Raw genomic sequence first — 115,343 nt, 5'->3', positions numbered from 1 at the left:
TATTATTTCCATCATTATCAATAAAGATTGGAATAGAATAAGTGGCATAATTATCATAGGTAAAATGATCTGATTTAATTTTGGTTGCCAATCCGTTACTGTAAACATCAAATTCGAAGGGCGTATTAACTCCGTATTCTAACAATTCGTTTTCCAATAATTTCTGTAACATTTCTTTGGAAACTCGATCTTGAATAGAAAAATTAGCCGCTATATCTTTGTATGCAATTTCAAATTGCGCACTTTCCAAAATATCCACACTTCCCGATTTTTCAATTGTTATGTCGGGAGTAATTTTGTTTTGAATTTGAGAATTATCAATAGAATTATTATTGAAAATTTCAGTTTTACGTTTCGCAGTATAACTTTTAATTTTGATGCTGTCTGCTTTTTTATCAAAGAACGTTGAAAAAATGTCATAATCTTCTGACAGAATACTATTCGAATAGATTATGGTTTGATTTGTTTTTGAATTTCGTTGGTAGTATCCATATTCAAGTAAATCATTTTTTAAGGGTACCTTACCTGTACTATCCTTAAGTTTTTTGTATTTACTATAAAAGGAATACTCTTCTTGTTTTTGTAATTTTTTAGAAACATCTGCTAATACTTGCTTTACATGAAAACGAAATTGTTCTTCGTTGTTTTCTAGAGAAGTATGAAACCAATAAACTTGTACCAAAATTATACCTATTAAGGACAAACTCATCAACAAGACTAATAATCTAAAAACAAACTTATTCATGATTCAAATTTATAATTTTAACATTTATGCTGTTAATGTATTAACCAAACATTAACATTGATACTATTTATTATATATTTTTCAATAAATTAAGTAAATCATCTACTTGAATCTTAGTTTGTTCAAAATCTTCATTATTAATTACATACTGACTTTTTTCAATACGCTGTTCATCTGTAAGTTGATTGTTAATTCGTTGTTGTACTTTTTCTCTAGTTGTTTTATCTCTTTGAATAACCCTTTCAATTCGAGTTTCAACTGGAGCGCAAACGGTAATGACCGCTGCACAATCTTTATAACTTCCACTTTCAAAAAGTACTGCAGCCTCTTTAACAAGATACGAATAATTTTTGTGTTTTACAACCCATCGCTCAAAGTTTCTTTTAACTGCGGGATGAACAATTGAATTAAGTAATTTTAATTTATCTTGATCATTAAACACAATTGATGCCAATTTTTCTCTGTCTAAAGTTCGATTTTCAGTAACAACACTTTCACCAAAATTGGATTCAATTTCAGTAATGACTTCTGGTAATTCCATTACCTTTTTGGCTTCTAAATCAGAAATATATACCGGAATTCCTTTTGATTGAATATAATTGGCAACACTAGTTTTTCCGCTACCTATACCACCAGTAAGTCCAATAATTTTAGGTTTCTTTTCTTCTGTTGAACTTATTTCTTCGATTTCAACCTTTTTAGGCTTAACCTTTTCCTCTTCACTTTCGATTACAATTGTCGATTGATTGAAATTATCGGAAGTAGTTTTAACTTTAAAAAATAACTCCGGAAAAGCAATTTGAGGTTGTTGTTTTAAAAAATGGATTTTAAAATAGGAAGTCATAAATCCAAATCCGTATCCAAAAAACTGTTTCCAAACTGCAACAACAGTTAGTAAACCGATTAATAAACTTTTATTTTGAACACTAGAAAGAATAAAAATCGTTAAGAAATAGAGAAAATATAATTTTAAAGGCCAATCAAAAAGGGCAAAGATTAATACAAAAGAAGCTATTAAACCAATTACAAAAAAGGTAGGAAGCCAAAAAGTTATTTTACTGTATTCTGGATACCAAGAATTTAATATTGGTCTTGCCTTACCAAATTTTGATACTTGTAAACTAAATTTTTCCCAATCAATTCTTCTTTTATGATACACGAATGCATTAGTAAACAATCTAGTTTCATAACCTAATTTCCATAAACGAATGGATAAATCTGGGTCTTCACCGGGATGAATATTTCCAAAACCTTTTGATTCTAAAAATGCTTTTTTAGAAATTCCCATATTAAAACTTCTAGGTTGGAATTTGCTTATTTTTTCTGAACCTCCTCTTATTCCTCCCGTTGTAATTGTTGAAGTCATGGCAAAATTAATTGCCTTTTGAATATTAGAAAACGAATCTAATGCAGCATCAGGACCGCCGTAGCAATCAACATAACTAGAATTTAATTCATTTTCAACTTCTTGTAAATAGTTTTCTGGAATAATACAATCAGAATCAAAAATGATAAAATAATCACCTTTTGCCTTTAACATTCCATAATTTCTTGAATCGCCAGGACCAGAATTCTCTTTGAAAAAATAATTAATATTAAATTTATCTGAAAATTTAGCTACCACTTCTTCACTAGAAATAGTGGAGCCATCTTCTACAATTACTATTTCAAATTCTTCTTTATATGTTGATTTCAACAAACTTTCTAATAGTTCGTTTACTTCATCAGGTCTATTATATACAGGAATAATAATGGAAAAATACATTTGAAATTTTTTTCACAAATATAGTATTTCTAAAAAAGAAAAGTCCTGCCAAAGCAGGACTTTTATATAAATTTAAATTGAAAATTATTCAATACTTGAAACCAATACCATCTCATCGGCTTCAGCATCATAATCAACTCCATCAAATCCGAAACCAAATAAATTCAAGAAGTCTTGCTTGTAACCTGGTAGATCCCCTATTTCTGAAAGATTTTCTGTGGTTGCTTTAGTCCATAACTCCGCAACTTTAGCCTGAACATCATCACGCATTTCCCAATCATCAATTCTAATTCTTCCTTCAGAATCAGTTGGAACTTCTTTTCCGGTATACAATCTCTGGCTGTACAAACGCTGAATTTGCTCAATACAACCCTCGTGAATACCATTTGCCTTCATGATTTTATACAATAATGAAATGTATAACGGAATCACCGGAATAGCAGAACTAGCTTGTGTAACTAATGCCTTATTAACAGAAACAAAAGCTTTCCCGTTAATATCTTTCAAAGAATCCGTAATTGTAAATGCAGTTGCTTCCAAATGATCCTTTGCTCTACCAATAGTTCCTTTTCTATAAACAGCCTCGGTAACTGCTGGTCCAATATAAGAATAAGCAATTGTTGTAGCACCAGGCGCTAATAAATTAGCCGCTTTAAGGTCGTTCATCCACATAGCCCAATCTTCACCCCCCATTACTACAACGGTATTATCAATATCTTCTTGAACAGCAGGCTCAATTGAAACTTGAGAAACTAAACCCGTATGAAAATCAACCGTTTTATTAGTAAAAGTTCCACCAATAGGTTTTAATGAAGAACGATGCAAAACACCAGTATCAGGATGCATTCTAACCGGAGAAGCTAAACTGTAAATAACTAGATCAATCTGACCTAAATCTGCTTTTATAGTATCAATTACTTGTTGTTTTACATCTTTAGAAAACGCGTCTCCGTTAATACTCTTTGCGTATAAACCAGCATTCTGAGCTTCTTTCTCAAAGGCAGCAGAATTATACCAACCCGGAGAAGCAGTTTTACCTTCTGTTGGTGGTTTTTCAAAGAAAACACCAATTGTAGAAGCACCACAACCAAAAGCACTAGAAATTCTTGAAGCCAATCCAAATCCTGTGGATGCACCAACAACCAATACTCTTTTGGCACCATCAATTGGACCTTTTGATTTTACATATTCAATCTGTTTTTTTACATTTTGTTCACAACCTTTTGGATGAGCTGTCAAACAAATAAAGCCACGCATTCTTGGTTCTATAATCATAATTTGAGTAATTTCTTGTTTACTATTTGCTGTTTTTAATTCAAAAAAAGAGCAAACAAATATAAATCAATTTTTTAGTTAAGCAATTCCTTGGCATGATTTAATGCGGATTCCGACACACTAGAACCCGATAGCATTTGCGCTATTTCCATAACCCGTTCTTCTTTTGTAAGTAATTTTAATTCTGACAAAGTTTGATCGTTTTTTATTACTTTGTAAACTTTAATATGCTCTTTTCCCTTACCTGCAATTTGCGGCAAATGGGTAATGGCAAAAACCTGCATGTTTTCACTCATTTGTTTTAAAATATCACCCATTTTATGGGCAATTTCACCAGAAACACCGGTATCAATTTCATCAAAAATAATTGTTGGTAGTTTCGAATATTGCGATAATATTGATTTTACAGCCAACATAATTCGGGACATCTCCCCTCCTGATGCAACTTTCTTCAACAATCCAAAATCAGATCCTTTATTTGCAGAAAATAAAAACTGAATCTCATCCATACCATTATAAAAGTAATTTTCCTTCTTAATGATTTGGATATTGAAACGGGCATTAACCATACCCAATTGAGCTAAAATAACTTCTAATTTGTCTGTTAATATTGGAATTGCTTTATTTCTATTTTGGCGAAGAGTTTCAGCTAATTCATTTAATTGAGATTCGATGTTTTTTATTTGAAGTTCAAGTGAATTAATTTCAGATTCTAATGTTACAGAAGAAACAACTTTTGCATCCAAATCATCTTGAATAAGTAATAATTCTTCAACTGTATTTACTTGGTGTTTTTTCTGTAATGAATAAATTAACTGTAATTTTTCATTAATTAATTGCAACTCTTCAGGATCGGAATTAACAGATTCGGCTAACAAAGAAATTTCTTTTTCAATGTCATCAAACTCAATTAACAAACTCGAAATTCGATTACTTAAATCACTGAATTCTTGAGAATAAGAAGCTATTTTTTGAATTGATAGTTTAATATCTTTAATACTTTGAATTACACCAAATGGTTCTTGATTTGAAAGAGAAAGTATACGAGCTAAATTCTCATTAATTAACTCAACATTATTAAGTTTTTCAAATTGTGCTTCTAGTAGTTCCTGTTCACCAGATTTAAGTTTTGCAGCAAGCAACTCTTCTAATAAAAAAGAGTGGTAATCTTGTTCTTTGGCTATAGACAATAATAATTCTTTTTTATCCCGTAAATCCGAATTGAGTTTTTTATATTCTTTCAAATGTATTGAATACTCTTTCAAAACATCAAAATTGGAAGCTACTGAATCTATAATTTGAAATTGCACACCGTCATCAGAAAGTTCCTGTGTTTGGTGTTGCGAATGGATATCAATTAGAAAATTACTTAATTCTTGTAATTCGTTTAAATTAACGGGAGTATCGTTAACAAAAGCTCTTGATTTACCTGAAGGTAGTATTTCTCTTCTTATTATTGTTTCTTCTTCATAATCTAAATCATTATCATCAAAAAAAGATTTAAGATTATAGTTTTTTAATTGAAAATGCCCTTCAATAATACATTTTTCCTCTTTGTTTTTTAGCGAAGATAAATCAGCTCTTTTTCCTAACACCAATCCTAAAGCTCCTAATAAAATAGATTTTCCAGCTCCGGTTTCACCTGTAATAACAGAAAATCCATCAGAAAACCGGACAGATAATTTTTCAATTAAAGCAAAATTTTCGATGGATAAGGACACTATCATAGATTGAATTCCTATTTAATATTAACCCATTTTGAAGAATTAGTAGGCGAAACTCTTGATAAATTATCAACAAATCCATCTAAAACAACAGAAGGTCCCGCAGAAAAAATCGATACAATTTCATCCACTTTAGCATCAAAAAAAGATCTAGTTAAATACGCATTTGGTCTAATTTGATGCAAAGAATTTAAATTGTTTAAAGAATTTAAAATTGCCTCTTTAGAAGTTTTTAAATCCTTACTCATCATGTCCAGCCCTTTAAAATGGTATTGAAATAATGTCTCTCTTATTGGTTTAAAAGTTGATGACATTAGGTCGGTAACTAAATAAAAACGATTGTTTGTTTTGCTAGTTTGAGTCCATCCTGGGCCTCCACTAGGCGCAGCCAAATTTAGAATTTGCTGTGCAGATTGAAAGTATTCTGAGCCACTATTCAGTTCGAAAGTTTCAGCATCTAATCCTAAAATAATATAACAGTAAAAAGAAATTGTTGAGATTAAATTAGATTCGTAACTGTTTGGATTAAAAAACAAATTTTGAAATTCAACATATTGAAAGTTAAAATCTGTATCGTTGATATTCAAAACCGGAGTAGTAAAACTTGAATTAAATACAGGTCGTGAACTTTGAACTTGGATAGTAGCTTCAAAATTATTGGAATTATACGAATTGAGGGTTATAAACATTGAGCAGTTTATTTTCTCATTCGGTTTGTATGATTTTTCTGTCCAAACTGTTTTATTTACAAATTCACTTAATGAAGTTTCTAAACTTTTAAAAATTTGGTTGTTGGTATTCGTTATTTTATCATAATTCACAACAATTTTACAGTTAAGTTCTTGCGAATAAACAGATGAAAAAAGACATACAAATAGAATGCTAAAAATTTTACGCATGATAATGATTTATTATTTTATTCAAAATATCTGAAGCCACTTCTTCTTTCAACTTTAATTCTTTAGGCTCGATATTAAAGTTATTATCTATAAATGTAACCTTATTTGTTAAACCTCCAAAACCTGCTCCAGCATCCTGAAGCGAATTTAAAACTATCAAATCTAAGTTTTTTTTCTGAATTTTCAACTTAGCATTTTCAATTTCATTTTCTGTTTCTAAAGCAAAGCCTATTAGAAATTGATTTTTCTTTAATTCACCTAAAGTAGCCAATATATCATTAGTCTTTTCAAGTTCAATAGAAAAAACATTTTCTGATTTTTTAATTTTTTGATCTGCGGTTGTCTTAGGCCTGTAATCTGCGACTGCAGCAGCGGCAATTACTACATCCATATGCTCATATTGAATTATACATGCATCATACATCTCTTTAGCAGTAACCACATTAATCAACTTAATTGAATCATTATTCAGTTTAAGACTTGTTGGCCCAGACACTAAAATAACTTCTGCACCAAGACCAGCAGCTTCGTTTGCCAAATCATAACCCATTTTTCCTGAGGAATGATTACCAATAAAACGCACAGGATCTATTGCTTCGTATGTTGGACCAGCAGTAATTAGTATTTTTTTTCCTTTAAGAGGTAAATTCTTTGAGATATCGGCTTCTAAAAAAGCTACAATATTTTCTGGTTCAGCCATTCTTCCCTCACCACTTAAACCACTTGCTAATTCACCACTTTCTGCAGGAATAATTGTATTTCCATATTGAGTTAATGTAGCAAAAGTTTGGAGCGTTGAAGGATGCTTATACATATCCAAATCCATAGCTGGAGCAAAATAAACAGGACATTTAGCAGATAAATAGGTAGCCAACAATAAATTATCGCAGGTGCCATTAGCCATTTTTGACAAGGTATTGGCCGTTGCAGGAGCAATTACCATAATATCTCCCCAAAGCCCAAGATCTACATGGTTATTCCATTTAGATCCATTTTCTTCATCATAAAACTCAGAAAACACAGGATTTTTTGAAAGTGTTGCCAGCGTTAAGGGTGTTACAAAATCTAAAGAAGCAGGTGTCATAATCACTTGGACATGAGCACCTGCTTTTATAAATAATCGAACTAAATTTGCTGTTTTATAAGCGGCAATTCCACCAGATACACCTAGTATAATCTTTTTACCCCTTAATACAGACATAGCTCGTTATTGGTTTGTTTATTCTTTGTAATAAATCTTTCCATCTAACCATTCTTGCACAGCAAGTGCATGAGGTTTTGGAAGTTTTTCGTAAAATTTAGAAACTTCAATTTGTTCTTTATTTTCAAAAACTTCTTCTAAGCTATCATTGTAAGTAGCAAACTCTTCTAATTTTTCAATTAGTTCTTTTTTAATTTCAGAATTAATTTGATTAGATCTTTTTGCAATAATAGTTATTGCCTCATATACATTACCAGTTGGTTCTTCAATAACATTTTTATTGTAGGTAATTGTATTCACTGGCGCATTAGTTTTCTTTAAATCCATGGATATATTATTTAGAAAATTGTTGTAAATCTTTATCAATTTTAGCTAACATATCGTCAGCTTGATTTTTGTATTTGGTGTCCGCTTTAAATTTAGTCAAACTATAGTATGCAGATTTTGCGTTTTTCAATCGTTCTTCCATTTTAGATGTAACACTATTAATTGCTAATTTGTATGCTGAATCTAATTTCAAATATAAGGCATCTTCTTTAAATGGCGTTCCAGGAAAATCTGAAATAAAATTATCTAAAGCAATTTGAGCTGCTTTATAATCAGATATTGTATTGTATTGTTTTGAATTTTCAAATGCTTTTTTTTCAATTTTGTAACGCATCTCCTTCACTAAGGTGTTTGCCTCAGCCATGTAAGATGAATTTGGATACGTATCAATAAAATTTTGAAGCTTATCAACTGCTTTATCAGTATCTGTTTGATCTAAACTATAAATAGGCGATAATTTTGTAAAACATTTAGCGCTAAGAAAAAGTGCTTCTTCTTGTTTTTCACTTTTTGGATAACTTGAAGCAAAACTTTCAAATTGATATCCTGCTAAATAAAATTGTTCTGTTTTATAATAGGCTTGTGAATACATATAAAATAATTTCTCTGCTTGAGGCTTCCCTTTGTATGAAGGGGCAATTTGTTCAAATAATCTGATTGCTTTTTCATATTTACCTTTATCATACAATTTTTCTGATGAAGCATATTTAACTGCAATATCCTCACTTTTTAATGCTCTTTGATATTCGCTACATGACGAAAAAAAGGCAACTAATACGATAAGAGAAATTATTTTTTTCATTATTTTATAAATGGATTTCGTTATTTTTTTATTGGATTTTTTAGGTCCCAAAAAACGAACTGCAAAACTAGTTAATTATTAGTTAATATAAAAGGTTTTTTTATTGTTTTATTTCAAATAATTACTGAAGATCCTTAATGAAATTTGAAATTCTATTTGACAAATCAGCATTAACATTCACCAACGGTAATCGAAGTGTGTTTTCAGACAATCCTAGTAATTTATGAACTTCTTTAATTCCAGCAGGATTACCTTGTTCAAAAATCATATCAATAGCATCGGCAAGTTGGTAATGAATTTTATAAGCTTCATCTACTTTTCTTTGTAATCCCAATTGTACCATTTTAGAAAATTGCTTTGGAAATCCCTCTCCAATTACCGAAATAACTCCACTTCCACCGGCTAATACCATTGGTAAAGTAACCATATCATCTCCAGAAATTACTAAAAACCCCTCTGGTTTTTCTTGAATTAATTTCATCGCTTGAACGATATCACCAGCTGCTTCTTTAATTGCAACAATATTTTTAAAATCTTTAGCCAAACGAATTACTGTTGAAGGCAACATATTAGATGCTGTTCTACCAGGCACATTATATAAAATCACAGGGATAGGCGAAGCTTCTGCAATGGCTTTAAAGTGCTGGTAAATTCCTTCTTGTGATGGTTTGTTGTAATAAGGAGAAACAGAAAGCACAGCAACAAAATCTGAAAAATCTCTTGTTTTCAATTCTTCAACAAGTTTGTGTGTATTGTTTCCACCTACGCCAAGAACTAACGGTAATCTTTTATTATTAGAAGCAACAACAGTTTGTATTACTAATTCTTTTTCTTCTTGACTTAAAGTAGCATTTTCGGCTGTTGTACCAAGAACTACTAGGTAATTTATTCCGTTATCTATTTGAAAATTTACAATTCTAGTTAACGCTTCGGTGTCAACTGAAAAATCTTTTTTAAATGGCGTTACAAGTGCAACACCAGTTCCAATTAATGCTTGCATATTATATTTTGTTTAATATTTTTAAATATTTTATTAATTCGGTAGCGAAAATCTCATAATTTTCAGCGTTAGTATCAATCATAAAATGATTTATTCGTTTATCAATACTTGAAAATCCAACTTTAAATCTAGCTTTTGAAAGATTGGTTATTTGCATTAATCCTGCTTTTTCAACATCATAATAACTTATCAATAAATCAAATTCTGTTTCAATAAAATCTGTTACTTCTTTATTATTAATCAATCCAGACCAACTAATATCATGATAGGAAAAACTTGGAAATTCCAAATTATCATTTTTCTTAATCACATTTCTAAAAACTAAAACCGAAATATTCTCTTTAAGTAACCCATTATTAATTAACTGATTAAGAAGTTCATTTTTGTCAAAAAAATAGGTTTCGTCTATTACTAATCCAACTTTGGTAATAACTGAATTTGTCTCCAAATGGTTCACATTTAGTAACTTTTTCTTAACGATTTTTTTTACCCAAAACTCCTTAATATTATTTAAAAACATAGTACTTTTACCAGGTTACAAAATTAACTGATTTTAGTCGTATAATAATGGTAAAACTAAAAAACTATATCGTTGAAATGAAACATTTTGTTTTATTATTAACATTTTCACTTTTAATTGCATGTGCGAGTCACCCCTATTATGTGACTAAAATTGAAGGCAAAAAGATAGGCATAAAAGATAAACAAAGTGCCGTTCCAGAAATTGAAAACTACATTAAACCCTTTAGAGAACACATTGACAAAGACCTAAATGAAGTTTTAGCCTATTGTCCTGAAAACTTAGACAAATCTAAAGGTGAATTACAAACTAATATAGGTTGTTTTCTAGCTGACATCACTTTGGATAAAAGTAATCCTATTTTTCAAAAAAGAGAAAATAAAAAAATTGATGTTTGTTTTTTAAACCATGGTGGCATTCGAACAATTCTACCCAAAGGCGATGTAACTGCCAGAAATGCATACGAAGTTATGCCATTTCAAAATAGTGCAGTTGTGGTTGGATTAAAAAAAGAACAAATAATTGCTATTGCTAATTATATAATTTCTGAAAAGAAACCTCACCCATTGTCGGGGATGACCTTTACGATTTCTAAAGATAAACAACCTATAAATATTAATGTACAAGGTAAACCTTTAGAAGAAAATGTTATTTATTATGTGGTAACTTCAGACTATTTATCTAATGGCGGAGATAACATGGAGTTTTTTAAACAAAATGTAGAACGCCATGATTTAAATTACAAACTGCGTAATATTATGATTGATTATTTTAAAGATGTAGATACGCTTGTAATAAATAAAGACATAAGAATCACTAAAGAATAAAGCAATGAGAAGAAGAGATTTTATACAAAAAACAGCTGCAACTTCTGCTTTTTTAGGATTAACAAGTTTCTCCTTAAGTAGTTTTAAAAGTGATAATGTCAAACATATAACCATATTGCACACCAATGATGTGCACAGTTATATCGATCCGTTTCCTGACAATCACCCTAGAAATCCCGGAATGGGTGGCGTGGCTAGAAGAACTGCCATTATTGAAACCATTCGTAAAGAAAATCCAAATTTGCTTTTACTTGACGCTGGAGATATTTTTCAAGGAACTCCCTATTTTAATTATTATGGCGGAGAATTGGAGTTCAAATTAATGAACATGATGGGCTATGATGTTGTGACTCTTGGTAATCATGATTTTGACAACGGAATTGACGGACTTCTTGCGCAAATGCCTAATGCAAAATTTGATTTTGTATCTAATTATGGGTTTCAAAATACGGTTTTAGATGGTCATGTAAAACCTTACCAAATTAAACATGTTGACGGAGTTAAAATTGGAATATTTGGTCTAGGTGTTGAATTACAAGGTTTGGTAGACAAGAAAAACTGTAAAGAAACCGTTTACAACGATCCAATAGAATCAGCTACAGATATGGCTCGAATCTTAAAACATGAAAACAAATGCGACCTAGTAATTTGTTTATCTCATATTGGCTATAATTACAAAGAAGAACCAAACAAAGTTTGCGATCTTATGCTTGCCAAAAAAACGAAAGACATTGACTTAATTATTGGAGGACATACCCATACCTTTCTTGACAAACCAGTTATTGAAAAAAATCTAGATGGTAAAGAAGTACTAATTAATCAAGTGGGTTGCTACGGATTGAATCTCGGTAGAATTGATTTTTACATGACTTCAGATAAAGGAATAGCAAGCCACGGAAAATCAATTGTCATTTAATTCATTGATTAATAAATATAAAAAAGGGTAATGCAAAGCGTTACCCTTTTATCATTTCTACAAAATCTTGTTCAGAAATTATCGGAATTCCTAATTGGTTCGCTTTTTCCAATTTAGCAGGACCCATATTATCTCCAGCTACCACAAAGTCGGTTTTAGCTGAAATAGAACTTCCTACTTTACCTCCATTGTCCTCAATAGATTTTTTCAAATCATCTCTTGAGAATAATTCAAAAACTCCAGAAACCACAAATGTTTTTCCAACTAATTTATCAGTCGCATCGGGATTGAATTTTTCAATAATTTCAAATTGCACTCCAAACGATTGCAATCTTTCGATAATCTTTATGTTGTCTTGATTTTCAAAAAACTCAATTACACTTTGAGCTATTCGATCACCAATTTCATCCACCAAAATTAAATCCATCAACGAGGCCTGACTTAAAGCAGTAATTGATTTATAATGTTTAGCTAATTTCTTTGCCACAGTTTCTCCAACATAGCGGATTCCAAGTGCAAATAATACGCGTTCAAAAGGAACTTCTTTTGATTTTTCAATTCCATTAACCAAATTTTCAGCACTTTTTTGAGCCATTCGCTCCAATGGAATTACTTGATCAACCGTTAATTCATACAAATCAGAATAGTCTTTTACCAATCCGTTTTCAAACAATAAGGCTACAGTCTCCCCACCTAAGCCCTCAATATCCATTGCTTTTCTAGAAATATAATGCTGAATTCTACCTATAATCTGTGGTGGACAACCATAATAATTTGGGCAATAATGTTGGGCTTCGCCCTCTTTTCGTGTTAACTCCGAATTACATTCTGGGCAATGGGTAATATATTTTGTTGGCGCTGCCTGACTTCCTCTTTGTGATACACCTATAATTTTCGGAATAATCTCCCCTCCTTTTTCTACAAAAACGGTATCTCCAACTCGAATATCTAATTTTTCTATTTGATCAGCATTATGCAATGAAGCTCGTTTTACAATTGTTCCCGCTAATTGAACAGGCTCTAAATTGGCAACCGGAGTTATAGCTCCAGTACGTCCAACTTGATATGAAATGGAATTTAATTGGGTTGTTACCTGCTCCGATTTAAATTTATAAGCTATAGCCCATCGAGGTGATTTTGCGGTATATCCTAATTCATTTTGCAAATTAAAATTATCTACTTTTATTACCACACCATCCGTTTCATAAGGTAAATCATGGCGGTGCAGATCCCAATAGTTGATAAATTCAAAAACCTCGTCTAAGTTAGCAGCTAACTTCGATTGACTCGGGACTTTAAATCCCCAGTTTCTTGCAGCTTCCAATCCAGAATATTGAGTTTGAAAAGGTAAATTATTACCTGTAATAAAATACAATAAACAATCAAGAGGTCGCTTGGCAACCTCAGCACTGTCTTGTAATTTCAAACTTCCCGAAGCGGTATTTCTTGGATTTGAATACGGTTGTTCTCCGATTTCAATCAATTCCTGATTCATTTTTTCAAATCCCTCTAACGGAAGAATTATCTCGCCACGAATATCAAATTTTTGAGGATAATTACCTTGTAATTGTAACGGGATCGAACGAATAGTTTTAATATTATTAGTCACATCATCCCCTTGAAAACCATCACCACGAGTAACCGCTTTAAGTAATTTACCATCTTGATAGGTAATCGAAATGGAAGCTCCATCGTATTTAAGCTCACAAGTGTATTGCAATGGTACGTTTCCTAAAACCTTTTGAATTTTGGTTTCCCAATCTTGCAAATCTTCTTTTGAATAGGAATTATCCAAAGAATACATTCGATTTTCATGAACTACCGTTTGAAAATTCTTAGTAATAGCTCCACCAACGCGTTGTGTTGGGGAATTTTCATCAAAAAATTCGGGGTGCTGCAATTCAAGATCCTGAAGTTGCTTTAATTTCGAATCAAATTCAAAATCAGAAATTGTTGGATGATCCAAAACATAATAATTGTGATTATGTTGGTTTAACTCCTCTCGTAATTGCTGAATTTTTATTTGAATTTCCATAAAAAAAGAAATGGCTAATTAGTTCGTTTCGCGTACTAAAATAGCCATTTATTTTGAATTTAAATAGAAAAAACTATTGAATAATAGAATTAATTTGAAGATACAATTGTCCGTCACTTAATATAGCGCCTTCCTTAATTAAATTAAATATTGAAGCATTTCTATCTCCGTCATACCCTTTTTTTCCAGTAAGCATTTCAACGGTATCCGTAAATAAATTATCACTTAACCACTCCATTCCCGATTTTTGTAAAAAATCCACATCAGAAACTAACGATTTAATCACCATTGAATCAATATGATTTTCTTGACAATGGAATAAGAAAATATGATTTTTAGAAAAGTGTTCTAAATACTGCGCGTTTGTTAATACGTTTTCCCAAATCAAATCAGAAAATACATCCAACTCTTGCTCAGCAACTTCTGGAGTTTTCACTTTAATTTCATCCCATTCGTTTTTATCAATAGATTGAGTTGCTAAAAAAGTGGCAAATTCTTGGTGCAATTCTTCAAATTGCTCTTTGGTTAATCTTTTATATTTCATAATTAATGATTTATAAAAAAAGTCCCGATTTACATCGAGACTTTTTAATTTATAGTAGAAAGTTATTAAACTTCAGCTACAATTTCATAAGGTAATTCAACTACTACATCTCTGTGTAATCTTATTGATGCAGTGTATTTACCAGTTCTTTTTACAGTTCCACTAGTGATGAATTTTCTTTCAATAGTTTGACCAGCTTTTTCTAAAGCTTCTGCAATATCAATGTTTGTTACAGAACCAAATAATTTTTCACCACCTGCTTTAGAAGTAATTTTAATTTCCAAAGCTTTTAAAGCTTCAGCAATTTTGTGAGCATCAGCTACAACTTTAGCTTCTTTGTGCGCTTTTTGTTTTAAATTTTCAGCTAAAACTTTTTTAGCAGAAGGAGTAGCTAATTGAGCAAATCCTTGTGGTATTAAGAAATTACGACCATAACCAGCTTTTACTGTAACTACATCGTCTTTAAATCCTAAGTTCTGAACGTCTTGTTTTAATATAAGTTCCATGTTGTTGTCCTTAATTATAGAAGTTAGGTTCCCTTATTGGAGAAACCAACAACTGTTGATTTTAAATTATTTTAATAAATCGGCTACATATGGCATTAAAGCTAAGTGACGTGCTCTTTTCACAGCAACTGACACTTTTCTTTGATACTTCAATGAAGTTCCTGTTAAACGACGAGGTAGAATTTTTCCTTGCTCGTTAACGAATTTTAATAAGAAATCTGCATCTTTATAATCAATGTATTTGATTCCAGATTTTTTGAAACGACAATACTTTTTAGTTTTGTTAGTTTCTATGTTCAAAGGCGTTAAATATCTGATATCTCCGTCTTTTTTTCCTGAAGCTGATTGTTGTAAATTTGCCATGATTAAGCTTTTGCTACTTTAAGTTTTTCTCTTCTTCTTTCTGCCCAAGATATAGCGTGTTTATCAAGACTTACAGTCAAGAAACGCATCACTCTTTCGTCACGTCTAAATTCAGTTTCAAAAGCAATTAATACTTCTGGTGACACTTGGAATTCAAATAAATGGTAAAAACCACTTTTTTTGTTTTGGATTTCGTAAGCTAATTTTTTTAAGCCCCAATCCTCTTTTGATACCATCTTTGCTCCTCTGCTTGTAAGAAAATCTTCAAATTTGCTTACTGTTTCCTTTACCTGAACTTCAGATAAAACGGGATTTAAGATGAAAACAGTTTCGTAATGATTCATAATAAATATGTTTTTAATTATATAAAATTGGGTGCAAAAGTAAGTAATTTTTATTAATAAACAAGCATCTATTGATATTAATCGCTAAAAAACAAAAAAAAACTACAAAGATTAGGTTCTCCGATTATTAAAAAATATATTAGCTAAACAAAATCAATAAATTAACTAATAATGAAATTAAACTGTGTAGTAATTGACGACAGTACTTTACAAAGAATAGTTATAACTAAATTAGTTAATAACCATCCTAATCTTAAATTGGTTGGGGATTTTTCAAATCCATTAGAAGCAAAAAACTGCTTTAGCTCAAATTCTATAGATTTAATTTTATTAGATATTGAAATGCCCGTTATTAATGGTTTTGATTTTATTGATAGCTTAAAAGTAAAACCGCAAATAATATTTATTACTGCCAAAGCTGAACATGCCTTGAGAGCATTTGATTATGATGCAACAGATTATTTATTAAAGCCCGTATTGCAGGATCGATTTTATTCTGCTATAAAAAGAGCTTTAGATTTTAGTCAATTAAAAAAAGAAAGTTTTGAGGAAGAAGGAGATCATATTTTTATAAAAAGTAATCTCAAAAAATTAAAAATATTCATTAGAAAAATCAAATGGATTGAGGCCTATGGTGATTATGTAAAAGTAGTTACCGAAGAGGATTCTCATTTAGTATTGTCAACAATGAAATCTTTTGAAAAGGATTTACCTGCCGAAAAATTTATTCGAGTTCACAAGTCGTATATCATAAATATAGAGAAAGTAGAACGATTTAATAGCAAATTTGCCGAAATAGGTCCTACAAAAATTCCGTTAAGTAGAAATAAAAAAGAAGATCTTATTAAAGCCCTCTACATCGATTAATAAAAATCTACATTAACGGTTACTTTTATAGATCGATATTGAGCTACAGCTTCAAAGCTATTTAGCATTTTCTGAATAACTTTTTTAGTTGAAACTAACGCTCCTTCTTGAGGAATTTTAACCATTATCGTTCGTATGTACTCATTACGAATACGATTAATTCCTGGTTCTTCTGGACCAAGCACAGGGATTTGTAAATTTTGACTCAACACCTGATACAACCACATTGAACCCTCTTTTAGTTTATCAAAATCCTTATGTTTTAAAGTCAGTTTTACTAATCTAAAATAAGGTGGATATTTATAAATTAAGCGCTCATAAAGTTGCTCTTTATACATTGAGCCGTAATCATTGTGAGTAACTTGTTGAATAATATTGTGATTCACATTATAGGTCTGAATAATCACTTTTCCCTTTTTATCAGCTCTACCAGCTCTCCCTGAAACTTGAGTCATCATTTGAAAACTTCTTTCAAAAGCTCTAAAATCGGGATGGTATAACATAGTGTCGGCATTCATAATTCCAACCAAAGTTACGTTATCAAAATCCAATCCTTTGGCTAGCATTTGTGTTCCAACCAAAATATCTATTTCTCTATTTTTAAAACTATCAATTAATTTCTCAAAGCTGTATTTACCACGAGTGGTGTCTTGATCCATTCGCTTGATGTTTTTTGTAGGAAATAACTCAGCTAACTCCAATTCAATTTGTTCAGTTCCAAAACCCTTTGCGGTGATGTCAACACTCGAACAAACATGACACTTTGTTGGTTTAGCAATTGAATACCCGCAATAATGACATCGCAATTGATTTTTGAATTTATGGTAAGTCAAACTTACATTGCAACTCGTACATTGAGGAATATGTCCGCAGGTAATACATTCTAAAACAGGAGAAAATCCACGTCTATTTTGAAAAAGAATTACTTGCTCGCCAGCAGACAATGCTTCGGCAATAGCCTCAATTAAAGTCAAACTAAAATGACCTTTCATCCTTTTTTTGAAGTAGCTTTCTTTTAAATCTACCAACTCTACTTCAGGCAAAGGTGCTTTACCGTAGCGCTCTTTGATAGAGATCAATCCGAATTTACCTGATTGCGCATTGAAATAAGTTTCTATACTTGGCGTTGCAGAACCCAATAAAACCTTGGATTTTTGAGCTTGCGCCAAAACAATAGCTGCATCACGCGCATGGTATCTTGGTGCAGGATCTTGCTGCTTAAAAGTTTGTTCGTGCTCTTCATCAATAATTATCAATCCTAAATTAGAAAACGGCAAAAACAAAGCCGACCTCGCTCCGATTACAATTTTTGCTTTATCCGATTTTTCAAGAACTTGATTCCAAACTTCAATGCGTTCGTTATTTGAATATTTGGAATGAAAAACCGCCACTTCATTACCAAAATGCTGGGTCAATCTAGAAACCAATTGGGTAGTTAAAGCAATTTCAGGAAGCAAATAAAGAACCTGTTTTCCTTGAGCTAAATAATCTTCAATAAGTTTAGTGTAAATTTCGGTCTTTCCAGAAGAAGTAATTCCGTGTAATAAGGAAACTTCTTTAGTTTTAAAACTTTCAATAATTTCAGAATAGGCTTTGCCTTGGGCTTCACTCAATAGTAAATTTGAAGCAGTTTTATTTGAATCAAAATTTACTCGATCGTGTTGCAGATAATATTCTTCAAAGATGTTTTTATCGATTAATGCTTTAATTATTGCCGCCGAAGTTTGAGCGGTTTCGGTTAAATGCTTTACAGAAATTGGTTTTTTCTCTACTGCTTGCAACTGAAAATAGTGCATTAAAACTTCTTTTTGTTTTGCTCCTTTTAGAGAATCCAATAAAGAAACTAATTTGTTTTCGTTCGAATATTCTTCATTCAATCGAATGTAACGAACTAATTTTGGTTTGTATTCTTCTTGTATTTCTTCTTGAAGTGATAAAACATTTTTATGCAATAATTTTTGAACAACTGGAAATATGTTTTTCTTATTCAAAATCGACATAATATCCTGAACCTTCAAGGAACTTTGTTGTTGTAACGCTTCGTAAATAAGGAATTCCTCATCGGACAATTCACTTATTTCAACCGCAGTTTCTTTTTGAGATGAAATAGTAGTTTCACTTTCTAAAATAAAAGCAGATGGCATTGCGCCTCGAAACACATCGCCAATAGCGCACATGTAATAGGAAGCAATCCATTGCCAATGTGCAATTTGATATTCATTTACAATTGGATTTTCATCTAAAATTTGATGTATTTCTTTAGCTTCATATAAAGTAGGTGGAATTTGATGAAGATCAATTACTAAAGCGGTGTATATTTTGTTTTTCCCAAATGGAACCGCAACACGAACTCCTTTTTGAATATAGTTATACTCTGCTTCAGAAACACTGTAGGTAAAAGTTTTAGCTAAGGATAACGGTAAAAGAACTTCGATGAAATGCATTATAGTTTTAAGATAGGGATTTAGAGCTGCTTTATCTTCTAATACAAAATATTAACTTTTTGCTCGATACCAATATTGAGTTCTTCCAATTAATGAAATTCCTACATAGCCTCTCACTTTTAATTTGTCTTTAGATTCTAAAGAAATAGAACATTTATATAACTTTCCATTTTTTGGATCTAATATTTTCCCATTTGAATACTCATCATCTTCTTTTGTTAAACCTTTAATAATAACAAGTCCTTGAATCGACTTATTTTTATCTTCCCCTTCGCACAATTCACATTTTTTATTCTTTTTTTCTGGGTCCAATACTTCTAAAATTCTACCGAATACTTTTCCATTTTTTTCAAAAATCTCTACAATTGATTTTTCTTTACCTGTTTCATCATCAATAGTTTTCCATTTTCCAATAATATTTTGAGAAAATGAAAATTGAGAAACTAATAAAAAAACAAAAAGAGATTTACTACTGAATTTACAAATTTTTGCTGTCATTTTGAATTGATTTTTTTTAAATAATTAATACTTGCGTTTAGTTCGAAACCTAAGAGTAGAATCATACTATTAATCCAAATGTAAAACATTACTATTAATAGTGTTCCTATTGAACCGTAAAGTTCGTTATATTTTGAGAATTTAACAACCCATATTCCAAAAAAATATGAGGATAGAATAATCAATATTGTTGTTAAAACAGCTCCAATTGAAAAAAAAGAGCGTCTAGTTTCTTGTTTTGTACCAAATTTAAATAATATAGAAGTTGTAATTAATATCATTAGTATTAAAAAGACATAACGCCCCATTTCAATTAAAGGAATACTATCTGAAAGTACATCTTGAATTTTCGATTTCTGAATAAAAACTTCAAAAATTACAATGGCAGCAACCGTTATGATTAACAGTAATGCAAGAATAATTGAGAGTGCTAATGAAATTAGATATTGCCCAATAAATTTTCTTTTTAAAGTAACATGATGTGAACTTTCAAAGCCGCCTAAAATTGCATTGACACCATTAGCCATTAAAAAAATTGCCATAAAAAATCCAGTTGAAATCAACCCCGAATGACTATTATGTAAAATATCGTTAATAATTTTTGAAACAGCCTCAAAGGTTGTTGGTGGCAAACTTTGATGCACAAAATCCATAAAATCATCCTGAAAACCAGTTATTGGAATATAAGGAATAAGATTCAAAATAAATAAGGCGAAAGGAAAAAGAGCCATAAAAAAACTAAAGGCTATGGCTGCAGCGCGATACGAAACAGCTCCCTCTATAATTCCTATAAAATAAAGTTCTAATAAATCATAAAATGACAAGCCGTGAAGCCAAGGCAATTTAATTGACTTTCCAAGCTGAACCAGTTGTTTAATAACCGGAATTCTTACTAATTTATTTTCTATTTCGATACTCATTATTCGATAGCTTTTAAACTTAAATCCATGTTATAAACCGAATGCGTTAAAGCACCAGATGAAATATAATTCACCCCACATTCTGCATATTTGCGAATGGTATTTTCGTTAATATTTCCTGAAGATTCTGATTGACAATTATTTCCAATTAAGGCAACTGCCAATTTAGTATCATCAAAATTAAAATTATCTAACAATATACGATGAATGCCTTCATTACTAAGAATTTCTTTTACTTCATCCAAATCTCTAGCTTCAACAATAATTTTTAAATCTTTATTATTTTGCTTCAAATATTCTTTAGTTTTATTGATAGCATTTGTTATTCCTCCAGCAAAATCATTGTGATTGTCTTTAAGCATAATCATATCATACAAAGCAAACCGATGGTTTTCTCCACCACCAATTTTAACTGCCCATTTTTCACAAGCACGAAATCCTGGTGTTGTTTTTCTAGTATCTAAAATTTTAGTTTGTGTTCCTTTTAATAAATCTACATAGCTTTTTGTTTTGGTTGCGATAGCACTCATTCGTTGCATTGAATTTAAAACCAACCGTTCTGCTTTTAATATTGATTGAGAATTACCCGAAACTACAAACACCACATCACCATTAGTAACTTCTTCCCCATCGTTAATGTAAGTTTCTATATTTAATTTTGGATCGACATATTCAAAAATCATTTTGGCAAAGGCCACACCAGCAATAATTCCGGTATCTTTCACTAATAATTTAGCTTTCCCTTGTGCAGAATTTGGAATACACGCAAGTGAGGAATGATCGCCATCTCCCAAATCTTCACGAAGTGCATTTTGAATAATTAATTGAAGTTCATTTTGGAATTGTATTTCAGAAATCATAATTGTATTTTGATTTGCTAAAATAATTAAAAAACGGATAATAAATTAAGATAAATTTCTCTTAAAAAAATATTATATTTACATTTATTAAAATTTAAATAAAAAAATAAGATGGCAAAAAGTCAGGATGCAAAAAAAAACACAAAAAAGGAACCTCTTAAAACTGCAAAAGAAAAAAAAGAAGAAAAAAGAAATAAAAAAAATACACCTAAAAGAGATTAAAATTACTTAATAAATATTAAAGTATTATGATAATTCAAAGTCCTATTTTATTTTAAAATATATTTCTAAAACAAGTGTTAAAGAATTTATATATTCTGTAATTGCTTTTCAAAAAAATAGTACTTTTAGCCAATGAAAAAAACCTTATTACTAACAATTTTACTAAACTTATGTTTGACATTTAATTGTTTTTCACAATTTAGTAAAACACATTATATTCCACCTCTTTCAAATTCTGATAGTCAGGAGCCACAAGGTCAATATATTTATATTTCTTGCCCAAGTGAAACTGCAATAAACTTTGTTATTCAAGAAATTGGAGGTGCAATTATTTCTGGAACTGTCAGTAGAGACAATCCTTACATCTACAATATTGGTAATGGATTTGACTCCCAACTATTAATTTCTAGCAGTGATGTCAATACAATTAAAAACAATAAAGGTTATATTATTAATGCACAAGATTTAATATATGCCAATGTACGATTAACCTCTACACCTTTAAATTATCAAGCTGGTGGGATAGTTTCTAAAGGTAGTGCTGCACTTGGGACACATTTTAGAATTGGCGGTTTTATTAACACTGGTGTTTCAGCAACTACTTCAAACCATTACACTTTTGCAACTATTTTAGCAACTGAAAATAATACAACCATTACATTTGCAGATATTAAACCTGGCGTACAATTAATAAATGATACTGCGGCTGGAAGTAATCCTGCTCCAATAACATTAAATGCTGGTGAAAGTTTTGCAATAGCAGTTCAAGGGCCAACAAATGAAAATAGAGACGCATTAATTGGTGCTTTAATATCATCCGACAAGCCAATTGCAGTTAATTGTGGATCTTTTGCCGGTAGTAATGGAACATCCACAAACCTTGATTTAGGTATGGACCAAATTGTATCTGTTGAAAGAACAGGAATGGAATATATTTTTATCAAAGGATCTGGACTTGATGTAACCGAAAGACCTCTATTAATTGCTGATTTAGACAATACAGATATTTTTCTTAACGGGAGTACTACGCCTTTTATAACCCTTAATTCAGGAGAATATTTAGCCTTAAGTGGATCTGACTTTTCTGCAAATGGTAATTTATATGTAAAAAGTTCAAAAAATATTTTTGCCTATCAGGGTATTGGTGGATCTGACCAACAAGCTAATCAAAATATGCATTTTGTTCCACCATTAAGTTGTCAAACACCAAAATCAATTAATAATATTCCACTAATAAATGAAGTAGGAAGTTTGACAGATTTTACTGGAACAGTTTGTATCGTTACCAAAACAGGAGCAACATTAACATTTATTATTGATGGTGTAAACTACACATTAACAACTTTACCCTCAAACCTATCATTAAATGGTCCATTAAATGTTACTGGAAACTCTGACTATGAAACCTATACTATAGAAGGCCTTACTGGGAATGTATCTGTGTTTTCAACAGAACAGGTTTATGTATCTTACTACGGGTCAAGTGGAGCTGCTACTTATGGTGGTTTTTATTCTGGATTTACATTTAAACCTGAAATAGTTTTTCAACCTGTTACTACTACACAATCTAACTGTATACCAAATATTAACTTAAATGTAAATACAATTAGCAACTTTGATTCCTATCAGTGGTATTATAATGGAACTCCAATTCCAGGAGCTAACTCAAATACTTATACGCCATTACAGCCTGGTAATTATAAGATAAAAGCCTCATTATCTGCATGTTCTATTGATTATTTTTCAGATGAAATTCCTGTTAGTTCTTGCGCTTTAGACTCCGATAATGATGGCATTATTGACAATATTGATATAGATAATGATAATGATGGCGTTACAAATTGTTCAGAATCTAATGGTGACCAAACGATTTCATTATTAAACCCTGCTGCCGGAACAGTTTCTGTTTCAAGCTATTCGAATTCCTTTACCGGAACTATAACTACAGTTGGGACTGCAAGCCCGACTCCTTTTGTAGGAAGTGCTGATGGAAGTTTTGTAACTGAATTACCTGCAGGTAGAACCAATCAGGTTAAATATGAAATGATCTTTAACCAGCCAATTTCATTAAACTTCGAATACATAACGACTGCTAATAATTCTGATTTATTAAATTCTAACGGAAGTTTTATAATTAATTCTCCGATAAATAAAACGATCACAGTATTAAATCCAACAAATCAATTATTAATTGATACAAATTACGATGGGATTTATGAAAGTGGAATAACTCAATATTCCTCATTTGAAATTCGATTCCGATTGAATAGTACTACTCCTCTTGCTGCTGGCACAGGAACATTTAAATTTGAAACCAATTACTCTAACTCTCTTATTTTTACACACAGTAACCTATCTGATGCCGATTCTGATAAAGCAACCTTTATGATAAAAGCAACCTGCGTAACTAAAGATTCAGATTTAGATGGTGTTCCTGACCAAAATGATATTGATTCAGAAAATGATGGTATTCCTGATGCAATTGAAGTACAAGGCGCTACAATAATTCCAAATTCGGGAGTAGATGCCAATCAAGATGGATTAGATGATGCGTTTGGAACCGGTTTAACACCTATAGACTCAGATAATGACGTAGTAACTGATTATTTAGATTTAGATTCGGATAACGACGGAATATTCGACTTAAATGAATCAGGTTCAGGAGCTATTGATGCAAATTTAAATGGAGTAATTGACGGCAATAACTTTGGGTTAAATGGTTTAGCTGATCCATTAGAAACTGGTATTGATACAAGTATTCTAAATTACACAATTGCAAATACCGATTCGGATACTCTTAATAATTATATAGACACAGAAAGCGATAACGATGGCTGCTTAGATGTTATTGAAGTAGGATACACCCAGTTTGATAGTGGTGCCGGAACGCTTGGAACTATTGTTCCGCCAACAGTTGATGTCAATGGTGTTGTTACTAGTGGCGTAACATATATTAATCCAAGTTCAGATTATATTACTAGTGCCCCAATAATTATAACAACCCAGCCTCAAAATTTTATTACTTGTGAGAATCAAAGTGCTACCTTTTCCGTTATTACAAATCCTGTCAACATATACCAATGGCAAGTTTTCAATGGAACAATTTGGGCTAATATAACAAACAACACTATTTACTCAGGTGCTAATACAGACACACTAATTATTTCAACTGTAAGCCCATCAATGAGCGGCTACCAATACAAAGTAATATTATCAAAAAATGGCAACAGTTGTGATATGATTTCAGCAGCAGCAACTTTAACTACCTTTGCATTACCAGTACTTACTAGCCCAATCACAATAAAGCAATGTGATACGGATACTGATGGAATTTCTGATATTAATTTAACAGTTAACAATCCACAAATTTCATCTAATTATGCTAGTGAAACTTTCACTTATTTCACTACACAAACTGGAGCAAGTACAAATGATCCTTTAGTCAAAATAAACAATCCTTTAGCCTTCACTGTTAATTTATTTGGAACAGTTTGGGTACGAGTAGAAAACTTTAATGGTTGTTTTAGTGTTTCACAAATTGATCTAATTGTTTCTGCAACTCAAATTAACGCAGCAACATTCCAAAGATCCTTTACCTTATGTGATGATGCAGTTGCTGGAGTTTCTTTAGATACTGATGGTACTTCTGTATTTAATTTTAGCAGTGTTACTAATGATATCAATGCAATTATACCTCCAAATACAACAATAAAATACTATGCAAATGAAGCAGATGCATTAGCTCAAGTTAATGCCGTAAACGAATTTGCTTACCGAAATACCATTGTTAACCAACAGCAAATTTATGTTAGAATTGACAGTAATAACTTTCAAGGTTGTTATGGATTGGGACCTTTTGTGACCTTAAATGTAGAAGCGTTACCAATTGCTACTGCAATAAATCCAACTAATACAATCAGACATTGTGATGACAATTATGATGGAATTTACATTTTTGACACCTCTACCCTAAATGCAACTATTTTAAATGGACAAACCAATAAAACAGTTACCTATTATGATGCAACAGGGAATTTAATTAATCCTATCCCAACATTTACTGTAAATACAACACAAACAATAACGGTGCGAGTTACTAATAATCTTACACAAGCAACCAACGGACCTTGTTATGATGAGGGAACAATAACTTTTTTTGTAGATAATTTGCCGCAAATATTCCCACTTTCTGCAGCACAATTATCACAATTAGTTCGATGTGATGACGAAATAAATAATCCAGCGATGCAAGATGGAATTTTATCCTTTGATACATCAACTATTGAAAATACTCTTTTGGGAACTCAAACCGGAATGAATATTTCATATACATTGGCAAATGGACAAGTTTTGGCACAATTACCAAATCCATTTAATTCAGCTACACAAGATGTAACTGCAGCAATTAGTAATCCTATTAATTTGGGTTGTAAAGCAACAAGTACAATAAATTTTGTAGTAAATCCAATACCTAAAATTGATCTTAATTCATTTGGTGAAGACGATGAAATAGTTTGTACCAACCTACCCACTTTTAATGTAACTATTAATGCAGGAGTACTCCCGGGTACACCTATAAATAGCTACACTTACCAATGGTATTTGAATAATGTAGTTATTCCTAATGCTACCCAATACAGTTTAGCCGTTTCTCAAAGTGGCGATTACTCTGTTGTAGTTTCAACTCCCGCAGGTTGCAGCCAAACAAGACCAATAAAAGTAATCGCTTCTATAATTGCTACTATAGATCAAATCAATATTGTTGATTTAACCGATAATAATACTGTTGAAGTAATTGTGAGCGGAAATGGAAATTATGTTTATAGTATTGAAAGTACTAATGGAACTTATCAAACATCCAATTATTTTCAAAATCTGGATATGGGATTTTATACCGTTTATGTAAAAGACATGAATGGCTGTGGTATTGCTAAAGAAGACATTTCAGTACTTGGCGCGCCTAAATTCTTTACTCCAAATGGAGATGGATACAATGATTTTTGGAATATTAGAGGGGCAAATTTTAAATTTTATCCTAAATCATATATAAGAATATTTGACCGATATGGTAAAATCGTCAAGCAAATCACTGCTGTTGGCGATGGTTGGGATGGAACTTATAACGGCGCTAAACTACCTGCAGATGACTACTGGTATATTATTTATGTAGATAATGGTAGAATTGCAAAAGGACACTTTAGTTTATTACGATAATGAATTCACTATTTAAAATTTTAGCTAAGATTAACAAGTTACTATTACCTAGTTTTAGTAAAAAGCAACTTGATATTGCCAAAGCTAAAAAATGGCAATTGGCACTTATTGGATGGCGTTATTATGTAACTAAAAGAGCCTTAGAATAATAATCTAAGAATTTCATACAACTCCTTTTTAAGATTGATTAATTTTAAAATTAGATTTGCAAATAACATATTTATCCCTATATTTGCACCCACAAAAAAGGCCTCGTGGCGCAACTGAATAGCGCACTTGATTACGGCTCAAGAGGTTACTGGTTTGAATCCAGTCGAGGTCACAACAACCCTTATAAATTATGTTTATGAGGGTTTTTTATTTTTACTCTTCTTCTTTTTTGTTATCGAAAGTAAATTGTCTTAATTGGGGCACTTTTACAAAAGTAAATGCAACTACTCCAAGCGTAAGGCATCCGCCAACTACAACCGCTCTAACCGTTCCTAACCAATTGGCCATTACCCCACTTTCAAAGTCGCCAAACTCATTAGAAGAACTTATAAAAATGGTATTCACTGCAGAAACTCGTCCTCGCATAGCATCTGGAGTCACCAACTGCAATATGGTACTTCGAATTACAACACTTACCGCATCGAGCATTCCTGACAATAATAACATCGCAAAAGAAAGATAGAAATTGGTAGAAATACCAAATACAATTATTGACAAAGCAAAACCGGTAACACATAGAAATAATTTTTTTCCTGGGTTTGTTTTTAAAGGAATAAACGCCAATAAACCTAAAGTTATTAAAGCACCAATTCCTGGCGCAGATCGCAAGATTCCGAAGCCAATTTCGTTTACATGCAAAATCTCCTTTTGATAAACAGGTAATAAAGCAACGGCACTACCAAAGAAAACCGAAAACATATCCAAACATTGTGCTGCCAACAAAGTTGGCGTATTCATTACAAATTTCAAGCCTTCTTTAATACTTTTTAAAACGGGCTCTTTTTCAGGTTTTAAAATTGGTTTAACTGTAATTTTAAATATCGGAATGTAAATAAGTAACACAAAAACAATTACCGCTAAGAGTCCTGCCGTAATTCCTAATGAAGCTATAAAAACTCCTGCTGCTAATGGCCCCAATACCGATCCCATTTGCCAGGACATACTACTCCAACTTGTAGCATTGGGATAATGCTCTCGAGGAACCACTAATCCGAAAAGAGAAAACATTGAAGGTCCAAAAAAAGATCGAAGAATTCCGCCAAGAAAAACAAAAAAGTAAATCAATCCCACTAATACCGAAACAGAAAATTCTTTTTGCACAAATGGAAGCGCTATTGCAAATAAACAAATTGCAGTAATTAAATATCCTGAAATACATCGGACTATCATTTTTCGTTTTTCATTTTGATCTACAAAATGCCCTGCAAACAAAGAACAACCAATTGCCGGAATTACTTCGGCAAGTCCAACAAAACCAAGAGATAATTTACTATCTGTTAGTGAATAAACCCAATAATACAAAATAGTAGATTGCATGTTTAATGCAAAAATCAATCCGAAACGAGTAGTTAAAAACGCTTGAAACTCTTTGATTTTCAGAGCCGGATTTTTATAAAAAAAACCAGATTCTGAAACCGACGAAGGATTAATTTTATTCATAAAGTATCTTTAGGGCTTTCTCTAATTTGCTGTTTTTCAAAAGTACCAATTTTGTTAAAATAGAATGGGCTTAAAAAAGAAAATTATCAACAAATAAAGACCTATATCAAGCTAATTTTAGTAGTTTTACCTACTTAATTATCAATATGCACACGGATTATCTATTAGATCAAGAATTTAGAAACGAAATTTTTGACGACAACAACACCAAATACAAAGATTTTGAAAATTGCACTTTCTACAATTGCGATTTTAGAAACTGTACATTTAAAACCATAACCTTCATTGATTGCAATTTCTTTGATTGTAATTTTCAAGACACCAAGATTAATTATGTTTCTTTGAGAGGGGTATTTTTCAATAAATGTAATTTTACAAATGTGAATTTTGCTATGACCGACCAAGTCATTTATGAATTCCACTTTACCGATTGCTTACTTGATTATGCCAAATTTTATGCTTTAAAGCTCAAAAAAATGAAGTTCATTAATTGCAGTATGATTGCAGCCGACTTCATGTCGAGTGATTTAACAGAAGTTTTATTTGATAATTGCAATCTAAGAAGAGCGGTTTTTATTGATACCATTGCAAATAAAGCTGATTTTTCTACCAGCTACGACTATGCATTTGATCCCGAAAAAAACAAAATTAAGAAAGCCATTTTTTCAATGGAGGGCCTAAAAGGGCTTTTAGAGAAATATGACATTGTAGTAAAGTAAAATAAAAAAAGTCCTGATTTCTCAGGACTTTTTTATATCAATTAGTTCAAAATTATATTTTGATACGTTTTCTTTCGGTTTCAGTCAAATAGATTTTTCTCAATCGAATTGATTTAGGTGTAACCTCAACATATTCATCTTTTTGAATGTATTCTAAAGCTTCTTCTAATGAGAAAATAACTGGCGGAATAATTCTTGCTTTTTCATCATTTCCAGAAGAACGAACATTTGATTGTTTTTTCTCTTTAGTTACGTTTACACACATATCATCACCACGAGAATTCTCACCAATTACTTGACCTTCGTATATTTCTGCATTTGGTTCAACGAAAAACTTACCTCGATCTTGTAATTTATCAATAGAATATGGAATAGCTTTCCCTTTTTCCATAGAAATTAAAGATCCTTTGTTACGTCCAGAAATCTCTCCTTTAAAAGGCTCGTATCCAATAAAACGGTGTGCCATAATTGCCTCACCTGCAGTAGCAGTAAGCAATTGGTTACGTAATCCAATGATTCCACGAGATGGAATGTTGAATTTTATGATCATACGCTCTCCTTTAGTCTCCATGCTTAGCATTTCTCCTTTACGGAAAGATACAAACTCAACTGCTCTTCCAGAAAGTGATTCCGGTAAGTCGATTGTTAATTCCTCTATTGGTTCACATTTTTTACCATCAATTTCTTTAATAATAACTTGAGGTTGTCCAATTTGCAATTCATACCCTTCTCTTCTCATTGTTTCAATAAGAACAGACAAGTGAAGTACTCCACGTCCAAAAACCATGAATTTATCAGCAGAATCAGTTTCACCCATTCTCATTGCTAGGTTTTTTTCTAATTCTTTTGTCAATCTTTCTCTAATATGTCTTGAAGTTACAAATTTACCTTCTTTACCAAAAAATGGTGAGTCATTAATTGTAAACAACATACTCATCGTTGGCTCGTCAATAGCAATAGTTTGTAAAGCTTCTGGATTTTCAAAATCAGCAATGGTATCACCAATTTCAAATCCTTCTACTCCAACAATTGCACAAATATCTCCAGCAACTACTTGCGGAACTTTTTTACGTCCAAGACCTTCAAAAGTATGTATTTCTTTAATTCTTGACTTCATCACTGAACCATCTCTTTTTACTAAAGATATTGGCATCCCTTCTTTTAATACTCCTCTTTCTAAACGACCGATAGCGATTCGTCCAGTAAAAGAAGAAAAATCTAAAGATGTAATTAACATTTGAGGAGTTCCTTCAGAAACTTTTGGAGCTGGAACATGTTCTACTACCATATCAAGAAGTGACTCAATGTTAGTCGTAACATTTTCCCAATGATCCGACATCCAGTTATTTTTTGCTGAACCATAAACCGTTGGAAAATCCAATTGCCATTCTTCTGCACCCAATTCAAACATCAAATCAAAAACTTTTTCATGTACTTCCTCTGGAGTACAATTTTCTTTATCTACTTTATTGATTACCACACAAGGCTTCAAACCTAAGTCGATTGCTTTTTGCAAAACAAAACGCGTTTGTGGCATTGGACCTTCAAAAGCATCAACCAAAAGGCAAACACCATCAGCCATATTTAATACACGCTCTACTTCTCCACCAAAATCGGCGTGACCAGGAGTGTCAATGATATTGATTTTAGTACCTTTATAAACAACAGATACATTTTTAGAAGTAATAGTAATACCTCTTTCACGCTCTAGATCGTTGTTGTCTAATATTAAGTCACCCGTATTTTCGTTATCACGAAAAAGTTGACAGTGGTACATAATTTTGTCAACCAAAGTAGTCTTACCGTGGTCAACGTGGGCAATAATTGCAATGTTTCTGATAGATTCCATCTTGTTTTTTTAGGAGGTGCAAAGGTACACTTTATTTTGACAAAAAAAATCTTACACCTAATACTTTACATTTTAATAATCAATTAAGATGTTATTAAGCAATTAGAAATGCTTTTTTTGATATATCGGGACTTATTAAAACAAAAAAACTTCCAGAAATGGAAGTTTTAATTGTATTTTAAAAATGAAAATATTACATTTTCGCAACGTGCTTAGTTAATTTAGATTTTAAATTAGAAGCTTTGTTATCGTGAATGATATTTTTCTTAGCCAAACGGTCAATCATTGAGATTACACCAGCTAATTTAGAAGCTGCATCTGATTTATCAGTAGCTACTCTAAGTGCTTTAATAGCATTACGAGTAGTTTTGTGTTGGTATCTATTTAATACTCTTTTCTTTTCGTTACTTCTAATTCTTTTTAAAGCTGACTTATGATTTGCCATTTTATATATTTTTTTTAAATAATTTATTTTGTAGCCCGTAGGGGAATCGAACCCCTCTTACCAGGATGAAAACCTGGCGTCCTAACCGATAGACGAACGGGCCTACTGCTTAAATGCGGATGCAAAAATACAACTATTTTTTATTCGTACAAGTGTAGTTGTATTTTTTTTTATTTTTTTTTAGTATGCCTTTGCAAATAGCACTCTACCAGTTGATTTGCCTCCAGAAAAAATACATTTCCCTTCTTCTTCTTTTCTGTCTAATGGAATACAACGAATGGTTGCTTTGGTTAAATCCTTAATTTTTTCTTCCGTTTCTGCAGTTCCATCCCAATGCGCAGAAATAAATCCGCCCTTGTTTTCTAATACTGACTTGAACTCTTCAAATGAATTTACTTCTGTAATATGATTGGTTCTATAATCTATTGCATTTTGGAATAAGGTATTCTGGATTTCCTCCAACAATTCTCTTATATAGGTAACCACAGTATCTTTTAAAACCACTTCTTTTGTCAAATTATCTCTTCGAGCTACTTCGTATGTTCCGTTTTCTAAATCTTTTGGTCCAACGGCAATTCTAACAGGTACTCCTTTTAATTCCCACTCTGCAAATTTAAATCCAGGTTTTTGTGTGGTTCTATTATCAAACTTAACAGAAATATTTAATTTCTTAAATTCAGTCATTAGGTCAGTAACAACATTAGAAATTTGATCAAATTCTTCATCTGTTTTAAAGATAGGCACAATTACAACTTGAATTGGAGCTAAATTTGGAGGCAGCACTAAACCATTATCGTCAGAATGTGTCATAACTAATGCGCCCATTAATCTTGTTGAAACTCCCCAAGAAGTTCCCCATACATATTCTTGTTTACCTTCGGCATTAGCGAACTTCACATCAAATGCTTTAGCAAAATTCTGACCTAAGAAATGAGAAGTTCCAGCTTGTAACGCTTTTCCATCCTGCATTAATGCTTCAATACAATAAGTCTCTTCGGCACCAGCAAATCGTTCCGATTCTGTTTTTATTCCTTTTACAACTGGGATAGCCATAAAATTTTGAGCAAAATCAGCATAGACATTCATCATTTTTTCTGATTCTTCGATAGCTTCCGATCTTGTTGCGTGGGCAGTATGGCCTTCTTGCCATAAAAATTCAGCAGTACGCAAGAACAATCTAGTTCTCATTTCCCATCGCACCACATTTGCCCATTGATTAATCAATAAAGGTAAATCTCTATATGATTGGACCCATCCTTTATAAGTAGACCAAATGATTGCCTCACTGGTAGGTCGAACAATAAGCTCCTCTTCTAACTTCGCATTTGGATCCACCATTAATTTTCCAGGTCGGTCCTCGTCATTTTTTAATCTATAATGGGTAACAATAGCGCACTCTTTAGCAAAACCTTCTGCATTTTTTTCTTCTGCTTCAAACATACTTTTAGGAACAAACAATGGAAAATAGGCATTACTATGTCCGGTTTCTTTAAACATTCGATCTAGTTCTGCTTGCATTTTTTCCCAAATAGCATAGCCGTAGGGCTTGATAACCATACATCCTCTAACACCAGAGTTTTCGGCTAAATCTGCTTTAACCACAAGTTCATTATACCATTTGGAATAGTCTTCCGATCGCTTTGTTAAGTTCTTACTCATGAGAATTAGTTTGGCACAAAAATTGTTTAACTTATTTTAACTAAATAGTTCCGCAAAACTAACTATTTTTGTAATGAACAACAATAAAAACGCTATACTTATGAAAACATTTTATTTTTCTCGCACAAATATCTCTATTTTAATGCTTTTTGGGATATTAACTTTGTTAGCAACTTCATGTGGTTCCTACCAAAACATCTCCTATTATGATAATGACGGCGTATATGGATCTAGCGACAATCAAAAACCAAGAGAAGTCGAATCCAACAATAGTGGTTATTATAAAGAGTACTTTAGTAATTTAAGTAAGGACAATGAGGTTTTTACAAATGTGGATAACTATTCTTCTGCGCAAGATTCGGTTCAAAAACAGCCTGAAGTAGTTACTAATTCAAATTATGCTGGTTGGGGTTCAAATAGCTCAGACAATATAACAATTAATGTTTATGATAACGGGGGGTGGAATAATGGTTGGGCTTTTAACAATTGGGGATGGAACAATTGGGGATGGAATAATGGATGGTATGGAAATAATTGGGGATGGAACAATTGGGGATGGAATAATGGTTGGTATGGAAATAATTGGGGATGGGGCTGGAACAACTGGTATGGACCTAATTGGGGATGGGGATGGAATAACTGGTATGGGCCTAATTGGGGCATGGGTTGGAACAATGGTAATTTAGGTTATAATTACGCTTATTCTGGAGGAAGAAGAAATACTAATCGTTTAGGTAGTAATTATCCAGGGAATACCTCTGGAGGAAGAGGAAATGTATCAAACGGAGGAAGAAGAAATACATCAAATGAAGTAAGAAACACTAGAGTATTTGGTTCTAGAGACTACAACACACCTTCTACAAGATCGAATAATAATTCAAACAATAATATTAGATCCAATAATCCTCCAAGAACCAATTACAACAATAACAATACAACTAGATCAAATTATAACAATAACAATACAACCCGAAATTATTCACCATCATCAACAAACTCAGGCACGAGATCCTATTCTCCTTCTCCTTCCTACTCTTCTCCTAGTCCTTCAGGAGGCGGTAGTTTTGGTGGCGGAAGATCAGGCGGCGGCGGAGGAAGAAGATAATTATTGATTTTAAAAATTAAACTACAAATGAAAAAATTAATTGCAATTATATTATTTAGCACAGCACTTAATTCAATATATGCTCAAGACATTTATGATGCGATTCGATTTGCTCAAACAGATCTAAATGGTACCGCACGATTTAAAGCAATGGGAGGAGCATTTGGAGCTGTTGGTGGAGATTTTTCTTCTTTAAATGTTAATCCTGCAGGATCGTTAATATTTTCTAACAATCAGGTTGGTGTAACTTTATCAAACTTTAACACCTGTAATGAATCGAATTATTTTGGGAAAACTACCTCAAATAATAAAAATTCATTAGATATTAATCAAGCAGGAGCTGTTTTTACATTCATTAATCAAGATAAAAAAAGCGATTGGAGAAAATTTGCTTTTTCAATAAATTATGAAAATGCAAAAAACTTGGATAATAATATATTTTCAGCTGGTACAAATCCAATTAATTCAGTAGGTAACTATTTTTTAAGTTATGCTAATGGAGTACCGTTAGCAAATATTGATGGCTCTAATTTCTATTATGATGAATTGTATTTTAACGAACAGCAAGCTTATTTAGGCTATAATTCATATATTATTGATCCTAATGCGAATACTGGAAACAATACTGCTTATTATACTAACATTGCTGCTGGTGGTAATTACTACCAAGAAAATAGAATTCATTCAAATGGGTACAACGGTAAAGCTACTTTTAACTTTGCCGGGCAATACACCGACAAATGGTTGTTTGGATTAAACTTAAATTCCCATTTTTTAGACTACCGTCAATCTAGTAGTTTTTTTGAATCGAACAATAATCCAAAGTACCCAACAGGATCTACTGTAGATGCGGTTCGATTTAATAATGATTTATACACTTATGGTAGCGGATTTTCGTTTCAAATTGGAACAATATTTAAACCGATGAAAGAATTGCGAGTTGGTATTTCATATGAATCACCAACATGGTATCGCTTAACTGATGAATTAAATCAAAGAATTTCTACATCGGGTTATGGCTTAAGTGCAACACCAAATGTTAATCAATATTCTACTGTAGTGACCGACCCCAACACCACAATGGTTTTTGTACCTTATAATTTACAAACACCAAGTAAATTAACTAGTAGTTTTGCATATATTTTTGGAAAAAGAGGATTAATAAGTTTTGATATTGCGTCTAAAAATTATGCAAACACCACTTACAGACCAAAGCAAGATTTTTCTTCTACAAATTCAATTATGTCTAATGAATTGACCACTTCAAGTGAAGTTAGAATTGGTGGAGAATACAAAATAAAAAAAGTGAGCCTTCGTGGAGGTTACCGTTGGGAACAAAGTCCTTTTAAAAACAAGACTACAATTGGAGATTTAACAGGGTATTCAGCAGGTTTTGGTTACAACTTTGGATATACAAAATTAGATGTTGCTTATGCCTATGCTAAACGCGATTACAATCAACAATTTTTCTCTCAAGGATTAACCGATGCAGCAAGAATTAATGCTGTAAACAACAATATAAGCGTGACACTTTTATTTGAATTGTAATAAATAAATTTTATATTTAAAACCATTCGTTCTTCGGATGGTTTTTTTTTATGCACAATGAATAATGCCTAGCCCCGATTGAGCTGATAGCTCTCGAGGAGGAACGGAACGAGACTAAAAGCGAAAGCGGGAAAAAGGAAACCAAAAATTCCCTAAAGTTTCGCTCCTTAAAATAAATACTGTAATTTTGTTACCCAATTAAAATTAGGTATGAGAACCAAATCGGTAAAGAAAAATAAAATCAATGTGATTACGCTTGGATGTTCTAAAAACACTTACGATAGTGAAGTGTTAATGGGGCAATTAAAGGCAAGTGGTAAAGATGTTGTACACGAGCAAGAAGGTAATATTGTGGTGATAAACACCTGTGGATTTATTGATAATGCTAAGGCAGAATCGGTAAACACCATATTAGAATATGCCGATAAAAAGGCCAATGGAATTGTAGATAAAGTATTTGTTACCGGCTGCTTATCTGAACGATACAGACCCGATTTAGAAAAGGAAATTCCGAATGTAGACCAGTATTTTGGAACTACCGAATTACCGCTTTTATTAAAAGCACTTGGCGCTGACTACAAACACGAATTGCTTGGAGAACGATTGACTACAACTCCGAAAAATTATGCTTATTTAAAGATTGCCGAAGGCTGTGATCGTCCTTGTAGTTTTTGCGCTATTCCTTTAATGCGTGGCAAACACGTTTCGCAACCAATAGAAAAATTGGTTAAAGAAGCTGAAGGATTGGCTAGAAATGGCGTAAAAGAATTGATTCTTATTGCTCAAGATTTGACTTATTACGGATTAGATATTTACAAAAAACGGAATCTGGCCGAATTACTAGAAAACCTTGTTAAAGTTGAAGGGATTGAGTGGATTCGTTTGCATTACGCCTTCCCTACTGGTTTCCCAATGGATGTATTGGAATTGATGCGTAACGAGCCAAAGATTTGTAACTATATTGATATTCCGTTGCAACACATTTCAGATAGCATCTTGAAATCGATGAAACGCGGAACTACAAAAGAAAAAACCACTAAATTGCTTCAAGAATTTAGAAAAGCAGTTCCTGGAATAACGATAAGAACAACCTTAATTGTGGGTTATCCTGGTGAAACACAAGAAGATTTTGAAATTATGCGGGACTGGGTACAGGAAATGAAATTTGAGCGATTGGGTTGTTTTACCTATTCACACGAAGAAAACACAGGCGCTTATGTTCTTGAAGACGACGTACCGGAAGATGTAAAGAAAGCGCGTGCTGCCGAAATAATGGATTTACAATCGCAAATTTCTTGGGATTTGAATCAAGAGAAAATAGGAAAAACTTATAAATGTGTTATTGACCGCAAAGAAGGAACCTATTTTATAGGAAGAACTGAGTTTGACAGCCCCGATGTAGACAATGAAGTATTAATTGATGCTTCTAAATTTTATTTAAAAACTGGAGATTTTGTTTCAATCAAAATTATTGATGCTACAGAATATGATTTATATGGTGAACCTAATTTATAATTAAATATATTATGAAAACAATAAAAATAACCCTATTATTATTTTTACTTTTTTTTGGATTTAATTCAGGCATGGCTCAATTTGGCGGAATGAACGGTGGTATGAACGGTGGTATGATGGGCGGAGGAATGAATCAAATGCAAAACCAACAAAGTATTCAAAATACAAATAATTACGGAAGAAATAAAAGTTCAGAAGACATAGAAAAAGAAAGAGAAGAAAACTTAGCAAAAAGCATTGAAAAAATTGCAAAAGAACTTAATCTTGACGCTCTTCAAATGATTGTAATAAAAAAAGAAATAGAAGCAAGTTCTAAAAGCATTTTTGCAGTTTCTAAGTCTGAAGCTTCAGACGAAGATAAAATTAAAGAAATGAATGCAATAAATGAAAAAACAGATAGAACAATAAACACCTTTCTCAATGCGGATCAAAAAATAAAGTACAAAAAGTACATTGACGATCGCAAAGAAAGAATGGAAAAATTAAGGATGACAATTAGAAATTAATCATAAACTATCCGGGAAAATCTTACCTGGGTTAAGAATATTATTTGGATCAAACACATATTTAATTCGTTCCATTAATTCGAGGTGTGTTTTTGAAAAAGCAATATCCATAAAATTCTTTTGTACATATCCAATTCCGTGTTCTCCTGAAAGTGTTCCTCTTAACGAAACCGTTAATTCGAATATCTCTCTAATTCCTTTAGGAACTTCTATTTTCCAATCGGTTTCACTTAGTGTCCCTCGAATAATATTCACATGTAGGTTACCGTCTCCAGCATGCCCATAACAAACGGATTGAAATCCGTATTTCTTACCAATATTTTTAATACCTTGTAATAATTCGGGCAAAACATACCTTGGCACAACGGTGTCTTCTTCTTTATAAATAGAATTTGCTTTTACAGCCTCTGCCACAGAACGGCGCATTTTCCATAAAGCATTTTTTTGATCATCGGTATCTGCAAAAAGCACTTCGTCAATTTCAAACTCCTCTACCACTCCCATTATTTTTTCGGCTTCAAGCATTAAAATTTCAGGATAATTACCATCAACTTCAATTAGTAAATGGGCTTGCACATCTTCTTTTACTTGAACATTTAATCCGTCAACAAATTTTAAAGTCCAATCGATCGCATCACGCTCCATAAATTCCAATGCACTTGGGATAATTCCGGCTCTGAAGATTGCCGAAACTGCCTCACATGCTTGGCTAGCATGATAAAAAGGAACAAGCATTAAAATATTATGAGTATTTTGTGGAAGTAACTTCAATACAATTTTGGTAATTACACCAAGCGTTCCTTCGCTACCCACCATCAATTGCGTTAAATTATATCCTGTAGAATTTTTCAAAGTATTAGCTCCAGTCCAAATAATTTCTCCGTTTGGCAACACCACCTCTAAGTTCAGTACATAATCTTTGGTAACCCCATACTTCACGGCACGCGCACCACCAGAATTTTCAGCCACATTCCCGCCTATCCAACAACTACCTTGACTACTTGGATCAACTGGATAAAACAAGCCTTTTTCGGCAACTGCTTCACGCAAAACCTGAGTAATAACAGCAGGTTCAACTAGTACTTGTAAGTTTTGCTCATCAATTTCAATGATTTTATTTAATCGCTCCATTGAAAGTCCGATGCCCTCATAAATACTCAATGCACCTCCACTTAACCCTGTTCTTGCACCAATTGGAGTAGTTGGAATTTTATAATCGTTTGCTATTTTTAATATTTCAGAAATCTCTTTTGCGTTAGCAGGTTTCACGACTACACTTGGTGGAAAAACATAATTTTCGGTTTCATCGTGACCATAATGATTACGGGTTTCTTGATCGGTGAAAATATAGGCATCACCAACAATATTGGCTAGTTTTTGAAGAATTTCGGCGTTAATTTGCATGTTGTAAATTTGAATAGTAAAAATAATAAATAATTGACAATAGACAATTAATAATTACTAATTGAGATAGGAATATTGATTATTGGGCTATTTTTTTATGTAAATTTGTATTTAGAAATTCAATAATTTGAAACAAAACTCTAAAAAATCGGCGTTAACTGAAGTAGACGGTGTCAATCCCCCTCCAAGTGTAAGTACTTCATCACTAGAGGTGATTCAGCAATTGCGCCGAAACCAACCTTCTGCTCAAGAACTAATTAACGGAATTCTCGCTAAAGACAAAACAGCTTTAAGTAGAGCAATTACTTTGGTTGAAAGCACGAATCCAGATCATACCGAAAAGGCAAATACTATTATTCAGGCGTGTTTACCTCATGCAAATAAATCGTTTCGAATAGGAATTACTGGGGTTCCTGGAGTTGGAAAAAGTACCTTTATTGAAGCATTTGGTAAGCACCTGACTTCAATTGGAAAGAAAGTTGCCGTATTGGCGGTAGATCCAAGTAGTACCATTTCGCATGGAAGTATTTTGGGAGATAAAACCCGAATGGAAGAATTGGTTAAAGATGAAAATGCGTACATAAGACCTAGCGCCTCAGGTGAAACCCTAGGTGGAGTTGCAAGAAAAACGCGTGAAACCATAATACTTTGTGAAGCAGCAGGATTTGACACCATTATTATTGAAACTGTTGGGGTTGGACAAAGTGAAACTGCCGTTCACAGCATGGTAGATTTCTTTTTACTTCTGAAAATATCGGGGGCTGGAGATGAACTTCAGGGGATCAAACGCGGGATTATGGAAATGGCAGATGCTATTGTCATCAATAAAGCAGACGGTGATAACATCAATAAAGCCAAATTAGCAAAAACCGAATTTAACCGTGCTTTGCACTTATTCCCTGCGAAAAAATCGGGTTGGATACCAACGGCTGCCACGTGTAGTTCGTATACAAAAGAAGGAATTGCCGATGTTTGGAACACCATTTCTGAATACAACACCTTGGTACAAACCAACCACTATTTTGAACAAAAAAGACACGATCAAAATCAGTATTGGATGTTAGAAACGATTAACGAGCAATTACAATCTAATTTTTACAACCATCCTGAAATCATAAAGCTATTAGAAAAAAATAAAAAAGCAGTGCAAAATGATGAAATATCACCCTTTGCAGCTGCTATAAATTTATTAAAAGCTTACGCTAAATAAAAAACTATTCTTCGTAAAGTTTCATTTCTTTATCATAAAACTCACCGGCAAGAGTAATTAAATGCTCCATTTCGGCTTCTAATTCGGTTTCATCTTCACCTTCAAGGTCTTCTAAAAATTCTACTTCGTCATCTTTTAAGTTAATAATGAATCGAGGGAAATCTAAATGAATGATGAAAATATCTTCAGGAAAATCAGAATTATCTGCTATTACAAATTTAGGAAGTTGCATATTTATATAGTTTGGAGTTTAAAGTATTATTTATCTGATAAAATTACAGAACCATTGTTTTTTCCCATAAAAATAATTTTGGTATTTGGGGAAGCAGCCAATTCTTTTTGGGCTTTAATTTGTTCGTATTGTAATTGTTTATCTGTTAAATTGGTTGAAATGATTCTTTGATAATCAGCAATACCTTGTGCTTCTACTCTTTTTCGCTCAGCTTCTTGTTTTTCTTTTTGAAGTACGAACTGCATTTTTTGTGCGTCTTGCTCCGCGTTAATTTTACTTTCAATAGTAGTTTTAACCGAAGTCGGTAAATTGATATTTCTAATCAACAATTGCTCTAAAACCAGACCTCTTTTTTTGAAGTCATCCTCTATGGTTTTAAAAATTCGTTGTTGAAATTCATTTCTTTTGGTAGAATATAAAGCCACGGCATCATAATAAACTGCGTTGTCGCGAATACGAGTTCTTGTAATTGGACGGACAATTTTATCCGTATAATTTTCACCAATTCCTTTAAGAATTTTTGGTGCTTCATTAGGTATAACACGGTATAAAACGGTTAAGTCAATTACCACTTCCAAACCATCGTTTGATAAAACTCTAATCGCATCATCACCTTCTTGCGCACCTTCACTGTGAATAGCCGACATGGTATAGTTTTGCGTTTGAATATCAAAAACGGTAATATCCAATAACGGATTAATTACATGCAATCCACTCTCTAAAACATCAGGCTGTACATTTCCGTAAAGCGATTTTACTCCTACTTTACCCGCGTCAATTTGTTTGAACATAGAGGATAAAATCCCTAGTCCAATTACTAAAAAACCAATGATTCGAATGCTGCCAGAAAATTTAGATAACGGATTAGTATTGTCTTTCAAAGAAAAACCAGCAATAACTAAAATAAACCCAATAATAATTAATAGTATCATTTTAAAATGTTTTAATTTATTGTTATACGAAGCTTTTAATGAATTGTTACAAACGTAAAGCTAGGAATTCTCTTTTATTAACTTTTTAGTAATTAAATGGAATCGAATGTATAGAAATAAAGCTGCAGCTGATAAACCTGCTAATAAACCAATCCACACTCCTACTGCTTTCAATTCGGTGTATTCGCCTAAATAATAAGAAATAGGAAATCCAATTAACCAATAAGCAATAAATGTAAGATACATAGGGATTTTAACATCCTGCAATCCGCGTAAAGCACCTAACACAACTACTTGGATTCCATCGGAGATTTGAAAAACAGCAGCAACCAAAAGTAATTTTGCAGCAATAAAAACTACTTCTTTATTATCTAATAACTGCTTGGTATCGCTCATATCTAAAAATAATGAAGGGACGATGTTGTGCAAAACAATAAATAAAATAGCAAAAACTATTTCGATTAAAATAACTAATAAAAATATAGATCGCGCTACAACAACCAAGTTTTTGTAGTCATTCAACCCTTTTTGATTACTCACTCGAATCATGGAAACCACACTCAATCCCATGGCAAACATAAAGGTCATGGAAGCCAAACTCAATGCAATTTGATTGGCAGCCTGACTTGTTTTACCAATGTTTCCACAAAGCCATATAGCTGCTGTAAATAGCACTACTTCAAATAACATTTGCAAAGCGGAAGGAACTCCTAAATTGACAATTTTTTGAATGGTTTCTTTTTTTATTTCAGAAAAACTAAAATTATGGAAATATGTTTTTAACTGCTCTTGTCTCGACAATATGATGTGCATAAAAACAACCATAGCAATCCTAGAAATTACCGTTCCCAATGCAGCGCCAACAATGCCCATTTTTGGAAAAATCCAAACGCCATATATCAAGCAATAGTTAATAATAACATGAAGAATATTCGCCATTACTATAGCGTACATAGAGTATTTGGTCATGGATAAACCATCCGCAAATTGCTTATATCCTTGATAAATTATTAAAGGAACCAGCGAAAAACCAACCCAATCTAAAAAGGGTTTGGCCAAAACAATCACTTCTTTAGGCTGGTGCAACATTTCCATAATTGGTTTACCTAATACAACTAAACCAAACAATAGAAACCCTAAGATTACACAAAGGAACAATCCATTATGAAAAGCGGAACGAATTTTTCCGGAATCTTTTTCTGCATCGGCTTCACCTACAATTGGTGTTATCGCTGTAGAAAAACCTATTCCGAGTGATAAAGCCACAAAAATCATACTGTTTGCCAATGAAACCGCAGCCAATTCGGTAGAGCCCAATTTACCCACCATGATGTTATCAACAATCATAATTAAGGTATGCCCAAGCATACCCAAAACCACTGGATAAGCTAATTGCAGATTGTATTTAAATTCTTTGGTGTATTGGGAAATATTCATATTTATTTTTCAATCTCTTTTAAAGAGTCCATTTTTTTATGAGCTAAAAATCCTTTAATATCTTCAAAATGTTCTTTCACTCTTTTATTCCCAAATTCAAAAACTTTGGTGGCTAATCCATCAAGAAAATCTCTATCGTGTGAAACCAAAATTAACGTTCCGTCAAAGTCTCTAAGAGCATCTTTAATAATGTCTTTAGTCTTCATATCCAAATGATTAGAAGGCTCATCTAGAATTAAAAGATTAACAGGTTCTAACAATAATTTGATCATTGCTAAACGGGTTTTTTCTCCTCCTGATAGTACTTTCACTTTCTTGGTAACATCATCTCCATGAAACATAAACGCACCTAAAATATCTTTTATCTTAGTACGAATATCTCCAACGGCAATATCATCAATAGTAGAAAAAATAGTTGCATTTTCGTCTAATAAAGAAGCTTGATTTTGAGCAAAATATCCAATTTGTGCATTATGCCCAATTTCAACCGAACCACTATTGATTTCAATTTCCTTCATGATTGCTTTAATCATGGTCGATTTTCCTTCTCCGTTTTTCCCTACAAAAGCTACTTTTTGACCACGCTCAATTACAATATTGGCATCTCTAAAAATTTCTTTTTCTCCGTATGCTTTACATAAATCTTTAACAATTACCGGATAATTTCCAGATCTCACAGCAGGTGGAAATTTTAATTTTAGAGCAGAGGTATCAATTTCATCCACTTGAACGATTTCCAATTTTTCAAGCATTTTAACACGAGATTGAACCGCGTCAGTTTTAGAGAATGTCCCTTTAAATCGATCAATAAAAGCTTGATTATCTGCAATCATTTTTTGTTGCTCATCATACGCTTTTTGTTGGTGTAATCTTCGGTCTTTACGCAATTCTAAGTAATGAGAATACTTTGCTTTATAATCATAAATACGCCCCATAGTAACTTCAATAGTCCTATTGGTGATATTATCAACAAAGGCTCTATCGTGTGAAATCACAACGACTGCCTTGGCAGAATTAATTAAGAAATCTTCAAGCCACTGAATACTTTCGATATCCATGTGGTTGGTTGGCTCATCCAACAAAATTAAATCGGGTTTTTGCAAAAGAATTTTAGCCAATTCAATTCGCATTCTCCAACCACCTGAAAATTCAGAGGTTTGACGCGTAAAGTCTTCTCTTTCAAAACCTAATCCAACTAATATTTTTTCAACCTCAGCTTCGTAGTTTATTTCTTCAATTGCATAAAACTTTTCACTCAAATCGGAAACTCGTTCAATAAGTTTCATGTAAGCATCACTTTCATAATCCGTACGAATGGTTAATTGCTCATTGATTTCATCAATTTCAGCTTTCATTTTGAAGATTTCTCCAAATGCTTTTGAAGCTTCTTCCATAACAGTTGCTCCGTCTGTAGTTAGTAAATGCTGCGGCAAATAGGCTACTACTGCATCTTTAGGAACCGAAACATTACCAGTTGATGGTTTTGAAGCTCCTGCAATAATTTTTAAAAGCGTTGATTTACCGGCGCCATTTTTACCCATTAAGGCAATTTTGTCGTTTTCATTTATAGCAAAAGTAACATCGCTAAATAAGGTAGTTCCGCCAAATTGAACGGAAATATCGTTAATTGTAATCATTTTTATAAAGTTGGAAGTAAGAAGATAAAGCAGAAGCTCCAATCGACTTATTTTTTAAAGGTGCAAAGATAGATTAAATGTTTAGAATTAAAGTTTATACCAATTCTAATTTTTAATAATAAAAATCCATTTCCATTGGCTTGGATCACCAATACCTACGCCAGGCGTGTACAAGAATAATTTTACAGTTGCATTAGGGTTGCTTGCTCTGTATTGATTTACAATTTCTAAGTAGCGAATTGCATTAAAAATTTCTGAATAATTGTAATTAATATTATCCGGGTTATAAACATTCTCAAAAACTGGATCTGCTATTGGGACTAATGTGTTTATAAAGTTGTATTGATTTGCAGATAAAAAAGATGTTGGAAAATGTATTTGACCATCACCCATCCAAATGATATCACCATCAAATATTTTAGTATTTAATTCACTGTAAAACAATTTAATATTTCCAAAATCTGCAGGTGGAATTACTTGATTTGTTACCGTAAATGTTGAAGTTGAACTAGGAAAAATGGTTTCATTGCCACCTTCAAAAGTATTGGTTTCATAATCCACTTTCAACAACATAACCTTATTTGGATTCTGATTAATTACATAATTATCAGAGTTAGAATCACAAGAAATTTGAACAAATAAAACCGCAAAAAAAAGTAAATATTTCATGGCATTTTTTTATAAAATTACAAAATTTGAATCAACTTCAAAATTATTTTATAATATCTAAACTATAAACTCAATCTAAATTCTTCAATCACTGGATTAGCTTTACCATAATCGACTTCTTGAATAAACAATTCAACCGCTTTTGGCGAAGAAATGCTTGGTAATACATTCGCTTGATTGTTATTTCTAATTACCACAGCAATTTCTGCTTCTTCCAATCGTTCTTTCAAACTCACTGCTAGAATTTCTTCTCCCGAAAATATTTTTATTAAGCCCATATTTATATTTTTTTATGTTGTTTTATTCCTCTTCTTCCATTTCGAAGAAAAGAGGTTCAATCATTATTTTTTCTGCCAATACTTCAACTCGTTCTGTTATTTCGGAGCAAAAGAAAATTCGCTGTGTTTTATCGATACTTGCCGACAATCTTAAAATAACCGAATCCATTCGGTTTCTAAACAATATTTCTGAATCATCTACTACAAACATTCGGATGGTATTGATATTAAATCCAGCAGATGAAAACAAAGCATTCACTCGATTTGGTGTTCCAATTAAGATATCTAAACCTAAAGAAATAATATTTTTATCGTAATCAATATCGCCTTTATCATGAACTCCTAAAATGCTTAAATCGGTGTAAGTTCCTAGTTTTAAGAAGAGCTCTTCCATCTCTAACACTTTCTCCTTATTTTCTACAATAATCAAAGCACGCGTACACTCGCCTACTGTTTTCTCTAAACGTTGAATCACATTTAACACAATAGTTGTAGTCTTTCCAGATCCTTTAGGCGATTGAATAACCGCATCTACCCCACTTTTTATTGTTGAAAAAGTTTCTTGCTGCATCTCATTGGCTTCTGTTAATTCATGTTCCAGAAGTGCTTGTTGAAGATTGGGATTTATTTTTTTTAACTGCATTTTATTCTTTATTTACTTGCAAACAATTTTACATCTTGTTCAGATATTTCGTTTCCGCCAAGAATTATCAATCGTTCTACAACATTTCTTAGCTCACGAATATTTCCAGTCCAATCATAAACTTGCAAGAGTTTAACTGCTTCCTTTGAAAATGTTTTTGGAGTATTACCTTGTTCTTCTGCTATTTTTGAAGCAAAATGTTCTAAAAGCAAAGGTATATCATCTCGGCGTTCATTTAATGACGGAACTTTAATAAATATTACCGCTAAACGATGGTATAAATCTTCTCTGAAACGACCTTCTTCAATTTCTTTTTTAAGGTCTTTATTGGTAGCCGCAATAACGCGCACATTCACTTTAATATCTTTATCGGCGCCTACACGCTGAACCAAATTTTCTTGTAAGGCCCGTAATACTTTGGCTTGAGCTGCCAAACTCATATCTCCAATTTCATCTAAGAAAATTGTACCGCCATCAGCGGCTTCAAATTTTCCCGCTCGATCTTTCACTGCCGAAGTAAAGGCACCTTTTACATGACCAAATAATTCACTTTCAATCAATTCTGAAGGAATTGCAGCACAGTTTACTTCAATTAATGAAAAATCGGCACGCTCACTTTTTTCATGAAGTTGGTGTGCAACCAACTCTTTTCCCGTTCCGTTTGGCCCCGTAATTAATACACGGGCATCGGTTTGGGCAACTTTCTCAATCATTTGTTTGATTGCGATAATTGGTTCCGAATTTCCGATTATCTCATAATTCTTACTGACTTTTTTCTTCAGGATTTTATTCTCAACTACCAGTTGCTTTTTATCTAAAGCATTACGAACCGTATTCAATAACCGATTTAAATCGGGTGGTTTAGAAATATAATCAAAGGCTCCCAATCGCATCGTTTGAATTGCCGTTTCCATATCACCGTGTCCAGAAATCATGACCATCGGAATTTCAGGTTTGATTTTCTTCACTGCCTCAAGCAGCTCAACTCCATCCATTTTTGGCATTTTGATATCACACAAAACCAAATCGTAATCGGTGTTTTTTATTTTTTCAAGTCCCTGAACTCCATCCTCGGCTTCGTCTACCAAATAGGTATCGCTCTCCTCTGAAAGAATTTTGGTTAAAACCCTTCTAATAGACGCTTCGTCCTCAATGATTAATATTCTAGACATAATTTACTGATTTGAAATTAATATTTAAGCCACTTATAGAGTTCTTTCCAGGTTGGTTTTTTACCATACATTAAAATTCCTACACGGTAAATCTTGGATGCAAACCACACCACTCCAAAAAAGGTTCCAAATAAAATAGTAATAGAAAGCACAATTTGCCATAAAGGAACACCAAACGGAATTCGCATCATCATTACTATTGGAGAGGTTAATGGCACCATAGAAAATACAGTTGCAACAGTTCCATTTGGATCATTTACAACGGTAAAGAAACCAATATAAACTCCCAATATTAAAGGCATTATGATTGGCATTAAGAATTGTTGCGAATCGGTTTCATTATCAACAGCCGCACCAATAGCCGCATAAAAAGAACTGTATAAAAAGTAGCCTCCAATAAAATAAATAATAAAACTGACCAAAATTGTAGCTATTGGAAGATTTAAAATTTCATTTAAATACAATTGCAATTCTCCACCCATTTGATTTTGAGCTGCTTGCAAAGCTTGGGTTTGTGCATCAGTGGTAGCACCCATTTGCGCTCCAAATACAGAAGTCATCACAAACATTGCAGCTAATCCCAAGATGGCCCAAATTAAAAACTGAAGGATTCCTGCTAGTGAGGTTCCAATAATTTTTCCCATCATCAATTGGAATGGCTTTACTGAGGAAATAATTACTTCAATAATACGCGATGTTTTTTCTTCAATCACACTTCTCATAACCATATTTCCATATATAATAATGAACATCATGATTAAATACCCAAAAGCACCGCCAATAAATATCTTAATTTCATTCAACCCTTTCAAAGCGGTTTCACCCGAAGCCTTATTTAATTGAATAGAAACATCAGCTTTAGCTTTGTTAATTTTTAAGGTATCTAATCCTACTCTTTGAAAGTTTTCGGCCGTCATTTTTTTAGTAATAACGTCTTCCAATTCACTTATATAAACAATACTCGGACTATCATTTGAAATAAATTGCACCTGATTTTGCAAAGAATCATTTTGAGAATTATTAGGGATTACAAGAAGTCCTTCATAGCTTTCATTAAGTACGCTATCTCTCAATACTTTTACATCAACCTTAGATAAATTAAGGTATTTATATTCTTTATCACTTTTAAACTCATTTACAAATCTTCCAGTTTCATCATGAATTGCAATGGTTTTTAAATCGGATTTCATATTGCTTAAATACCCAACAAATAAGGCAATACCAACAAAAAGTAACGGACTTAAAAAAGTCATTACAATAAATGATTTATTACGAACTTTAGCAATAAATTCTCTCTTAACGATTAAGGCTAGTTTACTCATTACTCCGTTACTGTTTTAATGAAAATATCGTTTACACTAGGAATTTTTTCTACAAAATGGGTTACTTGACCTTTTTGCAATAACAATTGCAATAGGTCATTTTGAGAGGTTGAATCCAATTGAATTTCTAATTTTAATTCTTCATTTAATGAATTAAAATCAGTTGGATTTACTTTGAATTTCTGAGATAACTCCTGCATTACACTTTCGTTGTTATCACACAAAATACCCACTTCATAACTGTTTGTTCTGAATTGTTTTTTTACATCGGATAATTTACCTTCAATTAACTTATTCGATTTATGAATTAAGGCAATGTGATCACACATTTCTTCTACACTTTCCATTCGGTGGGTAGAAAATATAACTGAAGTTCCTTGTTTGTTTAACTCGATAATTTCGTCTTTTATCAAATTGGCATTAACCGGATCAAAACCAGAAAAAGGTTCGTCTAGAATAAGCAATTTAGGTTTGTGCAAAACCGTTACCACAAACTGAATTTTCTGAGCCATCCCTTTTGATAATTCTTGAATTTTTTTATCCCACCATCCTTGAATTTCCAATCGTTCAAACCAGTATTTAAGTTGCTTTTTGGCATCCGATTTAGATAGTCCTTTAAGCTGAGCTAAATACAAACACTGTTCCCCTACTTTCATTGACTTGTACAATCCTCGCTCTTCGGGCATGTATCCAATATATTGCACGTCTTCAGGCTTTAAAAGTTGACCATCTAAAATAATTTCCCCACTATCGGGCATGGTTATTTGATTGATGATTCGAATTAACGAGGTTTTTCCTGCACCATTCGGGCCCAAAAGACCATAAATACTGCCTTTAGGAATAGTTAAGGAAACTTCATTTAGTGCAGTGTAATCGCCATATTGCTTAACTACCTTGTGAACTTCAAGAATGTTACTCATAAATTATTTATTATGCTTATGTAATTTGTAAAAGTACAGAATTAGTATGAAAATCTATGAAAATGTTACAAAAAACCCACCCTTATGTAAACATTAGGATGGGAAAAAATGCAAGTAAAATCAAATACTAAAAAAGTAAATTTATTTTAAATGCAAAAAAAATTAGGAGAACATATCTTTTACTTTATCAAAAAATGATTTATCTCCTTTTTCAGGATGCGGAACAAAATTCACATCCGATAATGAATTTTCAAAGAAAATGCGTTGTTCTTTATTTAGTGTTTTTGGAGTCCATACATTAATATGCACCAATAAATCTCCGTTACCATAACTGTTTAAACTTGGAATTCCTTTTCCTTTCAATCGTAATATTTTACCCGATTGAATCCCTTCTTCCAATTTGATTCGAACTTTTCCATTAACCGCTTCAATTTCTTTAGAAACTCCTAACACAGCTTCGGGAAAACTGATGTATAAATCATAATGTAAGTTCTCTCCTTCACGTTTTAAAAATTCGTGTTCTAGCTCTTCAATAGCAACAATTAAATCACCCGGAATACCATTACCTGGAGCATCATTTCCTTTGCCAGAAACTTTAAGTTGCATTCCGTCAACAACACCTGCAGGAATTTTAATAGAAACGGTTTCGTCTTCCATTATCATTCCATATGCATCGGCATTATTTGGCTTGCTATCAATAGTTTGCCCAGCTCCACCACAAGAAGAACAAGTTGCAGAAGTTTGCATTCTACCCAAAATAGTGTTAGTCACTCTAAGTACTTGTCCTTGCCCATTACAGGTTGAACAGGTTTTATATTTTACGCCTGGCGCTTGGATTTTTCGTTTTACTTTAACTTTTTTCTCCACTCCATTCGCGATTTCTTCTAAAGTAAGTTTAACTTTAATTCGAAGATTACTTCCTTTTACACGACGCGGTCCGCCAGAATTTCCTCCGAAACCACCGCCAAATCCGCCGCCAAAAATATCTCCAAACTGGCTGAAAATATCATCCATATTCATGTGATGACCTCCGCCGCCAAAACCTCCACCACCATCAAATGCTTGGTGACCATATTGATCGTATTTCGCTTTTTTACTTGCATCACTTAACACTTCGTATGCTTCAGCACAAGCCTTGAAATTCTCTTCTGCTTTTGCATCACCCGGGTTTTTATCAGGATGAAATTCTAAAGCTTTTTTTCTATATGCTTTTTTAATTTCATCTGGGGAAGCACTCTTTGTGATACCAAGTATTTCGTAAAAATCTTTTTTCATAAATATAGTTTTGAACTAAATTTTAAATCATCAAAATTAATTCCCAATAACAACTTTTGGAAAACGAATAATTTTATCTCCTAACTTATATCCCTTTTCAAGTACATCCACAATTTTTCCTTTCATAGCATCTGATGCCGCTGGTATTTGTGTAATTGCTTCGGCATAATCGGCATTAAAAGCATCACCAGCACGCACTTCAACTTCTTCTAGCCCTTTAGAAAAAAGTGTTGATTTGAATTTTTCATGAATTAAACTTACCCCTTGCAACAAAGCATCATCTTGAGATTTTCCAATTTCTACTAAGGCTCTGTCAAAATCGTCTAAAACTGGCAACATGGCTTGTAAAACTTCTTGATTGGCAGTTTTAAACAAATCCATTCTTTCTTTAGAGGTTCTTTTTTTGTAGTTTTCAAACTCAGCAAAAAGACGTAAAAATTTATCTTTTTCACTAGATAATTCTAACTCTAATTTTTGTTCCGTACTAAGTGCATCTTCTTCCACCCCTTCATTTTCATTACCTAAAACTGTTTCATCTGTAGCAGTTGCTTCAGTATTAAGGTTCATTTCATTTTCAAGAATTTCTTTGTCCGTTTTTTCCGTACTCATGGTATTTTTATTTTTAAATATATCTTTAAGATTCATGATTTATTACTATTCCGATATCGGATTGCAAAAGTACTGCCATTTCTGTAAAAATGTCAAATTGTCACTTAAATTTATTTTTACAAAAAAGCTAATTACTCGAGATATAGAAACTTTAATATAATTTTAAGATTGTTGTAGCATAGTTATCGCTACATTTGGAATATAAAAGGTTTACATTTGGCCGAAAGGCAAGAAATAGCATTAATTCAAAATGAAAAAAGTTCTAGCGATAACTAGAACTTTTTTTTTATTTAATAAGATTGGATAATGCCAAATCTGCTGAAGGATATTCAAATTGAAAACCAAGTTCTAAAGCTCTTCTTGGAATAATATTTTTATTATTAAATAGTAAAATATGCATTTCTCCTAAAATTAATTTCATTACCATTTTTGATACATTAGGCAAAAACAAAGGGCGATGTAAATGTTTTGCAATACATCTTGTTAATTCTTGATTGGAAATAGGATTTGGTGCAACAGCATTTATTACGCCTTCTATTTCGTTTTGTAATGTAAAATAATATAGCCTTGCAATATCATTGATGTGAATCCAAGTTTGCAGTTGTTTTCCAGTCCCGAAACCAGAGCCTGCAAACATTTTTATAGGTTTTATCATTTCAGGAAGTGCACCTCCGTTTTCAGAAAAAACCACACCAGTGCGCATTTTAGCAACTTTAATGTTCAATAAATTAAATTGATCGGCACTTTCCTCCCATTTGACCACTAGATTTCCTAAAAAGGAATGGTCTATTTCTGAAGCAGTTTCATCATATATAGCCGAATTACTATCTGGATAGATTGCAGTACCGGAAGCTGAGATAAAATGTTTTACCTGTTTGGGATTTTTTTTAACTAAGTGAAACAACAAATTAGTAGATAAAAGTCGACTTTCAATTAATTCTTGCTTATACGAATTAGTCCATCTATTGGATATTGAAGCTCCTGCCAAATGAATTATCGCATCAACTCCATCCAAACAATTCTCGTCAATTTTACCTTCTTTGGGATTCCAATAAAAGCCAAAATAATTCTCTCGATTTTGAATTTTTAATTTCGAAGTAGTTAAATAATGAATAATATGATTTTCTTTCAGAAGTAAATTTGTTAATTCTTTTCCAATTAAACCCGTAGCTCCTGTAATTAATATCTTCATCTCAAATTTTTATTCAAAATTACAAAGATTTGAATAAAACAGAAGTTAATTGGTATTGGTTTAACTTTTGTTGAACCAAATAAAAAAATCCCAACTTTCATCGGGATTTTTCTTGTTATAATAGATAAATAGTAATTTCTAAAATAATAACGCCAACACAGCTGATATTAATAGTTTCGTGCAAAATATTACAATTTTTATCATGATTAGTAATTTTGAGTTTTAGTTACGGTTTTAATTATTTTCTTTCCATTATTAACTTTAACTGTAACTGTTTTAACAGAATCACCATCTATTTCATTTACTTCTTCTGTTATTGTGGTATCATAATCATCGTTTTCATTGGGCGGGCAATTGGTACATTTTACTTTAGTATCCATAACTTTATAAATGTAGTCGTCTGATGAAAAATGCAAGTTAAAATAACCATCCTCTGACTCATCATATACTTGAACGCTTGCATCAGCTTGAAACTGTGTTCCCAATGGAAGGTATAAAAACATTTCCACTTTTTGGTTTCTAAATTTAGAAGCAACTTGACTAATTAAATAATTATCTAACACTAATTTATTTCCTTCTATTTTATAACCGTATTTAATTTTTTCGGCACGCTTTCTAGCTTCTTCCATTGATTTACCTAAGGCAATTTTTTCAATTTGCAAATAAGGAACGGTATCTTTAGTTGGTAATATTTTAATAGAAACATTATTAGAATAGATGATTTCTCTGTTAGTTTCATCTTGAGTCAATCTAAAATCAACTCTATTATCGATTTCTTTATCATAAAAATCATTATTCTTAAAACTAATTCTTAACGTATCGTTTGGCGAAAGCGCAATTATTTCTTTTTTCACCTCTTTACCTTCTGATGAAATTTGAGTAAACTCTTTAACTCCAATTGTAATTAATAAAGAAAGTGCAATACTCCATACAGCAATCAGCGTATATTTTGCAATATTACCAATTGATTTATAATTAGTTACAACTATTTTCAATCCTAAAACAAATAAGAAGAAAAACGGAATTCCAAAAGTCAATAAGAACAAGGTTCCTTGAATCCACATTGGAGTTTCTAATCCTAATGGAGTTCTAAAATGATTAATCAAAGTATTTTGTGGCAACGAACTTGAGAAAATTGCAACTCCAGAAGCAATAATTATCACAAATAAAGCTATCGATGAGAAGATAATTATAATTACTCCAATTACTTTGGAGAAAGTTTCAAAAATGGTTTGTAAAACACCTCCTAATTTACTTCCAGAGGTTTCGGCACTATTCTTTACTCGATTACCAAGATCATCATAATCAACATTTTTTATTTTACCCGATACTTTATCAAATTCCTCCTTAACCTTTTTTTCAATTTCTGAAATGTTAACCGGTTTTCCAGTCATTTCTAATTTTTCTGCTGTTGTAACTGCTTTTGGCATCGCAATCCATAAAACAATATAGGCAATTACCCCTGATCCAAAACCAAAAAACAATAATAAAAAGAACAAACGCAACCAAACAGAATCTACTCCAAAGTAATGCCCAAGCCCGGTACACACCCCTCCTATCATTCCTTTATCTTCATCACGATATAATTTTTTTCTGCCAGTATGAATATAATTATATGAAGGTGCTGGCTCTGAAGCATCGTCGTCTATTCTATAATCTTCAGGCTGACCCATAACCGCTATAACATCATCAACATCTTTACCGTTAATTACATGTTTTTCACTTTTTTGTTTTTCTGATAAAATTTCAGCAACACGCATTTCAATATCTTTCATAACCTCTTCTTTACTGGAAGAATTAGTTAGCGATCGTTTTACTGCTTCAAAATATTTTGATAATTTTTGGTATGCATCTTCATCAATATGAAAAAATAAACCTCCTATATTAATATTTACTGTTTTGTTCATGATTTCTTATTTTTTATTAGTTATTATAGTTACTGCATCTGACAATTCTATCCAGGTGTCATTTAATTCATTTAAAAAAGTTTTTCCTTGCTCTGTTAATTCATAGTACTTTCTAGGTGGCCCTGATGTAGATTCTTCCCAACGATAATTTAGCAATTCATCATTTTTTAATCTTGTTAACAGCGGATAAACTGTACCCTCTACTACAAGTAATTTTGCGTTTTTTAAAGTATCTAGTATCTCTGAGGTGTAAGCTTCTTTTTCTTTTAACACCGATAAGATACAAAATTCTAAAACACCTTTCCGCATTTGAGCCTTTGTATTTTCAATATTCATAATTTATTTTTTTGAAATTTATTCTCCCTTTTTTATTTCGAAATTAAACATACTATATATAGTCTATTAATTTCTTATGCAAAGATACAACCTTTAAAAAGTATTATGCAATACAAAGTACTTAAATTTAACAAATTATTAACAAATGAAGCTTTGTGAAAATTAGTTATATTTACAATAAAAAAATTATGAACTGGACGCTAATCAAGCTCAATGCTTTTCTATTCTTTAAACTACCTTCAGCATTTTGGTGCGGAGTTCGACTAAAAGAGATAAATTCAAACTCCTGTTCTGCAACTGTGAGAGAAAACTGGATAAATAAAAATCCGTTCCACTCCATTTACTTTGCCGTGCTTGCTATGGGAGCCGAATTAACTACCGGCGCATTAGTACTGAATGAAATAAAAAACAGCAAAAGATCCATATCGATGTTGGTACTAAACTCAAAAGCATCCTTCAACAAAAAAGCAAATGGAAAAATCCATTTCACTTGCAACAATGTAGGAAATATCTCAGAGGCTATCCAAAAAACAATCGCTACTGGCGAAGGACAAACTGTTTGGCTAAAATCAATTGGCAGAAACAAACAAGGAGTTATAGTTACTGAAATGGAATTTGAATGGAGTATCAAACTTAAAGCATAAAATTGTTCTGTCTGCAATAAAAAAATTATAAATTTGTAGCATAAACTAAATTCAAACATGAAAAAAATTATCTTACTTATTGTGCTCGTTTTTGCAACTTCCTTTGCTTATTCTCAAAAGAAAGAAAAAATTAAGGGATCTAAGATTGTTACCTCTAAAATTAAAAAAATTGAAAGTTTCACTACTTTAGAAATAGCTGATAATTTGGAAATTTTCTTAGTAAAAGGAAATGAATTTGGAATAGAAATTGAGGCAGATGATAATTTACATGAAGCTATTGACGCTACTTTAAGTGGTTCTACCTTGCGATTATCTACCTTAAAAGACATTTCAAGTTATAAAAAATTAAGTATTCGTGTAACCTACACCAACGACTTTAAACAAGTTATTTCTCGAAATGAAGCAGTTGTTAGTGCAATTGCAAGTATCGAATTGGATGATATTACTTTTAAATCTTACGATTTTTCCAAATTGTTTTTAAATTCAAATTCTAAGAATTTCACTTTAATGATGGATGATAAATCCAAAGCGGAATTAAACGATAAAGGGGAAAATGCTGTAATCAATTTAAGTAAAAATGCTTCTTTAAAAGCTTTGGTTACTGCAACCAACTTAACTTTGGATTTATACCAAAAAAGTGATGCACTTGTGAACGGTGATGTTACCCAATTAAAAGTTCGTTTAGATAACAATGCCAATTTAGAAGCCAAAGGTTTAACTGCAAAAAATGCTGAGCTTACTTGCGAAGCTTATTCTTCGGTTAGTTTATTAGTTCAAGGCGCCTTATCAATTGATGCTTCTGGTAAATCGGAAATCAAATTGTATGGCGATCAAAAAATTGATATGAAACGTTTTGTTGATAACGCCGTGTTGACCAAAAAGCCAACAAAATAAAATAGTAAAACCGAGTTTATACTCGGTTTTTTTTTGCACTCTATATAAATGACAAAAGTCCTTTCATAAAAATGAAAAGACTTTTGTCGGGGTGGCAGGATTATTATATGATCCTCTAGGGGATGTTTTGCAAATTAAAGCGGTGCTTTAATTTAAACAAATCCTTTCACTTTTTATCAAAGTAAACTTTATAAAAAGTTCCACGCTTTATTTGTCGGGGTGGCAGGATTCGAACCTGCGGCCTCCTGCTCCCAAAGCAGGCGCGATAACCGGGCTACGCTACACCCCGAAAGCGAGTGCAAATATAAAAACAATTAATCGGTTCTCAAAATGTTTTCAATTATTAATTAAATTAATTACAGCATCAATATTTCTAATAGTAATTTTAGGGATATATTTTAATAAAAACTTACCTTTGCCATTCTTAAATAAAATAATTTATGTCTACTACTATCGAAAAAATTAAATGCTTAATTATTGGCTCAGGACCAGCGGGATACACTGCTGCTATATATGCATCAAGAGCAAACATGTATCCAGTATTGTACCAAGGTACGCAACCGGGAGGCCAACTAACAACTACAAATGAAGTAGAAAATTATCCTGGAAATCCTGAAGGAATTACAGGACCACAAATGATGATGAACTTGCAAGAGCAAGCCGAACGATTTGGAACGGATGTTAGAGATGGTTGGGTTACCAAAGTAGATTTTTCAGGGCCGGTACATAAAGTGTGGATCAACGACGAGAAAGAAATTCATTGCGATACCATAATTATTTCTACCGGTGCTTCTGCTAAATATTTAGGATTAGACTCCGAACAACATTATTTAAAAATGGGTGGTGGTGTTTCGGCATGTGCGGTTTGCGATGGCTTTTTCTACCGTAATCAAGAAGTAGTTATTGTAGGTGCTGGAGATTCGGCTTGCGAAGAAGCGCATTACTTATCTAAACTTTGTAAGAAAGTAACCATGTTGGTGCGAAGCGAGCAATTTAGAGCCTCTAAAATCATGGCAGAACGTGTACGAAAAACCGAAAACATCGAGATTTTATTAAATACCGAAACCGATGAAGTTTTGGGAGACGGACAAGTAGTCACTGCTGTTCGTGTTAAAAACAGAGTTTCTGGTGCAACCCATGAAATTCCTGCAACTGGATTTTTTGTCGCTATTGGACACAAACCAAATACGGATATTTTCAAAGACTATCTAACACTAGATGAAACTGGTTATATTGTAAATACTCCAGGTACTTCTAAAACTAATGTTGCGGGTGTATTTGTTGGTGGTGATGCTGCCGATCATGTGTACCGCCAAGCAATTACTGCAGCCGGAACAGGTTGTATGGCTGCATTGGACGCTGAACGCTATTTGGCCAGTAAAGAATAATTACCAAACTTATTTATATAAAAAAGGAGCTGAAATTCAGCTCCTTTTTTTGTTACTTTTCGTCAAGTATTGATTTTATTTCTTGCAATGCTTGGTCAGATTTGCGTTGCATATCACCTTTAGCGTTGTTTGGCAAAATCATTACTGCTAAACCGATTGGAAAAAAACAGATTGCTACAGCCCAACCTACAACTTCTGGCTTTGCTTCAAAGTCGACATTTACTGAAAATCTTCCGTCTCTGTCGCTTACACGACCTTCAATATTTGTATTAAATCCGAATCCAGTAAATTTAGAACCTGTTACATTTATACCACCTGAAGATGATACAGAAACATTACCTAAAATTTCAAGTTGTTCTTCCACAACTTTAATAACGTCTGCTTTTGTTTTAGAGCTTCTAAAGCTCACTGATGAATTTCCTTTGAACATAATTGTTTGATTTTATGATTTATATTAAAATGATTTTACTAATGTTTTATTTGAGACCAGCGAATTGTAATGAAAAAATTAGCCACAATACAAGTCCAAGTAATAGATTTGCTTCCTCAAGTGATTTTGTTTCTTCCATTTTATACAAAGTGTTGAATTGTTTTTAAAATGTATTGTGTAAATAGTGTTGCGGTTAAAAACCAAACAGATATTTTTCGAAAAGTATCGGTCAAATTTGGCTGCGTGATGTATGATGAATAATGTTGAATTATTAAAAGTGTAAACGGAGCGATACCAATATTAAAAATAAATGCTTGTTGGAATTGCCCGTGCATTAAACAGTTTAATGCTCTTGTCATACCACAACCAGGGCAATCGAATTGCAGTAAGTTTTTATGTATACAAAAAGTTGTCGAGTTGTGAAATAAAAATTCGGTCGGCAAAAAGAAAACGGTCAGCAGTCCTAACGTTAATAAAACAGTCGAAAGGTCTCTCGTTGAAAATTTCTGTAGAAGCATTATGTCTATTTTAAAATGTTGCATAAATCAAAAAAAAAACATATAAATCTATTTTGGATTAATTACTACAATTATGTAACATATTTTTATCAAATATATACATTATTTTTATATTTAAAAAAAAGAGTCGTTGTTTAATTGTTATTTCTTTTGAAATAATTAATTTAAAATAAGATTGTTACTACATCGGAGAGACAAGGTGGTGGTTAATACTATTTTCACAAAAGACCATTACTTTCTAGCCCCGATAGGAATGGAAACAAAAAATGTCCCGATGGTTTCGGGACATTTTTTTGTTGTAAGGTATAGCGGGAAAGACGTTTACGGCAATGCGCAAACGATTCGCTTCTAATCATTCATAGAAATCAAAAATTCATCGTTGTTTCTAGTCTTTTTGATTTTGTCGTTAATGGTATCCATAGCTTCCACTGGGTTCATATCGGCAAGGAATTTTCTTAAAATCCACATGCGTTGCAGTGTTTTTTCGTCAAGTAACAAGTCGTCTCTACGGGTACTAGAAGAAGTCAAGTCGATCGCTGGAAAGATTCTACGGTTGGCAATCTTACGATCCAATTGCAGCTCCATGTTTCCAGTTCCTTTAAATTCTTCAAAGATTACCTCATCCATTTTAGAGCCGGTTTCGGTTAATGCTGTTGCGATGATACTTAGCGAACCTCCGTTTTCTACATTACGAGCCGCTCCGAAGAATCGTTTTGGTTTTTGCAGTGCATTGGCATCTACTCCCCCACTCAAGACCTTACCAGATGCGGGTTGCACCGTATTGTAAGCTCTTGCTAAACGGGTAATCGAATCTAAAAGAATCACAACATCGTGACCACATTCTACCAATCGTTTTGATTTTTCAAGCACTATATTGGCGATTTTTACATGTTCTTGCGGCTCTCTATCAAAGGTAGAAGCAATTACCTCTCCACGCACACTGCGTTGCATGTCGGTTACCTCTTCTGGACGTTCATCAATCAATAAAACAATTAAATATACTTCGGGATGATTGGCAGCAATGGCATTGGCAATATCCTTAAGCAACATGGTTTTACCGGTTTTTGGCTGTGCCACAATCATTCCACGTTGTCCTTTACCAATAGGCGAAAACAAATCGATTACTCTTGTAGAAACACTGGCTTGCTTATCGGCAATATTGAATTTTTCTTTAGGGAAAATTGGTGTTAAGTGATCAAAAGAAACACGATCACGAACCACTTGCGGATCGTGTCCGTTAATTTTCAACACACGCACCAAAGGAAAAAACTTCTCTCCTTCTTTTGGTGGGCGCACTACTCCTTTTACGGTATCTCCGGTTTTTAATCCGAACAAACGAATTTGTGAAGTAGATAAATAAATATCATCTGGCGAAGCCAAATAGTTATAATCAGAAGATCTTAAAAATCCGTAGCCATCGGGCATCATTTCTAAAACACCTTCACTTTCTATGATTCCGTCAAACTCATAATCAGAATCTCTAAAATTGGGGCTTTTTTTAGCTTTAAAATTCGGATTTTGATTCGGGTTTTGGTTTGGATTCTGATTTGGATTTTTATGCTTTTGATTTGGATTAAATGGCTTTGCAGGCGCATCGGCATTTGTATCATTTTCTGAAGTAATAATTTCTTCTGTTGCTAATAAATCAGCATTTTGTTCAAAAGTCTCTGGTTGATTTTGCTTAACAAATTTTGGTTTCTTTTGGAAACGTTCATTTTTAGCAGGAGCTACTTCTTCGGCAGGAGTTTCTTTAACAGGTTCTTCCGAAAACAAATCAGTAGAATTTGCTTCGGGTTTGGTTGCGCCAACAGGCGAAATTCGAGCTCTTTTAACTTTCTCCTCTTTAGCAGGTGCAGAACTAGCAGCATCGTTTTGCTTAGCTGCCGCTTCTTGATGAGCTAAAATTTGATCAATTAAGACCTCTTTTTTAACGCCGTTAAATTTTATGGTTTTTGCCAATTTGGCAATTTCTTGAAGTTCGGATAACTTCATTCCTTTTAATGCTGAACTATCAAACATAAATGTTTATTAAATATATTTTTTGGGAAATAAGTGACAATACAATGTTGTGTGGTAAATTTTTTCTGATGAAAACATCCGTGTTTTTGAAGTACTTACGGATTTCTATTGCAATAATACGAATAAATTTCATTTAAGCAATAGTTTTTTAGAAAAAGAAAATATATTTTTGCTACACAATTTAGTAATTATGTTACAACGAATTCAAACCATTTATTTAGCAATTGTATTTATACTTGCAGGAATTCTTCCGTTTGTTTTTCCATTATGGAAAACTATTGATGGAAAAGATTTCTACTTTATGAATGCCATGTTATATCAAATACTACTTGGATTGAGCACTACCCTTGCATTAATTAGCATTATTACTTTCAAAAAAAGACAGCAACAATTTGTTTTAAACAGATTGAATATGATATTAAATTTAATTTTATTAGGATTGTTTGTTACTCGTTCCCTAAATCTATCCGGAGGAACTGCTACAGTTTCGGAGAAGGGTATTGGGATGTTTCTACCTATCTTTTCTATCGTTTTTCTAGTCTTGGCTAACAAGGCTATTAAGAAGGATGAAGATCTCGTAAAATCTGTGGACCGATTGAGATAAACCTATAAACTTAGTTTATTAGTGCGAAGAAAATCCCGAACGAAAGTTTGGGATTTTTTTGTTTAATCTGAACTTGTTTCAAATTCTATTTATTGAAGCTAATCCAGCTTTTAATTGCAAGATTTTCTAAAAATAAGTTTTCTAAAAATTTTAAAAGAACTTCCACTGGTCGCCTTTTAAAAATAAGAAAACCTAAATTATTTTTTAGAAAAAGGTTTCCATTGTAATCTGGGCTATAAAAGCTGCATACGTAAACTATACTTTTTTACTGCCTTTAAAATAAGCAAATAAAATTGTACAAATAAAAACTAAAGAACAACACATTATAATAATATTATTTGTAGTATGCTTTTCTTCTTTGATTAATTTTAAAGAGTAATTTCCTAAAACTAATACTCCGCCAAGTATCATAATAATAAACGAAGATTTTTTGGTACTATTTTCCATATTTTTTATATTTCTTTTATCAAAAATATAAATAATTTTAAATCCCATCAACTTTTATGAAATCTAATATACAAAATAGATAAACTGACAACTAAAATCTACAATCTCTACTTCTTCCCTATTTCCACAATCTCCAAACTCTGAATTTTATCGCCATCTATTTCAAATCGCAGCATGGTTCGAATTTGATGAAAACCTGAAATCCCAGCAGCACCAGGATTCATATGGAGTAAATTCAGACTTTTGTCAAACTGTACTTTTAATATGTGTGAATGCCCACAAATAAATAATTTAGGCGGATTGGCCCTAAGCTCATCTCGAATGGCTTGGTTGTATTTGCCGGGGTAACCGCCAATATGAGTTATCCAAACATCAACTCCTTCACACATAAACCGATTGTGCAACGGAAACTCCATTCGGGCTTTATCATCGTCGATGTTTCCGAATACCGCTCGCAATGGCTTTATACTTTTGATTTTATTGGTAACAACCAAACTCCCAATATCACCAGCATGCCAAACTTCATCGGCTTGCTGCACATATTTTAATATGGTATCATCAATATGACTGTGGGTATCGGAAAGTAATAGAATTTTTATCATATTTTCATTGCGAGAAACAAAGCAATCTAGTCCATTTTTTCGCTTAGCAGCAAAGTTAATTATTTATTACTAGTTTAAACATCCAATAAAAAACCTTTGTACCTTTGCAACTTTGAATCTGTGAACCAAAATGAGATACTTTTTAGAATTTGCATATAAAGGAACTAAATACCACGGCTGGCAATACCAGCCCAATGCAAGCTCTGTTCAAGAAACTTTAAACAAGGCACTTTCAACACTTTTCAAAACAGAAATCGATTTGGTTGGAGCTGGAAGAACCGACACCGGAGTTCACGCCAAACAAATGTTTGCCCACTTTGATTTGGATTTTGAAATTGATGTACCACATTACATTCACAAACTCAATTCTTTTTTACCAGCTGATATTGCAATTTTAAATATCCATTTAGTTGCAGATGAAAATCATGCTCGTTTTGACGCGAACAAACGCACTTACGAATACCATATTCACACCTCAAAAGAGGTATTTATCAATGAGAATTCTTGGTATTATCACAATGAATTAAACATAGAATTGATGAATTCGGCATGCAAAGAACTTTTTAATCACACCGATTTTGAATGTTTTTCTAAAGTGCACACCGATGTCAATACCTTTAATTGTAAAATAATGGAAGCCCATTGGCAACAAAACGGTAACAAATTAATTTTTACAATTGCAGCCGATCGATTTTTAAGAAATATGGTTCGTGCAATAGTTGGAACCATGGTGAATATAGGTTTAGAAAAAGTATCTTTGCAAGAGTTTAAACAAATCATTGAAAGTAAGGATAGAAACAAAGCAGGATTTTCAGTTCCGGCGCATGGGTTATACCTTACTAAAGTTGAATATCCATATCTATAAAGATTATAAAATTCTAGCGACTATACCAAAAAAATAAATGAAAGCAAAAGCATTCGATATAAAATTATTCAAACGCATTTTAAAATACACTAAACCATATCAATTCAGGTTTCGTGGAGTAATTTTGTTTGCCATTTTATTGTCGCTATTTGCTGCACTTCGTCCGCTATTCCTTCAAATTACTGTAGATACTTTTATTAATCCAGGGAATAAAACTGGTTTATTATTGTATTCAATAATTATGGGATTGGTCTTGTTAATGGAAGGATTATCACAATATTACTTTGTGTATTGGGCTAACTGGCTTGGGCAAGATATTGTTAAAGACATACGAACTAAATTATTTCAGCACTTGCTAACTTTTAGAATGAAATATTTTGACACCGCTCCTGTTGGCCAATTGGTAACACGATCGGTATCTGATATTGAACAAATTGCAAGAATATTTAGTCAAGGTTTATTCATGATCATTAGTGATTTAATGAAAATGTTTGTTTGCTTATTGGTTATGTTTTACATGAATTGGCATTTAACGGTTATTGTAATATTGGCCATGCCTATTTTAGTATACATCACCCGAATTTTCCAAAGAAAAATGCAAGCTGCTTTCGAAGAAGTACGAACACAAGTGGCAAACTTAAACACTTTTGTACAAGAGCGCGTAACCGGAATGAAGATTGTACAACTTTTTAATAGAGAAAAAATAGAGTACGAAAAATTTAAAGAAATCAATCAAAAGCACAATGTTGCTTGGATAAAAACCATTTTATACAACTCTATTTTCTTTCCTATTGCCGATATCATTTCATCTATAACACTTGGAGTTATTGTGCTTTATGGAGGATTTCAAATTTTAAACGGAAATCCATTTACCACAATTGGCCAAATGACCGCTTACACCATGTTTATTGGAATGCTTTTTAATCCGTTAAGGCAAATTGCAGATAAATTCAATGAAATGCAAATGGGTATGATTTCTGCAAACAGAGTGTTTGATATTATTGACACAACCGATGAAAAGCAAGTAAACGGAACAGAAGTTGCCGAGCATTTTAAAGGAAACATCATTTTTGATAAAGTTCGTTTCAGTTATATTCCAGATGAAGAAGTGCTAAAAGGTATTTCATTTGAAGTAAAAGAAGGAAAAACCATTGCTATTGTTGGGGCTACAGGCGCCGGAAAATCAACAATTATCAATTTACTAAACCGTTTTTACGAAATTAATTCTGGGGAGATTTATATTGATAACAAGAATATCAATTGCTTCACTTTAGAAAGTTTGAGAAGTCAAATTGGGGTGGTTTTACAAGATGTATTTTTGTTTGCTGATACTATTTTAAACAATATTACTTTAAACAATTCGGCCATTACAAAAGAAGAAGTTATTGCTGCCGCAAAAAAAATAGGCGTCCACGAATTCATTATGAGTTTGCCCGAAGGTTACGACTACAATGTAAAAGAGCGCGGTGTGATGCTTTCCTCTGGACAACGCCAATTGATTGCTTTTCTAAGAGCTTATGTGAGTAATCCGAGCATCTTAATTTTAGACGAAGCCACCTCTTCTATCGACACCTACTCGGAAGAATTAATACAAAAAGCTACCGAAACCATTACACAAGGAAGAACTTCTATTGTAATTGCGCATCGCTTGGCAACAATATTAAAAGCGGATACCATTATCGTTATGGATAAAGGAGAAATAGTAGAATCGGGCTCACACAGTGAATTAATTAGTAAAGAAAATGGATACTATAAAAAATTGTATGATTCCCAATTTTCAACCTCTATTTAAACTATAAAAATTAAATTTCTTAAGTCCTTTATTATGGCTTAAATAATTAACTTTTTTTTCTAAATTTGCATTCACAATCAATTATTGAAATAAAAAATGTCACGAGCAATAGCGACTGCATTTTCTAATTAAAAAACAACAACATGAAATACGATATTATTGTTTTAGGAAGCGGACCTGGAGGATATGTAACAGCAATCCGAGCTTCACAATTGGGTTTTAAAGTAGCGGTTATTGAAAAAGAAAGCTTAGGTGGAATTTGCCTTAACTGGGGATGTATTCCAACAAAAGCACTTTTAAAATCAGCTCAAGTTTTTGATTACCTAAAACATGCATCGGATTATGGTTTAACCATTAAAGAATTTGATAAAGATTTTTCTGCAGTTGTAAAAAGATCTAGAGATGTTGCTGATGGAATGAGTAAAGGAGTTCAATTCTTAATGAAGAAAAACAAAATCGACGTAATTGATGGTTTTGGTAAAATCAAAGCTGGAAAAAAAGTTGATGTAACTGCAGCAGATGGGAAAGTAACTGAATATAGTGCAGACCACATAATCATTGCTACTGGTGCACGCTCTAGAGAATTACCAAATCTTCCTCAAGATGGTGTAAAAGTAATTGGTTACCGTCAAGCAATGACGTTACCAAGTCAACCTAAAAAATTAATTGTGGTTGGTTCGGGTGCAATAGGAGTTGAGTTTGCTCATTTTTATAATTCAATGGGTACCGAAGTTACGATTGTAGAATTTATGCCAAATATTGTTCCGGTTGAAGACGAAGATATTTCTAAACAAATGGAGCGTTCTATGAAAAAAGCAGGAATTAACATTATGACGAATGCTTCTGTAGAACGAATTGAAACAAAAGGCAATGGCGTAAAAGCATTTGTGAAAACAGCTAAAGGTGAAGAAGTTTTAGAAGCAGATGTATTGTTATCGGCAGTAGGAATTAAAACAAATATTGAAAATATAGGTCTTGAAGAAGTTGGAATTGCAACCGATAAAGACAAAATATTAGTTAACGCCTATAACCAAACTAATGTTCCTGGTTATTATGCAATTGGCGATGTTACTCCAGGTCAAGCATTGGCTCACGTTGCTTCTGCAGAAGGAATTAACTGTGTTGAAAAAATTGCTGGAATGCATGTAGATCCAATTGATTATGGAAATGTTCCAGGATGTACCTATGCAACTCCAGAAATTGCTTCAGTTGGTTTAACTGAAAAACAAGCAAAAGAAAAAGGATACGAATTAAAAATTGGTAAATTCCCTTTCTCTGCTTCTGGTAAGGCTAAAGCAGCAGGTGCTTCAGACGGATTTGTCAAAGTAATCTTCGACGCTAAATATGGTGAATGGTTAGGATGTCACATGATTGGTGCTGGTGTAACCGATATGATTGCAGAAGCAGTAGTTGCTAGAAAACTTGAAACTACAGGACATGAAATCTTAAAAGCAATTCACCCTCATCCTACTATGAGTGAAGCAGTTATGGAAGCCGTTGCAGATGCGTATGGCGAAGTAATTCATTTGTAAGATTAAAAATTTAGAATGCTATAGAATCCGTTTTGTTTACTCAAAACGGATTTTTTTTATTGTAGAAAAATTGAATTTATTAGTTTGAATTAAATAATAATTTATAATTTTAGCTAATTCAACAATCTACCATGACTGAGATAAATTTAGAAGAAGAAAACAAAGCTTTAACTAGAGAATACAAGCAGCTTTTACGCATTAGTTATCAAACACTTACACCCGATGACAAGAAGTTAATTCGTAAGGCATTTAATGTTGCTGTAGATGCACACAAAGACCAACGAAGAAAATCTGGTGAAGCCTATGTTTTTCATCCAATTGGCGTTGCTAAAATTGTTGCTTCCGAAATTGGTTTAGGTCCAACTGCTATTGCTGCAGCTTTACTTCATGATGTGGTTGAAGATACTCCCATTACCCTTGAGGAAATTGAAAAAATGTTTAATCCTAAAATCGGCCAACTGGTAGAAGGATTAACCAAAATTTCTCAAGTTAAAAAAGACATGAACATTTCGATGCAGGCGGAAAATTTCCGTAAAATGCTATTAACTTTAAATGATGATGTTCGTGTAATTTTAATTAAGATTGCTGATCGCTTGCACAACATGCAAACGATGGATTCGATGCCGGAATACAAACAAGTAAAAATTGCATCGGAAACATTATATATCTATGCGCCGTTAGCTCATAGACTGGGCTTGTATAATATTAAAACTAAACTTGAAGACTTAGGTTTAAAATACACCGAACCAACTATTTACAATGATATTGTTAGCAAAATAAAGGAAACTAAAGAAGAACAAGATGACTACATAAAGTTAGTTTCCAATGTACTTAAAAAGACCTTAAACGAAGAAGGAGTAGATTATATCATCAAAGGAAGGCCTAAATCGATTTATTCTATTCGAAGAAAAATGCTTGCGCAAAATGTAACCTTTGATGAGGTATATGACAAATTTGCCTTGCGAATTATTTACAAGTCCAATCCACACGATGAGAAATTCTTAGCTTGGAAGATTTATTCTATTGTAACTGATCATTATAGACCGAGTCCAAGCAGGTTGCGCGACTGGATTTCTTCACCAAAAACTACAGGTTATGAAGCACTTCACGCAACGGTAATGGGGCCTAAAGGAAGATGGGTTGAAGTTCAAATTCGCAGTGAACGAATGGATGAAATTGCCGAAAAAGGATATGCCGCGCATTACAAATACAAACAAGGTGTTAATGAAGAAAACGGTCTAGATATTTGGCTGAATTTATTAAAAGAAGCGCTTGAAAATTCGGAAACCAATGCCGTCGATTTTGTTGAAGATTTTAAAATGAATCTTTATGCAAAAGAAATATTTGTGTTTACTCCAAAAGGTGAAATTAAATCCCTACCAAAAGGGGCTACTTCACTAGATTTTGCTTTTAGTATTCACTCCGAAATCGGAATTAAAACAAGAGGAACTCGAGTAAACGGTAAGTTAGTTCAGCTCAATTACGAGTTAAAAAGTGGTGACCAAATTGAAGTCATCACCTCACCTAATCAAAAACCAACTATCAACTGGTTGGAATATGTAACCACTTCTAGAGCCAAAAACAAAATTCGAAATGTTCTTAACGAAGACACCAAGAAAATTGCTGAGGAAGGAAAAGAGTTACTTACAAGAAAACTGAAACATTTAAAAATCAATTTAAATGAATCAATTGTAAATGAATTGGTTAATTTCTTCAAATTAAAAACGAGTTTGGATTTATTTTATCGAGTTGGAATTGGTGCGATTGAAAACCAACAATTAAAGGATTATGCTTCGCAAAAAAGCAACACTTTAATTAACTTCTTTAAAAATAAAATCAAACGATCTCCAAGCAATAATACAGAAGATGTTTTCAAACAAGAACTTAGCAGTAACTATGATTTGTTGGTTTTTGGAAAAGAACAAGATAGATTAGAATACAAACTTTCTAATTGCTGCAACCCTATTCCCGGAGATTCAGTATTTGGCTTTGTAACAATAAATGAGGGCATAAAAGTTCATAAAAAAGATTGCCCGAATGCTATTTCAATGCAGTCTAATTACGCTTATAGAATCATGCAGGCCAAATGGATAGATTCCTCTCAGCAAGAATTTAAAGCGGTATTAAAAATAACTGGAATGGATACTTTAGGGCTTACAAATGAGTTAACCAAAGTAATTTCAAACCAAATGAATGTGAATATTCAAAGTATTACACTAAATGGTGAAGCAGGTATTTTCAATGGTCAAGTTGCGGTAATTGTAAAAAACAACACCATACTTAAAAAACTAATTGATAATATTAAAAAAATAGATGGAATTGAAAAAGTAACTAGAGTCTACAAAAACTAGATCTGATTATTAACAACTGGTTTATAACTTTAAACTTTTAAATTTTAATTCTTCTAAACTAAAATTTATCTTTGCGCTACTATGACACAAATCACCACCGATAATAGTAATAATCAGGAAATTGTAAAAAATGTTTTTACAACTTACCTTGAGGTAAAAGGCCATCGCAAAACGCCTGAACGCTATGCAATACTCCAAGAAATTTATGAAAATCAGGAGCATTTTGATATTGAAAATTTATATATCAAAATGAAAAACAAAAACTATCGTGTGAGCAGAGCTACTCTTTACAATACTATCGAATTGCTATTAGACTGTGGATTAGTTCGTAAACACCAATTTGGTCAAAACCAAGCACATTACGAAAAGTCTTATTTTGATAAACAACACGATCATATTATCATGACCGATACTGGCGAGGTAATTGAGTTTTGTGATCCAAGAATACAAACAATTAAGCAAACAATTGAAGAAATTTTTGGAATCGAAATCACCAATCATTCACTCTATTTTTACGCAAATAAAAAACAATAGGGTTTCAACAAAAAATAAATACTAAACACACAATACAATGACAGTAGATTTACTACTCGGTTTACAATGGGGAGATGAAGGGAAAGGAAAAATAGTTGACGTTCTTACCTCTAAATACGATATTATTGCACGATTTCAAGGTGGTCCAAATGCTGGACATACTCTTGAATTTGACGGTATTAAACACGTTTTAAGAACAATCCCTTCTGGAATTTTTCACGATAATAACATTAATATTATTGGTAACGGAGTGGTTATTGACCCTGTAGTTTTTAAAGGTGAAATTGATGGATTAGCTAAATTTAATTTAGATATCAAATCAAAATTGATAATTTCAAGAAAAGCACATTTAATTCTTCCAACCCACCGATTATTAGATGCAGCATCGGAAGCATCAAAAGGGAAAGCCAAAATTGGTTCTACACTTAAAGGAATCGGACCAACTTATATGGATAAAACCGGAAGAAACGGAATTCGTGTAGGTGATATTGAATTAGCTGACTTTAAAGAGCGTTACCGTTCTCTTGCAGATAAACATGAGGCAATGATTGCTTTTTATAATGTAGACCTTCAATATAACTTGGCAGAACTAGAAGCTGAATTTTTTGAAGCAATTGAAGATTTAAAGAAATTAACTTTCATTGATAGCGAGGAATATTTGGCGCAAGCACAAAAAGCAGGAAAATCTATTTTATGTGAAGGAGCTCAAGGTTCTTTACTAGATGTAGATTTTGGAACCTATCCATTTGTAACTTCATCTAATACAACTGCTGCAGGAGCATGCACCGGATTAGGAATTGCACCAAACAAAATAAAAGAAGTTTTCGGAATATTTAAAGCATATACTACCCGTGTAGGAAGTGGTCCCTTTCCTACAGAAGATTTTGGTGAAGCTGGAGATGTTATGGCAAAAGTTGGAAACGAATTTGGTTCAGTAACGGGAAGAAAAAGAAGATGTGGATGGCTTGATTTAGTTGCTTTAAAATACGCAATTCAAGTAAATGGAGTGACACAATTAATGATGATGAAAGGTGATGTACTTTCTGGGTTTGATACTTTAAAAGTATGTACTTCTTATAATTATAAAGGGGAAGTAATTCAGCATTTACCTTATAATATTGAAGAAGAAAATGTAACTCCAATTTATACGGAATTCAAAGGATGGAAAGCCGATTTAACTGGAATGAACACCTACGATAGTTTGCCACAAGAATTAGTTGACTACATTGAATTCATTGAAAAAGAAGTGGAAGTGCCGATTAAAATAGTTTCGGTAGGACCAGATAGAAAACAAACCATTGTTCGATAAAAACAAAAAACTCCAAACTTAGTTTGGAGTTTTTTGTTATATATAAAAAGAAATTATTCTGGTAAAACTCGGTTTACTTGAACGAATGTTCTTGCATAATACGGTTCATTTAAAGAAGAAACTACAACTCCAGAACCTGTAGAAGAATGAATAAATTTGATCTCTCCATTAGTTACTTCAGTCACTAAACCAACATGGCTTATTCTTCGACCACCAAAAGTTGCAAAAAATATTAAATCTCCTTTTTGTGCTTGCACTTTATTTATTTTAACTCCGTATCCAGCCATTTCATGAGAGGATCTTGGCAAAGTCATATCTAAATTCTGAAAAGTAGAAAACATCAATCCAGAACAATCAAAACCTGCACTCGTGGAGCCACCACTACGATAACGAGTACCTAAATTTTCTGAAGCTTTTTTAATTAAAAACTCAGCTTTTTCAATATTACCTGCGGGAATATCTTTAATTTCAACATCATCAACTGGAAGTGGTATTGTCTCAATAACCTTTGAATTGGCTGCTCCTACTCCTTTTTTTACAATCAACAAATAATCAACTGGAAGTCCATTTTCAATTCCTGGATTTAATTTTTCTAAATCGGAAACCGTAACTCCATAGGTTTTAGCAATGCGGTATAAAGTTTCTTTAGGTACTACTTTATGAACCAAATCGCCAGATGTATTGACATCTGCAACAACTTCAGTTTTGGTATCTTTAACTGTATTAGCTTCAGAAATTGGTGCGACTTCTTGTGTGGCTTCCTGATTTGGAATTTTAAGTTTGATTCCCTTTTTTAAATTTTCAGTTTTTAAAATTGGATTTAACTCACATATGGTTTCCATTGTAATTCCGTACTTTTTTGAAATACTATACAAAGTCTCTTTTGAAAGAACTAAGTGCGTTAAAAATTCCTCTTTAATTATAATTTTTGGCTCTGTAACTTCTTTAATTGGAAGTTCGGAATTTAGCTTTTCCTTCTTAATATTTTTATCAACTAATTTTTCTTTTTTATCTACTTTAGAAGGCTTTTCTTTTTCTTTAAACTTCTTATTCGGAATTCGAAGCACTTGATTTAATTGTAATAAAGCGCCTTTTGCCTTAGGATTTAATTCATAAATATCTTTCTCACTTACATCATATTTAATCGCTAAGGCCAATATTGTTTCGCCTTTGGATATTTTGTGCTTAATTACTTTTTGAGAAAATGCAGCTAACGAAAAGAAAAAGAAAAGGGCGAATAGTATATGATTTTTTTTCATGCTTTTGAATTAAAAAAAAGTACAATTTGTACCTTTTAAAGGGCTTGCAATTTACAAAAAAATTGAGGGAGGACTTTGGCTTTAACTTAATTTTAAAATATTGAATTAGAAAAATCTATTGCTTATTTTCTAAATCTAATTTAACTGAAATTTTAGCTGTCTCTGAAAGTGTTTTTTTAGCTAATGCAGGTACTTCTAATTTATACTCTTTCAACTTTACATTAAAACTACCAGAAATTGTAGTCTTTGTTCCTACAGTTAATGTCATTTTTGTTTTTACTTTATTCGAAACTCCATGAATCGTTAACTCTCCTTCAACGTCATAAGCACCTGATTTTCCTTCAAACCCAATAACTTTACCTTTAAAACTTGTTTTTGGAAATTTATCACTCTCCATATAATTTTCATTAAAGTGCTCTTCCATTAAGGACGATTTAAACTTAAATGATTTTACAAGTCCTTGAACCACAAGATCCCCATTAGATTTATCAAAAATAGAAGAAACAGTCGTGCTGGTAGCTATAACAGAATCCATAGCGCCAGACACCGTTGCATCAAACTTAATTTCACCCGAACGCGTTATCATTTTTTGAGAAAATGCAACCGTTGAAAAAGCAATACAAATGAATATTAATAGGGTGTTTTTCATAATTTAAGTTTTAGTTTTCAGGGTAATTCGTATCAATCCAATTTTTTATAGTAGTAATTGTATTGTTTGATAATGGAGCATCATTTTTTGGCATTCTTGGTGATGTACACGAGCTTGATGAAATACTGCAAAATAATTTAGAACTTACAATTCCGTTTTGAGCATTTACAACACTTTGATAAGTATCTAGATCTGGAAAAATTCCTTCACCACTTTGCGAATGACAATTTACGCATTTAGCATCCATAATTGGTTTGATATTTTTGGAGTAGGTTGGATTAACAACAACTCCTTCTATATCTTGGATAGGTCTTGAATCACATGAAACAAAAAATGCAACTCCTAACAACAACACAATTATTAATTTTATATTTTTCATATCAACTTTTATAATTAAAATACTCTATACATATTAAATCCAAAGAATATATCTTTTCCTTGATTGATGCCTGAAGCAGTTGTATAATAAGATACATCATTCATGGTTTGACTATTTGATAATACTAATTGAAACACATGTCCACCAGTTTCAATATCTAAGCCAAGTGTCATTGGATTATGATAAGTATAATCATAGGCTTCAGGTAAATTTAATCTAGCCGCATAATCTAAGTTAATGCTTAGCCTTTTTGCTATTTTAAATCTTGCTCCAGTACCAAGTAAATAAGTATTTTTTTGCTCGGTAAGTTCATCATATAAATTTTTATGAACTAAAATTGGATTTAATATAACCGAAACTGAATTATTTACTTTTCGAGATACAATTAATTGCGAAGAATAAGCCAATCGATCATTAAATTTTAAATCTGGATATAAATCTGTTTTTAAATCACTTCTAATATCCATTGTATTATACCCAACTATTGTAACTGGAAATCCATCAATTTCTTGATTTGCCATTTTATATTTTACTGCAAATTCATAGTTCTTTTGAAAGGTATGTCTTGAAAAACCTAAAGACAACCAATCGGTTGCTCCATAAATTCCACCTAATTTAGTATAAGCTACATCCAATCCGAAAAAATTATTTAATCCATCGGTAATGTCACCAAAACGGTGTGAAACTAAAAAATAAAATTCCCCTTTTGCAGGTAATTTTGTTGATTGCATGTTTGCTACTTGCAAACCTTTAAAGGCTGCCGATGCAATTTCTTTTTTCACTGGTTTATTTGAGTCTAGCTCATTCATCAATTCATCTTGTGCATTGGCAAATCCAAAGCAAAAAAGTAAAACAATTGACAAGGTTAATTTTTGTAATTTCATTTTAAATTTAGTTATTTATTGAACATTGATCCATGTTTACACTCCCCATTAAGTCGTCGTAACCAATTACACGACCTTTAATTGCAATGGTTTGACCTACTAATGATTTAGAATCTACAGCAGTTAACACGCAAACTACTACTTCATCTAAAATAATTTCTTTATTGTTTACCGCGGTAATTTTTCCAGAGATTGCAACTGGTTTTTCTAAATACTTTTTGTTGGCCTCAGTCTCATTTGCTACAAACTTTGCAACAAATTCTTTTGCAGTTAGAGTGTATGCCACTTCTTCACTTTTTAAATCTCTTTTGCCACCATTATAAGCATAATAACGTGCTGAAAAAAAAACTCCAACCGCGAGTAATAGTACTAGTATACTAATTATTAATATTTTAGATAACTTTTTATTCATAGAGAAAATGTAAAGTATAGCAACAAAAAATGGCGCTTACACGCCAAATTTAGTCAATTATATTTTAATTTAATTTTATTTAACTTAATAAAATATTGAAATTAGTTAATAATAATTTGCTTCCAAGATTTTTCAGAATCATTTTTCAATTCTAATAAGTAAACCCCAGAAGATAATCCATCTAAAGCAATTTCAATTTCGTTAGAATCAGAATTAAATTTAATCTCTTTAACAAAAGCTCCTGTTTGAGAGTATAAATTGATATTAGTCAATACAACATTTGTTTTTAAAGTAAAATTTCCATTTGAAGGATTAGGAAAAACAGATGCAGATTCTAAAGAAAATTCATTATTACTCAAAGTAAAGTTTCGTGTTTCATAACCTCTGTTTGTTGCTTGGTGATTTGTTAATGATGTAGAAGCACTATTAGCCCTTGCCCATGCCAAACTTATAGAATTTGTTGAAGCGTAAGGTAACTGAAAATCATTACTGTCAGAATTTGTTAAAGAACGCTCTAATGTTAATGTTCTAACACCCAATATAGCATTATCTGAAACAGTTGTCCAATCTTGACTAGAATCAATTGAAGGGGAAGCATATCCACCATAATTTCTATCTGACAATGATGTAGTATAAACAAGTACATCTCCACTTGCCATATTAAATCCAGAAACAACTCCTAGTCCAAGTGCAAACCATCTATCAGAAGGACCTGTTAACACTAATGTAACTTTTGATGTTGAATTGTTTAAGGTTAAACTAGCCGTCATGTTAGAAGTTAAATTGATAATTCCAGTTGACTTGCTCTGTGAAAATCCAGAAAAACAAACAAGAGTTAATAATAAAATAGTAATTTTTTTCATAGGTTTTATTTAAATAGATTAATAATTAATTCGTTTTTTGTAATGACAGCATATTCAAAAGCTGTTTTTCCTTGTTTATCGATTATACTTTTATTCGCTTTGTGCTCTAAAAGTAATTGTATCATTTTTTCATTTTGAAACTGTGCTGCATACATCAAAGCAGTTATTCCATTTATGTCGGTCAAATCGGGATTTGCTTTATTTAGCAATAAGATTTCAGCCATTTTAATATTTCCTTTTATTATACAAGCCATTAATGCAGTTCCATTAGAGCTTATGTAATCTAAATTTGCTTTTTTATCAACTAAAAATTTTGCTACTTCATTATTGTTTTTATAACAAGCTAGAATTAGCATACTTGAAGAATTCGAATCAACTGAATCAATTATTTTTTTATTCTTTGCGTATTCAGAACTAATTTCAGAAAAAGTTCCTTTTCTAGCAATGTCAAAACAATTTTTTTCTTGAGAAATTCCCAAATTAGAAAAAACAAAAAACAATAGAACAAAAATGGGTTTCATTAGTTTATAATTAATCTCGTTAAAGATATAAAAAATAAATAAATCTAAAAAAATTGTTTTTTACAAAACGAGTAAACCGTTATTTCTTAATTGATTAATAGGTTTTGAAAACCAAAAAAGTTCAAAATCCTCAAAATCCATTTCAAATTCAGATTTAATTTGCTGCTGCGTATAAACAACTTCTTTGCCAACAGAAATCTTATTAAGTAAAAGCAGTAGCCAATTAGCTTTATCTTCCTCTAAAGCAATTTGAAAAGTATTGGTTTTTGTTTGAAAAGTCAATTCCATCATTTGCCAACTCATCCCCTTTTTAGATTTGGTAAATGAGGAAACTTCCGGTTTAGTTCCAAGCCAAAAAACTTTCGCAGATGGTTTGAAAGAAAAATCTTCATCCTTTTCTAAACAAGAATAAATATAGTCGGAAGCAATTTTAGTATTCGGAATTTTAAAATCAAACCAATCTTGCAAAGGATAATCAAAACACATTCCGTGCATAAAATTATATAAAGATTTCTTTAAACCATAACTAAATTGCTCATGATCAATTCCTGTTTTATCTATAAAGTTAATGTCATTATTAGCGAATGAAATTTCATTTTGCAAGGGAATAACTCCAAATTCCTCTGGATTCAATCCCACAGGAGAATGTGCTGTCATAGCAAATTGATGCCAAAAACCCGATTGTATAATTCCTAATTCAAACATTTGACGCACCATCTCCAAACTATCAACTGTCTCCTGAATAGTTTGCGTTGGATAGCCGTACATTAAATAGGCATGTACCATTATACCACTTTCGGTAAAATTCCGAGTTACTTGGGCTACTTGCGCAACCGAAACCCCTTTTTGAATTAAATTTAATAGTCGATCTGAAGCAACCTCAAGTCCTCCAGAAACCGCAATACAACCCGATTCTTTCAATAAATAAGTTAAATCGGCAGTGAAACTTTTTTCAAATCGAATGTTGGTCCACCAAGTGACTACCAATTTTCTTCGGATAATTTCTAAAGCTACTTCACGCATTAATGCTGGCGGAGCCGCTTCATCAACAAAATGAAAACCAGTTTCTCCTGTTTGTAAAATAAGTGCTTCCATCCTATCCACAATAGTCTTAGCAGCAACTGGTTCGTATAATTTAATATAATCTAATGAAACATCACAAAAAGTACATTTACCCCAATAACATCCATGCGCCATGGTAAGTTTATTCCACCTGCCGTCACTCCACAAACTGTGCATTGGATTGGCAATTTCAATAACCGAAATGTACTTATCTAAAAGCAAATCAGAGTAATCAGGGGTTCCAACTTGACTTTGTTTATAATCCGGTTTAGTAGTGTTATTCTTATACGATACCTTTTCGTTTTCTAAAATAAATGTTCGCTTAAAAACATCTTCGGCAGGCTCTGTTTGACTTACTGAATTGTAAATTAATTCCAAAGGGAGTTCGCCATCATCTAAAGAAATAAAATCGAAAAACTCAAAAACACGTTCGTCTTTCAATTCACGAAGTTCAGTATTGGGAAACCCACCACCCATCGCAATTTTGCAATTCGGAAAATTTGATTTTATAAATTGGGCACACCTGAATGCACTATATAAATTCCCAGGAAAAGGAACGGAGAAACAAACTAATTTAGGTTGGATTTCATTTATCCTTTCCTTTAATATTTTTAAAGTAATTCGGTCAATATAAGTTGGTTGTTTTTGCAAATGCAAATACAATTCATCAAAAGAGTTGGCACTTCTACCCAAGCGCTCGGCATATCGACTAAAACCAAAATTTTCATCAATGCACTCAACGATATAATCAGATAGATCTTCAAGATATAAAGTAGCCAGATGCTTTGCTTTATCTTGCATTCCCATGTTTCCAAATGCCCATTCCATATCATCTAATTGATTAAAACGGGAGGCTTCTGGAAGGAAATTTCCGCTGCAAATGGTTCGTGCCAAGGACTGATTTTTTCCTTGTAAAAAAGAAACTACCGAATCGATTGTCTTACTATATTCGTCTTTTAAGGAATAAATTCGGGTTGAATTTTCAGACTTAGAATTTGAATCAACTTGAAATAAATCGGTTAACCCTTTCTTTGAAAATAATTCAAGAATAACTTCTATTCCCAAATCCATTTGAAAAGACTCAATACTTTTGGTATTCAAAAATCCTTTAATATAAGCCGAAGCGGGATACGGAGTATTTAGTTGGGTAAAAGGAGGAGTTATTATTAGAATATCTTTCAATGCAGGTTATTTTTCGAAAGTAAAAATACTAATTTAGTAACAACTATTTTCTAATCAAATTGAATTTGTAAAATGAATTTGAATTTTAAGTATTTTTGCAAAAAACAAAACAATGCCAACAGATTGTATTAGCTATCAAGATTCGGTTTATTTCTCTAAATTAATCGTTGATTATTTAGATGAAAAGTCTGAGCTAAAGCCATTTTACAATCGGTTTCCAAAAATTGAAAATTTCAAGGATCAAATAGCCGAAAAACAACAGAATTTCCCTCATGAAAACCGGGAAATATTAGTTGCCGAACTTGAAAAACAATATTTGAATTTTAATATTTCAGAAGCTACTCAAAGTAATATTCAACTATTACAAAGCAAGAATACCTATACAATAACCACAGGGCATCAACTGAATTTATTCACAGGCCCGCTGTATTTTATTTACAAAATTGTTTCGACAATAAACCTTTGCAAACAATTAAAAAAGGAATATCCCAATCAAGATTTTGTACCTGTGTATTGGATGGCCACTGAAGACCATGATTTTGAAGAAATAAATTATTTTAATTTCAAAAACAACAATATTCAATGGAAAAGAGAAAGTTCGGGGCCAATTGGAAGATTATCAACCGATGGTTTAAAGGAAGTTTTCGCGCAATTTTCTAAAGAAGTTGGCACAAGCGAAAACGCAAATTATCTCAAGGAATTGTTTAAAAAATCGTATTTAAATCATTCTAATTTGACTGCAGCAACACGTTATTTAGCAAATGAATTATTTAAAGATGAAGGATTGCTGATTGTTGATGGAGCTGCAATTTCATTAAAAAAAATAGTCGCGCCTTACTTAAAAGAAGAATTGCTAAATGAAACTTCTTTTGAAAAAGTAACCAAAACAGCTACACAATTATTGGAATATAAAATACAAGTAAATCCTAGAGAAATTAATCTCTTTTACATTGAAAATGATTTACGCGAACGCATCCTATTAGAAAACGGAACCTACAAGGTAAACAATACAGCCATCACTTTCACACAAAATGAAATTCTAAGTGAATTAGAAAATCACCCAGAAAAGTTTAGCCCAAATGTAATCTTAAGACCTTTATATCAAGAAGTGGTCTTGCCTAATTTATGTTACATAGGCGGAGGTGGTGAATTGGCGTATTGGTTGGAATTAAAATCAAATTTTGAAGCAAATAACATTACTTTTCCAATACTATTATTAAGAAATTCGGTACTGATCGCTACTACAAAACAAGCTGAAAAAGCAACCAAATTAAGATTAAGTTTTGGCGAATTATTTATAAACCAACAGGAGTTAATCACTCAAAAAACAAAAGAGATTTCTAAATTTTCAATTGATTTTACAAAACAAAAAGAAGCTTTAGAAAATCAATTTAAAGAACTTCTGGCTATCGCATTACAAACCGACAAATCATTTATTGGCGCAGTAAAAGCGCAAGAAGCCAAACAAATAAAAGGCCTAGAGAATTTAGAGAAACGGTTACTAAAGGCAGAAAAACGTGCCCATACCGAATATTTAAATCGAATAATAGATTTGCAAAACGAACTTTTTCCAAACCAAATTTTGCAGGAACGCAAATTGAATTTCAGCGAATTTTATTTAGAATACGGTGCTGACTTAATTCAAAAATTACTTTCAGAATTAGAACCTTTAAAACAAGAGTTCAAAGTAATCACATTCTAGCAACGTTCCTTTGTTAATCGCAAAAAAAAGTCTATTTTTGCACCCAAATTAAAAATAATACAAAAAAATGGCTACTAATAGAACATTTACAATGATTAAACCAGATGCCGTAGAAAACGGACATATTGGTGGGATCTTAAACATGATTACTGAAGGCGGATTTAAAATCGTTGCTTTAAAATTAACACAATTAACTGTTGCTGATGCTCAAGCATTTTATGCTGTGCACGCTGCAAGACCTTTTTATGGTGAGTTAGTTGAATTTATGTCACGCGGACCAATCGTTGCTGCAATTCTTGAAAAAGAAAATGCAATCGAAGAATTTAGAACTTTAATTGGTGCAACTAATCCAGCTGAAGCAGCTGAAGGTACAATCCGTAAAAAATACGCTACTTCAATCGGAGAAAATGCAGTTCACGGATCTGATTCTGATGAAAATGCAGCAATTGAAAGTGCATTCCACTTTGCAGGAAGAGAGCAATTTTAATAAAGAGTTTATCTAAATATAAAATCCCATTTCAATGAAATGGGATTTTTTTATTGCTTAAAGTTTATATTTCTATCTTAAAACTACCTCTTTCACCACTTCTTTTTTTAGCTCTTCATTAATCATGGCAATTATTTTTTGTTTACCATAACTCAATTCTTCTCGCAAAACTGCCGAAGTAAGTTTAACATATAATGTAGTTCCCTTTAAAATCACTTCTTGTGTATAGCTATTTACTCCATTTCCCATCAAGTCCTTCCAAGCTTTTTCTACATCAATTTTATCCATGCCGGTTTCAAGCTTATTTTGCTGAATAAACTGCTGCAATACTTCTGAAATTGAACTTTCGTTACTTAATCTTTTGGCCATTATTTGATTGAAAAAGGGAGGTGACGTTTGTAATGGTATTCTAAATTATTTTTATTTTTCAAAATCAAAACACTATCTTGAATTTCAATAACCTCTTCTTTCCATTTACCATAATTGGTAGCATAGTTAATGAAATAAGTGCCCTTTTCTTTAGAGATTTTGACTATTTCTTTAATATCATTAGTTAAATAAGTTCCGTTTAATTGCGGCATTACTTTTTGGCGAAAGCCTTTCTGATCTTTAACTGAAAAAAAGTCAATGGTTTCATTTACTTTATATTCTTTCTTTTCACCATCAGGAAGTTCAACTTTTTGAATTTCCCAATAGCCATTAATTTTGGCAAGATCAGCCTCAGTTACCGGAGGTTTACAAGAGATTATCAATAAACTAAACAAGAAAAGAATAAGCGAGTTTTTCATAACTAAAATAAAAATATAAAATTACAATTATTTTTAAGTAATAAAAAAGTATTTTTGAATAAACCTTTTAACACCCAATAAGTCAAATATTAAATATATTTTTCATGAAAAACTATTTTCCGTTATTACTATTGGCTTTTTTTATTTTTGGCTGTAGTTCAGATAATAATTCTAACTCCAATACAGATGAAGCAATGTATTTTCCTCCAAACAATGGAAGTACTACATGGGAAACTAAATCCATTTCAGCACTTGGATGGAACGCTAATGCGGTTCAGCCACTTATAGATTATTTACAATTAAAAAATACCAAATCCTTCATGATTTTAGTGAATGGAAGAATTGTAATGGAAAATTATTTTAACGGACATTCGGCAACTACAGCTTGGTATTGGGCCAGTGCCGGAAAGACTTTAACTGCTACAGTAACCGGCATAGCAGAACAAGAAGGATTTATAAACACAAATAATAAAGTGTCAAATTATATTGGAACTGGCTGGACAAGCGCGCCTTTAGCAAAAGAAAACTTAATTACCTGCAAACATTTATTAACCATGACATCAGGTTTAGATGATACCCTTGGCGATGATGTTTCACCTGCAAATTTACAATATGTTGCAGATGCAGGAAATCGTTGGGCTTACCATAATGTATATGTAAAACTGCAAGATGTTGTGGCGCAAACTACAGGTCAAACATGGACAAATTATTTCAACACTAAGCTACGAGACAAACTAGGCATGACAGGCGGCCTGTGGGTTAATAGCACTGAAGGAACAAGAACTTACTGGAGTACTACAAGAAATATGGCACGATTTGGATTGATGGCTTTAAATAAAGGAAAGTGGAATGGAACTACGGTTATTAATGAAAGCTACTTTAATTTGGAAACCACAACTTCGCAATCAATAAATCAATCTTATGGTTATTTATGGTGGCTTAATGGAAAATCGAGTTTTCGTTTACCTCAAAGTCAATTTCAATTTAATGGAAGTATTATTCCGAGTGGACCAAGTGACATGTATGCCGCTCTTGGAAAAAACGACCAAAAAATTTATGTAATTCCAAGTAAGAAAATGGTTGTGATACGAATGGGAGAAGCTGCAGATACCGTAAATATGGCACTATCTGATTTTGATAATGTGTTGTGGCAAAAAATAAATGCGCTTTATCAGTAAAAAATGTTCTAAAATTTAGAATTAAAAAACTTAATTAAAGCGTAAACAAACACTACAAAAGTCACTAATTGCAATCCCATAGCAATAGTAGGAAGTTTTATTTCTATAATTTTAGATACTATTTCAGCACCTATACAAAGCAACAACAAAATTAGTGGTGAAGCTGTTTTGAAAAAATTAATTAGTTTATTCATAGCTATTAATTAAAGAAACTGTCTACAAACTCATATTTATTAAACACTTGCAAATCTTCAATTCCTTCTCCAACTCCAATATATTTTACTGGAATTTGAAATTGATCAGATATACCTATTACTACACCGCCTTTAGCAGTTCCGTCAAGTTTAGTAACCGCCAAGCAGGATACTTCGGTTGCAGCAGTAAATTGTTTCGCTTGTTCAAATGCATTTTGCCCTGTTGAACCATCCAATACTAACAATACATCATGTGGCGCATCTTCGGTAACCTTTTGCATAACCCGTTTCACTTTAGACAATTCACTCATTAATCCAACTTTATTATGCAATCTTCCTGCTGTGTCAATAATTACGACATCGGCATTTTGAGAAACGGCACTTTGAAGCGTATCAAATGCTACAGAAGCAGGATCTGAACCCATTTGTTGTTTTACAATTGGAACACCTACACGATCTGCCCATATTTGTAATTGATCAATTGCGGCAGCACGAAAAGTATCGGCAGCACCCAGGACAACGCTGTAACCTGCTTTTTTAAATTGGTAAGCTAATTTTCCGATTGTAGTTGTTTTTCCTACTCCATTAACTCCAACAACCATGATAACGTATGGTTTTTTGTTTTCAGGAATTTTAAATTCTGTTTCTTCACCAGATTTTGTTTCAGATAAAAGTCCGGAGATTTCTTCTCTAAGAATCAAATTAAGTTCATCTGTTCCTAAATATTTATCAGCAGAAACACGCTCTTCAATTCGTCGGATGATTTTTAATGTTGTTTCCACTCCAACATCCGAAGTAACTAATATTTCCTCTAGATTATCTAAAACTTCATCATCAACTTTAGATTTTCCAGCTACCGCTTTAGTGAGTTTTGAAAAGAAAGACGTTTTAGTTTTCTCTAAACCTTTATCAAGAATAACTTTTTCTTGTTCGGTAATAACGGGTTCTTTTTTTTCTGAAGAAAATAATTTTTTAAAAAAACTCATAATGTAAGTTGCTTGGTATTATATACAAATACAATTTTTAAAATAGTAGTGACAAATATAAAAATAAAAAAGCTACTTCCGTTAGAAAGTAGCTTAGTAATATTTTATAATGGGAATTATTTCTTTTGTAAGAAACTATCCACTTCTTCTGGAGTCATAATGCTTTCAACAAAAGTGTAAGCTCCGGTTTTTGGAGATTTTACCATTTTGATAGCTTTTGTTAATCTCTTAGAAGCTGTTTGTAACGTTGCAACGGTCTTTTTTGCCATGATTCAATGAGTATTTGAATTTTAATAATTCTCTTTTGAGTTTAATTAAAATGTCTAATTATTTAATTTCTTTATGAACAGTCATTCTCTTTAAGATTGGATTAAATTTTTTAATCTCTAATCTGTCTGGAGTATTTTTTTTGTTTTTGTTAGTGATGTAACGAGAAGTTCCTGGAAGTCCAGACTCTTTATGCTCAGTACATTCTAAAATAACTTGAATTCTATTACCTTTCTTTGCCATCTTACTTTATATTTATTAGGATAGGATTATTTAATAAATCCGTTAGCTTTAGCAGTTTTTAATACTGCAGCCAATCCATTTTTATTAATTGTTTTTATTGTTGAAGCAGCTACTCTTAAAGTAACCCATCTGTTTTCTTCAGCAAGAAAGAAACGTTTTTTAACTAAGTTAACAGAAAATTTTCTCTTAGTTTTATTCATTGCGTGGGAAACGTTATTTCCTACCATCGCTCTTTTACCTGTAAGGTCACAAACTCTTGACATTATACTTATCTTTTATCGTTATTAAAATCGAGGGTGCAAAGAAACAAAAAAGAAACCTTATTGCCAAAAAAATATTAGACATTTTTCAAAATTTCTTTTTGAAGCAATTCAAATGCTTTATTTACTGTTCTATCTATCACTTTTTCACGAGGTTGCCCAAAATTAAATTCTTCAACCAAAACTCCATTTGGAGTAGCAATTGCAATAAAAACTGTTCCAAGAGTCACATCGGCATCTCCCTTTGACGGACCTGCGTTTCCTGTTGTAGCAATTGCATAATTGGATTTCATTACCTTTTGCACTCCCAAAGCCATCTCGGTAGCAACTTCCGCACTAACTACAGAGAATTTTTTAATTGTATCTTCCGAAACTTCCAACATCGAAACCTTGGTATCTGTAGCATAACTAACTACTCCACCTCTGAAATAATTGGAAGCACCTGGCACTGCAGTCAGTTCTTGAGCAATTTTACCTCCAGTACAACTTTCTGCTACAGCTATAGTTGCATTATTTTTTGTTAACTGTCTTCCTAAAACTATTGCGATAGTTTCATTTTCATCAAATCCAAAAATAATATCTCCAATTATTTTAGCTAAAGCATCTACTTTATTATTAATAGTTCTTTCTAAAAGTTCTTTGTCTTTTCCGCGGGCAGTTAATCGTAAGCGAACTCTACCTGGCGAAGGCAAATAAGCCAACTTTATAAATTCGGGTAAATTATTTTCCCAATCTTCAATTCGCTCCGCAACCAAACTTTCACCTTGACCATAAGTCATAATTGTTTTATGGATAATATATGGACGCTCATACTCTTTAACTATCTTCGGAATGATTTCATTTTCAACAATATATTTCATCTCATAAGGAACGCCGGGTAACGAAATATAAACAGTATCCTCTTTCTTCATCCACATTCCGGGAGCGGTTCCTACTTTATTGAATAACACCTGACATTTTGAAGGCACCAGTGCTTGATCTTTATTCATTTGAGAAGCCGGTCTATTCATCACCTTTTCAATCAACTCAATTACATGAGTCTGAACTTCATGATTAATAACTAAGGTGTCTTCAAAATATTCGCAAAAAGTATGTTTAGTAATATCGTCTTTCGTTGGACCTAATCCACCTGTGATAATTACAAAATCGACTTTGTTTTGCAGTTTTTCTAAAGTTTCTAATATATGTTGCTTGTTATCGCTTACAGAAAGTAGCTCATGAGTTTCTACCCCTATTCGATCAAGGGATTTTGCAATATAACCTGAATTGGTATCAATGATTTGGCCGATAAGAATTTCGTCGCCAATAGTTACTATGGTTGCTTTCAAAGTAAAATAAGTTTATTAGAATTGAATATTAAATAATTTCAATTTGTGGATTGATTTTTTTTAGTTCCGAAATAAAAATAGCACCATTTTTCGGAGAAATAAATAAATCATCATAGGAATTGTAAGTAACAATAAACCCTTTTGTATCTAAAGCTGGCTTCAGCATTACCGGAACATTCAAGCCTGAATAGTGTTTAATAGATTTAATTTTAGTAATATCAACCCTTCCTCTAATTGGACCCGAACGGTATAGCAAAAAGTTGCTTTTTATTACATAACGGGTATCCAAAATCACCCAAAGCACAAAACCAATTACTAATGAAACAATAATAACCGGGATTAATGGATTGTTTCCCTTATTAAAATTCAATACTAATGATAAAAGCAAAGACAGAACTAAAATCCATAAAACAATAACAGTAAAAGGGTTTTTAGTGGATAAAAATCGGGTCATAATTTTTTTAAATGGGCTTTTAATGATAAAAACAAAAATTCGTTTAATTTTACGCTAAATTAATACAATTAAATATCACAAACGAATTTTAATAAAAATAGTTTTAAATGAGTACAATTAATTGGGTAACCGTAAGAGAATTTGAAGATATTACCTATAAAAAATGTAATGGTGTAGCACGAATTGCTTTCAATCGTCCAGACGTGCGTAATGCCTTTCGACCAAAAACTACCAGCGAATTATTGCAAGCCTTTCATGATGCTCAAGAAGACACTTCAATTGGAGTGGTATTACTATCTGCCGAAGGGCCTTCAAGCAAAGACGGAGTGTATTCTTTTTGTAGTGGCGGCGATCAAAAAGCACGTGGTCACCAAGGTTATGTAGGAGATGATGGTTACCACCGCTTAAATATTTTAGACGTGCAACGATTAATTAGATTTATGCCAAAAGCCGTGATTTGCGTAGTTCCAGGATGGGCTGTTGGTGGCGGACATAGCTTGCACGTGGTATGCGATTTGACTTTAGCAAGCAAGGAACATGCTATTTTTAAACAAACCGATGCCGATGTTACCAGTTTTGACGGAGGTTACGGCTCTGCCTATTTAGCCAAGATGGTTGGACAAAAAAAGGCTCGAGAAATTTTTTTTTTAGGAAGAAACTATTCTGCGCAAGAAGCAATGGATATGGGAATGGTAAATGCGGTAATTCCGCATGATGAATTAGAAGATACCGCTTACGAATGGGCTCAAGAAATATTGGCGAAATCGCCAACTTCTATTAAAATGCTTAAATTCGCTATGAACCTAACCGATGACGGTATGGTTGGCCAACAAGTATTTGCCGGCGAAGCTACTCGATTAGCTTATATGACCGATGAAGCCAAAGAAGGTCGCGATGCCTTCTTAGAAAAACGCAAACCCAACTTTAACAAAAAATGGTTGCCATAATAATGGTTTAAAGTTCAATGTTTAAAGTTATTAACGTTAAACTTTTTAAACTTCAAAAAATTAAATAAAATGAAACATTGGATTGATGCAGCGCGAGTTCGCACCCTACCCCTTTCGATTTCCGGAATTTTAGTGGGTAGTTTTTATGCCATGTCTCAAGGTATTTTCAACTGGAAAATTGTGATTTTTGCTTTATCAACCACACTTGGTTTGCAAATTCTATCCAATTTTGCCAACGATTATGGAGACGGAATGAAAGGCACCGACAACGAAGATCGGGTTGGCCCCATGCGCTCCATTCAAAGTGGCGCTATCACTCCAGGAGCCATGCGCTTTGCCATATTTATTACTTCATTTCTTACTTTGGTTTCTGCCATGTTGCTTATTTATTTTTCTTTTAAAGGTAAATATTTATATTATTCCGTTCTTTTCTTCGTCTTGGGGATTTTAGCAATTGCTTCGGCAGTTCGCTACACCGTAGGAAAAAACCCATACGGATACCGTGGCTATGGCGATGTTTTTGTTTTTATTTTCTTCGGAATTGTAAGTACAATTGGAGTAAATTTTATGTTTTCTAAAGAATTAGATTGGCTGTTATTCCTTCCTGCAACTGCAATCGGACTTTTAAGCGTAGGTGTTCTGAATTTAAATAACATGCGCGACGAAGAATCTGATAAAAAGTCAAACAAGAATACAATCGTAGTGAAAAATGGTGGCGCTTGGGCAAAAAAATACCATTTCATTTTAATCGTTTCTGCAATGGTTTTAATGTTGGCATTTGCACTTATCTTTGATTTTAGCTACCGCGATCAAAATCCAGGTTCGTTTAACTTTGATATTTATTTCTTTTTATTGGCTTACTTTCCAATAATAGCGCACTTAAAAAGAGTCGCAAAAAACAATGAACCAAAATTATTAGACCCTGAATTAAAAAAATTAGCTTTAAGCACCTTTTTACTATCCATTTTATTATCGCTTTCGCTGATTTATTTTATTTCCGATTTTATCATTTATTATACCAATTGGCCATGAAAATAACCTTTTACGGGCATGCCTGCCTAGGAATTGAAGTTAGCGGAAAACATATTTTAGTTGATCCATTTATTACAGCTAATCCCAAAGCAGCTCCTATTGATATTAATACGCTTCAAGCTGATTATATTTTGCTTACCCACGCCCACAGCGATCACATTTTAGATGCAGAAGCTATAGCAAAAAGAACAAACGCTACAATTGTATCCAATTATGAAGTTGCAGTCCATTTCGGAAACAAAGGACTAAAATACCATCCCATGAATCATGGTGGTAGTTGGCAATTTGATTTTGGAAAGGTAAAAATGGTTAGCGCGATTCACTCAAGTTCTTTTCCTGATGGATCTTATGGAGGCAACCCTGGCGGATTTGTAATTGAAGGAGAACACAAAAACATTTATATTTCTGGAGACACTGCGCTTACAATGGATATGAAACTAATCCCGATGCGCACCAAATTAGATTTAGCGATACTTTCTATTGGAAATAACTTTACAATGGATGTAGAAGATGCAATTATTGCGGCCGATTTTGTTGCTTGCGATAAAATACTTGGAGTTCATTACGATACTTTTGGCTACATTGAAATAAACCACGATGAAGCTAAAAAGAAATTTTTCGACGCCGGAAAAGACCTAATGCTGCTAGAAATTGGTGAAAGCATTGCGTTATAAATACAATGAAAGCCACATACCAAAAATACATACTAAATTTCAAAAATCCTTCTGGCACTTCCAGAGGTGTTTTGAATACCAAAGAAACGTGGATTCTCATTTTAGAACAAGATGGCAAAAAGGGAATTGGAGAATGCGGAATCCTAAGAGGATTGAGCGCGGACGATCGACCTGATTATGAAGAAAAACTAAACTGGACTTGTCAAAATATTCACATAGGAAAAGACAAACTCTGGGAACAACTTATAGAATTTCCTTCTATTCAATTTGGAGTTGAAATGGCATTTCAATCTTTAGCTTCATCAAATCCATTTTTATTATTTCCGTCTGAGTTTACCGAAGGCAAAAAAAACATTTTAATTAATGGATTAATTTGGATGGGGGAACCCAAATTCATGAAGCTACAAATTGAGGAAAAACTGGCTCAAGGTTTTGATTGCATCAAGCTAAAAATAGGCGCTATTGATTTTCAAAAAGAGCTGGATTTATTACATTTTATCAGAGCAAATTTTGACGAAAAATCGATAGAAATTCGGGTTGATGCCAACGGAGCATTTAATGAAATCGAAGCTTTAAATAAATTAAATCAATTATCTGGTTTTAAATTACATAGCGTAGAACAACCAATTAAAGCAAAACAATCTGACAGTATGGCAGAATTATGTCATAAAACCCCTATTCCTATAGCCTTAGATGAGGAATTGATAGGGATTTTCAATTACTGTGAAAAAGAAGCGCTTTTGCAAAAAATAAAACCTCAATTTATCATTTTAAAACCGAGTTTTATTGGAGGATTTAAAGGCGCAAAAGAATGGATTGAGTTGGCAGAAAAATACCAAATTGGCTGGTGGATTACTTCTGCACTAGAAAGTAATATTGGATTAAATGCTATTTCACAATGGACCTTTTTGCAAAATAATTCTATGCCTCAAGGATTAGGAACTGGTGGTCTTTACACCAACAACTTTGACTGCCCATTAGAAGTAAAAAATGGACAACTTCAATACAATTCCGAAATAGATTGGGAGGTTAATTTTGACACAAATATTAATTAACCAAGTAAATTCCGTCTTCTTTAATTTCAATTAACTTTTGTTTGTACAACAAACCAATTGCTTTCTTAAAGGTTTTTTTACTCATTTTTAATACCGTCTTGATGTCCTCAGGATTAGAATCATCGTTCAATCTTAAAAATCCTCTGCTAGCTCGCAGCTCATTTAAGATCACTTCCGAATTAGGTTCGATATTTTCAAAGCCTTGTTTGTGCAGAGAAACATCTATTTTACCATCAGGACGCACATTTTTAATATAGCCTTTCATCTTGTCACCAGTTCGAATTGTATCATCATATACCTCATCTTTATACACCAAACCTTTGTGTTTTTGATTGATGATCACATTAATTCCGATTTCGGTAATATGAGATATAATTAGATCTACTTCTTCATTTTTTTCCAAATCAATGTTTTCGTTATCCAAAAACTGATTAGTTTTACTTGAAGCTACAAGTCGGTTGGTTTTTTCATCTAGATAAAGGTAAACTAAATAGCGTTTCCCTTTTTCCATTGGACGCGCTTGTTCTTTAAATGGAACTAAGATGTCTTTTTCCATTCCCCAGTCTAAAAAAGCACCCACTTGATTCACATAATTCACGCGTAATAATGCAAATTCATTCAGAACTACATACGGCACCAAAGTAGTAGCTACAGGGCGTTCTTCATGATCTAGATACACAAATACATTAATCTCTTCGCCAATTTCAAATACTTTAGGAACATATTTATTTGGTAGTAAAATATCCTCTTTTCCATCGGTTAAAAATAATCCGACTTGAGTGTGCCTGCTAATTGTAAGGGTATTAAATTGACCTATTTTCATAATGTTCTGGAATTTTGACAAAGGTACGAATTGGAACTCTATTATTAAACCACTAAATCAATTAGTTAAATAGCTTTATTTCAACTCTTTAAAATAGTCCAACAACACTTTGTCGTTTTCTAAAGTAGGGGTAAAAACTTCTAGTAAAGTTGGTTTTTCATCATTTGAAAACAAATCTTTCAAACTAGATTCTAACGTAGCCTCGTTGCTAGCAATAAGATAATTGAAACCATACATTTTAGCTAAATGTACCGCAGTAAAGCAATGCGAAGTTTCAAAAAAAGTATTAAAAACAGGTGTTTCTTTATGTCCTGGTAAAATTCGGAAGATTCCTCCTCCTCCATTATTGATCAGGATAATTTTAAAATTATTCGGGATGTAATTATTCCACAACGCATTGCTATCGTATAAAAAACCGATATCGCCTGTGATAAAAACACAAGGTTTTGTAGTCCCTACAGCTCCGCCAATTGCAGTTGAAGTGCTCCCGTCAATTCCGCTAGTCCCTCGATTACTATAAACCTCAATACTTTTTTCAATATCAAATAATTGAGCATAACGAATTGGCGAACTGTTGCTTATATGCAATTGAGAATTTGCAGGCAGTGCAGGCATTACCTTTTCAAAAACTTTAAGATCGGTAAACGGAATCTTTGCAAGATATTCTAAACTTTTCTTTTGACGATAGGCTTTGATATCTTGAGCCATTTGATTGTAATTACTCGCTACCGTTTCAGTTAAATTAAAAAACGACTGAAAAAATAAATTGGGAGTCATTACAAAATGCTTGTTCAAGCAGCCAAAAGTATCGTAGGCCCTTAAATCATCAATATGCCAATGTTGATTGGGTTGGTATTTTCTTAAAAATGCTTTAATTCGTTTAGAGACAATCATTCCACCAAAAGTGACTAAAATTTCGGGTTGGAAATCAATAAAATCCTTTTCCGTAAAAGGAGTAATAATTGAATCAATGGTATTTATAAATTTTGAATGATGTAAATTGGATGTCGTTTCAATAAGCACCACCACAGAAGGATCATTTGCTAATTCATCCATATAACCTTGCTCAACTGCATTGGGTTCGTTTACACCAACCAAAACTAATTTCTTTTTGCTTGTATTCCATAGATTAGCAAATGGCTTTAAATCTTCGCTAGCAATAGCATTTGATTCAAAAGAAATGATATTTGGGTTAACCGATAATTCGGAAGTTGTTTCATATAAAGGCTCTTCGAAAGGGGCGTTAATGTGCACAGGACCTTTTTTGGTGAAAGCCATATAAATTGCTTCCTGAATTAAATTATCATTATTTACAGAAGCTTCTTGGGTTAGATTGGCGTTAAATAAAGAATGATTGGCAAAAACATTTTCCTGACGAATAGTTTGACCGTCACCAATATCGATTTTGCTTTGCGGTCTATCGGCAGAAATTACAATAAGTGGAATTTGACTGTAAAATGCCTCCGCAAATGCAGGATAATAATTTAATAAAGCCGATCCAGAGGTACAAACCACCACAACAGGTTTTTTTGTTTGCTGTGCAATACCAAGTGCAAAAAAGGCCGCCGATCGTTCATCGGCAACACTATAACAATTAAAAAAGGGATCGTTACCAAAACCAATTGTTAAAGGTGCATTTCTCGATCCTGGAGAAATTACAATATTGGATATATTTTTAGCACGAAGAATTTCGAGGATTGATTGCGCTAAAGGTATTTTTGGGTAGATCATTGTTACTGTGAGGAGCAAATAGCAACTTCCTCAATAATTATTTAGTATTTTCTAATTGCTTTGCAAAAATACAAAGTAATTTAGGTATGAAAAATTAAACAATGATTAAAGTTACAATAAATAGATTAATTTATGAATTTCAATAATTTAATTATGGATAAAAATATACTATTTTTGAAACATGGAAATCAAAATTAGACCTTACCAACTAGAAGACGCCAATGCAATTTTAGAAATTATTAATTATAATATTCTAAATTCAACCGCTTTGTATGATTACCAACCTCGATCCCTAGAAACTCAAATTAGCATTTTTCAAGATAAATTAGCAAAAGGATTTCCAATCATTGTAGCTATTGAAAATGACATTGTGGTTGGCTTTGGATACTATAGTGAGTTCCGTTTTAGAGAGGCCTATAAATTCACAGTGGAGCACTCTGTTTACTCCCGCCCTAACCACATTGGAAAAGGAATCGGTAAACAAATTCTTGAGTCGCTAATTGATTTAGCAAAAGCTCAAAAATTACATACCATGATTGGAGTCATTGACTCTGAAAACAAAAACAGCATTGCATTTCACGAAAAGTTTGGCTTTAAAACTGTCGGAATTATAAAAGAATCTGGATATAAATTCGACCGATGGTTAGACAGCGTTTTTATGCAAAAAATGCTGTAGTTCTTATTTTATTATTGATTCAATATTTGGCTTGAAATAATTTGGTCCTTTAAGCACTTTTCCGTCTTCGCGATAAATTGGCATTCCATTTTCATCCAATTTACTCATATTGCTTCGTTGAATTTCGTCAAAAACTTCTTCTATTTTATGTTGTAATCCGTGTTCAATTATTGTTCCGCACAAAATATATAACATGTCGCCAAGCGCATCGGCAATTTCAGTTATGTCATTATTTTGGGCTGCTTCAAGATATTCTTCATTTTCTTCTTTCATTAAATTATAACGAAGTAAGTTTTTGCTTTCGCCTAAATCTCCAATAATATTCTCACTGTATCCTAATTGAAAACTGGTATGAAACTCTTTAACGGAATTAATCTGTTTTTGCATGATTATTTATAATAAAATTAAAAAGCCAAATTACAAATTAGAAGTATTATTGCCTAAATTTGTTAAAAAATTCATACATATGTTCACAACTGGTCAATTGTGTTTTGCAGCAGCGTTTATTATTGCGTTTGTAACTGCAATGATAATAGCTTATAAAAAAGATAAATCGCTTCACAACCAATTTTACAAAGGGAATTATAAAATATTATTGGGCTTTTTTGCCTTTATTTTGATATTATTTCTGATTAAAATTTTCTTTAAACATTAATTTTATTTACATTTACTATTACTTTAAATGAAATATCATGCGAATTCTTAAATACATTGCTTTGCTATTATTCCTTTTTCTAATTGGATTAAGTGTTTTTGTGTCTACTCAAAAAGGAGATTATGATGTCACTGTAACTAAAGTAATTAAAAACCCAAGAGGCATTGTATTTAATTATATCAACGATTATAAAAACTGGGAAACGTTTTGTTCTTGGATAAAAGAAGACGATTCCTATAAATTCACTTATCCAGGACTTACCATGGGACAAGGTGGATCTTGTAGCTGGACCAGTAGTTCTAGCGACGGAAACATCAAAACATTTGCTGCAAAGGAAAACGAAAGTATTTTTCAAAAAATGAAAAATAACGAAGAACTTTCTGAAGTATACTGGACTTTCAAAGACACACTTGGTGGCACTAAAGTAACTTGGAGAAATAAAGGCAAACTCGACTTTAAGTCAAAGGTTAAAGCATTCTTTTCGGGCGGAATTAATAGTGTGGTTGGTTCTATTTATGAAAAAAGTTTGGAAAACTTAAACGCTACATTAGACTACGAAATAAACACTTACTCGATTAAAATAAATGGAATAACAACGCTACCCGGCGGTTATTATTTAAAACAATATTTACATTGCAAACAAAAAGAAACTGAACGTAATGTTAGTATTTTAGTCTCTAGAATGGAGTATTTTTTTGATAAAAATAAAATTAACGCAAGCGGAAAACCATTTATTATTTACCACAAATACGATCGCGCTAATAATGATGTAGCATTTTCTGTTTGCATGCCAGTTAGAGATTCTATTAATGTGATGCCTGGAAGTGACATTCAATCCGGTAAAACGGCTAGTTACACTTCTTTAAAAACTACTTTGGTTGGAGATTATTCGCACAAACAAAAAGCTTGGAAAAAAGCACTTGATTTTGTAGCTAAAAATCATCTAGAGCGCAACAGATCAGGTCAAATCATTGAAGTACATAAAGTTGGCAGAAAGGATGTAAAAAATCCATCTAAATGGGTAACCGAAATTTACATCCCTGTATACCCAAAAGCAATTCAAGTAAAAGAAGATAGTGCAACACAAGAATCGGTGACCGCAGACAAACCTTCAGAAAAAGAAACTATTGCAGACAACGCAAAATAAAACAGCTCACTTTTAAACCTTTTACTAAAACTTTATTCCAATATATAAATTTTGGCATTGCAAGAAGAAAAGGACTTTATAAAAGAGTTGATAGACCCTAAAACGCAAAATGTAGCGTTTCAAAAATTGCTGCTTGAATATCAAAAACCTTTATATAATCTTATTCGAAACATTGTATTAGATCATGATGACGCTAATGATGTATTGCAAAACACTTTTATAAAGGTATTTCAAAATTTAAAAAATTTTAAAGGAGAGAGTAAGCTTTTCTCTTGGATGTATAGAATTGCTACTAATGAAGCTATTACTTTTATTAACAATAAAGCAAAACGCAATAAAACAACCAGCGCTGAAATGCAATCGAAATTGGTAGAAAATTTACAATCCGATGTGTATTTTGAAGGTGATGCAATTCAATTAAAACTACAAAAAGCACTTGTTTTACTTCCCGAAAAACAGCAACTTGTATTTAAAATGAAATATTTTGAAGAATTAAAATACGAACAAATTTCTGAAATCTTGGGCACTACGGTAGGCGCATTAAAAGCATCCTACTTTCATGCCGTGAAAAAAATTGAAGAATATTTAAACAATAATTAAACCTTTACATAAATTAAAGGTCCTATAAACATGAAAAATAATCTACTTGAAAATGAGAAAAAAATAACTTCCGGGTTTATTGTACCTGAGTATTATTTTGAGAACTTTTCAGCTGATTTAATGCAAAAATTGCCGGCAAAAGAAATAAAAACTATTTCATTTTATGCCCGCAACAAAAAATGGATTTATTCAGCAGCAGCCATATTAGTTATAGCACTATCTTTACCAATAGTTTTTCAAATGGAAAAAGAAGAAGAACTATTAAGTGATACTGAAATTGAAAATTATCTTACACAACAAAATGTAATTTCTGAAGATGAAATAATTAACTGTCTTGAAAAGGAAGATTTAGTTAATTTGAAAATAAATTCAACTGTAACTGAAGAAGCATTAGAAGAAGAATTAATTAACAACAACGAATTAGAACAATATATCACCAATTAAAAAAAATGAAAATGAAAAACTTAACTACAGCAATCATTTCCTTCATACTATTAACTGCGACTTCTTATGCGCAAAGAGGTACATTAAGAGATCGATTTGAGGATAAAAAAGATCAAATCAAATCCCTTAAAATTGCATTTATTACAACCGAATTGGACTTGACTTCCGAGGAAGCTGTTAAATTTTGGCCTGTTTTTAATGCTTTTGAAGACAAACAGCAGGAAATTAGAAAACAAAAATTAAGGTCTTATCTAGACCGAACAGACGGAAATTCTTTAGATAGAATGTCAGAAAAAGATGCTACTGTATTAATGAATCAAATAGAAAGCACCGAAGACGAATTATACCAACTGAAAAAGAAATTCTTAACCAATTTAAGAGGTGTGTTACCTTCTGTTAAAATATTAAAACTAAAAAAAGCTGAAGATCAGTTTAACAAAAAACTATTGCAACAATACCGAGACAGAAGAGAACCAAGATAAGTTAGTATATACACTACTAATTAAGTTTCAAGCAATAAATTATAAAAAGCGATTTCTAAAATTTTAGAAATCGCTTTTTATTTTTACTTAAAATCCAGCCTTACCATTTTATCTTTACCTGCAGCAATAGCTGATGATTTATTGATAAACCGTATAGTAAATAAAGAAGAATCGCCACTAAGCTGTTTCCAAGAATTTCCTTTATCACAAGAATAATAAATGCCATTCGCCCCAACTGAAACTAGCTGTTCCCCATTACTGTCTGGAACAAATTGCACACAAGAAGCATATCCAAATCCTTGATTTTCAGAAACCAAATCCCATGTTTTACCTCCATTTATTGTTAATGCCTTGTTACCAAAATTTTGATTTGGTTTTTCATAATTTCCTCCTGCAATAAAACCTATTTTCTCATTGTAAAAATCGGCTGTAAATATTCCCGTCATAGTTTCACCTTGAATAATTGGCGAATTATTAACACTCCATGTTTTTCCTTTATCAGAAGAAAAGAAAACCCTAGCTTTCTTCCCACCAGAAACAATCCAAGTTTTATCACCCTTTATTACAATGTTGGTGTTGCTTGCCGCAAATGCTGCTTCTCCTTCATTAACTTCTGGTAAATTAGAACAAGAAACTTTTGTCCAAGTGGCACCTCCATTACGAGTAATTAGCATGCAAAAGCAATTTTCAATTGGGTCTCCAATTGCAATTCCTTCCTGATCATTCCAAAATTGCATACTGTCATAAAACACTTTCTCATTGTGCTCTTCGTAAACCAATTCCTTTTGCTGCATATCTTTAGAAAATTTATATATAAATGCCGGATTACCAACATTTGCAATAAAAATAGAACTACTAGTTTGGGCGATACTTCGAAATTCTAATTTCAAATTATCTTTTTCAATTGTGTATTCATTTCTGCTATTATTATTCAAATCAATAACTCCTACTCTATTTTTATCGGCAGTATAAAAAACTTTATCTTCTGAAATGGTAATTGGACGAATGCTTATTTTATCAGTGAATAAAGTATCAATTTTAACCGAAGTATAAATAATTTGCTTTGATTTACACGAAATCAATCCAATTGAAACTATTAATAATAGTATAATTTTCTTCATAATTTATGTTTATTTCCCTGCTAAAATACAATAAAATACCTGTTATTGATTTACAAAAAAACAATCTTGGCACAGATATTGGATATTAGTAAATTATAAATAATTTAGTAACCTAAAATCAAAAGCTATGAAAACAAAACTTTTACTTTCGACTTTTATATGTTTGTTATTTGCAAATGCATTTGCACAAGACAAAACAACTGTTAGCGCCACTAGTTCAGAAATAAGTGACAATCTCGATTTAAGAGCAGTAGCTTCAATTTTTGGTGATTCTAAAGATTTGGAAGATTTTGAATATCGATTAAATAATCCTAAAGCTGCAATTTCTAATTTAGATTTAAATGATGACTTTCAGGTTGACTATTTAAGAGTTATTGAATCAATTGAAGGAAACATTCATTTAATCATTATTCAAGCAGTCCTTGGACAAGATCAATTTCAAGATGTAGCGACAGTTGAATTAGAAAAAGACAATAATAATAGAACTCATATTCAGGTAGTTGGAGATGTTTATATGTATGGTAATAACTATATATATGAGCCTGTATATAATTTTGTTCCAATTATTTACAACTATATTTGGATCTCAAACTACCGACCTTATTATTCTCCTTGGAATTGGGGATACTATCCAAGACATTTTTATGTATGGAAACCCTATTCAATAATTCAATATAGAAATCATATAGGATTACATATTAACTTTAATTATCGTTATGACTATGTTAGTAATAGAAGATGCCAGTTAGCCTATGGTAATTACTATAGTCGAAGAGGAAACTATTATGAAAGAAATTATCCAAATCGTTCCTTTGGCACTAGAAATCAAGGTTACTCAAACCGATATGAATTAAATAGAACAAGATCTGTACGTGATATAACTTATGGAAGCAATCCAAAATCAAGTGTTTATTCTAGACCAAGAACAATTTCAAATCCAAATACTACGCAACCTGATCCAATAACAATAGGTGATATTCCTGTATATAATTCTAACAACACCCGATCTGGTTCTACAAGAGAAATTAACTCAGGAAATTCAAATACACGAAATTCTGGAGGCGTTAGAGCAACTTCGGGAGGAAGAAGATAATTTCAATAATCTAATTTAAAGCATCGAAATATTTCGGTGCTTTTTTTATTTATTAATCAAATAAAATAATTATTTAACAAAATCAAATTGAATATTTATAAAAGTAATACATTTGTAAACTTTTATAAATATTAAATATGAATTCGCATAGTCATAAAGACCTCCATAGTAAACTTTCAGCAGCTGGATTATTAATTACATTAGGAATAATTTATGGAGATATTGGTACTTCTCCATTATACGTAATGAATTCAATTATTGGTGATAGCGTAATATCTAAAGACTTAATTTTAGGTGGTTTATCATGTATCTTTTGGACATTAACTTTACAAACAACATTAAAATATGTAATCATTACGCTAAGCGCTGATAATCATGGCGAAGGTGGAATTTTTGCATTATATGCTTTAGTAAAACGAACGAAAATTCAATGGTTAATTGTACCGGCAATAATTGGTGGTAGTGCCTTATTAGCAGATGGAATAATCACCCCTCCTATCTCAGTTTCATCAGCTGTGGAAGGATTACGAATTTTTAAACCAGACATTCCAACGGTACCAATTGTAATTTCGATACTATTTGTACTGTTTACTATTCAACAATTCGGGACTAAGTTAGTTGGTAAATTCTTTGCTCCAATGATGTTAATTTGGTTCTCAATGTTGGCCGTATTAGGAATTATACAAATGGGCACTAACTTAGAAGTATTTAATGCTTTAAACCCTTACTATGCATACAACCTATTAACTAGCGATGTTAGTGAACAAGGTTTTTTTATACTTGGAGCTGTATTTTTATGTACTACTGGTGCAGAAGCTTTATATTCTGATATGGGTCACTGCGGTAGAAAGAATATTCGATTAAGTTGGGCATTTGTTAAAACTACATTGGTTTTAAATTATTTTGGACAAGGTGCCTATTTGTTACTACATTCTGGTAAAAAACTATCCGAATTAAGTGCTAATAACACCAATCCTTTTTATTTAATAATGGCCGACTGGTTTCAACCAATCGGAATTGTAGTGGCTACATTGGCAGCCGTTATTGCTTCACAAGCATTGATTAGCGGTTCATTTACCCTTATAAATGAAGCAATGCGATTGAACTTTTGGCCAAAAGTTAAAATTAAATTTCCTACAGATGTAAAGGGACAACTTTATATTCCGTCAATAAACTGGTTATTATTTTTAGGTTGTGTTGGAATAGTATGGCACTTTCAAGAATCAAGTAAAATGGAGCATGCCTATGGTTTAGCCATTATTTTATGTATGATAATGACTACCATATTGTTGAATTTTTATCTGATATTAAAAAGAGTGAAATGGTATTTTATCGCACCTTTAATTTTACTTTATTTAGTTATTGAGTTCAGCTTTTTGGCTGCAAATATTACTAAATTCATGGATGGTGGATTTGTGACTTTATTTATTGCTATTGTTCTAATAGGAATCATGTCAACTTGGTATTTAGCAAAAAAAATTAGCAAAAACTATACTAAAATGGTTAAAATTGACTCTTATAAAAAAGTATTAGCAGAGTTAAGTTTGGATCTTTCTATTCCGAAATATGCTACACACTTGGTTTACATGACAAATTCAAACCGTTTAGACGAAATAGAAGAAAAAGTAATGTATTCCATTCTTCAAAAACGACCAAAAAGAGCTGACCTATATTGGTTTATCCATGTTAATATTTTGAGTGAACCCTATAAAAAAGAATTCAAGGTAAGCGAAATAATTAAAGATGATTTATATAGAATTGATTTCTATTTAGGATTTAGAGAACCTACCAAAATCAACTTAATGTTTAAAGAAGTATTGAAAGATATGGTAAACAAAGGTGAAGTTGACGTAACTAGCAGATACGAATCATTAAATAAAAATAACATCTTGGGTGACTTTAAATTTGTTCTTTCTGAGAAGTTCTTATCTAACGATAGTGATTTAACTTTCTTTGAAAACATAGTAATGAATGCCTATTTCTTTATGAAAAAATTCAGTTTATCTGAAGAAAAAGGATTTGGTTTAGATAGTAGTTCTGTAAAAGTAGAACAATTCCCAATGGTGCTTCACCCACCAGAAATTATTGATATGAAAAGAATTGATTCCCACGGAGATCATCATTAATAAATACAAACAAAAAATTAAAAAAAGTATGCACCTCGCATACTTTTTTGTTTTATATAAAAGCAATACCTTTACAGGCTTAATAATTTAAAATGAGATTACACCGAAATTTAGTTTACACTACTATTGATTCACTAAATGCTATTTTTAACGAAGGAGATTATGCTGATAAAGCAGTAGCTCGTGCCTTAAAAAAAGACAAGCGTTGGGGAAGTTCCGATAGAAAGTTTGTAGCCGAAACCATTTATGAAGTGGTAAGATGGAAACGATTGTATGCTGAAATTGCGGAAGTAAAAGAGCCTTACAACCGAGAAGACATCTGGCGCATGTTTGCCGTTTGGGCAGTATTACGTGGTTATCCAATTCCCGATTGGAGACAGTTAGAAGGTACTCCAGAGCGAAAAATCAAAGGTAAGTTTGACGAGCTTTCCAAAATCCGAAAAATGCGCGAATCCATTCCAGATTGGATGGATGAACTTGGAATAAAAGAACTTGGTGAAGCAACTTGGACAAAAGAAATTGCAGCTCAAAACAAACAAGCTCAAGTAATTTTACGTGTCAATACTTTAAAAACTACCAAGGAAAAATTACGCGCCATTCTAATGGATTTAAATATTGAAACTGATTTTTTAAAAGATCAACCCGATGCATTAGTACTTAAAGAAAGAGCCAATGTATTTATGACTGATGCTTTTAAAGAAGGATTGTTTGAAGTTCAAGATGCCTCTTCGCAATTGGTTGCAGCATTTTTAGGTGTTGCACCCGGAATGCGAGTAGTAGATACTTGTGCAGGTGCAGGTGGAAAAACATTACATTTGGCCTCATTAATGGAAAATAAAGGCCAATTAATTGCTATGGACTTATATGAAAGTAAATTAAAGCAATTAAAATTAAGAGCTAAAAGAAATGGTGCTTTTAATATTGAATACCGAATTATTGACACCACCAAAGTCATCAAAAAATTACACGAAAAAGCTGATCGCGTTTTAATAGACGCGCCTTGTAGCGGACTTGGAGTTTTGAAAAGAAACCCTGATGCTAAATGGAAATTGCAACCCGAATTTATTGACAATATTCGAAAAGTACAATCAGAGGTTTTAGAAAACTATTCAAAGATTGTAAAACCAGGCGGTAAATTGGTTTACGCTACTTGCTCAATTCTGCCATCGGAAAATCAAGAACAAGTTGCTAAGTTTTTAAAAACAGAAATCGGTCAACAATTTAAATTAGAAAAAGATTGTAAAATATTATCTTCAGAATCAGGTTTTGATGGATTTTACATGGCGTTATTAGAAAGAAAATCCTAACATTATGAAAAACATTTATTCTTTATTATTATTAATTTCTGTAACCCTTGGATTAGCTCAAGATGGAGCGCCAGCTTCACCCTATTACAATGGATTCAATTGGACACAGACCGGAACTAACTTAAAATCAGCTCTTGCAACAAAAATCACAACAACTCATACCAATCTTTTAAGTTATTCTCAGGTTTGGAGCGCACTTAAAATTGTTGATTTAGATCCATCAAATTCTGGTAATGTTCTTCTAGTTTATGGATGGGAAAATGGAACGGATACTGATGTTACAAATGACAGAACAAGAGGAAAAGACAGCAATAGTGGAAATAATGGCGATTGGAATAGAGAACATATTTTTGCACAATCATTAGGTAATCCAGATCTGGGCCAACTAGGCCCAGGAGCCGATGCGCAAATGCTTCGTGCTTGTGATGTTCAAAGAAATAGTTTAAGAGGAAACAGGCTTTATGCAGCTGGTTCTGGTAACTCAGGAATAGTAGGTTTATTTTGGTATCCCGGAGACGAATGGAAAGGTGATGTCGCAAGAATATTAATGTATATGTACTTGAGATATGATGTACAATGTTTACCAACATTTGTTTGTTCTGGCACAACTGCATCTTCAGATATAAATATGCCAAATTTATTATTACAATGGAATTCAGAAGATCCAGTTTCTCAATATGAGGATAATCGCAACACCTATTTAGGAAATGCTTTAAATGCTTATAGTCAGGGGAATAGAAATCCATTTATTGACAATCCTTATTTAGCAACAGTTATTTGGGGTGGTCCAATAGCTCAAAATCGTTGGCCAAATATTTTTCTTGATAATCAAAGTTTTGAATACACAAACATATCCGTATACCCAAACCCTTCAAAGGATCATAAGATAAATATTGAAAGTACTGTCTCTATTGATGATTTGCAAGTAATAAATCTAAATGGGCAATTATTAATGGAGGTAAAGAATCCACAATTTAATAACAATCACTATACTTTAGAAAATATTCCAAACGGATTTTACTTTCTTAAATTAAATTCCAACAATCAATCATTTACAAAGAAGGTTATTATAAATTAATAAAAAAAGAGCTTAACAGCTCTTTTTTTATTCTTCGTCTAACTCAACTGACTTAGAGTAATTTCTCCATTTTTCAATGCAGTCGGCCATATCCTTTGGAATCTCTGTATTAAAGAGCATATATTTTCCTGTTGTGGGATGCACAAAACCTAATGTTTTAGCATGTAACGCTTGCCTTGGTAACGTCTTAAAACAGTTATCAATAAACTGTTTGTATTTAGTAAAAGTAGTTCCTTTTAAAATTAAATTTCCGCCATAGCGCTCGTCATTAAATAAAGTATGACCAATGTGTTTTAAATGTACTCTAATTTGATGAGTTCTACCCGTTTCCAATTTGCAGGAAATTAAAGTAACATAACCAAAGCGCTCCAATACTTTATAATGAGTTACAGCATGCTTACCAATTTCTGGATCGGAAAAAACAGCCATTTGCATTCTATCCTTCAAATGACGTGCAATATTTCCGGTGATGGTTCCTTGATCTTCTTTCACATTTCCCCATACCAAAGCTACATATTCTCTCTCAGATGATTTGTCTTCAAATTGTTTTGCTAGGTGCGTCATTGCAGCTTCAGTCTTTGCCACAACAAGTAATCCTGAAGTATCTTTATCTATACGGTGAACCAAACCAGGTCTTTCAGAGCTATTTAAAGGCAAATTTTCGAAATGAAAAGCCAATGCGTTTACTAAAGTTCCGGTATAGTTTCCGTGACCGGGATGCACTACAAAATTTGGTGGTTTATTAATCAACAATAAGGCATCATCTTCATAAACGATATCAAGCGGAATATCTTCTGGATCTACCCTATTTTCAAATGGTGGATGTGCCAATAATATACGAATAACATCCAATGGTTTAACCTTATAATTCGATTTTACAGGAATATCATTTACATAAATATCGCCGTTAGTTGCCGCATTCTGAATTTTATTTCGAGTGGCGTTTGGCACCATCAACATTAAATATTTGTCAATTCGTAATAAAGCTTGTCCTTTTGGAACATCAAATCGAAAATGCTCAAAAAGTTCTTCTTCAGGTTCTTGAAGATCAATATTATTGCTCATTTGGAATGGTATCTGTAGGCATCTCGTTATTAGGAATGGTATCAAGTTCAGTATCATCAAAGACCACTTTACCATCCCCTAAAACTAAATCAATTCGTGAAGCTTTTAAAACTCGGATTCCTGGCTTAATTTTCTTGCCGTTCATCCACATTTCCAAAACCATATCTTTACCAATATATGGTATATATTTTATTGTACCTTCTTGCAAACCAACAGCTTTAAGTGTTGGAACTGCTTGACGGTATGTTTTTTCAATTAAATCTGGAACCGCAACCATTTTAAAAGTAGCAGCATTTATTTTGATATAAATTTTTCGTCCACCTTTTACTTTAGATCCAGCAGTTGGCTCTTGTTGCGCCACTGTAAGTTTTGGATAGTTAGGGTTATAATCAACCGTATCAATAATTTCGTAATCTAAATCGAGTTCACTTAATTTTTCATCTACCTGTTCTTCATTTAATCGAGCCAAGTTGGGTACAGTAATTTCATTGCCATGATTCGTCACAAAAGTGATCCAATGAAAAAACAAAAAAGCAATTACAGCCACTACTAACAAAGCTGATAACATTTGGGCAACAAAAACTTTACTGGTAAGATATTTTCTTAAACTCATAAAAAATGTATTTAAGGCAAAGATATAATTTTTAGTTTCAACAATTGTGCTATTTTTGTATAGTAATTAAAAATTTCCTCAATGAACATAGCAGTTGTTATGGGAGGATATTCTGATGAATCGGTAATATCCTTAAGAAGCGGTCAATTAATATTAAATAGTTTAGATAAATCTAAATATACCCCCTTTGAAATTCATATTCTATTAAACGATTGGTATTGTTTAATAGATGGTGTAAAATATCCCATAGACAAATCTGATTTTTCATTTTCAAAAGACAATCAAAAAATAAAATTTGAAGTTGCTGTAAATACCATTCATGGTACTCCAGGTGAGGATGGCCACATGCAAGCTTATTGGGAATTGGTAGATTTGCCTTATACCGGTTGTAATTTTTACCAATCGGCATTGACTTTTAATAAAAGAGATACGCTTTCTGTATTATCCAAATTTAATATCCCAAAAGCCAATTCAATTTATGTTACTAAAGGAGACCTTATTGATGGAAACCAAGTTGCTGCAGAATTAGGCCTTCCTTTTTTTGTGAAACCAAATCAATCTGGGAGTTCTTTGGGAGTTTCGATGGTTACAACTTTAGAGGATTTTCAAAAAGCTTTAGATTTTGCTTTCGCAGAAGACAATGATATTTTAATTGAATCGTATTTGAATGGCCGCGAAGTTTCGGTTGGTGTATTAAAATACCTAGGAGAAACCAAAGTATTAGGAATCACAGAAATAGTTTCACAAAATTCCTTCTTTGATTATGAAGCAAAATACTTAGGAAAATCAGAAGAAATTACTCCAGCTAGAATATCCCAAGAAGTTGAAAACAGAGTCATCGAAACAGCTAAAAAAGTATATGAATCTCTGGGAATGACTGGTTTTTCGAGAACTGATTTCATCATCATGAATGATGTACCACATTTCATTGAAATCAATACCAATCCAGGTTTATCGCCACAAAGTATTTTCCCTCAGCAAGCAGCCTATGCTAAAATGGATATGGCTAATTTGTTGGAAAACGAAATAAATTTAGCTTTACAGCGTAAACCTATTTGGAAGAAATAAATAAATCGAGAGTTTGCAACTATTATCTTAAAGAAAATATGAAAAAAGCTATATTTCCAGGATCGTTTGACCCAATTACAAAAGGACATTTTGATATTATAAAAAGAGGAATTTCGTTATTTGATGAAGTAATTGTTGCTATTGGAATTAATGCCGAAAAGAAATACATGTTTTCACTTGAAGACAGAAAGCGATTTATTGAAGACGCATTTAAAGACGAACCAAAAGTTAAAGTCATAACTTATGAAGGATTAACGATTGACTTGTGTCAAAAAGAAAATGCCCAATTCATTCTACGTGGTTTAAGAAACCCAGCCGATTTTGAATTTGAAAAAGCAATTGCACATACCAACAGAAAATTATCGAAAATTGAAACTGTATTTTTACTAACAGCTGCAAAAACATCGTATATCAGTTCTAGTATTGTGCGCGATGTAATTAGAAATGGTGGAGATTACACGGTTTTAGTTCCTGATTCAGTACGAATTATTGAAAATTAAATTATTCAAATAACAATTTGATATTTTCATAAGAATTATTGAGCGCTTCTTTCATTTGCTCTTGATTTAACCAAGCCACTTTTTCAATTCCTTCGTTTTCTTGAGGAACAGGAATTCCTTCAAAAGTGGTTGTCATTTCAAACCAATGGGTGATTTTTAATCTATAAACTCCATTTCGTTTAAAAACATGATACGTTTTTTGGAGTTTTTTAGTGATTTTCAAATCATTTACTCCGGTTTCCTCTTCGACTTCACGAATAGAGCAATCTTCAATTTCTTCTCCTTTATCACATCCTCCTTTGGGCAAATCCCATTTTCCGTTTCTGAAAATAAATAATACTTCACCCTTATTATTGTAAACCAAGCCTCCACCCGCTTTTTTAACAGGTATTTTTTCTTTAACCTTATTTAGTATTTCTTTTTCATCTGGATGATACAAATAAGCTTTCTTAATCTTATTATTGAACATTTTCAATATAAGCTGTTCTATGTCAACGGTTTCAAGTAAAAACAGTTGAAAATCGGTTTCTTTAGATACTTTATTTGTTAAAAAAAGTGGTTTGTCGTTTACAAAAACTTTATACATTTGCACTATGATTTACAATACAAAAACAGCCGAAAAAACAGCCGAATTGCTTTTACAAATAAATGCAATTAAATTGAATCCGTCAAATCCTTTTAAGTGGGCATCTGGATGGAACTCACCAATCTATTGTGATAACCGACTAACTCTTTCATTTCCAGCAATTAGAAATTTCATCAGAGATGAATTTGCTAAACAAATTACTGAAATTTATGGTAAGCCAGATGTGATTGCAGGAGTTGCAACAGGAGCAATTGGAATTGGAATTCTTGTTGCAGAAGAACTTGGATTGCCATTCGTGTATGTAAGACCTGAAGCAAAAAAACATGGTAGACAAAATCAAGTGGAAGGTTTTTTACAAAAAGGACAAACTGTAGTTGTTGTTGAAGATTTAATTTCAACTGGAAACAGTAGTTTAATGGCGGTTGAAGCTTTAAAAGAAGCTGGTGCTCATGTAAAAGGCATGATTGCAATCTTCACATACGGATTTGCAGTTGCCGAAGAAAACTTTAAAAATGCTGGAGTTGAATTGCACACATTAAGCAACTACGAGAATTTGTTGAATTTGGCAGTTTCAAAAAATTACATTTCAGAGAAAGAACAATCAACACTTCAAGATTGGCGAACAAGTCCGTCAACTTGGGAAGTAAAATAATATAAACTAAGAGGATGAGATTGATACGTTCCTCGCAATGACATTAAAAATGAATTTAGAAAGTCCAAAAGTTATCGTAGAAAAATCTTCAGAATATTTATTTAATGAATTATCTGAAGTGAAAAATTATGAAAAATTAATGCCCGATAACATCGCTAAATTTGAGGTTCTTGGAGACGACATTTTTAATTTTGGATTAGCTGGAATGCCTGAAATTAAACTACGTTTAAAAGAAGGAACTCCATACTCTAAAGTTGTTTTGGTTGCTGCAAGTGATAAATTACCCTTTTCTTTGAATGCCTCAATAACTGAAGTTACCCCAAATTCTTGTGAGGTAAAACTAGATTTTGAAGGAGAGTTCAACCCAATGATGGCCATGATGATTAAAGGTCCTATTACCAAATTTATCGAAACTTTGGTAAGCAACATGCATAAATTGTAGTATTAATAGGTTAATACAACATTTGGACTTCTTTAATTCCGAAGGTTTTAACCGAATCGTCTTCTACTTTTATTTGCAACAATCCGTTTGAGGTAACTCCTTGAATAATTCCCATGAATTTATTTTGGTGAACATCTTCGAAAGCCATTGGAATGCTAATTTTAAATAGATTTTCATGGTATTTACTCCATAATTTATCCGTTTGATTAGTAAGGATGTAACCACAATTTTTCTTTATTTGAAAAATAATTTTGTGTAAAAGTTCGTCCAAATCAAATTCAGAATTTGAAACCACTGCCATTGATGAGGCTTTAGGTAAATTTTCAAAATTTTGCTGATTTACATTAACTCCAATCCCAACAACCGATTCAATTTTACCATCCGATTTGATACTGTTTTCAATTAATATGCCAGCAATCTTTTTATGGTCTGACATAATGTCGTTAGGCCATTTAATAGATAAATTAGAGACTTTAGTTTCATTTAAAACTTCAAATATTGATAAAGCAACAGCAACATTCAAGTGAAAAATTGCATCAACATCTCGCAAGACTTCTTTAACCAATATACTCATAATTAGATTCTTACCTTCTTCAGAAATCCAAGTAGCCCCCATCTGCCCTTTTCCTTGTGTTTGTTTTTCTGCAACTACTGTAGTGAAATTTTCTATTATTTGATTTCTTGAAAGCACCTTCAAATAGTCATTAGTAGAATCTATGGCACTGAGTTTGATTAATGACATATTTAAAATATTTAAAATAAATGAAGTTTAAACTTATGTTAAGCTTCAAAATTAAGGACAATTTTTGATACATTTGCAATTCATACAAAATATTAGATGGTAAAAAAGACAGTGAGTACCGATGTTTTATTAACAAACATCCTTAAAGGAATTGAAGAAGTAAAAGGAAATGATATTGATATTCTTGATTTAAGAGAAATTGACAACGCGGTATGCGATTACTTTGTTGTATGTAGTGGGACTTCAAATACACAAGTAAATGCAATTGTAAATTCAATCCAAAAAATTGTTTCAAAAGAAATTAAAGACAAACCTTGGCATGTAGAAGGTACCGATAATGCCGAATGGGTATTAATGGATTATGTAAGTATTGTGGTTCATGTATTTCAAAAAGAAATTCGTGAATATTACAATATTGAAGGCTTGTGGGGAGATGCTAAAATTACTTCGATTGCAAATAAAAACTAAACATAAAAAAAATAATGGCAGACAATAAAAAACCAAGTGGTTTAAAATTTAGTCCGTGGTGGATTTCTGGAGCAATCATTTTTATGTTTGTTCTTTTAAATATTTTTAATAGCACCGGATTTCAAGATCCAACGAAAATTTCTTCTTCAAAATTTGATGAACTTTTAAACAGTGGTCAAATTGAAAAGGTAATTGTTTTCAATAAAGTGCAAGCAGAAGCCTATCTTACTGCTGCAGCACTAAAACAAAAATCAAATAGCAAAGTGGCCAAAGATCCTGTTTTTGGTGGCGCAAATAAAGGACCTCATTATTTATTTGAAATTGCGGATGCTCAAAATTTTGAAAACAAATTAATACAAGCAAAAACAGCCAAAAAGCTTAAGGATTATGATTTTAAAATTAAAAGTGATTGGACCGAATACATTGTAGGATTCCTTCCTATGTTGCTGCTTATTGGTGTTTGGTTGTTCTTTATGAGAAGAATGTCTGGCGGTGCTGGTGGCGGTGGCGGACAAATTTTCAATATTGGAAAATCAAGAGCAAAATTATTTGATGAAAAAGAAGATGTAAAAACTACATTTAAAGATGTAGCTGGTTTAGAAGGTGCAAAAGAAGAAGTTCAAGAAATAGTTGAGTTCCTAAAAAACCCAGAAAAATATACCGTTCTTGGAGGTAAGATTCCAAAAGGTGCTTTATTGGTAGGACCTCCTGGAACAGGAAAAACCTTACTTGCCAAAGCAGTTGCTGGAGAAGCAAAAGTTCCATTCTTTTCGCTTTCAGGATCTGATTTTGTTGAAATGTTTGTTGGTGTTGGTGCTTCTAGAGTAAGAGATTTATTCAAACAAGCAAAAGAAAAATCACCTGCGATAATTTTCATTGATGAAATTGATGCCGTAGGTAGAGCTAGAGGAAAAAATAATTTTTCGGGCGGTAACGACGAAAGAGAAAATACACTAAATCAATTACTTACCGAAATGGATGGGTTTGGTACTAATACCCATGTAATTGTATTAGCAGCAACCAACAGAGCCGATGTTTTGGATAAAGCCTTAATGCGTGCTGGGCGTTTTGATCGTCAAATTTATGTTGATTTACCGGACATTAGAGAGCGTAAAGAAATCTTTGAAGTGCATTTAGCGCCACTTAAAAAAGTGGAAGGTTTAGATACGGAATTTCTAGCCAAACAAACTCCAGGATTCTCTGGTGCAGATATTGCAAATGTATGTAATGAAGCAGCTTTAATTGCAGCTAGACATAACAAAACTGCGGTAGACAAACAAGATTTTCTTGACGCTGTAGACCGAATTGTAGGTGGTTTAGAAAAGAAAAATAAAATTGTTACACCTTCCGAAAAAAGAGCTATTGCAGTTCACGAAGCAGGTCATGCCACAGTAAGTTGGATGCTAGAACACGCAGCACCACTTATTAAAGTAACTATTGTGCCGAGAGGACAAAGTTTAGGCGCGGCTTGGTATTTACCTGAAGAAAGGCTTATTGTTCGTCCAGACCAAATGCTGGATGAAATGTGCGCTACAATGGGTGGTAGAGCAGCAGAAAAAGTAATATTTGATACAATTTCAACTGGAGCATTATCTGATTTAGAAAAAGTAACTAAACAGGCTCGTGCTATGGTTACCATTTATGGATTAAATGACAAATTAGGAAATGTAACTTATTACGATTCATCAGGTCAAAGTGAATATAATTTCAACAAACCTTACTCTGAAGAAACTGCTATTACCATAGATAAAGAAATTTCTTTACTTATTGAAAGTCAATACGATAGAGCAATTAAAATATTAAATGATAATAAAGAAAAATTGCTTCAGCTTGCAGATATTCTTATCGAAAAAGAAGTCATTTTTAAAGATGATTTAGAAACTATTTTTGGAAAAAGACCTTTCGATATTTCTGAAGAAAACACACCTGAAATAGCAGAATAAATAATTTTTTAATAAATATGTAAAAATCTTAATTCAAAAAATGTTTTTGAATTAAGATTTTTTTATCTTTGAAAGTTTTCAAGCAAGAAATAAAGAATTTTATTTAGTACTATGAGTCTTTTTAGAAAAATATTTGGCGGAGGCAACGACTCATCCCAAGAGGATGGCACAAGCGAATACAATAGCCCAATACCTTCCAACCTTCCTGTTGATGATTTATTTACTTTCAATTTTAAAAAAAATGGAGGGAAATTTATCTACTGTGAAAATCTTAACGAAGTTAAAGAACAATTCGAAAATATTTTAGAAGAAAATGATTGGTTTGAAAGCGAAGTGTTATGTAATGAAACAAAATTATTTTCACTTTTAGACGAAAATAAATTAGAATATAAAAACATTACTGCTCCAAAATTCTTTTTTGCAAGTTGCGAAAATTTATTAGCAGATGAAGGATCGGTTCTTTTTTCATCTAATCAAATAAAGCATAAAAAACCAAACGAACTTCCGGACAACATTGTAATATTAGCAACAACTAGTCAAATTTTGGAAACAAAAAGCGACGGACTTCGTGCTATTAAAAAGAAATACGATAAAGATTACCCAACAAATATTACTGCTATAAAGTATTTTGAAAAAGTACAAGAAGAAGATTTCTTGACTTATGGTAGCTCTGCAAAAAATTTATATTTATTGTTACTCGAAGATTTGTAACATGAATGAAACTTTAAAGCGAGCAATTTCTGGTGCGGTTTACATAACGCTTTTAATCGCTTCTATCCTTTACTCTAACGAGAGCTTTTTTATATTATTTGGATTATTCCTACTAATTGCCGTATATGAATTTTGCGCATTAGTTCAAATTAATAAAGTCATTCCAATTGTTTTTGCTTTTCTATTTTACGGATCAATAACTTTAGTATGTTTTTATAAAAAATTGGTTGAAGAAACGTTGTTTTCTATTACAAATAAATCATATCAACTTTCCTTTGACTCAAATTTTTTATATCAAATATTACTAGCAATAACATTAATTATTTCTATAAAATGCATTCATTTCTTATTTAGTGACGGCATTCAAGAAATATCTAAATCAAATAAAATAATTTACCTTTTAGGTTATGTTATACTGCCTTTCTTTTTCATTACCAAAATATCATTTGGGATAAATGAATACAACCCTAAAATTATTATTGGACTGTTTATCATCATTTGGACTAATGACACCTTTGCCTACATTGTAGGAAAATCAATAGGAAAACATAAATTATTAGAACGAATTTCTCCTAAAAAAACTATTGAAGGGTTTCTTGGCGGAATTTTATTTAGCATATTAGCAGGGGTTTTGATTTCTAAATTTTACATTAAACCAAGCCCTATATTTAGTGAAAAGTCGATTCAGATTTGGGTAACTATTGCAATTATTGCTTCGGTCATAGGAACTTTGGGCGACCTAATTGAATCTAAATTTAAACGCATAGCCGGAGTAAAAGACAGCGGAAAAATAATGCCCGGTCATGGGGGTATTTTAGATCGACTAGATAGTGTTATATTTGTAGCACCTTTTGTATTTTTGTTTTATCAAATTTTAAATCTCATATAAAACACAATTCAAAATTAAGTTTGTTTTTTTTTGATTTACAACAAACTTTCAATAATATTTAACTAAAAAAAAGAATATGAAAAAAATTATTTTATTTGTTTTTACATTAAGTCTGTTTTTGTCATCTTGTTCTAAAAGTAGTAATGACGATTCGTCATCAGAACCTAAAGTTTATCAAGTTGTATCTGAAGCTCGTTGTTTAAACAATACCGTTACTGATGTTAGTAGTTTTGGGATGTATATTAAATTTGATTCTCCTTCATTTACACCCATAGCGAATAAATGGTATAAAGTTGATGGAGGTTTTTATTATTATAAAATTACAAACATTACACCCGTTCAGGGGCAGGCTAGTCAACGAGTATTGATTTCACAGCATTACAATTCTTATTGTCAATAATACTATATCGTCATAACACAACAAAATCAATAAATACAAAATACATTATTTTATGTTTCATAAAGAAGGTATGATTGTTTTTTTTGTAAAATAAAACACAAATACATACAAATCAATACTTTAATACAATATTCACTTTAGATTAATGACTTCACTACACCTTCACTAATAAGTTTTATTTGATAAAACTTCACTAAAACTTCACTATATTTGTCTCGTTAAATACATTTATATGGGAACTTCAAACGTAATATTAAAGAAGGTTAAATCAACGGACACAATCGGTACCCTTCAAATCCAATATTTCAACGGAAAAGGAAAGAAGAAACAAATGAGTTTGTCTTTGAAAATATCGGAAGAAAATTTTACCAAATATTACGACAAGGAATTCAAACAATTCCGCAAGAATAATATTTTTGATTATTTAACATACAATAACAGGATAAAAGACCATCTTTCAAATTCACCATTTGAGATTAACAATAATAACTCTCCGAAATACCTTTTAGAGTATATTTCTGAAACTATGTTGGACATTGACAATCTGAACACGAGAGAAGGATATAAAGTTGTCCAAAAACACTTAAAATCATTTTTAGAAATAATTGGTGAAAATGATATTGAAATCAAAAGTGTAAATATTGAATTATTAATAAGTTTCAAAAAATTTCTTCAAAAGAAAAACATCACCAACTCTACTATTTACCACTATTTTGTAATACTCAAAGGGATACTTAACAAAATAAACGTACAAGATTTTAATGTGGGATACTTAAAAAATATATTTAAAATACTAAACATTAAAGTTCCCCCGTCGAGGGTTAAAGACCTTTTAACGACGGAGGATGTTATGAAATTGATTAGTGTAACGTCTGATTATAGATACTTCAATTACGTTCAAATGGGTCTTACACAGCTATTTGGAATGGGGATGCGTTTCAGTGACCTTTCAATGCTAAGAGTAGAAGATTTCCAAAATACAGGGATAACATATACAACAAAAAAAAATACTAAAACTATTATTATTCCCTATGAAAGTGGGCTGTTAATATATGTCCTACTAAACATCTTCAAATTAAAATTACCGCCTGTAAATCCATACAATTACACGATAGAAAAACACAACTTAATAAAAGGTAATAGTAGTGTAACTAATGAGTTATCTGACTTCAATACATATACAAATCTTGAAAAGGAAAAATATGAAAAACAACTTATTAAGATACTTTTACATCACATAAAAACTTTACCTAAAAAACAATTTATTTTTAATGAATACTTTAATAGCAATGAATTATTAAAATATTCAAAGAGGGATGAAATGACTGAAAGTCAATTAAAAGATTATAAATCAATGTCCCTTAGGTATAATTACTACCTAAAAAAAATAAAAACTGATTTGAAATTAGATTTAGACAATATATCAAGTCACACTTTTAGGCACTCATTTACAAACTTTATGATAGAAGAAGGTTTAGGCGTCTATGAAATCTCCCAAAGTTTATCACATTCCGGAGTAGTAATTACTCAGAAATATTTAACGAAGAATTTTGACTTGAAAAAGATAAAAGATTTAAACAAAACCACCTTCGGTAGGTTTAAACAATAAATACCAAATACCTCCCCCTAACCACTTATTCACAACTTTTTGATGGGGGCTCCCCTACGTATCCCCCTACCATAGGGGCTCCCGTCAATTTAATATTATATAGGGGATAGTTTCGTTTATAATGCTTGACCCTTTATTAATTTCAAATTTACAAACCCGTTTGAAAAATTTTATATATGGAGGGGGATAGTTCCTTAAATAACCCAAAACACGTTTAAAAATTTTTAGAGAAATTTTAATCAAAAAATGACTTCTTTAATTTTTACAAATACTTATAGTAAAAGAGTATTATGAAAAAATTAGACCCGTTATTCGGATTTGAATGTGAAACAAATGAAAGAGGATTAATTTCAATAGAAGTAGATTGTCAATTTCCTCAGGAAAGGAACAATTGTGAAAAATTATACAAAAAATTTGAAGAATTAATGATAATTGATAGTGGAATTGAATTTCCAATACAATTGAAACATTGGATGGTAACAATCAATCCAACAGATAAATTTACCATTATGAATTATTTTAGGATTGAAGGTATTAAAAAAATTGTTGAGGAGAATAAATCCAAACTAATAGGTAAAACAACATTTGTCAAACCTGAGGTTCAATATAACAAAAAAGCAAAATACCCAAATCTTCATATTCATTTTT

Annotated in this window: 117 protein-coding genes, 3 tRNA genes and 1 pseudogene (1 of these 121 running past the window's edge); 49 read left to right on the top strand and 72 right to left on the bottom strand. The window is 32.2% G+C overall.

The window, feature by feature from the left end; genetic code table 11:
- From ABWO08_RS03395 to ABWO08_RS03345, 11 genes and pseudogenes are all read right to left on the bottom strand, one after another.
- Nucleotides 1-745, bottom strand: partial view of a sensor histidine kinase gene (locus ABWO08_RS03395; protein ID WP_353083644.1) — the start only. The gene continues 839 nt to the left of window position 1, outside the view; the window shows 745 of its 1,584 coding nt (coding positions 1-745); its start codon is at nt 743-745; its stop codon lies off the left edge, out of view.
- Between the two features lie 70 nt (nt 746-815).
- Nucleotides 816-1,391, bottom strand: coding sequence for a dephospho-CoA kinase (gene coaE, locus ABWO08_RS03390; RefSeq protein ID WP_353083674.1), 576 nt, complete (start codon nt 1,389-1,391; stop codon nt 816-818).
- 123 nt (nt 1,392-1,514) lie between these two features.
- Nucleotides 1,515-2,510: pseudogene (locus tag ABWO08_RS03385) on the bottom strand (glycosyltransferase family 2 protein); the annotation flags it as partial.
- A gap of 84 nt (nt 2,511-2,594) precedes the next feature.
- Nucleotides 2,595-3,785: an enoyl-ACP reductase FabV gene (fabV, locus tag ABWO08_RS03380; protein ID WP_353083643.1), complete on the bottom strand. Its 1,191-nt coding sequence runs from the start codon at nt 3,783-3,785 to the stop codon at nt 2,595-2,597.
- Nucleotides 3,786-3,859: 74 nt separating this feature from the next.
- Nucleotides 3,860-5,512, bottom strand: coding sequence for a DNA repair protein RecN (recN, locus tag ABWO08_RS03375; RefSeq protein WP_353083642.1), 1,653 nt, complete (start codon nt 5,510-5,512; stop codon nt 3,860-3,862).
- Nucleotides 5,513-5,523: 11 nt separating this feature from the next.
- Complete coding sequence (porD, locus tag ABWO08_RS03370; protein WP_353083641.1) at nt 5,524-6,408, bottom strand: type IX secretion system protein PorD; 885 nt, start codon at nt 6,406-6,408, stop codon at nt 5,524-5,526.
- Nucleotides 6,401-7,609 (bottom strand): bifunctional phosphopantothenoylcysteine decarboxylase/phosphopantothenate--cysteine ligase CoaBC, encoded by a 1,209-nt coding sequence (gene coaBC / locus ABWO08_RS03365; RefSeq protein WP_353083640.1) that lies wholly within the window; start codon nt 7,607-7,609, stop codon nt 6,401-6,403. The genes porD and coaBC overlap by 8 nt, the downstream gene beginning before the upstream one ends.
- 18 nt (nt 7,610-7,627) lie before the next feature.
- A complete protein-coding gene (locus ABWO08_RS03360) occupies nt 7,628-7,936 on the bottom strand; it encodes a DNA-directed RNA polymerase subunit omega (protein ID WP_353083639.1) in 309 nt (102 codons plus the stop codon).
- A gap of 7 nt (nt 7,937-7,943) precedes the next feature.
- Nucleotides 7,944-8,738, bottom strand: a complete 795-nt coding sequence (locus ABWO08_RS03355) for an outer membrane protein assembly factor BamD (RefSeq protein ID WP_353083638.1) — start codon at nt 8,736-8,738, stop codon at nt 7,944-7,946.
- A gap of 121 nt (nt 8,739-8,859) precedes the next feature.
- Nucleotides 8,860-9,738 (bottom strand): 4-hydroxy-tetrahydrodipicolinate synthase, encoded by an 879-nt coding sequence (gene dapA / locus ABWO08_RS03350; RefSeq protein ID WP_353083637.1) that lies wholly within the window; start codon nt 9,736-9,738, stop codon nt 8,860-8,862.
- Between the two features lies 1 nt (nt 9,739).
- Nucleotides 9,740-10,258, bottom strand: coding sequence for a DUF6913 domain-containing protein (locus tag ABWO08_RS03345; protein WP_502902947.1), 519 nt, complete (start codon nt 10,256-10,258; stop codon nt 9,740-9,742).
- A 77-nt stretch (nt 10,259-10,335) separates the two neighbouring features.
- Between ABWO08_RS03345 and ABWO08_RS03340 the strand changes: the two genes are divergently transcribed.
- Together ABWO08_RS03340 and ABWO08_RS03335 are read left to right on the top strand one after the other, a co-directional pair.
- On the top strand, nt 10,336-11,085 hold the full coding sequence (locus ABWO08_RS03340) for a 5'-nucleotidase C-terminal domain-containing protein (RefSeq protein WP_353083636.1): 750 nt from the start codon (nt 10,336-10,338) through the stop codon (nt 11,083-11,085).
- Between the two features lie 4 nt (nt 11,086-11,089).
- Nucleotides 11,090-12,001, top strand: a complete 912-nt coding sequence (locus ABWO08_RS03335; protein WP_353083635.1) for a bifunctional metallophosphatase/5'-nucleotidase — start codon at nt 11,090-11,092, stop codon at nt 11,999-12,001.
- 40 nt (nt 12,002-12,041) lie between these two features.
- On the opposite strand, the gene ligA is transcribed toward ABWO08_RS03335, so the two are convergent.
- The 5 genes from ligA to rpsF all read right to left on the bottom strand — a co-directional run bounded on the left by ligA (nt 12,042) and on the right by rpsF (nt 15,793).
- A complete protein-coding gene (gene ligA / locus ABWO08_RS03330; protein WP_353083634.1) occupies nt 12,042-14,036 on the bottom strand; it encodes an NAD-dependent DNA ligase LigA in 1,995 nt (664 codons plus the stop codon).
- Nucleotides 14,037-14,109: 73 nt separating this feature from the next.
- Complete coding sequence (locus ABWO08_RS03325) at nt 14,110-14,580, bottom strand: DUF6495 family protein (RefSeq protein WP_353083633.1); 471 nt, start codon at nt 14,578-14,580, stop codon at nt 14,110-14,112.
- Nucleotides 14,581-14,645: 65 nt separating this feature from the next.
- Nucleotides 14,646-15,086, bottom strand: a complete 441-nt coding sequence (gene rplI, locus ABWO08_RS03320) for a 50S ribosomal protein L9 (protein WP_353083632.1) — start codon at nt 15,084-15,086, stop codon at nt 14,646-14,648.
- 66 nt (nt 15,087-15,152) lie between these two features.
- Entirely contained in the window at nt 15,153-15,449 is a 297-nt protein-coding gene (gene rpsR / locus ABWO08_RS03315) for a 30S ribosomal protein S18 (protein ID WP_136152299.1), read from the bottom strand.
- 2 nt (nt 15,450-15,451) lie between these two features.
- A complete protein-coding gene (gene rpsF / locus ABWO08_RS03310) occupies nt 15,452-15,793 on the bottom strand; it encodes a 30S ribosomal protein S6 (protein WP_353083631.1) in 342 nt (113 codons plus the stop codon).
- A 171-nt stretch (nt 15,794-15,964) separates the two neighbouring features.
- On the opposite strand from rpsF, the gene ABWO08_RS03305 reads away from it, so the two are divergent.
- Nucleotides 15,965-16,660: a LytR/AlgR family response regulator transcription factor gene (locus ABWO08_RS03305; RefSeq protein ID WP_353083630.1), complete on the top strand. Its 696-nt coding sequence runs from the start codon at nt 15,965-15,967 to the stop codon at nt 16,658-16,660.
- Here the strand turns inward: ABWO08_RS03305 and priA are convergent.
- From priA to nadC, 4 genes are read right to left on the bottom strand one after another with little or no spacing between them, the layout of a single operon-like run.
- On the bottom strand, nt 16,657-19,104 hold the full coding sequence (priA, locus tag ABWO08_RS03300; protein WP_353083629.1) for a replication restart helicase PriA: 2,448 nt from the start codon (nt 19,102-19,104) through the stop codon (nt 16,657-16,659). The two genes, ABWO08_RS03305 and priA, sit on opposite strands and share 4 nt — an antisense overlap.
- Before the next feature lie 51 nt (nt 19,105-19,155).
- Complete coding sequence (locus ABWO08_RS03295; RefSeq protein ID WP_353083628.1) at nt 19,156-19,602, bottom strand: DUF2147 domain-containing protein; 447 nt, start codon at nt 19,600-19,602, stop codon at nt 19,156-19,158.
- Nucleotides 19,599-20,522 (bottom strand): YihY/virulence factor BrkB family protein, encoded by a 924-nt coding sequence (locus ABWO08_RS03290; RefSeq protein ID WP_353083627.1) that lies wholly within the window; start codon nt 20,520-20,522, stop codon nt 19,599-19,601. Before ABWO08_RS03290 ends, ABWO08_RS03295 begins: the two co-directional genes overlap by 4 nt.
- Entirely contained in the window at nt 20,522-21,382 is an 861-nt protein-coding gene (gene nadC / locus ABWO08_RS03285) for a carboxylating nicotinate-nucleotide diphosphorylase (protein ID WP_353083626.1), read from the bottom strand. Before nadC ends, ABWO08_RS03290 begins: the two co-directional genes overlap by 1 nt.
- Before the next feature lie 354 nt (nt 21,383-21,736).
- On the opposite strand from nadC, the gene ABWO08_RS03280 reads away from it, so the two are divergent.
- The 3 genes from ABWO08_RS03280 (at nt 21,737) to ABWO08_RS03270 (ending at nt 27,140) form a co-directional block, all read left to right on the top strand.
- Nucleotides 21,737-26,818, top strand: a complete 5,082-nt coding sequence (locus ABWO08_RS03280; protein ID WP_353083625.1) for an FIDD domain-containing protein — start codon at nt 21,737-21,739, stop codon at nt 26,816-26,818.
- Entirely contained in the window at nt 26,818-26,967 is a 150-nt protein-coding gene (locus tag ABWO08_RS03275; protein ID WP_353083624.1) for an SsrA-binding protein, read from the top strand. Before ABWO08_RS03280 ends, ABWO08_RS03275 begins: the two co-directional genes overlap by 1 nt.
- A gap of 99 nt (nt 26,968-27,066) precedes the next feature.
- Nucleotides 27,067-27,140, top strand: a tRNA-Arg gene (locus ABWO08_RS03270).
- 41 nt (nt 27,141-27,181) lie between these two features.
- Here ABWO08_RS03270 and ABWO08_RS03265 read toward each other — a convergent pair.
- Nucleotides 27,182-28,468: an MFS transporter gene (locus tag ABWO08_RS03265; protein ID WP_353083623.1), complete on the bottom strand. Its 1,287-nt coding sequence runs from the start codon at nt 28,466-28,468 to the stop codon at nt 27,182-27,184.
- Nucleotides 28,469-28,614: 146 nt separating this feature from the next.
- On the opposite strand from ABWO08_RS03265, the gene ABWO08_RS03260 reads away from it, so the two are divergent.
- Nucleotides 28,615-29,187 carry a pentapeptide repeat-containing protein gene (locus ABWO08_RS03260; RefSeq protein WP_353083622.1) on the top strand — a complete coding sequence of 191 codons (573 nt, stop codon included), beginning with the start codon at nt 28,615-28,617 and terminating at the stop codon, nt 29,185-29,187.
- Nucleotides 29,188-29,239: 52 nt separating this feature from the next.
- Here the strand turns inward: ABWO08_RS03260 and typA are convergent, their stop codons facing one another.
- From typA to proS, 4 genes are all read right to left on the bottom strand, one after another.
- On the bottom strand, nt 29,240-31,036 hold the full coding sequence (gene typA / locus ABWO08_RS03255) for a translational GTPase TypA (RefSeq protein ID WP_353083621.1): 1,797 nt from the start codon (nt 31,034-31,036) through the stop codon (nt 29,240-29,242).
- 193 nt (nt 31,037-31,229) lie between these two features.
- The gene (gene rpsT, locus ABWO08_RS03250; protein ID WP_353083620.1) at nt 31,230-31,481 is read right to left on the bottom strand and encodes a 30S ribosomal protein S20; all 252 of its coding nucleotides are present in this window, start codon (nt 31,479-31,481) and stop codon (nt 31,230-31,232) included.
- Between the two features lie 31 nt (nt 31,482-31,512).
- Nucleotides 31,513-31,584, bottom strand: a tRNA-Glu gene (locus ABWO08_RS03245).
- 77 nt (nt 31,585-31,661) lie between these two features.
- Entirely contained in the window at nt 31,662-33,140 is a 1,479-nt protein-coding gene (proS, locus tag ABWO08_RS03240) for a proline--tRNA ligase (RefSeq protein WP_353083619.1), read from the bottom strand.
- 100 nt (nt 33,141-33,240) lie between these two features.
- Here proS and ABWO08_RS03235 point away from each other — a divergent pair, with 100 nt between their 5' ends.
- The 4 genes from ABWO08_RS03235 to ABWO08_RS03220 all read left to right on the top strand — a co-directional run bounded on the left by ABWO08_RS03235 (nt 33,241) and on the right by ABWO08_RS03220 (nt 37,814).
- Nucleotides 33,241-34,245, top strand: a complete 1,005-nt coding sequence (locus ABWO08_RS03235; protein ID WP_353083618.1) for a hypothetical protein — start codon at nt 33,241-33,243, stop codon at nt 34,243-34,245.
- 27 nt (nt 34,246-34,272) lie between these two features.
- Nucleotides 34,273-35,793: an OmpP1/FadL family transporter gene (locus tag ABWO08_RS03230; protein WP_353083617.1), complete on the top strand. Its 1,521-nt coding sequence runs from the start codon at nt 34,273-34,275 to the stop codon at nt 35,791-35,793.
- Between the two features lie 210 nt (nt 35,794-36,003).
- A complete protein-coding gene (gene rimO / locus ABWO08_RS03225; RefSeq protein WP_353083616.1) occupies nt 36,004-37,308 on the top strand; it encodes a 30S ribosomal protein S12 methylthiotransferase RimO in 1,305 nt (434 codons plus the stop codon).
- Nucleotides 37,309-37,319: 11 nt separating this feature from the next.
- Complete coding sequence (locus tag ABWO08_RS03220; RefSeq protein WP_353083615.1) at nt 37,320-37,814, top strand: hypothetical protein; 495 nt, start codon at nt 37,320-37,322, stop codon at nt 37,812-37,814.
- Here the strand turns inward: ABWO08_RS03220 and ABWO08_RS03215 are convergent, their stop codons facing one another.
- Complete coding sequence (locus tag ABWO08_RS03215; RefSeq protein WP_353083614.1) at nt 37,815-39,218, bottom strand: FAD-binding oxidoreductase; 1,404 nt, start codon at nt 39,216-39,218, stop codon at nt 37,815-37,817.
- Between the two features lie 127 nt (nt 39,219-39,345).
- Between ABWO08_RS03215 and meaB the strand changes: the two genes are divergently transcribed.
- Entirely contained in the window at nt 39,346-40,428 is a 1,083-nt protein-coding gene (meaB, locus tag ABWO08_RS03210) for a methylmalonyl Co-A mutase-associated GTPase MeaB (RefSeq protein ID WP_353083613.1), read from the top strand.
- Between the two features lie 4 nt (nt 40,429-40,432).
- Here meaB and ABWO08_RS03205 read toward each other — a convergent pair whose 3' ends face one another.
- The 15 genes from ABWO08_RS03205 to ABWO08_RS03135 all read right to left on the bottom strand — a co-directional run bounded on the left by ABWO08_RS03205 (nt 40,433) and on the right by ABWO08_RS03135 (nt 54,989).
- A complete protein-coding gene (locus tag ABWO08_RS03205; protein WP_353083612.1) occupies nt 40,433-40,660 on the bottom strand; it encodes a DUF8828 family protein in 228 nt (75 codons plus the stop codon).
- Between the two features lie 26 nt (nt 40,661-40,686).
- Nucleotides 40,687-41,592 carry a prohibitin family protein gene (locus ABWO08_RS03200; protein ID WP_353083611.1) on the bottom strand — a complete coding sequence of 302 codons (906 nt, stop codon included), beginning with the start codon at nt 41,590-41,592 and terminating at the stop codon, nt 40,687-40,689.
- A 60-nt stretch (nt 41,593-41,652) separates the two neighbouring features.
- The gene (locus tag ABWO08_RS03195) at nt 41,653-43,029 is read right to left on the bottom strand and encodes an MATE family efflux transporter (RefSeq protein WP_353083610.1); all 1,377 of its coding nucleotides are present in this window, start codon (nt 43,027-43,029) and stop codon (nt 41,653-41,655) included.
- Between the two features lie 2 nt (nt 43,030-43,031).
- Nucleotides 43,032-44,666, bottom strand: coding sequence for an ABC-F family ATP-binding cassette domain-containing protein (locus ABWO08_RS03190; protein WP_353083609.1), 1,635 nt, complete (start codon nt 44,664-44,666; stop codon nt 43,032-43,034).
- A gap of 105 nt (nt 44,667-44,771) precedes the next feature.
- Nucleotides 44,772-45,335: a hypothetical protein gene (locus ABWO08_RS03185; protein ID WP_353083608.1), complete on the bottom strand. Its 564-nt coding sequence runs from the start codon at nt 45,333-45,335 to the stop codon at nt 44,772-44,774.
- Nucleotides 45,336-45,397: 62 nt separating this feature from the next.
- Nucleotides 45,398-45,613 carry a putative signal transducing protein gene (locus ABWO08_RS03180; protein WP_353083607.1) on the bottom strand — a complete coding sequence of 72 codons (216 nt, stop codon included), beginning with the start codon at nt 45,611-45,613 and terminating at the stop codon, nt 45,398-45,400.
- A 22-nt stretch (nt 45,614-45,635) separates the two neighbouring features.
- Nucleotides 45,636-46,256, bottom strand: a complete 621-nt coding sequence (locus tag ABWO08_RS03175; protein ID WP_353083606.1) for a DEAD/DEAH box helicase — start codon at nt 46,254-46,256, stop codon at nt 45,636-45,638.
- 8 nt (nt 46,257-46,264) lie between these two features.
- The gene (locus tag ABWO08_RS03170) at nt 46,265-47,428 is read right to left on the bottom strand and encodes a sigma-54-dependent transcriptional regulator (RefSeq protein WP_353083605.1); all 1,164 of its coding nucleotides are present in this window, start codon (nt 47,426-47,428) and stop codon (nt 46,265-46,267) included.
- A 17-nt stretch (nt 47,429-47,445) separates the two neighbouring features.
- A complete protein-coding gene (locus ABWO08_RS03165) occupies nt 47,446-48,750 on the bottom strand; it encodes an ABC transporter permease (protein WP_353083604.1) in 1,305 nt (434 codons plus the stop codon).
- Nucleotides 48,750-49,670 carry an ABC transporter ATP-binding protein gene (locus ABWO08_RS03160; protein WP_353083603.1) on the bottom strand — a complete coding sequence of 307 codons (921 nt, stop codon included), beginning with the start codon at nt 49,668-49,670 and terminating at the stop codon, nt 48,750-48,752. The genes ABWO08_RS03165 and ABWO08_RS03160 overlap by 1 nt, the downstream gene beginning before the upstream one ends.
- A gap of 162 nt (nt 49,671-49,832) precedes the next feature.
- A complete protein-coding gene (gene dnaJ, locus ABWO08_RS03155) occupies nt 49,833-50,945 on the bottom strand; it encodes a molecular chaperone DnaJ (protein WP_353083602.1) in 1,113 nt (370 codons plus the stop codon).
- Between the two features lie 36 nt (nt 50,946-50,981).
- On the bottom strand, nt 50,982-51,590 hold the full coding sequence (locus ABWO08_RS03150; protein ID WP_353083601.1) for a nucleotide exchange factor GrpE: 609 nt from the start codon (nt 51,588-51,590) through the stop codon (nt 50,982-50,984).
- A 250-nt stretch (nt 51,591-51,840) separates the two neighbouring features.
- Nucleotides 51,841-52,746 carry a TIGR01777 family oxidoreductase gene (locus ABWO08_RS03145; protein ID WP_353083600.1) on the bottom strand — a complete coding sequence of 302 codons (906 nt, stop codon included), beginning with the start codon at nt 52,744-52,746 and terminating at the stop codon, nt 51,841-51,843.
- A gap of 206 nt (nt 52,747-52,952) precedes the next feature.
- Nucleotides 52,953-54,653 carry a PspC domain-containing protein gene (locus ABWO08_RS03140; protein WP_353083599.1) on the bottom strand — a complete coding sequence of 567 codons (1,701 nt, stop codon included), beginning with the start codon at nt 54,651-54,653 and terminating at the stop codon, nt 52,953-52,955.
- A gap of 6 nt (nt 54,654-54,659) precedes the next feature.
- Nucleotides 54,660-54,989, bottom strand: coding sequence for a PadR family transcriptional regulator (locus ABWO08_RS03135; protein WP_353083598.1), 330 nt, complete (start codon nt 54,987-54,989; stop codon nt 54,660-54,662).
- A 188-nt stretch (nt 54,990-55,177) separates the two neighbouring features.
- Here ABWO08_RS03135 and ABWO08_RS03130 point away from each other — a divergent pair, with 188 nt between their 5' ends.
- Nucleotides 55,178-55,633 carry a DUF4442 domain-containing protein gene (locus ABWO08_RS03130; protein WP_353083597.1) on the top strand — a complete coding sequence of 152 codons (456 nt, stop codon included), beginning with the start codon at nt 55,178-55,180 and terminating at the stop codon, nt 55,631-55,633.
- Between the two features lie 57 nt (nt 55,634-55,690).
- A complete protein-coding gene (locus ABWO08_RS03125; RefSeq protein WP_353083596.1) occupies nt 55,691-56,527 on the top strand; it encodes a GIN domain-containing protein in 837 nt (278 codons plus the stop codon).
- A gap of 214 nt (nt 56,528-56,741) precedes the next feature.
- Here the strand turns inward: ABWO08_RS03125 and ABWO08_RS03120 are convergent.
- Nucleotides 56,742-56,816 (bottom strand) — tRNA-Pro (locus ABWO08_RS03120).
- Nucleotides 56,817-56,967: 151 nt separating this feature from the next.
- Between ABWO08_RS03120 and trxB the strand changes: the two genes are divergently transcribed.
- On the top strand, nt 56,968-57,915 hold the full coding sequence (gene trxB / locus ABWO08_RS03115) for a thioredoxin-disulfide reductase (protein WP_353083595.1): 948 nt from the start codon (nt 56,968-56,970) through the stop codon (nt 57,913-57,915).
- Nucleotides 57,916-57,967: 52 nt separating this feature from the next.
- Here trxB and ABWO08_RS03110 read toward each other — a convergent pair whose 3' ends face one another.
- The 3 genes from ABWO08_RS03110 to rho all read right to left on the bottom strand — a co-directional run bounded on the left by ABWO08_RS03110 (nt 57,968) and on the right by rho (nt 60,882).
- Nucleotides 57,968-58,324 (bottom strand): hypothetical protein, encoded by a 357-nt coding sequence (locus ABWO08_RS03110; RefSeq protein WP_353083594.1) that lies wholly within the window; start codon nt 58,322-58,324, stop codon nt 57,968-57,970.
- Nucleotides 58,325-58,485: 161 nt separating this feature from the next.
- Nucleotides 58,486-58,863 (bottom strand): DUF2752 domain-containing protein, encoded by a 378-nt coding sequence (locus tag ABWO08_RS03105; RefSeq protein WP_353083593.1) that lies wholly within the window; start codon nt 58,861-58,863, stop codon nt 58,486-58,488.
- 348 nt (nt 58,864-59,211) lie between these two features.
- Entirely contained in the window at nt 59,212-60,882 is a 1,671-nt protein-coding gene (rho, locus tag ABWO08_RS03100; RefSeq protein WP_353083592.1) for a transcription termination factor Rho, read from the bottom strand.
- 190 nt (nt 60,883-61,072) lie between these two features.
- Between rho and ABWO08_RS03095 the strand changes: the two genes are divergently transcribed.
- On the top strand, nt 61,073-61,486 hold the full coding sequence (locus ABWO08_RS03095) for a DUF4293 domain-containing protein (RefSeq protein WP_353083591.1): 414 nt from the start codon (nt 61,073-61,075) through the stop codon (nt 61,484-61,486).
- Nucleotides 61,487-61,741: 255 nt separating this feature from the next.
- On the opposite strand, the gene ABWO08_RS03090 is transcribed toward ABWO08_RS03095, so the two are convergent.
- Together ABWO08_RS03090 and ABWO08_RS03085 are read right to left on the bottom strand one after the other, a co-directional pair.
- On the bottom strand, nt 61,742-61,933 hold the full coding sequence (locus tag ABWO08_RS03090; protein ID WP_353083590.1) for a hypothetical protein: 192 nt from the start codon (nt 61,931-61,933) through the stop codon (nt 61,742-61,744).
- 107 nt (nt 61,934-62,040) lie between these two features.
- Entirely contained in the window at nt 62,041-62,535 is a 495-nt protein-coding gene (locus tag ABWO08_RS03085; protein WP_353083589.1) for a metallophosphoesterase family protein, read from the bottom strand.
- 130 nt (nt 62,536-62,665) lie between these two features.
- Between ABWO08_RS03085 and truA the strand changes: the two genes are divergently transcribed.
- From truA to ABWO08_RS03055, 6 genes are all read left to right on the top strand, one after another.
- The gene (gene truA / locus ABWO08_RS03080; protein ID WP_353083588.1) at nt 62,666-63,400 is read left to right on the top strand and encodes a tRNA pseudouridine(38-40) synthase TruA; all 735 of its coding nucleotides are present in this window, start codon (nt 62,666-62,668) and stop codon (nt 63,398-63,400) included.
- Between the two features lie 37 nt (nt 63,401-63,437).
- Nucleotides 63,438-65,192 (top strand): ABC transporter ATP-binding protein, encoded by a 1,755-nt coding sequence (locus ABWO08_RS03075; RefSeq protein ID WP_353083587.1) that lies wholly within the window; start codon nt 63,438-63,440, stop codon nt 65,190-65,192.
- Nucleotides 65,193-65,335: 143 nt separating this feature from the next.
- The gene (lpdA, locus tag ABWO08_RS03070) at nt 65,336-66,724 is read left to right on the top strand and encodes a dihydrolipoyl dehydrogenase (protein WP_353083586.1); all 1,389 of its coding nucleotides are present in this window, start codon (nt 65,336-65,338) and stop codon (nt 66,722-66,724) included.
- A gap of 131 nt (nt 66,725-66,855) precedes the next feature.
- Entirely contained in the window at nt 66,856-69,075 is a 2,220-nt protein-coding gene (locus ABWO08_RS03065) for a RelA/SpoT family protein (RefSeq protein ID WP_353083585.1), read from the top strand.
- An 81-nt stretch (nt 69,076-69,156) separates the two neighbouring features.
- A complete protein-coding gene (locus ABWO08_RS03060; protein ID WP_353083584.1) occupies nt 69,157-69,609 on the top strand; it encodes a Fur family transcriptional regulator in 453 nt (150 codons plus the stop codon).
- Nucleotides 69,610-69,646: 37 nt separating this feature from the next.
- The gene (locus ABWO08_RS03055; protein ID WP_353083583.1) at nt 69,647-70,918 is read left to right on the top strand and encodes an adenylosuccinate synthase; all 1,272 of its coding nucleotides are present in this window, start codon (nt 69,647-69,649) and stop codon (nt 70,916-70,918) included.
- Nucleotides 70,919-70,971: 53 nt separating this feature from the next.
- Here the strand turns inward: ABWO08_RS03055 and ABWO08_RS03050 are convergent, their stop codons facing one another.
- From ABWO08_RS03050 to ABWO08_RS03015, 8 genes are all read right to left on the bottom strand, one after another.
- The gene (locus ABWO08_RS03050; RefSeq protein ID WP_353083582.1) at nt 70,972-72,177 is read right to left on the bottom strand and encodes an NlpC/P60 family protein; all 1,206 of its coding nucleotides are present in this window, start codon (nt 72,175-72,177) and stop codon (nt 70,972-70,974) included.
- 115 nt (nt 72,178-72,292) lie between these two features.
- Entirely contained in the window at nt 72,293-72,826 is a 534-nt protein-coding gene (locus ABWO08_RS03045; RefSeq protein ID WP_353083581.1) for a YceI family protein, read from the bottom strand.
- A 10-nt stretch (nt 72,827-72,836) separates the two neighbouring features.
- The gene (locus tag ABWO08_RS03040; protein WP_353083580.1) at nt 72,837-73,205 is read right to left on the bottom strand and encodes a hypothetical protein; all 369 of its coding nucleotides are present in this window, start codon (nt 73,203-73,205) and stop codon (nt 72,837-72,839) included.
- Between the two features lie 14 nt (nt 73,206-73,219).
- Complete coding sequence (locus ABWO08_RS03035) at nt 73,220-74,089, bottom strand: DUF5777 family beta-barrel protein (protein ID WP_353083579.1); 870 nt, start codon at nt 74,087-74,089, stop codon at nt 73,220-73,222.
- A gap of 7 nt (nt 74,090-74,096) precedes the next feature.
- Nucleotides 74,097-74,501 (bottom strand): OB-fold protein, encoded by a 405-nt coding sequence (locus tag ABWO08_RS03030; protein ID WP_353083578.1) that lies wholly within the window; start codon nt 74,499-74,501, stop codon nt 74,097-74,099.
- 101 nt (nt 74,502-74,602) lie between these two features.
- Complete coding sequence (locus ABWO08_RS03025; protein WP_353083577.1) at nt 74,603-75,364, bottom strand: T9SS type A sorting domain-containing protein; 762 nt, start codon at nt 75,362-75,364, stop codon at nt 74,603-74,605.
- 5 nt (nt 75,365-75,369) lie between these two features.
- Nucleotides 75,370-75,885 carry an ankyrin repeat domain-containing protein gene (locus tag ABWO08_RS03020; protein ID WP_353083576.1) on the bottom strand — a complete coding sequence of 172 codons (516 nt, stop codon included), beginning with the start codon at nt 75,883-75,885 and terminating at the stop codon, nt 75,370-75,372.
- Between the two features lie 60 nt (nt 75,886-75,945).
- Nucleotides 75,946-78,129, bottom strand: a complete 2,184-nt coding sequence (locus tag ABWO08_RS03015) for a B12-binding domain-containing radical SAM protein (protein ID WP_353083575.1) — start codon at nt 78,127-78,129, stop codon at nt 75,946-75,948.
- 112 nt (nt 78,130-78,241) lie between these two features.
- On the opposite strand from ABWO08_RS03015, the gene bshC reads away from it, so the two are divergent.
- Nucleotides 78,242-79,831 carry a bacillithiol biosynthesis cysteine-adding enzyme BshC gene (bshC, locus tag ABWO08_RS03010; protein ID WP_353083574.1) on the top strand — a complete coding sequence of 530 codons (1,590 nt, stop codon included), beginning with the start codon at nt 78,242-78,244 and terminating at the stop codon, nt 79,829-79,831.
- Between the two features lie 67 nt (nt 79,832-79,898).
- Nucleotides 79,899-80,318: a nucleoside-diphosphate kinase gene (locus ABWO08_RS03005; RefSeq protein WP_353083573.1), complete on the top strand. Its 420-nt coding sequence runs from the start codon at nt 79,899-79,901 to the stop codon at nt 80,316-80,318.
- 72 nt (nt 80,319-80,390) lie between these two features.
- Here the strand turns inward: ABWO08_RS03005 and ABWO08_RS03000 are convergent, their stop codons facing one another.
- Both ABWO08_RS03000 and ABWO08_RS02995 read right to left on the bottom strand, forming a co-directional pair.
- On the bottom strand, nt 80,391-80,687 hold the full coding sequence (locus ABWO08_RS03000; RefSeq protein WP_353083572.1) for a DciA family protein: 297 nt from the start codon (nt 80,685-80,687) through the stop codon (nt 80,391-80,393).
- Entirely contained in the window at nt 80,687-81,106 is a 420-nt protein-coding gene (locus ABWO08_RS02995; RefSeq protein ID WP_353083571.1) for a hypothetical protein, read from the bottom strand. Before ABWO08_RS02995 ends, ABWO08_RS03000 begins: the two co-directional genes overlap by 1 nt.
- A 104-nt stretch (nt 81,107-81,210) precedes the next feature.
- Here ABWO08_RS02995 and ABWO08_RS02990 point away from each other — a divergent pair, with 104 nt between their 5' ends.
- A complete protein-coding gene (locus ABWO08_RS02990) occupies nt 81,211-82,284 on the top strand; it encodes a serine hydrolase domain-containing protein (RefSeq protein ID WP_353083570.1) in 1,074 nt (357 codons plus the stop codon).
- Nucleotides 82,285-82,292: 8 nt separating this feature from the next.
- Here ABWO08_RS02990 and ABWO08_RS02985 read toward each other — a convergent pair whose 3' ends face one another.
- From ABWO08_RS02985 to ABWO08_RS02955, 7 genes are all read right to left on the bottom strand, one after another.
- Entirely contained in the window at nt 82,293-82,478 is a 186-nt protein-coding gene (locus ABWO08_RS02985) for a hypothetical protein (protein WP_353083569.1), read from the bottom strand.
- Nucleotides 82,479-82,483: 5 nt separating this feature from the next.
- Complete coding sequence (gene ftsY, locus ABWO08_RS02980; protein WP_353083568.1) at nt 82,484-83,464, bottom strand: signal recognition particle-docking protein FtsY; 981 nt, start codon at nt 83,462-83,464, stop codon at nt 82,484-82,486.
- A gap of 116 nt (nt 83,465-83,580) precedes the next feature.
- On the bottom strand, nt 83,581-83,733 hold the full coding sequence (locus ABWO08_RS02975; protein ID WP_298115202.1) for a DUF4295 domain-containing protein: 153 nt from the start codon (nt 83,731-83,733) through the stop codon (nt 83,581-83,583).
- Between the two features lie 58 nt (nt 83,734-83,791).
- Nucleotides 83,792-83,974 (bottom strand): 50S ribosomal protein L33, encoded by a 183-nt coding sequence (rpmG, locus tag ABWO08_RS02970; protein ID WP_313323216.1) that lies wholly within the window; start codon nt 83,972-83,974, stop codon nt 83,792-83,794.
- A gap of 26 nt (nt 83,975-84,000) precedes the next feature.
- Nucleotides 84,001-84,237: a 50S ribosomal protein L28 gene (rpmB, locus tag ABWO08_RS02965; protein ID WP_353083567.1), complete on the bottom strand. Its 237-nt coding sequence runs from the start codon at nt 84,235-84,237 to the stop codon at nt 84,001-84,003.
- A gap of 74 nt (nt 84,238-84,311) precedes the next feature.
- A complete protein-coding gene (locus ABWO08_RS02960; RefSeq protein ID WP_353083566.1) occupies nt 84,312-85,562 on the bottom strand; it encodes a competence/damage-inducible protein A in 1,251 nt (416 codons plus the stop codon).
- Between the two features lie 28 nt (nt 85,563-85,590).
- Complete coding sequence (locus ABWO08_RS02955) at nt 85,591-86,016, bottom strand: PH domain-containing protein (protein WP_353083565.1); 426 nt, start codon at nt 86,014-86,016, stop codon at nt 85,591-85,593.
- A gap of 107 nt (nt 86,017-86,123) precedes the next feature.
- Between ABWO08_RS02955 and ABWO08_RS02950 the strand changes: the two genes are divergently transcribed.
- The 4 genes from ABWO08_RS02950 to ABWO08_RS02935 all read left to right on the top strand — a co-directional run bounded on the left by ABWO08_RS02950 (nt 86,124) and on the right by ABWO08_RS02935 (nt 89,724).
- Nucleotides 86,124-86,963: a 1,4-dihydroxy-2-naphthoyl-CoA synthase gene (locus ABWO08_RS02950; protein WP_353083564.1), complete on the top strand. Its 840-nt coding sequence runs from the start codon at nt 86,124-86,126 to the stop codon at nt 86,961-86,963.
- A gap of 69 nt (nt 86,964-87,032) precedes the next feature.
- Complete coding sequence (gene menA, locus ABWO08_RS02945; protein ID WP_353083563.1) at nt 87,033-87,995, top strand: 1,4-dihydroxy-2-naphthoate octaprenyltransferase; 963 nt, start codon at nt 87,033-87,035, stop codon at nt 87,993-87,995.
- Nucleotides 87,992-88,669 (top strand): metal-dependent hydrolase, encoded by a 678-nt coding sequence (locus ABWO08_RS02940; RefSeq protein WP_353083562.1) that lies wholly within the window; start codon nt 87,992-87,994, stop codon nt 88,667-88,669. The genes menA and ABWO08_RS02940 overlap by 4 nt, the downstream gene beginning before the upstream one ends.
- A 5-nt stretch (nt 88,670-88,674) precedes the next feature.
- Nucleotides 88,675-89,724, top strand: a complete 1,050-nt coding sequence (locus tag ABWO08_RS02935; RefSeq protein WP_353083561.1) for an o-succinylbenzoate synthase — start codon at nt 88,675-88,677, stop codon at nt 89,722-89,724.
- On the opposite strand, the gene ABWO08_RS02930 is transcribed toward ABWO08_RS02935, so the two are convergent.
- Both ABWO08_RS02930 and menD read right to left on the bottom strand, forming a co-directional pair.
- Nucleotides 89,717-90,547: a CvfB family protein gene (locus ABWO08_RS02930; RefSeq protein ID WP_502902946.1), complete on the bottom strand. Its 831-nt coding sequence runs from the start codon at nt 90,545-90,547 to the stop codon at nt 89,717-89,719. The genes ABWO08_RS02935 and ABWO08_RS02930 overlap by 8 nt on opposite strands.
- 75 nt (nt 90,548-90,622) lie before the next feature.
- The gene (gene menD / locus ABWO08_RS02925) at nt 90,623-92,278 is read right to left on the bottom strand and encodes a 2-succinyl-5-enolpyruvyl-6-hydroxy-3-cyclohexene-1-carboxylic-acid synthase (RefSeq protein WP_353083560.1); all 1,656 of its coding nucleotides are present in this window, start codon (nt 92,276-92,278) and stop codon (nt 90,623-90,625) included.
- 181 nt (nt 92,279-92,459) lie between these two features.
- Between menD and ABWO08_RS02920 the strand changes: the two genes are divergently transcribed.
- Nucleotides 92,460-92,954: a GNAT family N-acetyltransferase gene (locus ABWO08_RS02920; RefSeq protein ID WP_353083559.1), complete on the top strand. Its 495-nt coding sequence runs from the start codon at nt 92,460-92,462 to the stop codon at nt 92,952-92,954.
- A 3-nt stretch (nt 92,955-92,957) separates the two neighbouring features.
- Here ABWO08_RS02920 and ABWO08_RS02915 read toward each other — a convergent pair whose 3' ends face one another.
- On the bottom strand, nt 92,958-93,341 hold the full coding sequence (locus ABWO08_RS02915; RefSeq protein WP_353083558.1) for a pyrophosphohydrolase domain-containing protein: 384 nt from the start codon (nt 93,339-93,341) through the stop codon (nt 92,958-92,960).
- 305 nt (nt 93,342-93,646) lie between these two features.
- On the opposite strand from ABWO08_RS02915, the gene ABWO08_RS02910 reads away from it, so the two are divergent.
- From ABWO08_RS02910 to ABWO08_RS02895, 4 genes are read left to right on the top strand one after another with little or no spacing between them, the layout of a single operon-like run.
- Nucleotides 93,647-94,756: a GyrI-like domain-containing protein gene (locus ABWO08_RS02910; protein ID WP_353083557.1), complete on the top strand. Its 1,110-nt coding sequence runs from the start codon at nt 93,647-93,649 to the stop codon at nt 94,754-94,756.
- Between the two features lie 57 nt (nt 94,757-94,813).
- Nucleotides 94,814-95,356 (top strand): RNA polymerase sigma factor, encoded by a 543-nt coding sequence (locus ABWO08_RS02905; protein ID WP_353083671.1) that lies wholly within the window; start codon nt 94,814-94,816, stop codon nt 95,354-95,356.
- Nucleotides 95,357-95,386: 30 nt separating this feature from the next.
- Entirely contained in the window at nt 95,387-95,800 is a 414-nt protein-coding gene (locus ABWO08_RS02900) for a hypothetical protein (RefSeq protein WP_353083556.1), read from the top strand.
- An 11-nt stretch (nt 95,801-95,811) separates the two neighbouring features.
- Nucleotides 95,812-96,282, top strand: coding sequence for a sensor of ECF-type sigma factor (locus ABWO08_RS02895; protein WP_353083555.1), 471 nt, complete (start codon nt 95,812-95,814; stop codon nt 96,280-96,282).
- Nucleotides 96,283-96,365: 83 nt separating this feature from the next.
- On the opposite strand, the gene ABWO08_RS02890 is transcribed toward ABWO08_RS02895, so the two are convergent.
- A complete protein-coding gene (locus tag ABWO08_RS02890; protein WP_353083554.1) occupies nt 96,366-97,403 on the bottom strand; it encodes an oxidoreductase in 1,038 nt (345 codons plus the stop codon).
- Nucleotides 97,404-97,530: 127 nt separating this feature from the next.
- Here ABWO08_RS02890 and ABWO08_RS02885 point away from each other — a divergent pair, with 127 nt between their 5' ends.
- The 4 genes from ABWO08_RS02885 to ABWO08_RS02870 all read left to right on the top strand — a co-directional run bounded on the left by ABWO08_RS02885 (nt 97,531) and on the right by ABWO08_RS02870 (nt 103,007).
- The gene (locus ABWO08_RS02885; RefSeq protein ID WP_353083553.1) at nt 97,531-98,496 is read left to right on the top strand and encodes a hypothetical protein; all 966 of its coding nucleotides are present in this window, start codon (nt 97,531-97,533) and stop codon (nt 98,494-98,496) included.
- A 137-nt stretch (nt 98,497-98,633) separates the two neighbouring features.
- The gene (locus ABWO08_RS02880; protein WP_353083552.1) at nt 98,634-100,622 is read left to right on the top strand and encodes a KUP/HAK/KT family potassium transporter; all 1,989 of its coding nucleotides are present in this window, start codon (nt 98,634-98,636) and stop codon (nt 100,620-100,622) included.
- Nucleotides 100,623-100,714: 92 nt separating this feature from the next.
- A complete protein-coding gene (locus tag ABWO08_RS02875; RefSeq protein WP_353083551.1) occupies nt 100,715-101,929 on the top strand; it encodes an RsmB/NOP family class I SAM-dependent RNA methyltransferase in 1,215 nt (404 codons plus the stop codon).
- A gap of 4 nt (nt 101,930-101,933) precedes the next feature.
- Nucleotides 101,934-103,007 (top strand): endonuclease, encoded by a 1,074-nt coding sequence (locus ABWO08_RS02870; RefSeq protein ID WP_353083550.1) that lies wholly within the window; start codon nt 101,934-101,936, stop codon nt 103,005-103,007.
- A gap of 27 nt (nt 103,008-103,034) precedes the next feature.
- On the opposite strand, the gene ABWO08_RS02865 is transcribed toward ABWO08_RS02870, so the two are convergent.
- Both ABWO08_RS02865 and ABWO08_RS02860 read right to left on the bottom strand, forming a co-directional pair.
- Entirely contained in the window at nt 103,035-104,072 is a 1,038-nt protein-coding gene (locus tag ABWO08_RS02865; RefSeq protein ID WP_353083549.1) for an RluA family pseudouridine synthase, read from the bottom strand.
- Nucleotides 104,062-104,685, bottom strand: coding sequence for a PASTA domain-containing protein (locus ABWO08_RS02860; RefSeq protein ID WP_353083548.1), 624 nt, complete (start codon nt 104,683-104,685; stop codon nt 104,062-104,064). The genes ABWO08_RS02865 and ABWO08_RS02860 overlap by 11 nt, the downstream gene beginning before the upstream one ends.
- 81 nt (nt 104,686-104,766) lie before the next feature.
- Between ABWO08_RS02860 and ABWO08_RS02855 the strand changes: the two genes are divergently transcribed.
- Complete coding sequence (locus tag ABWO08_RS02855; RefSeq protein ID WP_353083547.1) at nt 104,767-105,753, top strand: D-alanine--D-alanine ligase; 987 nt, start codon at nt 104,767-104,769, stop codon at nt 105,751-105,753.
- 38 nt (nt 105,754-105,791) lie between these two features.
- Nucleotides 105,792-106,253, top strand: a complete 462-nt coding sequence (gene coaD, locus ABWO08_RS02850) for a pantetheine-phosphate adenylyltransferase (RefSeq protein WP_353083546.1) — start codon at nt 105,792-105,794, stop codon at nt 106,251-106,253.
- A 1-nt stretch (nt 106,254) separates the two neighbouring features.
- Here the strand turns inward: coaD and ABWO08_RS02845 are convergent, their stop codons facing one another.
- Nucleotides 106,255-106,839: an NUDIX hydrolase gene (locus tag ABWO08_RS02845; protein ID WP_353083545.1), complete on the bottom strand. Its 585-nt coding sequence runs from the start codon at nt 106,837-106,839 to the stop codon at nt 106,255-106,257.
- A gap of 7 nt (nt 106,840-106,846) precedes the next feature.
- Here ABWO08_RS02845 and pyrE point away from each other — a divergent pair, with 7 nt between their 5' ends.
- Nucleotides 106,847-107,491 (top strand): orotate phosphoribosyltransferase, encoded by a 645-nt coding sequence (gene pyrE, locus ABWO08_RS02840; RefSeq protein ID WP_353083544.1) that lies wholly within the window; start codon nt 106,847-106,849, stop codon nt 107,489-107,491.
- A 49-nt stretch (nt 107,492-107,540) separates the two neighbouring features.
- Nucleotides 107,541-107,933, top strand: coding sequence for an SRPBCC family protein (locus tag ABWO08_RS02835; RefSeq protein ID WP_353083543.1), 393 nt, complete (start codon nt 107,541-107,543; stop codon nt 107,931-107,933).
- 10 nt (nt 107,934-107,943) lie between these two features.
- On the opposite strand, the gene ABWO08_RS02830 is transcribed toward ABWO08_RS02835, so the two are convergent.
- Nucleotides 107,944-108,675, bottom strand: coding sequence for a biotin--[acetyl-CoA-carboxylase] ligase (locus tag ABWO08_RS02830; RefSeq protein WP_353083542.1), 732 nt, complete (start codon nt 108,673-108,675; stop codon nt 107,944-107,946).
- Between the two features lie 96 nt (nt 108,676-108,771).
- Here ABWO08_RS02830 and rsfS point away from each other — a divergent pair, with 96 nt between their 5' ends.
- The 7 genes from rsfS to ABWO08_RS02795 form a co-directional block, all read left to right on the top strand.
- Nucleotides 108,772-109,143 carry a ribosome silencing factor gene (gene rsfS, locus ABWO08_RS02825; protein ID WP_353083541.1) on the top strand — a complete coding sequence of 124 codons (372 nt, stop codon included), beginning with the start codon at nt 108,772-108,774 and terminating at the stop codon, nt 109,141-109,143.
- Between the two features lie 14 nt (nt 109,144-109,157).
- Nucleotides 109,158-111,086, top strand: a complete 1,929-nt coding sequence (ftsH, locus tag ABWO08_RS02820; RefSeq protein WP_353083540.1) for an ATP-dependent zinc metalloprotease FtsH — start codon at nt 109,158-109,160, stop codon at nt 111,084-111,086.
- Between the two features lie 111 nt (nt 111,087-111,197).
- On the top strand, nt 111,198-111,797 hold the full coding sequence (locus tag ABWO08_RS02815; protein WP_353083539.1) for an LUD domain-containing protein: 600 nt from the start codon (nt 111,198-111,200) through the stop codon (nt 111,795-111,797).
- Nucleotide 111,798: 1 nt separating this feature from the next.
- The gene (locus ABWO08_RS02810; protein WP_353083538.1) at nt 111,799-112,686 is read left to right on the top strand and encodes a phosphatidate cytidylyltransferase; all 888 of its coding nucleotides are present in this window, start codon (nt 111,799-111,801) and stop codon (nt 112,684-112,686) included.
- Nucleotides 112,687-112,762: 76 nt separating this feature from the next.
- Complete coding sequence (locus ABWO08_RS02805; RefSeq protein WP_353083537.1) at nt 112,763-113,086, top strand: hypothetical protein; 324 nt, start codon at nt 112,763-112,765, stop codon at nt 113,084-113,086.
- A 232-nt stretch (nt 113,087-113,318) separates the two neighbouring features.
- Nucleotides 113,319-114,695, top strand: coding sequence for a tyrosine-type recombinase/integrase (locus tag ABWO08_RS02800; protein WP_353083536.1), 1,377 nt, complete (start codon nt 113,319-113,321; stop codon nt 114,693-114,695).
- 290 nt (nt 114,696-114,985) lie between these two features.
- On the top strand, nt 114,986-115,343 hold a 358-nt coding region (locus ABWO08_RS02795), incomplete at its 3' end, for a hypothetical protein (RefSeq protein WP_353083535.1).

The sequence above is a fragment of the Flavobacterium sp. genome, from assembly GCF_040383245.1.
Lineage (GTDB): Bacteria > Bacteroidota > Bacteroidia > Flavobacteriales > Flavobacteriaceae > Flavobacterium.
This window is presented reverse-complemented; position numbering and strand designations above follow the sequence as displayed.

Excerpts from the sequence above, each read along its gene's own strand:
- fabV (WP_353083643.1), bottom strand. The coding sequence starts at position 3,785 with ATGATTATAGAACCAAGAATGCGTGGCTTTATTTGTTTGACAGCTCAT.
- recN (WP_353083642.1), bottom strand. The coding sequence starts at position 5,512 with ATGATAGTGTCCTTATCCATCGAAAATTTTGCTTTAATTGAAAAATTA.
- porD (WP_353083641.1), bottom strand. The coding sequence starts at position 6,408 with ATGCGTAAAATTTTTAGCATTCTATTTGTATGTCTTTTTTCATCTGTT.
- coaBC (WP_353083640.1), bottom strand. The coding sequence starts at position 7,609 with ATGTCTGTATTAAGGGGTAAAAAGATTATACTAGGTGTATCTGGTGGA.
- ABWO08_RS03360 (WP_353083639.1), bottom strand. The coding sequence starts at position 7,936 with ATGGATTTAAAGAAAACTAATGCGCCAGTGAATACAATTACCTACAAT.
- ABWO08_RS03355 (WP_353083638.1), bottom strand. The coding sequence starts at position 8,738 with ATGAAAAAAATAATTTCTCTTATCGTATTAGTTGCCTTTTTTTCGTCA.
- dapA (WP_353083637.1), bottom strand. The coding sequence starts at position 9,738 with ATGCAAGCATTAATTGGAACTGGTGTTGCACTTGTAACGCCATTTAAA.
- ABWO08_RS03345 (WP_502902947.1), bottom strand. The coding sequence starts at position 10,258 with ATGTTTTTAAATAATATTAAGGAGTTTTGGGTAAAAAAAATCGTTAAG.
- ABWO08_RS03340 (WP_353083636.1), top strand. The coding sequence starts at position 10,336 with ATGAAACATTTTGTTTTATTATTAACATTTTCACTTTTAATTGCATGT.
- ABWO08_RS03335 (WP_353083635.1), top strand. The coding sequence starts at position 11,090 with ATGAGAAGAAGAGATTTTATACAAAAAACAGCTGCAACTTCTGCTTTT.
- ligA (WP_353083634.1), bottom strand. The coding sequence starts at position 14,036 with ATGGAAATTCAAATAAAAATTCAGCAATTACGAGAGGAGTTAAACCAA.
- ABWO08_RS03325 (WP_353083633.1), bottom strand. The coding sequence starts at position 14,580 with ATGAAATATAAAAGATTAACCAAAGAGCAATTTGAAGAATTGCACCAA.
- rplI (WP_353083632.1), bottom strand. The coding sequence starts at position 15,086 with ATGGAACTTATATTAAAACAAGACGTTCAGAACTTAGGATTTAAAGAC.
- rpsR (WP_136152299.1), bottom strand. The coding sequence starts at position 15,449 with ATGGCAAATTTACAACAATCAGCTTCAGGAAAAAAAGACGGAGATATC.
- rpsF (WP_353083631.1), bottom strand. The coding sequence starts at position 15,793 with ATGAATCATTACGAAACTGTTTTCATCTTAAATCCCGTTTTATCTGAA.
- ABWO08_RS03305 (WP_353083630.1), top strand. The coding sequence starts at position 15,965 with ATGAAATTAAACTGTGTAGTAATTGACGACAGTACTTTACAAAGAATA.
- priA (WP_353083629.1), bottom strand. The coding sequence starts at position 19,104 with ATGCATTTCATCGAAGTTCTTTTACCGTTATCCTTAGCTAAAACTTTT.
- ABWO08_RS03295 (WP_353083628.1), bottom strand. The coding sequence starts at position 19,602 with ATGACAGCAAAAATTTGTAAATTCAGTAGTAAATCTCTTTTTGTTTTT.
- ABWO08_RS03290 (WP_353083627.1), bottom strand. The coding sequence starts at position 20,522 with ATGAGTATCGAAATAGAAAATAAATTAGTAAGAATTCCGGTTATTAAA.
- nadC (WP_353083626.1), bottom strand. The coding sequence starts at position 21,382 with ATGATTTCTGAAATACAATTCCAAAATGAACTTCAATTAATTATTCAA.
- ABWO08_RS03280 (WP_353083625.1), top strand. The coding sequence starts at position 21,737 with ATGAAAAAAACCTTATTACTAACAATTTTACTAAACTTATGTTTGACA.
- ABWO08_RS03275 (WP_353083624.1), top strand. The coding sequence starts at position 26,818 with ATGAATTCACTATTTAAAATTTTAGCTAAGATTAACAAGTTACTATTA.
- ABWO08_RS03265 (WP_353083623.1), bottom strand. The coding sequence starts at position 28,468 with ATGAATAAAATTAATCCTTCGTCGGTTTCAGAATCTGGTTTTTTTTAT.
- ABWO08_RS03260 (WP_353083622.1), top strand. The coding sequence starts at position 28,615 with ATGCACACGGATTATCTATTAGATCAAGAATTTAGAAACGAAATTTTT.
- typA (WP_353083621.1), bottom strand. The coding sequence starts at position 31,036 with ATGGAATCTATCAGAAACATTGCAATTATTGCCCACGTTGACCACGGT.
- rpsT (WP_353083620.1), bottom strand. The coding sequence starts at position 31,481 with ATGGCAAATCATAAGTCAGCTTTAAAAAGAATTAGAAGTAACGAAAAG.
- proS (WP_353083619.1), bottom strand. The coding sequence starts at position 33,140 with ATGAGTAAGAACTTAACAAAGCGATCGGAAGACTATTCCAAATGGTAT.
- ABWO08_RS03235 (WP_353083618.1), top strand. The coding sequence starts at position 33,241 with ATGAAAACATTTTATTTTTCTCGCACAAATATCTCTATTTTAATGCTT.
- ABWO08_RS03230 (WP_353083617.1), top strand. The coding sequence starts at position 34,273 with ATGAAAAAATTAATTGCAATTATATTATTTAGCACAGCACTTAATTCA.
- rimO (WP_353083616.1), top strand. The coding sequence starts at position 36,004 with ATGAGAACCAAATCGGTAAAGAAAAATAAAATCAATGTGATTACGCTT.
- ABWO08_RS03220 (WP_353083615.1), top strand. The coding sequence starts at position 37,320 with ATGAAAACAATAAAAATAACCCTATTATTATTTTTACTTTTTTTTGGA.
- ABWO08_RS03215 (WP_353083614.1), bottom strand. The coding sequence starts at position 39,218 with ATGCAAATTAACGCCGAAATTCTTCAAAAACTAGCCAATATTGTTGGT.
- ABWO08_RS03205 (WP_353083612.1), bottom strand. The coding sequence starts at position 40,660 with ATGCAACTTCCTAAATTTGTAATAGCAGATAATTCTGATTTTCCTGAA.
- ABWO08_RS03200 (WP_353083611.1), bottom strand. The coding sequence starts at position 41,592 with ATGATACTATTAATTATTATTGGGTTTATTTTAGTTATTGCTGGTTTT.
- ABWO08_RS03195 (WP_353083610.1), bottom strand. The coding sequence starts at position 43,029 with ATGAATATTTCCCAATACACCAAAGAATTTAAATACAATCTGCAATTA.
- ABWO08_RS03190 (WP_353083609.1), bottom strand. The coding sequence starts at position 44,666 with ATGATTACAATTAACGATATTTCCGTTCAATTTGGCGGAACTACCTTA.
- ABWO08_RS03185 (WP_353083608.1), bottom strand. The coding sequence starts at position 45,335 with ATGAAATATTTACTTTTTTTTGCGGTTTTATTTGTTCAAATTTCTTGT.
- ABWO08_RS03180 (WP_353083607.1), bottom strand. The coding sequence starts at position 45,613 with ATGGGCTTAATAAAAATATTTTCGGGAGAAGAAATTCTAGCAGTGAGT.
- ABWO08_RS03175 (WP_353083606.1), bottom strand. The coding sequence starts at position 46,256 with ATGCAGTTAAAAAAAATAAATCCCAATCTTCAACAAGCACTTCTGGAA.
- ABWO08_RS03170 (WP_353083605.1), bottom strand. The coding sequence starts at position 47,428 with ATGTCTAGAATATTAATCATTGAGGACGAAGCGTCTATTAGAAGGGTT.
- ABWO08_RS03165 (WP_353083604.1), bottom strand. The coding sequence starts at position 48,750 with ATGAGTAAACTAGCCTTAATCGTTAAGAGAGAATTTATTGCTAAAGTT.
- ABWO08_RS03160 (WP_353083603.1), bottom strand. The coding sequence starts at position 49,670 with ATGAGTAACATTCTTGAAGTTCACAAGGTAGTTAAGCAATATGGCGAT.
- dnaJ (WP_353083602.1), bottom strand. The coding sequence starts at position 50,945 with ATGAAAAAAGATTTTTACGAAATACTTGGTATCACAAAGAGTGCTTCC.
- ABWO08_RS03150 (WP_353083601.1), bottom strand. The coding sequence starts at position 51,590 with ATGAATCTTAAAGATATATTTAAAAATAAAAATACCATGAGTACGGAA.
- ABWO08_RS03145 (WP_353083600.1), bottom strand. The coding sequence starts at position 52,746 with ATGAAGATATTAATTACAGGAGCTACGGGTTTAATTGGAAAAGAATTA.
- ABWO08_RS03140 (WP_353083599.1), bottom strand. The coding sequence starts at position 54,653 with ATGAACAAAACAGTAAATATTAATATAGGAGGTTTATTTTTTCATATT.
- ABWO08_RS03135 (WP_353083598.1), bottom strand. The coding sequence starts at position 54,989 with ATGAATATTGAAAATACAAAGGCTCAAATGCGGAAAGGTGTTTTAGAA.
- ABWO08_RS03130 (WP_353083597.1), top strand. The coding sequence starts at position 55,178 with ATGAACTGGACGCTAATCAAGCTCAATGCTTTTCTATTCTTTAAACTA.
- ABWO08_RS03125 (WP_353083596.1), top strand. The coding sequence starts at position 55,691 with ATGAAAAAAATTATCTTACTTATTGTGCTCGTTTTTGCAACTTCCTTT.
- trxB (WP_353083595.1), top strand. The coding sequence starts at position 56,968 with ATGTCTACTACTATCGAAAAAATTAAATGCTTAATTATTGGCTCAGGA.
- ABWO08_RS03105 (WP_353083593.1), bottom strand. The coding sequence starts at position 58,863 with ATGCTTCTACAGAAATTTTCAACGAGAGACCTTTCGACTGTTTTATTA.
- rho (WP_353083592.1), bottom strand. The coding sequence starts at position 60,882 with ATGTTTGATAGTTCAGCATTAAAAGGAATGAAGTTATCCGAACTTCAA.
- ABWO08_RS03095 (WP_353083591.1), top strand. The coding sequence starts at position 61,073 with ATGTTACAACGAATTCAAACCATTTATTTAGCAATTGTATTTATACTT.
- ABWO08_RS03090 (WP_353083590.1), bottom strand. The coding sequence starts at position 61,933 with ATGGAAAATAGTACCAAAAAATCTTCGTTTATTATTATGATACTTGGC.
- ABWO08_RS03085 (WP_353083589.1), bottom strand. The coding sequence starts at position 62,535 with ATGATAAAAATTCTATTACTTTCCGATACCCACAGTCATATTGATGAT.
- truA (WP_353083588.1), top strand. The coding sequence starts at position 62,666 with ATGAGATACTTTTTAGAATTTGCATATAAAGGAACTAAATACCACGGC.
- ABWO08_RS03075 (WP_353083587.1), top strand. The coding sequence starts at position 63,438 with ATGAAAGCAAAAGCATTCGATATAAAATTATTCAAACGCATTTTAAAA.
- lpdA (WP_353083586.1), top strand. The coding sequence starts at position 65,336 with ATGAAATACGATATTATTGTTTTAGGAAGCGGACCTGGAGGATATGTA.
- ABWO08_RS03065 (WP_353083585.1), top strand. The coding sequence starts at position 66,856 with ATGACTGAGATAAATTTAGAAGAAGAAAACAAAGCTTTAACTAGAGAA.
- ABWO08_RS03060 (WP_353083584.1), top strand. The coding sequence starts at position 69,157 with ATGACACAAATCACCACCGATAATAGTAATAATCAGGAAATTGTAAAA.
- ABWO08_RS03055 (WP_353083583.1), top strand. The coding sequence starts at position 69,647 with ATGACAGTAGATTTACTACTCGGTTTACAATGGGGAGATGAAGGGAAA.
- ABWO08_RS03050 (WP_353083582.1), bottom strand. The coding sequence starts at position 72,177 with ATGAAAAAAAATCATATACTATTCGCCCTTTTCTTTTTCTTTTCGTTA.
- ABWO08_RS03045 (WP_353083581.1), bottom strand. The coding sequence starts at position 72,826 with ATGAAAAACACCCTATTAATATTCATTTGTATTGCTTTTTCAACGGTT.
- ABWO08_RS03040 (WP_353083580.1), bottom strand. The coding sequence starts at position 73,205 with ATGAAAAATATAAAATTAATAATTGTGTTGTTGTTAGGAGTTGCATTT.
- ABWO08_RS03035 (WP_353083579.1), bottom strand. The coding sequence starts at position 74,089 with ATGAAATTACAAAAATTAACCTTGTCAATTGTTTTACTTTTTTGCTTT.
- ABWO08_RS03030 (WP_353083578.1), bottom strand. The coding sequence starts at position 74,501 with ATGAATAAAAAGTTATCTAAAATATTAATAATTAGTATACTAGTACTA.
- ABWO08_RS03025 (WP_353083577.1), bottom strand. The coding sequence starts at position 75,364 with ATGAAAAAAATTACTATTTTATTATTAACTCTTGTTTGTTTTTCTGGA.
- ABWO08_RS03020 (WP_353083576.1), bottom strand. The coding sequence starts at position 75,885 with ATGAAACCCATTTTTGTTCTATTGTTTTTTGTTTTTTCTAATTTGGGA.
- bshC (WP_353083574.1), top strand. The coding sequence starts at position 78,242 with ATGCCAACAGATTGTATTAGCTATCAAGATTCGGTTTATTTCTCTAAA.
- ABWO08_RS03005 (WP_353083573.1), top strand. The coding sequence starts at position 79,899 with ATGGCTACTAATAGAACATTTACAATGATTAAACCAGATGCCGTAGAA.
- ABWO08_RS03000 (WP_353083572.1), bottom strand. The coding sequence starts at position 80,687 with ATGGCCAAAAGATTAAGTAACGAAAGTTCAATTTCAGAAGTATTGCAG.
- ABWO08_RS02995 (WP_353083571.1), bottom strand. The coding sequence starts at position 81,106 with ATGAAAAACTCGCTTATTCTTTTCTTGTTTAGTTTATTGATAATCTCT.
- ABWO08_RS02990 (WP_353083570.1), top strand. The coding sequence starts at position 81,211 with ATGAAAAACTATTTTCCGTTATTACTATTGGCTTTTTTTATTTTTGGC.
- ABWO08_RS02985 (WP_353083569.1), bottom strand. The coding sequence starts at position 82,478 with ATGAATAAACTAATTAATTTTTTCAAAACAGCTTCACCACTAATTTTG.
- ftsY (WP_353083568.1), bottom strand. The coding sequence starts at position 83,464 with ATGAGTTTTTTTAAAAAATTATTTTCTTCAGAAAAAAAAGAACCCGTT.
- ABWO08_RS02975 (WP_298115202.1), bottom strand. The coding sequence starts at position 83,733 with ATGGCAAAAAAGACCGTTGCAACGTTACAAACAGCTTCTAAGAGATTA.
- rpmG (WP_313323216.1), bottom strand. The coding sequence starts at position 83,974 with ATGGCAAAGAAAGGTAATAGAATTCAAGTTATTTTAGAATGTACTGAG.
- rpmB (WP_353083567.1), bottom strand. The coding sequence starts at position 84,237 with ATGTCAAGAGTTTGTGACCTTACAGGTAAAAGAGCGATGGTAGGAAAT.
- ABWO08_RS02955 (WP_353083565.1), bottom strand. The coding sequence starts at position 86,016 with ATGACCCGATTTTTATCCACTAAAAACCCTTTTACTGTTATTGTTTTA.
- ABWO08_RS02950 (WP_353083564.1), top strand. The coding sequence starts at position 86,124 with ATGAGTACAATTAATTGGGTAACCGTAAGAGAATTTGAAGATATTACC.
- menA (WP_353083563.1), top strand. The coding sequence starts at position 87,033 with ATGAAACATTGGATTGATGCAGCGCGAGTTCGCACCCTACCCCTTTCG.
- ABWO08_RS02940 (WP_353083562.1), top strand. The coding sequence starts at position 87,992 with ATGAAAATAACCTTTTACGGGCATGCCTGCCTAGGAATTGAAGTTAGC.
- ABWO08_RS02935 (WP_353083561.1), top strand. The coding sequence starts at position 88,675 with ATGAAAGCCACATACCAAAAATACATACTAAATTTCAAAAATCCTTCT.
- ABWO08_RS02930 (WP_502902946.1), bottom strand. The coding sequence starts at position 90,547 with ATGAAAATAGGTCAATTTAATACCCTTACAATTAGCAGGCACACTCAA.
- menD (WP_353083560.1), bottom strand. The coding sequence starts at position 92,278 with ATGATCTACCCAAAAATACCTTTAGCGCAATCAATCCTCGAAATTCTT.
- ABWO08_RS02920 (WP_353083559.1), top strand. The coding sequence starts at position 92,460 with ATGGAAATCAAAATTAGACCTTACCAACTAGAAGACGCCAATGCAATT.
- ABWO08_RS02915 (WP_353083558.1), bottom strand. The coding sequence starts at position 93,341 with ATGCAAAAACAGATTAATTCCGTTAAAGAGTTTCATACCAGTTTTCAA.
- ABWO08_RS02910 (WP_353083557.1), top strand. The coding sequence starts at position 93,647 with ATGCGAATTCTTAAATACATTGCTTTGCTATTATTCCTTTTTCTAATT.
- ABWO08_RS02900 (WP_353083556.1), top strand. The coding sequence starts at position 95,387 with ATGAAAAATAATCTACTTGAAAATGAGAAAAAAATAACTTCCGGGTTT.
- ABWO08_RS02895 (WP_353083555.1), top strand. The coding sequence starts at position 95,812 with ATGAAAAACTTAACTACAGCAATCATTTCCTTCATACTATTAACTGCG.
- ABWO08_RS02890 (WP_353083554.1), bottom strand. The coding sequence starts at position 97,403 with ATGAAGAAAATTATACTATTATTAATAGTTTCAATTGGATTGATTTCG.
- ABWO08_RS02885 (WP_353083553.1), top strand. The coding sequence starts at position 97,531 with ATGAAAACAAAACTTTTACTTTCGACTTTTATATGTTTGTTATTTGCA.
- ABWO08_RS02880 (WP_353083552.1), top strand. The coding sequence starts at position 98,634 with ATGAATTCGCATAGTCATAAAGACCTCCATAGTAAACTTTCAGCAGCT.
- ABWO08_RS02875 (WP_353083551.1), top strand. The coding sequence starts at position 100,715 with ATGAGATTACACCGAAATTTAGTTTACACTACTATTGATTCACTAAAT.
- ABWO08_RS02870 (WP_353083550.1), top strand. The coding sequence starts at position 101,934 with ATGAAAAACATTTATTCTTTATTATTATTAATTTCTGTAACCCTTGGA.
- ABWO08_RS02865 (WP_353083549.1), bottom strand. The coding sequence starts at position 104,072 with ATGAGCAATAATATTGATCTTCAAGAACCTGAAGAAGAACTTTTTGAG.
- ABWO08_RS02860 (WP_353083548.1), bottom strand. The coding sequence starts at position 104,685 with ATGAGTTTAAGAAAATATCTTACCAGTAAAGTTTTTGTTGCCCAAATG.
- ABWO08_RS02855 (WP_353083547.1), top strand. The coding sequence starts at position 104,767 with ATGAACATAGCAGTTGTTATGGGAGGATATTCTGATGAATCGGTAATA.
- coaD (WP_353083546.1), top strand. The coding sequence starts at position 105,792 with ATGAAAAAAGCTATATTTCCAGGATCGTTTGACCCAATTACAAAAGGA.
- ABWO08_RS02845 (WP_353083545.1), bottom strand. The coding sequence starts at position 106,839 with ATGTATAAAGTTTTTGTAAACGACAAACCACTTTTTTTAACAAATAAA.
- pyrE (WP_353083544.1), top strand. The coding sequence starts at position 106,847 with ATGATTTACAATACAAAAACAGCCGAAAAAACAGCCGAATTGCTTTTA.
- ABWO08_RS02835 (WP_353083543.1), top strand. The coding sequence starts at position 107,541 with ATGAATTTAGAAAGTCCAAAAGTTATCGTAGAAAAATCTTCAGAATAT.
- ABWO08_RS02830 (WP_353083542.1), bottom strand. The coding sequence starts at position 108,675 with ATGTCATTAATCAAACTCAGTGCCATAGATTCTACTAATGACTATTTG.
- rsfS (WP_353083541.1), top strand. The coding sequence starts at position 108,772 with ATGGTAAAAAAGACAGTGAGTACCGATGTTTTATTAACAAACATCCTT.
- ftsH (WP_353083540.1), top strand. The coding sequence starts at position 109,158 with ATGGCAGACAATAAAAAACCAAGTGGTTTAAAATTTAGTCCGTGGTGG.
- ABWO08_RS02815 (WP_353083539.1), top strand. The coding sequence starts at position 111,198 with ATGAGTCTTTTTAGAAAAATATTTGGCGGAGGCAACGACTCATCCCAA.
- ABWO08_RS02810 (WP_353083538.1), top strand. The coding sequence starts at position 111,799 with ATGAATGAAACTTTAAAGCGAGCAATTTCTGGTGCGGTTTACATAACG.
- ABWO08_RS02805 (WP_353083537.1), top strand. The coding sequence starts at position 112,763 with ATGAAAAAAATTATTTTATTTGTTTTTACATTAAGTCTGTTTTTGTCA.
- ABWO08_RS02800 (WP_353083536.1), top strand. The coding sequence starts at position 113,319 with ATGGGAACTTCAAACGTAATATTAAAGAAGGTTAAATCAACGGACACA.